Here is a 115,021-nt window from a genome sequence, read left to right on the forward strand (position 1 = left end):
TACGAGAACATCGCCTCGCCCGCCGCGACCGGCCCCAGGAACTTCTTCTTCAGCTCCCGCGACCCCGCCAGCAGCACCGGCACCGTCCCCAGCTTGTTCACCGCCGGGATCAGCGACGACGACCCGCACGCCCGCGCGACCTCCTCGATCACGATCACCGTCGCCAACGCGTCCGCACCCGCACCACCGAACTCCTCCGGCACATGCACCGCGTGCAGATCATTGGCGACCAGCGCCTCCAGCGCCTCCCGCGGGAACCGCGACTCCTCGTCCACCTCCGCCGCGAACGGAGCGATCTTCGCATCGGCCAGCTCGCGCACCGTGCTGCGCAGCAGCTCGTGCTCCTCCGACGGAGCGTACGTGGGAAAATCAGGGTTCATGCCGCCGATGTTACCGGCAAGTACACTTCGCCCGCCCGTGCAGTGACCGACCGCACCCGGGGAAGGGTCCGTAAGGTCCGCAGCAGTCCCGAGAGGAGCCCGCATTGGCCCACCGGCTGACCGTCATCGGAACCGGTTACCTCGGCACCACGCACGCCGCCTGCATGGCCGACCTGGGCTTCGAGGTGCTCGGGCTGGACGCCGACGCGGAGAAGATCGCGCGGCTGTCGGCCGGCGACCTGCCGTTCTACGAGCCCGGTCTCGAACCCGTCCTGCGGCGGAACCTGGCGAACCGCCGCCTCCGCTTCACCACGTCCTTCCAGGAGCTCGCCGACTTCGGTGACGTCCACTTCCTCTGCGTCGGCACCCCGCAGAAGGCCGACGCGTACGCCGCCGACCTCGCCTTCATGGACGCCGCCGTCGCGGCGCTCGCGCCGCTGCTGCGCCGCCCGTGCCTCGTCGTCGGGAAGTCCACCGTGCCGGTCGGCACCGCCGAACGCCTCGCCGGCGTCCTCGCCGGGCTCGCGCCCGTCGGCGGCGACGCCGTCCTCGCCTGGAACCCCGAGTTCCTGCGGGAGGGCTTCGCCGTCCGGGACACCCTGCACCCGGACCGGATCGTCGCCGGGCTGCCCGCCGAGCAGGGCGCCGCCGAGCACGCCGAGAAGGTGCTGCGCGAGGTCTACGCGGCGGCGCTCGCCGACGGCACCCCGTTCGTCACCGCCGACCTGCGCACCGCCGAGCTCGTCAAGACGGCGGCGAACGCGTTCCTCGCCACCAAGATCTCCTTCATCAACGCGATGGCCGAGGTGTGCGAGGCGGCCGGCGCCGACGTCACCCGGCTCGCCGAGGCGCTCGCCCACGACGACCGCATCGGCGGCCGGTTCCTCGGGCCCGGCCTCGGGTTCGGCGGGGGCTGCCTCCCCAAGGACATCCGCGCCTTCATGGCCCGCGCCGACGAGCTGGGCGCGTCGCGCGCGCTCACGTTCCTGCGCGAGGTCGACGAGATCAACGTGCGGCGCCGCGTCCGGACGGTCGACGTCGCGCGGGCCGCCCTCGGCGGCTCGTTCGCCGGGCGCGCCGTCGCCGTGCTCGGCGCCGCGTTCAAGCCCGACTCCGACGACGTCCGCGACTCCCCCGCCCTGGACGTCGCCGCGTCGATCCAGGCGCAGGGCGGCACGGTCACCGTCTTCGACCCGAAGGCCATGGCGAACGCCCGCCGGGTGCAGCCGTCCCTCGGCTTCGCCGCCTCGGCCGCCGACGCGGCCGCGGCCGGCGCCCGCGCCCTGTTGCTCACCGAGTGGCGCGAGTTCCGCGCGCTGGCGCCGTCCGACCTGGCGCCCGTCGTCGCCGGGCGGGTCGTCCTCGACGCCCGCAACGTGCTCGACGCGGACGCCTGGCGCGCCGCGGGCTGGACGTACCTGGCGCTGGGCCGCCCCTGACGGCGCCGCTCGCGGCGGCGCGCGGTCGCCCGGTCGCGGAACGTGCCCGGATCGCGCGTGACGAAGGACACTGTCCGATCGGTCAGACTCTGACCGATCGGACAGTTATCGTTGTCCCATGACCCGTCCGTCCAGCGGCCTGCACGACCGGATCCTCGCCTCGGCGCTGCATTTGTTCGTCGAACGCGGGTACCGGGGAACCTCGCTGCAGGACATCGCGACCGGCGTCGGATGCTCCAAGGCGTCGCTGCTGTACCACTTCAGCAACAAGGAGGCGATCCTCACCGAGCTGATGGTCCCCGTCATGCGGGAGGCCGAGCGACTCGACGCCCGCCTGGACGGCCTGGACGGCGCGGACGCCGCCGTGGCCGCGGTCACCGAGTTCGCCGAGCTCGCCATCCGGTACCGGCGCGAGGTCAAGCTGCTGTTCGACAACCTCGCCGAGGCCACCATGCTCGACACCGGCCCCCCGAAGCTCGAAGGGTTCGGGGAACGGCTGGTGGACGCGTTCGCGGGCGGCTCGCTCGCGTTCGAGGACCAGGTGGCGGCGCGGATGGCGCTCGGCGGCATGTTCCTGACCACCGCGGATCTGTCCCTGGACGACGAAGCCCTGCGGGACGCGCTGGTCGCCGCGGCCCTGCGCACGCTCGGACGCACCCCCGACTGACCCCGACCGACCCCCCGGCCGGCGCCGTCCGGCCGGCCGACCTCGACCGAACCCCCACCGGCGAGACGCCGCACCCGCGGCGGTTTCGTGCTGCCCTCCTCTCCGACTGAAAGGTCTGTTCCCTCATGGCGACCTTGCTCTACCGGCTTGGCCGCTGGTGCTTCGGGCGCCGCGGCACGGTCGTGGCGATATGGCTCATCCTGCTGGGCGTGATGGGCGGAGCCGCGGCCGCGTTCATGGGTCCGACCACCGACGAGTTCCGCATGCCGGGCACCGAGTCCCAGCAGGCGATGGACTCCCTGCAGAAGGACTTCCCGCAGGCGGCGGGCGCGTCCGGCACGATCGCCATCGCCGCGCCCGAAGGCGCGAAGCTCAACCCCGGCGAGGTCGCGCCCGTCGTCCGGGAGGCGGCCGCCGTGCCCGGCGTCGTCGCCGCCCTCGACCCGTTCCAGAGCGGCTCGGTGTCGCCCGACGGCCGGTACGCGCTCGTCCAGGTCCAGTTCGAGGAGGAGGCGCAGAAGCTCACCGACGCGCAGCGCGAGGCGTACTCCGAGATCGGCCGGGACATCGACGGGCTGGAGGTCGCGGCGGGCGGCGAGCCCGCCGTCGCGGTGCCCGCGATGGGCAGCGCCGAGATCATCGGCGTGATCGTCGCCGCGGTGGTGCTGCTGGTCACCTTCGGCTCCCTGGTGGCCGCCGGGATGACGCTCGTCAACGCCCTGATCGGGGTCGGCGTCGGGATGGCCGGGCTGTACGCGCTGACCGGCGCCGTCGAACTCAGCTCCACCACGCCCGTCCTGGCGCTGATGCTGGGACTCGCCGTCGGCATCGACTACTCGCTGTTCATCACGTCCCGCTACCGGCAGAACCTCCTCGACGGGCTGGAGGCCCGGGAGGCCGCCGGGCGCGCGATCGGCACGGCCGGGTCGGCGGTGGTGTTCGCCGGCGTCACCGTGGTGATCGCGCTGGCCGGGCTGTCGGTCGTCGGCATCCCGTTCCTCGCCGCGATGGGCCTCGCCGCCGCCGCGACCGTCGCCGTCGCCGTCCTGGTCGCGCTCACGCTGCTGCCCGCCGTCCTGGCGTTCGCCGGGCCCCGGGTGCTGCCGCGCGGACGGCGCGACGGCGCGCCCGCGCCGAAGAAGCGGGAGAACTTCGGCTACCGGTGGGGCCGCGGCGTGCTGAAGCTGCGCGTGCCCGTGCTGCTCGTCGGGATCCTCGGGCTGGGCGCGCTCGCGCTGCCCGTCACCGACATGCGGCTCGCGCTGCCGGACGCGGGCACCGCGGCGGAGGACTCGTCGCAGCGGCAGGCGTACGACCTGATCAGCGAGGGCTTCGGCCCCGGCTTCAACGGGCGCCTCATGACGGTCGTGTCCGGCGAGACCCCCGCGGCCACGCAGGCCGCCGCGCAGCAGACCGCGCAGACCATCGGCGGCATGGACGGCGTCGCCGCGGTGGCGCCCCCGCAGCTCAACGAGGCGGGGACGACCGCGCTGGTCGCCGTCGTCCCGGAGAGCGGGCCCACCGACGCCGCGACCGAGGACCTCGTCCACGACATCCGCGACCGGGTCGACGCCGTCGCGGGCGCCGACGTCGCGCTGACCGGCATGACGGCGATGGGGATCGACGTCTCCGAGAAGCTGGCCGAGGCCCTGCCGGTCTACCTGATCCTGGTGGTGGGCCTCTCGGTGCTGCTGCTGATGGTCGTGTTCCGGTCGCTGCTCGTCCCGCTGAAGGCGGCGCTGGGCTTCCTGCTGACGGTCGCCGCGACGTTCGGCATCACCACGGCCGTGTTCCAGCAGGGCCACCTGGCCGGGCTCGTCGGCGTCGACACTCCGGGGCCGCTGATCAGCTTCCTGCCGATCATCCTCGTCGGCATCCTGTTCGGCCTCGCGATGGACTACGAGGTGTTCCTGGTGTCGAAGATGCGGGAGGACTACGTCCACGGCGACACGCCCCGGCAGGCCACCGTCAACGGGCTCGGGCAGAACGCGCGGGTCGTCACCGCCGCGGCGATCATCATGATCGCGGTGTTCGGCGGGTTCGTCCTCGCGCACGACCCGATCATCAAGTCGATCGGGTTCGCGCTCGCCGTCGGCGTCTTCATCGACGCGTTCGTCGTGCGGATGACGCTCGTCCCGGCGGCCATGTCGCTGCTCGGCCGCGGCGCCTGGTGGCTGCCGCGCTGGCTCGACCGGGCCGTGCCGAACCTGGACATCGAGGGCGAGAAGCTCCGCGGCGAGCTCGCGGCGCCCGAGCCGGAACCCGCGTACAGCACCCGCTGACGCACGTTGGCGGAAATAACGTTCGCGGAAAGAAACCGCCAAGGGCGGGAGGGTCCGGTGACCTTCCCGCCCCTGTGGCAATGATCACCCCCGCGGGGGAACCCGACCGGGCGTCTCGTCGTTGGAGTCGGTGAGTCATATGTACGAACATCACATCGCTGAGCGGGCCGGCCGCTGTTGACCGCACTGCTGTCGCTGGTCCTCGGGATCCTGGTGATCCTGCTGATCACCGCCCTCACCGGATACTTCGTCGCGCAGGAATTCGCCTTCATGGCGGTCGACCGGTCCCGGCTCCAGGCCCGCGCGGGCTCCGGAGACGGCGCCGCGGGCCGCGCCCTCGCCGTCACCCGCCGCACCTCGTTCATGCTGTCGGGCGCCCAGCTGGGCATCACCGTCACCGGGCTGCTCGTCGGCTACGTCGCCGAACCGCTGGTCGGCGAGGCCCTCGGCGACCTCCTCGGCGGCGCCGGGGTCTCCACGGCCGCGGGCGTCGCCGCGGGGACCGTCCTGGCGCTCCTCCTGTCCACCGTCGTGCAGATGGTGTTCGGGGAGCTGTTCCCGAAGAACCTCGCCATCGCCCGGCCCGAGCCCGTCGCCCGGTGGCTGTCCCGGTCGACCCTCGTCTACCTCAAGGTCTTCGGGTGGCTCATCCGGGTGTTCGACGCGTCGTCGAACCTGCTGCTGAAGGCACTGCGCATCGAACCCGTCCACGACGTGGAGCACTCCGCCACCGAGCGGGACCTCGCGCACATCGTGGCCGACTCGCGGCGCAGCGGCGACCTCCCGCCCGACCTGTCGATGCTGCTCGACCGGATCCTCGACTTCCCCCGCCGGGACGTCGAGCACGCCATGATCCCCCGCGCGCACGTCGACACCGTCGACGACACCGCGACGATCGGCGAGGTCCGCACCGCGATGAGCACCGGCCACTCCCGCTACCCCGTGCTGGACGCCGAGGAGCGCGTGGTCGGCGTCGCGCACCTCGACGACGTCCTGGCCGCCGCCGGACGCGCCACCGACCCGGTGTCGACGATCATGCGGCCGGCCACGGTCGTCCCGACCCTCATGGCGCTGCCCACCGCCCTCGACCACCTCGCCGGGAACCGCGCCGAACTCGCCTGCGTCATCGACGAGTTCGGCGGCTTCGACGGCATCCTCACCCTCGAGGACCTCGCCGAGGAACTCGTCGGCGAGATCACCGACGAGCACGACACCGCCGACGACGAACCCGCGATCGTGCGGGACGGCGACGCCTGGATCATCCCCGGCGGCGTCCACATCGACGAGGTCGAGCGCGCCATCGACCACCGGCTGCCCGAGGGCGGCTACGAGACCCTCGCCGGGCTCGTCATCGCCGCCCACGGCGCCCTCCCGGACCCCGGCGCCCAACTCGACGTCGAGCTGCCCGCCGACCCCGCGGACCTCGCCTACGACGAGGAGCCGCCGGCCCGGTTCGTCCACGTGGAGGTCCTCGACGTCGACAACCGCGTGCCGTCGTCCGTCCGGCTGACGATCACGGCCGCGGCCGCGGCGGAGGAGGACCGATGAGCGACCCGTGGGCGGTCCTCGCCGCCACCGTCGCGATCATCGCGCTCAGCGCGTTCTTCGTCGCCGTGGAGTTCGCGCTCATCGCCGCGAAGCGGCACCGGCTGGAGGACGCCGCCCCGACGAGCCGCTCCGCGCGGGCCGCGCTGCGCAGCTCGTCCGAGCTGACGGTCCTGCTCGCGGGCGCCCAGCTCGGCATCACGGTCTGCACCCTGGCGCTCGGCGCGATCACCAAGCCCGCCGTGCACCACTGGCTCACGCCCGTGTTCACCTCGTGGAGCGCCCCGCTGTGGCTCGCGGACGCCGCCGGGTTCGTCCTCGCGCTGGTCATCGTGACGTTCCTGCACCTGGTCGTCGGGGAGATGGCGCCGAAGTCGTGGGCGATCGCGCATCCGGAGCGGTCGGCGACCCTCCTCGCGATCCCGATGCGCGGCTTCATGTGGCTGACCCGCCCGCTGCTGCGCGCCCTGAACGAGTCCGCGAACCGGTGCCTGCGCAAGGTCGGGGTGCAGGCCGCCGACCAGGTCGAGTCCGGCCAGGACCCGGACGCCCTGCGCCACCTCGTCGAGCACTCCGCGAACGTCGGCGCCCTCGACGCCCGCTACTCGGTCCAGCTCTCCGACGCCCTCGACCTGCGCAACCTCGAGATCGGCGACCTGGTCCGGCGGGACGCCCCGCTCACCGCGGTCGCGCCGGACGCGACCGTCGCCGACGTGCAGGACGCCGGGCGCGCGTCCGGCCACCTGCGGATCCTGGTCCCCGGCCCGGCCTGGTCGGTGGTCCACGTCCGCGACACCCTGACCTCGCCCGACACCGCCCCGGCGGCGCCGCTGACCCGCCCCGCCTACCAGGTGGAGGCCGGCACGCCCGTCTACACGGTGCTCACCCGGATGCGCGAGACCGGCAACCAGCTCGCGCTCGTCACCGAGCAGGGCTCGGTCGTCGGCGTCGTCACCATCACCGACATCCTCCGCCGCCTCTTCCACCGCACCGCCGAGGCCCGGCCGGGGCCGGGCTGACCGGCCCCCCGGCCGGGGGCCGGCCGGGGGGCGGCACCGGGGGCCGTCAGGGTTTGCGGGCGACGCCGCAGAAGGCGTCCACCTGCGGGGGCGTGCCGAAGGCGTCCGATTCGGGACGCCACCGCGACACCGACACCACGCCCGGTTCGACGAGGTCGAGGCCGTCGAAGAAGCGGGCGATCCGGTCGGGCGTGCGCAGCTCGTAGTCGTAGCCCGACTCGTCCCGGACGCGTTCGGCCTCGGCCGCCGCGTCCGGGCGGACGGTCTTGGTGCCGTCCTCGAGGACGAGGTGGCTGCCGGGGGCGAGGGCGTCGAGGAGGGTCCGCAGGATCGCCCGCGCCTCCCCGTCGTCCGGGACCGTGCCGAGGACGCCGAGCAGCATCAGCCCGACGGGGCGGTCGAAGTCCAGCGTCTCGGCGGCGGCGCGCAGGACGCCCTCGGGGTCGCGGGCGTCGGCGTCGATGTAGGCGCACGCGCCCTCGGGGGTGCTCGTCAGCAGCGCGCGGGCGTGCGTGAGGACGAGCGGGTCGTTGTCGACGTACACGATGCGGGAGTCGGGCGCGACGCGCTGCGCGACCTCGTGGGTGTTGTCGTGGGTCGGCAGGCCGGTGCCGATGTCGAGGAACTGGCGGACGCCCGCCTCCTCGGCCAGGTACCGGACGGCCCGGCCGAGGAACGCGCGGGCGTGCCGGGGCACCTCGTCGAACCCCGGGTAGGCCCGCAGGATCTCCTCGGCGAACGCGCGGTCGACGGGATAGTTGTCCTTGCCTCCGACGAAGTAGTTCCAGACCCGGGCCTGGTGCGCCGCGCTCGTGTCGATCGCGGGCGGAGCCGGCGGCTCCTCCATGGGCTGCTCCCCTGGACGAAGATCATCAATGGCGCCCATTGTGCCCGTCCCGCCGCCCCGCTGATCGGGATTCGGCCGGACGCGGCCGGACCGGGACGGGCGCGGCGGGCAGCAGGGCCGCGCCGAGCAGCGCGGCGGTCACCGGGATCAGGTCCTTGGCGGCCGCGGCGACCACGATGGCGGCCACCGCGAGCACGGGACTCCACCACGGCACGCCCCGGACGGACGCGAGCACGGCGAGCTGCGCGACCAGACCGACGAAGAACAACTGCGGCACGACGGTGTACACGAGCGGTTCCACGCCGGGGGTCTCGGAGACCTGCCGGAAGTGCGTCTCCATCTCCGGGCGGCTCGTGGAAGCGAACCCGACGGCGATGTCGACGGCGAACTGGACCGCGAGGGCCGCCGCGCCCGCCAGCGCGAGCACGGCGGGGACCAAGGCGAGGACGGGACGGCCGGCGGCGCGGCGCCGCAGGCCGAGGACGACCGGGACGAAGCAGGCGAGGCCCGCGAGGAACGCGACGTGGCCGAGGGTCCACGCGGCGCCGGGACCGTAGCGGTCGTCCAGCCCGTCGTAGAGGCGGATCACTCCGTAGGCCAGCATGAGCGCCGGGCCGAGCAGAAGGGTCTTCATGCCGGACGAGCCTGCCGCCCGGCGGCCCGGAGCGGATCGCCGCCCGGAGCGAACCCGGGCCTCGCCGGTGCGGGCGAGGACGGCGGCCGGAGATCCCTCTCACCGGCGAGGTGCCGGGGCGGGCGCGCGGGATAGCTTGAGCGTCATGTCCGTTCTGGCCCGGCCCCTCCGGGCGTTCCGGAGACCGCCGGACCTCGCGGTCGACGCGGCCCTCGCCCTCGCGGTGCTGCTGGCGCAGCTCGCGCCGTTCACGACGATGCACGGCCCGTGGTCCGCCGCGCTCTACGCGCCCGTCCTCGGGTCGTCGCTGCCGCTGCTGCTCCGGCGCCGCCTCCCCGTCACCGCCATGGTCGCCGTGCTGGTGTCCGTCCCGCTGTACGACCTGGTCGGCGGCGGGCCGAGCCAGCCGATCTGGTACGGCTGGCTCGTCGCGGTGTACACGGTCGCCGACCGGTCGCCGCACCGCGACCGGCTGCTCGCGCTCGCGGTCACGGCGGCGAGCACGCTGCTCGTCGTGCGTCCCGGGTCGGTGGACACCGCGGTGCGGGGCGCGGCGATCTGGCTCGCCGCGTACGCGCTGGGGCGGGCGGCGGCGCTGCGCCGGCAGCGCGCCGCCGACCTGGAGGAGCGGGCGGTGCGGCTGGAGCGGGAGCGCCGGCTGGAGGCGGAGCGGGCGGCGGAGCGGGAGCGGACGCGGATCGCGCGGGACATGCACGACGTGCTCGCCCACGCCGTCAGCCTGATGGTGGTGCAGGCCGAGTCGGGGCCGCTGGTCGTGCGGTCGGACCCGGACCGGGCCGAGGCCGCGTTCGACGCGATCGCGGCGTCCGGGCGGGACGCGATGGGGCAGCTCCGCCGGATGCTGGGCCTGCTGAAGGACGACGACGGCCCCCGGGACGCGCAGCCGAGCCTGGCGCGGCTTCCCGAACTGGCGGGACGCGTCCGCGAGACCGGCCTGCCGGTCTCGCTCAGCGTCGACGGCGTCCCCCTCCCGGAGCCCCCGTCGGCCCCGGCGCCCGCCGGTGCGGCCGCCCGGCTCGCGACGCTGCGGCCCGACGTCGACGCGGCCGCGTACCGGATCGTCCAGGAGGCGCTGACGAACGCGGTGAAGCACGCCGGGGCCGACCGCGTGGACGTCGCGCTGGCCTGGGAGGGCGACGTCCTGCGGGTCACCGTCACCGACGACGGGCGGGGCCCCGGGCGGGCGGGCGGCGGGGGCCGCGGGCTGGTCGGCGTCCGCGAGCGGGCCGCGGCGTGCGGCGGGGACGCCTCGTTCGGCCCGGCGCCGGGCGGCCGCGGCGCCCGCGTCGAGGCGCGGCTGCCGGCGGGGGCGGACACGTGACGATCGCCGTGGTGGTCGCGGACGACCAGGAGCTGGTGCGCAGCGGGTTCGCGCTCATCCTCGACACGCAGCCCGACATCGCGGTCGTCGCCGAGGCGGCCGACGGCCGCGCCGCGGTCGAGGCCGTCCGCGCGCACCGTCCGGACGTCGCGCTGCTCGACATCCGCATGCCCGGGACGGACGGCATCGAGGCGGCCCGCGAGATCTGCGCGCACACCGCCACCCGGGCGCTGATGCTGACCACGTTCGACCAGGACGACTACGTCTACGACGCCCTGCGGGCCGGGGCGAGCGGGTTCCTGCTGAAGGACGTCCGCCGGGACGACCTCGTGCACGCCGTGCGGGTGGTCGCGGCCGGGGAGGCGCTGCTCGCGCCGACCGTGACCCGCCGGCTGATCGGGGACGTGCTGAGCGGGCGTCCCGCCGTCCGGGACGCGCCCGCGCTGGGCGCGCTCACCGACCGGGAGCGGCAGACGCTCACGCTCGTCGGGCGCGGCCTGTCGAACGCCGAGATCGCGGCGGAACTGGTCGTCAGCGAGCACACGGTGAAGACCCACGTGAGCAACGTGCTGGCGAAGCTCGGCGCGCGCGACCGCGTGCAGGCGGTGATCGCGGCCTACGAGTCGGGCCTGATCCGCCCGGGCGGCTGAAGGCGCCCTAGACTCCGCCCATGAGCGAGTTGATCACCCAGCCGGCGCGGTTCGCGGTCGAGACGATCTTCCCGCTGCTCGGCACCGTCACCACCGCCGACGCGGTGATCGCCGCGCTCGGCTGACCGGAACGAGCGTCCGGCGTCCGGCGTCCGGCGGGAACGATCGACGCGGGCCGGGTGTTGTGCCCGGTATGGATGCTTCCTTCGCGGACCCGGACGTGATCACCCGGCTGCTGGCCGAGTCCCGCACCTGGGCGTTCGTCGGGCTGAACGACCGTCCGGAACGGGTGGTGCACCAGCAGGCGGGCCTGCTGCAGGCGCGCGGCAAGCGGATCTTCCCGGTGCACCCGTCGCGCGCGGAGGTGCTCGGCGAGCCCGGGTACGCGGCGCTGGCCGACCTGCCCGAGAAGGTCGACGTCGTCGGCGTCTACCGGCGCTCGGAGTACGCGGGCGCGGTGATCGACCAGGCCGTCGCGGCGGGCGCCGGCGCCGTGTGGCTGCCGCTGGGCGTCGTCGACGAGGACGCCGGCCGCCGCGCGCTCGACGCCGGACTCGACGTCGTCATGGACCGCTGCCCCGCCATCGAGTGGAGCAAGCGCCACTGACGGGCCGGCGGCGGCGCGGCGGGCGCCGGGCGGCGGTCAGAGGGATTCGCGGAGGCGTTTGCCCTTGGCCTTGGCCTGCCCGTAGAGGTCCTGCTGGAAGACCTTCATCTTCGCCCGCAGGTCCTCGTCGGCGGCGGCCAGCATGCGGACGGCCAGCAGGCCCGCGTTGCGGGCGGCGCCGACCGCCACCGTCGCGACCGGGACCCCCGCGGGCATCTGCACGATCGACAGCAGCGAGTCCATCCCGTCGAGGTGCTTCAGCGGGACGGGCACGCCGATGACCGGCAGCGGCGTCACCGACGCCAGCATGCCCGGCAGGTGCGCCGCGCCGCCCGCGCCCGCGATGATCACCTGGAGGCCGCGGTCGGCGGCCTCCTCGCCGTAGGCGATCATGTCGTGCGGCATGCGGTGCGCGGAGACCACGTCGGCCTCGAACGGTACGCCGAACTCGTCGAGGGCCTCCCCGGCCGCCCGCATGACGGGCCAGTCGGAGTCGCTGCCCATGACGACGCCCACGCGCGGGCTCATGCGTTCTCCTCGTTCTCGGGCTTCATCGCCGGACCCCAGCGGAGGTAGTCGGCGGCGTGGCGGGCGCGCTCGCGGACCTCCGCGAGATCGTCGCCGAGCGCGGTGACGTGCCCGATCTTGCGGCCGGGCCGCACGTCCTTGCCGTAGAAGTGGACCTTGACGGCCGGGTCGTGCGCCATCACGTGGATGTAGCGGGAGTAGACGTCCGGGTCGTCGCCGCCGAGGACGTTCGCCATGACGGTGACGGGCGCGGTGGGCGCGGTGGAGCCGAGGGGCAGGTCCAGGACGGCGCGCAGGTGCTGCTCGAACTGGGACGTGCGCGAACCCTCGATCGTCCAGTGGCCGGAGTTGTGCGGGCGCATGGCCAGCTCGTTGACGACCGGTCCGGCCGCGGTCTCGAACAGCTCGACGGCGAGCAGCCCGACGACGCCGAGGGCGTCCGCGATGCCGAGGGCGAGGTTCTGCGCCTCGACGGCGGCGTCGTCGGACAGGCCCGGCGCCGGCGCGATGACCTCGGTGCAGATGCCGTTCTCCTGGACGGTCTCGACGATCGGGTACGCGGCGCCCTGCCCGTAGGGGGAGCGCGCGACGAGCGCGGCGAGTTCGCGGCGGAACGCGACGTGCTCCTCGACCATGAGGTCGAGGCCCTGCCCGAGCAGGTCGGCCACCAGCGCCGCGGCGGCGTCGCCGAGGGCGTCCAGGACCCACACGCCCTTGCCGTCGTACCCGCCCCGGACGGCCTTGAGCACCACGGGGAGCCCGTGGTCGCGGGCGAACGCCTCCAGCGCGGGGACCGCGCCGTCGGCGGGCAGGGGGGCGTACGCAGGGCACGGGGCGCCGAGCGCGCTCAGCCGCTCCCGCATGACGAGCTTGTCCTGGGCGTGGGCGAGGGCCGCGGAGCCGGGGCGGCAGGGCGTGCCGGACGCCTCCAGGTCGCGGATGTGGTCGCCGGGGACGTGCTCGTGGTCGAAGGTGACCACGTCGCAGCCCTCGGCGAACGCCCGCAGGTCGGCGAGGGCGCGGTCGTCGCCCACCCGGACGTCCGCGACGGCCTGCGCCGCGGAGTCGTCCGGCGCGCCGGCGAGGACGCGCAGCGGGACGCCCAGGGCGATCGCGGCCTGCTGCGTCATCCGGGCGAGCTGACCGCCGCCGGCCATGCCGACGACGGGGGTAGAAAGGGTCACGTCGAAAGGTTATCGGCCGTGCGCCGTGAACAAACCACGTGTACTGTGCGTCGGATTCGGTGTGGGCTCCCTAGGGCGCGGGCAGGGAACCTCCGGAACAACGTGAAACGTTCATGTTCAGGCGTCTCCGGCACCGCGTGCGTCTATCCTCGTTGTGCTCCCGCATCGGCCGCCCGTCGCGGCGCCGCAGCCGAGGTCCGGAAGGACGGTTCCCCTACGTGAGCCTGGTGGCCAGTCTTCAGCGAAAGTTCGAGCACCTGGTGCGCGAACTCGCCAAGTTCGGCAGCGTGGGCGCGATCGCGTTCGTCATCACGATGATCGTCAGCAACGTGCTGCACGCCGGGCTCGACGTGGGGCCGATGACGTCGTTCCTGGTCGCCACGGTGGTGGCCACGACGTTCTCCTACCTGGCGAACCGGTACTGGACGTTCCGGCACCGCGACCGCAGCGGGGTCGGCCGCGAGTACGTGCTCTTCTTCGCGCTGAACGGCGTCGGCCTCGTGATCACCCAGCTGTTCATCGGGTTCACGATCTACGTGCTGCGGCTGGAGGGGCCGATCCCCTACAACACGGCGATGATCGTCGGGACGGGCGCGGCGACGCTGTTCCGGTTCTGGGCGTACAAGAAGTGGGTGTTCCTGCCGGCGGGCGCCCCGCCGGTCGACCCGGCGTCCGGGCTGCCGGAGCCGGTGGACGGCGACACGGCGGGCGACGCGGCGGGCGACACGGCGGGGGCGCACCGCGCGGACGCCCGGCCCGCGCCGCGGCTCGGCCACCCCCTCGATTCCCCCGCCCAGGACTACGTCGCGCGCTGACCGCGCGCCCTCCCCGCCCGGTTCGCACCGACGGGCCCGCCCGTCCTCAGGCGGGTCCGATGACGACGCGTTCCGCGGCCAGCCGGGCCTGGGCGGTCTGCCGGAGGAACACCCCGAACACGGCGGGACGGGCCTGGATCAGCTCCAGCCGTCCGCCGTCCACGACCGCGAGGGAGCGGGCCAGGTAGAGGCCGAGGCCGGTGCCGCGGCCGCCGCTGACGCTCCGCTCGAAGATCCGCGGTTCGAGGTCGGGCGGGATGCCCTCGCCCTCGTCGCCGACCTCGACCACGACCGAACTGCCGCCCGGCTTGGTGTGGATCGTCACGGTTCCGGCGCCGTGCATGAGCGAGTTGTCCAGGAGGGTCGCGACGATCTGGGAGAGGCCCTCGGGGTTGGTCATGCCGACGAGGCCCTGCTCGCCGATGATGCGGACGTCCCGTCCGGCGCGGCGGAAGATCGGCCGCCACTCCTCCACCTGCTGGGCGATGATGTCGTCGATGGGGGCGGGGACGGCGCCGCCGGTGCGGTCGTGGCGGGCGCGGGCGAGGAGCTGCTCGACGACGGCGACGAGGCGCTCGGTCTGCGCGACGGCCGCCGCGCCCTCCTCGCGGACGACGTCCGGGTAGTCGGCCGCCTCGATCATCTCGTCGAGCCGCATGGACAGGGCGGTGAGCGGGGTGCGCAGCTGGTGGCTGGCGTCCGCGGCGAACTCCCGGCTGGAGGCGAGCAGGTCGGCGATGCGGACGGCGCTGCGGTCGAGGACCTCGGCGACCCGGTCGACCTCGGGGATGCCGTAGCGGCGGCGCCGCGGGCGGGCGTTGCCGGTGCCGAGCCGGTCGGCGGTCTCGGCGAGGTCGATGAGCGGGAGGGTGAGCTTGCGGGCCTGCACCATGGCGAGGCCGACGGTGACGGCGACGCCCAGCAGGGCGAGGCTGCCGATCAGCAGGAGGAGGCGCAGCTCGGCGTCCCGCACCTGCGACGCGGGCCGGGACACCCGGACGCGCACGCCCCCGGCGGACGTGGCCGCGGTCAGCGCCCGCCCGGCGCCCGGATCGGGCCCGGCGGCGACCGTGCGGCCGTCCGGCAGGGTGATGAAGATGTGTCGGCCGGGATACTCCCGGGCGATCACCGCGCCGTACAGCGGCCGTCCGGTCTGGAGGCTGTAGCCGACGCCGCCGAGGATGGTGGACGCCTCGCGCTCCAGCGACCTCCGGGCCTCCTCGTGGACGAGCTTGTGGGCGGCGTAGGCGAGGGGGACGCCGAGCAGCAGGATCGCGACCACCGCCACCGCGAGCGTCGACAGCAGGAGTCGGCGCCTCATCAGGGCTCCTTAGGGGTGATGCCACGGCCGCACCGGGCTCCCCGGCCTCTCGGGGAGGCCCGGGGAAGGGTCGCGCGACCGTGGCGGCCGGTGCTAGTCGCCGCGTTCGAACCGGAAGCCGACGCCCCGCACCGTGGTGATGTAGCGGGGACTGCCGGCGTCGTCGCCGAGCTTGCGGCGCAGCCAGGAAATGTGCATGTCGAGGGTCTTCGTGGAACCCCACCAGTTGGTGTCCCACACCTCGCGCATGATCTGTTCGCGGGTCACGACCTTGCCGGCGTCCCTGACCAGGACGCGCAGCAGGTCGAACTCCTTGGTGGTCAGCTGGAGCTCCTGTTCGCCCATCCAGGCCCGGCGCGACTCGGCGTCGATCCGGACCCCCTGGACGATCGGGGTCTCGGTGCTGCCCCGGCGCAGCAGGGCCCGCACCCGGGCGAGCAGTTCGGCGAGCCGGAACGGCTTGGTGACGTAGTCGTCGGCGCCCGCGTCCAGCCCGACGACGGTGTCGACCTCGTCGGCCCGGGCGGTCAGGATCAGTATCGGGACGCCGTGCCCCTCGGCACGCACCCTGCGGGCCACCTCAAGGCCGTCGAGCTCCGGCAGGCCGAGATCGAGCACGATGAGGTCCACGCCGCCCCCGAGGGCCCGCTCCAGCGCCTGCGGTCCGTCCGGGCTGACTTCGACGGTGTACCCCTCGCGACGCAGCGCGCGGGCGAGAGGCTCGGAGATGGACGTGTCGTCCTCGGCGAGCAGTACTGAGGTCATGAACCGATCGTATGACCAATCTTGAACGTTTCTCGGCCGCCGCCGCGCTCTTGACCTGCGGTTTGCCACTCATAGTAGAACCGCGAACACACATCTTTGCCAGTGATCGGGCGATTCCTGGCATGTCACCCGGGGACCGGCGCTTCGAGGACCGCGACGGCGGCCGCCGGAAGCACCAGCGAGCGGATTCCGGAATCGCCGATGGAGTCCGTTTCGAGTTTCACGTCCGGTTCCGAGGCGAGGACGAGGCGGGACGCGGCGGTCGCGATCTCCGCGGAACGGTCGGCGAGGTTCGCGACGACGCGGATCCGGCCGCGCCGGATGGCGACGACGCGTTCCGAGCCGCTTTCCCGGACGTCGACGTCCGTCCGGGTGAGGCGCGGGTCGTTGAGGTCGGGTTCCGAACGGCGGAGCGCGATCAGCGCCCGGTACCAGTCGAGCAGGTCGCGGTGGGGCGGTCCGGCGGCCTCCGCCCAGTCGAGCACCGACCGGCGGAACGTCTCCGGATCCTGCGGGTCGGGGATGTCGCCCGCCCAGCCGTGCCGGGCGAACTCCCGCCGGCGGCCCTCGCTCACCGCCCGTCCGAGATCCGGGTCGACGTGGTCGGTGAAATAGCACCACGGGGTGGACGCGCCCCATTCCTCGCCCATGAACAGCATCGGCGTGAACGGCGACAGGAGGAGGAGCGCGGCCCCCACCTTCTGCATGGGCACGGACAGCGTCGCGCTTATGCGGTCCCCGGACGCGCGATTGCCCACCTGGTCGTGGTTCTGCAGGAAACCCAGAAAACGGTGCGCGGGCGTTGTGCGGACGTCGACGGAACGACCGTGGCGACGCCCCCTGTAGGCCGACATCGTGCCGTCGTGGAAAAACACCCGTGTCAGGGTTTTCTGCAGTACCTCCAATGACCCGAAGTCGCAGTAGTAACCCTGGCGCTCACCGGTCAGGGCCGCGTGCAAAGCGTGGTGGAAATCGTCGCTCCACTGCGCGTCGAGCCCATATCCCCCCGCGTCTCTGGACGTCACCAGGCGCGGATCGTTCAGGTCGGATTCGGCTATCAGGAACAGATTCCGCCCCAGGTGCGCGGACAGGCCCGCCACCGCCTCCGCGAGCTCCTCCAGGATGTGAACGGCGCGCAGGTCGGCGATGGCGTGGACGGCGTCGAGCCGGAGCCCGTCCAGGTGGTGGTCGCGCAGCCACATCAGCGCGTTCTCGACGACGAACGCGCGGACTTCGTCCGACCCCGCCTGGTCGAAGTTCACCGCGTCGCCCCAGGGCGTCATGTGGGCGCCGGTGAAGTACGGGCCGTAGGAGGCGAGGCGGTTCCCGTCCGGGCCCAGATGGTTGTAGACGACGTCCAGGACGACCGCGAGCCCCCGGGCATGGGCGGCGTCCACGAACCGCTTGAGGCCGTCCGGACCGCCGTAGGGCTCGTGCGGGGCCCACAGGTGGACACCGTCGTACCCCCACCCGTGGTGACCGGGGAACGACGCGACGGGCAGCAGCTCTACTGCGTCGATCCCCAGCGACACGAGATGGTCCAAGCGTTCTATGGCCGCGTCGAAGGTTCCTTCCGGGGTGAACGTCCCGACGTGCAGCTCGTACAGGACGCTCCCTGGCAACGGGCGCCCGCGCCACCCGGCGTCCGTCCAGGCGAAGCGGCCGTCGTCGTAGACGCGGCTCGGGCCGTGCACGCCGTTCGGCTGCCACCGGGAGCGCGGGTCCGGCAGGACCTCCGTCTCCTCCGCCGGATCGTCGCTCCCGTCGAGGACGAACCCGTAGTCGGTCCCGTGGGACGCGCCGGGCACGTCCGTCCCCCACCAGCCGGGACGGCCCGGCAGGGGCGCCAGCGGATGCCGGACGAGGTCGGGCGCCGTGCCGCACGCGACGTCCACGCGGCGGGCGTCCGGCGCCCACACCTCGAACCGGGTCAACGCGAGATCTCCCTCGGGACGAGCAGCGCCACCGGGAGCTGCGCGAACACCTCGGCGGCGGGCAGGTCGGGCCCCCAGTGGTACGCGCCCGTCAGGACGTCGTGCCAGCCCTGCCGGCCCGCGCCGACCGTCGTCGAGCCCCAGCCGCCGCGCCGCTCCAGGCCGACCGGCAGCCGGGTGGCGAGCGCGAGCGCGTCGCCGCGCGCGAACCCGACGACGTGGTCGGCGGCGGGCCCCCGGGCGGGCAGCGGCTCGTACCCGGCCGCGGGCCCGAACCAGTCGGGCCGGGACCGGCGCAGCCGCAGCGTCCGCATGGTGACCAGCAGCTTCTCGTCGTCGACGTCCTTCGGGGCGCGGCCGGTGTCGAGGCGGTGCAGCCGCTCGCGGCGCAGCCCGTAGTCGACCGGGCGCCGGTTGTCGGGGTCGACGAGCCCGAGCGCGGTCATCTCGCAGCCCTGGTAGACGTCGGGGACGCCCGGCATGGCGAGCTGCACGAGCTTCTGCCCGAGTGAGTTGACGCGCGCGTACGGGTGGAGGCGGGAGACGAACGCGGTGACGTCCGTGATCAGGTCGGGGTCGGCCAGGACGCGGCGGGCGTGCTCGCGGACGGCGTCCTCGTACCCGGTGTCCGGGTCGAGCCAGGACGTCCGCGTCTTGGCCTCGCGCATCGCCTTGGTGAGGAACTCCGTGAGGCGGCCGGCCTCCAGCGGCCACGCGCCGACGAGCGTCTGCCACAGCAGGTACTCCAGGTCGGGCTCCAGCGGGGAGCGGTCGCCGCCCCACCAGTCCCGCCAGCGGTGCACGGCCTCGGCCCACGCGTCCGGAAGCTCCGACAGGACGTACAGCCAGGCCCGGACGTCCTCCTGCCGCTTGGTGTCGTGCGTGGAGAGCGTCGTCAGGGTCCGGGGCCAGTCGCGGGCGAGGCGGACGCAGTGCGTGTGGAAGTCCGCCGGCTCGACCGAGAACCGGCCCGGGTCGCCGCCCACCTCGTTCAGGGCGGCCATGCGGTTCCACCGGTAGAACGCGGTGTCCTCCACGCCTTTGGCCGCGAGCGGCGCCGTCGTCTGCTGGAACCGGATGATGAACTCGGGGTCCGTTTTCTCGCCCCGCCCCAAGGCGAGGTCCACGATCGTGTCCAGGTCGCCGTGCAGGTCCTCAGACAGCCGTGTGCGCGCGCGCCTGGCGGCCTCTTCCAGGACCTCGACGGCCTGGGGCTGGGCGTCCTCCCCGGGGACGACGTACGCGCGGTACACCGGCATCGCGACGAGCAGTTCGACCAGCGCGCGCCGCAGCCCGGGGCGGTCGCCCGCGACGCGGTGCAGGACGCGCGCGAGCCGGTCGACCTCGGGGCGCAGCCCGTGCTCGGCCGCGTACCGGCGGGACTCCCGCTCGGCCTCCGCGAAGTCCGCCGGGCCGCCGGTCAGGGACGTGTACAGGTCGGTGAGCGGCTTCTCGCCGTCCGGGTCGACGAACAGGCCGCCGATCACCGGCAGCGAGTCGTACCCGGTCGTCCCCGCGCACGGCCAGTCGGACGGCAGCCGCTCCGCGCCCTCGGTGATCTTCTCGACGACGAGCCACGCGTCCGGCACCCGGGCGGCGACGCGGCGCAGGTAGCCGCGCGGGTCGGCGAGGCCGTCCGGATGGTCCACGCGCAGGCCGTCCACGAGGCCCTGGTCGGCGAGGTCGAACGGGAGGGCGTGGGTGGTGTCGAACACCTCCCGGTCCTCCTGGCGGAGGCCGATGAGCCCGGAGATGTCGAAGAACCGGCGGTAGTTGGGCTCGCCGTCCCCGGGCAGGACGAGCCGTCCGCCGCCCGCGTCCCAGTCCACGTCGAACCAGCGGGCGAAGGGGGACGACCGGCCGTCGGCCAGGACGGCGGCCAGCGGGGCGTTCAGGTCGGGCGGGTCGGGGATCGCCATGTGGTTCGGGACGATGTCGACCAGCAGGCGCAGCCCGTGCGCGCGGAACCGGGTCGCCATCGCGCCGAACGCCTCGGCGCCGCCCAGTTCGTCGGCGAGCCGCGCGTGGTCGACGACGTCGTAGCCGTGCGCGGAACCGGGCGCCGCCTTCAGAACCGGCGACAGGTAGACGTGGGACACGCCGAGCGCGGCCAGGTAGGGCGCGAGCGCGGCGGCCTCGGCGAAGCCGAAGTGCTCCTCGGGCGTCCCGCGGAGCTGGATGCGGTAGGTGCCGGACGGGGGTGCGGCGGGACCGTCCGCCGGGATCTCCTCAGCCATGTCGTCCTCGGTGGGGTCGGGGGCGTGGTCGGGCGGGGAAGGCTGGTGGGGCGGGGGTCCCGCCGCGCCGGGCCCGGGCGCGGACGGGCCCGGCGCGGAGGGGTCGGGCGCGGAGGAACCGGGCGCGGACGGGTCGGGCGGGCCCGGCGGGTCAGGCACGGCGGAGCACCTGGATGGATCGCGCGGCGACCGGGACGGTCTCGCGGGCCTTCACGACCGGCGACTCCTCCTCCGCGAGCAGGGGGTCGGCGGTGTCCAGCACCTTGATCCACATCTGCCCGTAGGGGGCGGGCGGGAGGACGAACGGCAGGTCGCCGTCGTGCGCGTTGACCAGCAGCATGAACGAGTCGTCGCGGATCCGCCGGCCGCGCCGGTCGGGCTCGCCGATGGCGTCGCCGTTGAGGAACACGTTGAGCGACTTGTTGAACCCGGCCCGCCAGTCGCGGTCGGTCATCTCCTCGCCGCTCGGGCGGAACCACACCAGGTCGGGCAGGTTCTCCGGCTTCGCGCGGGCGCCGCGGGCCTTCCGCTTGCGCTGGTCGCCGCGGAAGAACCGGCGGCGCCGGAACACCGGGTGCCGGGTGCGCAGCTTGGACAGGCGCCGAACGAAGTCGAGCATCGGCCCGCGCTCGTCGAAGCCGTGGAGGTCGGCGGGGTCGGTTGGTCGGGGCGAGCACGTGTCGTCGCGGAGGCCGGTCCAGTCGATCCAGGAGAGTTCGGAGTCCTGGCAGTAGGCGTTGTTGTTGCCCTTCTGCGTGCGGCCCAGCTCGTCGCCGTGCGACAGCATCGGCACGCCCTGCGACAGGAAGAGCGTCGTGAGGAAGTTGCGCTTCTGCCGTTCGCGCAGGGCGATGACGTCGAGGTCGTCCGTCGGGCCCTCGACGCCGCAGTTCCACGACCGGTCGTCGTCCGTCCCGTCCCGGTTCGACTCGCCGTTCGCCTCGTTGTGCTTGTGGTCGTAGGAGACGAGGTCGTGCAGCGTGAACCCGTCGTGGCAGGTGATGAAGTTGATCGACGCGATCGGGCGGCGGCCGTCGTCGGCGTAGAGGTCGGACGACCCGGTCAGGCGGGACGCGAAGTCGGGCATCGTGCCCGGACGCCCGCGCCAGAAGTCGCGCATGGTGTCGCGGTACTGCCCGTTCCACTCCGTCCACAGCGGCGGGAAGTTCCCCACCTGGTAACCGCCCTCGCCCACGTCCCAGGGTTCGGCGATCAGCTTCACCTGGGAGACGACCGGGTCCTGCTGGACGAGGTCGAAGAACGCCGACAGCCGGTCGACGGCGTGCAGCTCGCGGGCGAGGGTGGCGGCGAGGTCGAACCGGAAGCCGTCCACGTGCATCTCGGTCACCCAGTACCGCAGCGAGTCCATGATGAGCTGCAGGACGTGCGGGCTGTGCATCAGCAGGCTGTTGCCGGTGCCCGTCGTGTCCATGTAGTAGCGCCGGTCGTCCTCGGCGAGCCGGTAGTACGAGGCGTTGTCGAGACCGCGGAACGACAGCGTCGGGCCGAGGTGGTTGCCCTCCGCCGTGTGGTTGTAGACGACGTCGAGAATCACCTCCATCCCCGCCTCGTGCAGCGCCTTCACCATCGACTTGAACTCCAGCACCTGCTCGCCCCGGTGCCCGGACGACGAGTACTCGTTGTGCGGCGCGAAGAACCCGATCGTGTTGTAGCCCCAGTAGTTGCGCAGCCCCCGCCGCGTCAGCGCGTCGTCGTGGACGAACTGGTGCACCGGCATCAGCTCGACCGCCGTCACCCCGAGCGACTTCAGATGGTCGACGACCACCGGGTGGGCGAGGCCCGCGTACGTCCCGCGCAGGTCCTTCGGCACTTCCGGGTGGCGGGCGGTCAGCCCCTTGACGTGCGCCTCGTAGATCACCGTCTCGTGGTAGGGGATGCGCGGCGGCCGGTCGTCGCCCCAGTCGAAGTACGGGCTGACGACCACCGACCGCATCGTGTGCCGCGCCGAGTCGGCGTCGTTGCGCGAGCACGGGTCGCCGAACCGGTAGCCGAAGCACGACTCGTCCCAGTCGACCTCGCCCTCGACGGCCTGCGCGTACGGGTCCAGCAGCAGCTTCGCCGGGTTGCAGCGCAGGCCGCGGCGCGGGTCGTACGGGCCGTGCACCCGGTACCCGTAGCGGCGCCCCGGCATGACGCCGGGCAGGTAGGCGTGCCAGACGAACGCGTCGGCCTCCTCGAGGACGACCCGGGTCTCCTCGCCGTCCGCGGCGGGGCCGTCGAACAGGCACAGCTCGACCCGCTCGGCGGCCTCGGAGTAGACGGCGAAGTTCGTCCCGGCGCCGTCGAACCTGGCGCCGAGCGGATACGCCTCGCCCGGCCACACCTGTGCCATGTCCCGCCCTCCCGTCGGTGCGCTGGAAGCCCTTCCCTGTGAGGGCTGGATCACACCGATCGGGAGTCCTCTGGTCAGAACGGACATCCGTGGGCTACCTTAGGGGAGCCTTACCTTATTGAGGACTCCCTAAGAGCCCAGGTCAGGCCCGGAACGAGAAGTCGGACGGAAGGCCCGAACCGGATGTACGTCTGCATCTGCAACGCCGTCACCGAGGACGACGTGCACGGCTGCATGGCGAACGGTGCGTGCGCCACCGTCAAGGACGTCAAGGCCGCCTGCGGCATGAAGCCCGGCTGCGGCTCCTGCACCCGGCGGATCTCCGCGCTGGTCAGCGAGTACCGCACCGCGAGCGAGCTGGCGGACGCCCTCACCGGCGGGCCGCTCCCGCTGGCCGCCGTCCCCGAGCCCGCGCCCCCGCCGCCCGGCACCGTGGCGCCCGTCACGGCGAAGCCGGGCCCCGGAGCCCCCGAGACGTTCGTCGCCGACCCGCTCGCCGAGCGGCCGGCGGTGTCCGAACCCGTGATGTCCGACCAGGTCGAAAGGGGGACCGCACCGCCCACGGCGGCCTGAGCCTTCCCTAACCGAACAGCGGCGAGCGCCCATCCCGGAATTCCCGGATCAGGCGCCCACGAACCGTGCGAAACGGACACGCACCCCGCCCGGTGCTGTCACGCGCCGCTCGGCCATGTAAGTATGGCCATATGGAAGGCGACAAGGACATCATCAATCTCCTCAACGAGCAGCTCACCGCGGAGCTCACCGCGATCAACCAGTACTTCCTGCACTCGAAGATGCAGGAGAACTGGGGCTTCACCCGGATCGCCAAGCACACCCGCGACGAGTCCATCGACGAGATGCGGCACGCGGAGCACCTCACGAACCGCATCCTGTTCCTCGAGGGCCTCCCGAACTACCAGAAGCTCGGCACGCTGCGCATCGGGCAGACCGTCATCGAGCAGCTCAAGGCCGACCTGGAGATCGAGAAGGAGGCCGTCGCCCGGCTGGTCCCCGGCATCGAGCTGATGCGCTCGCGCGGCGACATCACCTCCGCGCGGCTCTTCGAGCACATCCTCGAGGACGAGGAGCAGCACATCGACTACCTGGAGACCGAGCTGAGCCTCGTCGACGCCCTCGGCGAGCAGAACTACCTGCAGCGGCTCACCGGCTCCCCCGGCGAGAACGGGCCCGACTCCGTCTGACCGGACGGGCGGCCGGGCGGACGGGCCGACCGGACGGGTGCGGCGAGATGCCGCGGGTCAGGTGCGGCCCGCGGCGGTGTCCGGGGGCCTGGGAGCGCGCCGCAGCACGTACGGCTGGATGATCCCCAGGCCCTGGACCGGGCGCCGCACGATCCGGGTCACCTCGTAGGCCGGGTCCTTCTCCAGGGCCGCGGCCAGCTCGGCGTCGATCACCACCGACCCGGGCCGGGCCAGCGACGTGAGCCGCGCCGCCAGGTTCACCGTGGTGCCGAAGACGTCCCCCATCAGCGGCAGCACGGGCCCGTGCGCCACGCCGACCCGGACGTCCGGCACCTCGGTCTCGTCCTGGATCGCCGCCGCGACCGTCAGCGCGATCTCCGCGCCGACCCGCGGCGACTCCGCACTGAACAGCACCTCGTCGCCGAGCGTCTTGACCACCCGGCCGCCGCACGCCGCGATGATGTCCGACGTCGACTCCTCGAACCACTCCACGACCCGCGCCAGCTCGATCTCGTTCAGCTCCCGGCTGACCTGCGTGAACGACACCATGTCCGCGAACCCGACGGTGGTCATGGGCCGTCCGGCGGAGTCGCCGTTCTCGCGGGTGGCGGCCGCCGCGAGCGCGCGCGTCCCGGCCGAGGCGAGCTGCCGCCGCCACGCGTGCAGGACGAGCGGCTCGAACTCCCCGATGTGCGACTCGGCGATCCCCACGATCGCGTTCAGCGCCTCGGCCGACGGCGTCTCGTTCGGGTCCTCGCTGATCATGCTGCGCAGCAGGCTGACCTGCCATTCGGCGAGGCGCGTCATCGTCTGCCCGAACGCCCGGACGAGCCGGATCACGCCCTCCTCGTCCAGGACGCCGTCCTCCACCAGCCGCCGCATCCGGCACAGCGCGTCGACGTCGCCCTCGGTGTAGGCGACGGCGTCGTCGGGCATCGTCGGGTAGCCGAAGGCCCGCCAGATCCGGCCGGAGAACTCCCGGGACACCCCCGACAGGCGGACGGCGTCCACGCGCGTGTAGCGCAGCTCGCCGCCGAGGAGGAGCTGCTCGATCTCCTTCGGATCCGGCAATCCGGGTGCCATCCTCCGCCCCTCAGTGCACCGGCGCGGTGGGCTCCGCCGGCGGCGTCGTGGTCCGGTACCAGGACATATCGTGGCAGATCGCCGGGCGTTTCACCCGTCCGTCCCCCGGACGTGCACCACATCACCCGCACTGACCGCCCGATCGCCGGACGGCCCGGACACCACCAGCCGGCCCGACTCGTCCACGTCCCGGGCGGTGCCCGTCAACCGCTCGTCCGCCGGCAGCTCGACCCGCACCGCCCGCCCGAGGGTCGCGCAGAGCTCCTTGTAGGCGGGGCGGAGGCCGCTGCGCTCCGGATCGCCGTCCAGCGCCGTCCACTCCCGGTACCAGGTGCCGAACTCCCGCAGGATCGCGCGCAGCAGCGGCGCCCGGTCGCTCAGCGGCGCCCCCTCGATCGCCAGCGACGTCGCCGTCGGCACCGGGAGCTCCTCCGCCCGCAGCCCGACGTTCAGCCCGACGCCGACGACGAGGCCGCCCTCGACCTTCTCCGCGAGGATCCCGGCCAGCTTCCGCTCCCCCACCAGCAGGTCGTTCGGCCACTTCAACCGGACGTCGACCGCGGCGTCCCCGGACTCGGCGTCCCGCGAGAACGCCGTCATCCGGCGGACGGCCGTCGCCACCGCGACGCCCGTCAGCAGCGGCAGCCACCCGAGCCGCGCCACCGGCACCCCGGGGCGCACCAGCACCGAGAACATCAGCCCCGACCGCGGCGGCGCCCGCCACGGCCGGCCCAGCCGCCCCCGCCCCGCCGTCTGCAGCTCGGTCACCAGCACGGTGCCCTCCGGCGCGCCCTCCCGGGCCAGCGCCGCCAGGTCCGCGTTCGTCGACCCGGTCTCCTGCACCACCCGGACCTCGCGCCACAGCCCGTCCGGGCGGACGAGCGCGCGGTGCAGCGCCGCCTCGTGCAGCGGCGGCCGGTCCAGGTCCCCGTACGGTGAGTCGCTCACGTACCCATCCAACATCACCGGCCCCACCGCCGCCGTCTAGGGTGCGGGCATGGACGGAGTGACCCTGGTGCGGGACCACGAGCACGTCGCCGAGATCGTGCTCGACAGACCGGAAGCCCTCAACGCCCTCTCCACCGCGATGGCCCGCCGGCTCGCCGCCGTGTGCGCCGAGGTGGCCGCCGACGCGTCCGTGCGCGCGGTCGTCGTCGCCGCCGCGGGCGAGAAGGCGTTCTGCGTGGGCGCGGACCTCAAGGAGCGCAACTCCATGACCGACGCGGAGATCCTGGCGCAGCGCCCGGTCTTCCGCGCCGCGTTCGGCGGCGTCCTCGGCCTTCCGCAGCCGGTCGTCGCCGCCGTGCACGGCTACGCGCTCGGCGGCGGCTGCGAGATCGCGCTGTCCGCCGACCTGATCGTCGCGGACGAGTCCGCCGTGTTCGGCCTGCCCGAGGTCGGCGTCGGCCTCATCCCGGCGGGCGGCGGCACCCAGCTCGCGCTGCGCCGCCTCGGCCCCGGCAAGGCCGCCGACCTCGTCCTCACCGGCCGCCGCCTCGGGGTCGAGGAGGCCCTGGAGTTCGGCATCGCCGACCGCAAGGTCCCCGCGGGCTCCGCCCGCGAGGAGGCCCGCGCCCTCGCCGCCGTCATCGCGGGCAACTCCCCCGTCGCGGTCCGCGCCGCCAAGCGCGCCCTCCGCCAGGGCGGCGGCGTCCCCCTCGAGGCCGGCCTCGACATCGAGGAGAACGCCTGGCGCACCGCGGTCCTGTCCCCGGACCGCGCCGAGGGCATCGCCGCCTTCAACGAGAAGCGCAAGCCCGTCTGGCCCGGTTAGAGCACGGCGACCAGGACGGCGGCGGACAGGTAGAACGCGGTCATCAGGTAGCCCAGGGCCATGCCCCACAGGGCGACCGTGCGGGCGTCGACCATGTCGATGGTCACCTCGCCCGCGCGCCAGCGGCGGCGGGCGAGGTGGCCGCAGACGACCGCGGGGACGCCGAAGGGGAACAGGCAGACGGCCGCCACGGCCAGGGCCGGCGAACGGCCCTGCGCGGCGGCCGCGCCGGGGGGCGCCGCCGCGGCGTGCGCCGCGCGGCCGATGGCGTCCTTCGACACTTCGGCCGTGTAGTGCGGCGGCGGCTGGGGGTGGCCCGGGGGGTTCGAGGGGTGTCCTGTCACGGACCGAAGTATGGCGTGCCGCGCGGCGGGGCGGCGCCCGTCCGCCGCGCGGCGCCGGGGCGTCAGCCGGTGTTCTGCAGCCCGGCGGCGACGCCGTTGACGGACAGGAGCAGCAGTTCCTCCAGGTGGGCGCGCTCGGCCTCGTCGGCGACGCCCGCGCGGAGGGCCTTGAGGGCGCGGAGCTGGAGGTGCGAGAGCGCGTCCACGTAGGGGTTGCGCAGCTCGACGGCGCGGGACAGGACGCGGCGGTTCTCCAGCAGGCGCTCGTGGCCGGTGACGGCGAGGACGAGCGAGCGCGTGCGGTCGTACTCGGCGAGGACGGTCTCGGACAGTTCGGGCCGCCCGCCGAGGGCCAGGTAGCGCTCGGCGATCGCGCGGTCGGACTTGGCGAGGCTCATCTCGGCGTTGTCGAGGAGGGTGTTGAACAGCGGCCACGCCTCGTACGCCTCGCGGAGCGCGGTGAGGTCGCGGCCGTCGTCGGACACGGCGGCGAGGCCGCTGCCGATGCCGTACCAGCCGGGGAGGTTGACGCGGGTCTGCGTCCACGCGAACACCCAGGGGATGGCGCGCAGGTCCTCCAGGCCGCGGGCGGCCTTGCGGCGGGCGGGGCGGGAGCCGATCCGCAGCTCGGAGATCTCCTCCAGGGGGCTGACGCGCGCGAACCAGGCCGCGAAGCCGTCCGTCTCGATGAGGGAGCGGAACGCGGTCTGGGCGGCGGCGCCGATGCGGTCGGCGAGCGGGCGGTACCGGTCGGCGGCCTCGCGGGCGCGGTCCTGGACGGCGTCGGTGGACGCCAGCAGGACGGCGCTCGTCACCTGCTCGACGTGCCGCTTGGCGATCTCGGGGTGGCCGTACCGGGCGAAGATCACCTCGCCCTGCTCGGTGACCTTGAACCGGCCGCCGACGGAGCCGGGCGCCTGGGCGAGGATCGCGCGGTTGGCGGGGCCGCCGCCGCGGCCGAGGGAGCCGCCGCGGCCGTGGAACAGGGTCAGCGCGACGCCGTGCTTCGACGCCCACGCGGTGAGCGCCTCCTGCGCGTCGTACAGGCGGAGGGTGGCGCTGGCCGGGCCGAGCTGCTTCGCCGAGTCGGAGTAGCCGAGCATGACCTCCAGCCGGCGGCCGGTGTCGTCGAGGCGGCGCCGGACGGCCGGGATGCCGAGCATGCCGTCGACGGTCTCGGGCGCGCGGTCGAGGTCCTCGCCGGTCTCGAACAGCGGGACGACGTCCAGGACGGGCGCCTGCTCGCCGAGGGACGCGGCCAGTTCGTGCACGTTCGCGATGTCGTCGGCGGAGCGGGTGAACGACACGACGTAGCGGTGGCAGGCGCGGACGCCGAACCGCTGCTGGATCCACGCGACGACGCGGAGGGTCTCGAGGATCTCCTCGGTCATCGCCGAGCGCTCGCCGCCGGCGCGGATCTCCGCGAGGGCCTGCTCGTGCAGCTCGGAGTGCTGCCGGATCTCCAGCTCGGCGAGGTGGAAGCCGAACGTCTCGACCTGCCAGACGAGCTGCTGGACGCGGCCGTACGCCTGCCGCTTCGCGCCCGCGGCGGCGAGGGACTCCTGCACGGTGCGGAGGTCGGCGAGCAGGTCGTCGGGGGACGCGTAGGCGAGGTCGGCGTCGCGGTCGCGGGTCGCGGCGATGCGGGCCGCGACGTAGAGCAGGAACTGCCGGTGCGGTTCGCCGGGCGAGCGCTTGGCCATCCGGCGGCTGCGGGACGGCTGCGCGGTGCGGGCGGCGGCGAGGGCGTTGCGCAGCGCCGCCGAGGGCGGCGTGGTGCTCTCGTGCACGGTCAGCTCGCGGCCGATGCGGGCGCACGTCGCCTCCAGGGCGGACAGGACGTGCTCCGCCTGGATCATGACCGCGTCGCGGGTGACCTGCGCGGTGACGTAGGGGTTGCCGTCGCGGTCGCCGCCGATCCAGCTCCCGAAGCGCAGGTAGGGGCGCGCCGCCGGGGGCCGGGTGCCGGTGTCCGCGCCGGCGAGGGCGCGGTCGAGGGCCCGGTACACGTGCGGGACGACCCGGAAGATCGTCTCGTCGAACGCGGCCATCGCGGTGCGGACCTCGTCGAGCGGGTCCATCTGGGTGCCGCGGCGCAGCGCGGTCCGCCACAGGACGTCGATCTCCTCGCGGAGCGTCCGCTCGGTCTCGGCGCGCTCGCCGGCGCCGGGGCCGGCGTTCAGCCGGGCGAGCAGGTCGCTGATCCGCTGGATGGACGTGACGACGGCGCGGCGCCGGGCCTCGGTGGGGTGCGCGGTGAACACCGGCCGGAACTCCAGGCCGTCGACCAGCCCGGCGAGGAACTCGGCGTCGCCGATCTCGGCGACGGCCGCGGCGACCGACCCGGGGGCGGTGTCGCCGGTGTCGCGCTCGCGCAGCGTGCGGATGCGGTGGTGCTCCTCCGCGAGGTTCGTCAGGTGGAAGTACACGGTGAAGGCGCGGGCGACCTCCTCGGCGCGCTCCAGCGACCAGCCGTCGACGATCGCGGCGACCTCGTCGCCGGGCAGCTCGCCGCGGCGCGCGGCGATCACCGCGTGCCGGAGCCGCTCGACGTCGTCCAGCAGTGCCCGCCCGCCGTACTCGACGAGCCCGTCGCCGAGCATGCCGCCCAGCAGCCGGACGTCGTTGCGCAGCGGTTCGGGCATGTCCTGCCGGAGGATCTCACGCGTGTTCGTAGCCACGTTCCCCAACCCTAACGAGGCGGCGCCGGGGTGCGTTCATCCCGGTCACCGGGCCCCGCCCGCATCGCGATCATCAGCGTCCGGTTACGCTGGCCCGCATGGCGACGCAAGCCCCTGAACCCGCTCTGGACTACGACATCCACACGACGGCGGGCAAGATCGCGGACCTGGAACGGCGCCGGTACGAGGCGGTCCACGCTGGATCGGCGCGTGCCGTGGAGAAGCAGCACGCGAAGGGCAAGATGACCGCCCGCGAGCGGATCGACGCGCTGCTCGACCCGGGCTCCTTCGTGGAGTTCGACGAGATGGCGCGGCACCGCTCCACCAACTTCGGGATGGAGAAGAACCGCCCGTACGGGGACGGCGTCGTCACCGGCCACGGGACGGTCGACGGGCGCCCGGTCGCGGTGTTCAGCCAGGACTTCACGGTGTCCGGCGGTTCGCTCGGCGAGGTGTTCGGCGAGAAGATCTGCAAGGTCATGGACCACGCGGTCAAGACCGGCTGCCCGGTGATCGGCATCAACGACTCCGGCGGCGCGCGGATCCAGGAGGGCGTCGTCGCGCTCGGCCTGTACGCCGAGATCTTCAAGCGGAACGTGCACGCGTCCGGCGTGGTCCCGCAGATCTCGCTGGTGATGGGGCCGTGCGCGGGCGGCGCGGTGTACTCCCCCGCGATCACCGACTTCATCGTCATGGTGGACCAGACGTCCCACATGTTCATCACCGGGCCGGACGTCATCAAGACGGTCACCGGCGAAGAGGTGACGATGGAGGAGCTGGGCGGCGCGACGTCGCACAACTCCAAGTCGGGCGTGGCCCACTACCGGGGCTCCGACGAGGACGACGCCATCGAGTACGTCAAGGCGCTGCTGTCGTACCTGCCGTCCAACAACCTGTCGGACGCTCCCGCGTTCGACGTGCCGGTGGACGTCGAGGAGACGGTCGACGAGCTGGACACGATCGTCCCGGACTCGCCGAACCAGCCGTACGACATGCGCACCGTCATCGAGCACGTCGTGGACGACGGCGAGTTCCTCGAGGTGCAGGAGCTGTTCGCGCCGAACATCATCGTCGGCTTCGGCCGCGTCGAGGGCCACTCGGTCGGCGTGGTCGCGAACCAGCCGATGCAGTTCGCGGGGACGCTCGACATCGACGCGTCCGAGAAGGCCGCCCGGTTCGTCCGGACGTGCGACGCGTTCAACGTCCCGGTGCTCACGTTCGTGGACGTCCCGGGGTTCCTGCCCGGCACCGACCAGGAGTTCGGCGGGATCATCCGGCGCGGCGCGAAGCTGCTGTACGCGTACGCGGAGGCGACCGTCCCGCTCGTCACGGTCATCACCCGGAAGGCGTACGGCGGCGCGTACGACGTCATGGGCTCCAAGCACCTCGGCGCCGACATCAACCTCGCGTGGCCGACCGCGCAGATCGCGGTGATGGGCGCGCAGGGCGCCGTCAACATCCTGTACCGCAAGGAGCTGGCCGCGGCCGACGACCCGGACGCGCGCCGCGCCGAGCTGATCACCGAGTACGAGGACACGCTCGCCAACCCCTACATCGCGGCGGAGCGCGGCTACGTCGACAACGTGATCAAGCCGTCCGAGACGCGCGGGCAGGTCGTCCGGGCGCTGCGGGCGCTGCGGGAGAAGCGCAAGACGCTGCCGCCGAAGAAGCACGGGAACATCCCGCTGTGACCGGGCGGACCGGACGGACGGGACGCGCCGGACGGACGGGCCGGACGGCGGGACGCCGTGCGCGACACGCCCGGCGCGACACCGCCGCCCGATTTTCGGCCCGGCCGGAAGCGGGGCGTGCGGCATGACCGGACCGAGCAGGCGGGTGCGGGGGCGCGAGCACGGCCCCCGCCGGGGGTACGGGAGGCCGTGTCCCCATAAGGAGGACGCGTGACCGCTGAACCGAAACCGTTCCTTCAGGTCGTGCGCGGCGACCCGACGCCCGAGGAGGTCGCCGCGCTCGTCGCCGTGCTGACCGCGCGGGCGGCGGCCGCCGCGGCGGCCCGCGACGGCCGCGGCCCCGCCCGCCCGTCCCGCTGGGCCGACCGGTCCCGGCTGGTGCGCGGCACCGCCGGCACGGCCGTCCCGCCGCGCGGCCCGGGCTCCTGGCGGGCCAGCGGGCTGCCGCGCTGACGAGGGCCCCGGCCGGCCCCCGGCCTGGCCCGACCGGCCGGTCGGCGGCGACACACCCGCCGACCGGCCGAAACGACATGTAACCGTGGTTCGCGCCCAGTGCGGCCCTCCACACGAATAAGGTGGAAGGCCATGGCCACCTCGGAGTTCGTCCCACAGCCCGCGCGCTACGCCATCTTCGTCGACGCGGGGTACCTCTTCGCGGCCTCCGGGGCCCTGCTGCTCGGCTGCGGTTCCCGGCGCGAGTACCGGGTCGCCGCCGAGAAGCTGATCAAGGCGCTGACCAGCCATGCCGACGACCAGTTGCTCGGCGAGCTGCTGCGCGTGTACTGGTTCGACGCGGCGCCGAAGAAGCAGCCGACCGTCGACCAGCGGGTCATCGCGAACCTGCCGCTGGTGAAGCTGCGGCTCGGCAACCTGAACGCGCAGGGCCAGCAGAAGGGCGTGGACGCGCAGCTCCGCGCCGACCTGGAGGCCCTCGCCCGGCACCGCGCGATCACCGACGCGGTGCTGCTGGCCGGCGACGAGGACATGCTGCCCGCCGTCGAGGCCGCCCAGCGGTACGGCGTCCGCGTGCACCTGTGGGGCGTGGAGCCGACGCACGGCTCCAACCAGGCCGAGTGGCTCGTCTGGGAGTCCGACACGGTCGAGGTGCTGCCCGCCGACTTCCTGCGCCCGTACTTCACGAAGGCGAAGGTCCTGCCGGTGCCCGCGCCAGGCACGGCCGCCGCGGTCCGCGAGGCCGCCGAGCGCCGCACCAGCCCCGTCCCGTCCCCGTCCCAGGTGTTCGCCGGACGGCCCCCGGCGGTGAAGCCCGCGGCCGCCGTCCGGGCGGGCGCCGTCCCGGTGCCCGCGGGGAACGCGACGCCCGCGACCGTCGCGGCGGCGATGAACTCGACCTCCGGGACGCAGTCGGACGGCCGGCTCGGCCCGGAACGCGACCACATGCTCGAGATCGGCGAGCACGTCGCCCAGAAGTGGATCTTCGAGCGGGGCCGGGACAACATCCGCGACCTCCTTCCCGGCCCGATCCTGCCGCCGGTCATCGACAAGGAGCTGCTGATCGAGGCCGAGAAGGAGCTCGGCGGCTCCCTGCGCCCCTACCAGGAGGCCCGCACCTGGCTGCGGGACGGCTTCTGGGAGCGCGTGTACCGCGAGTTCGGCATCGGGATCGGCAAGTCCGACTAAGCCGTCCCGTCCCGCCGTACACGTTTCGCGGTTGCGCGGACACGGCGCGTCGCCGCCCGGTAACGTCCCCGCCGGGGGTGAGGGGCCATGCTTCGACGGCGACGCCGCGGCGCCCGCACCGCGCCGCCGCCGGCGGGCGCGGTCGCGGTGACCGCCGCCCTCGCCGCCGCCTGCCAGGCGCCCGTCCCGTTCCACCGCCCCGGCGAGGGCCGTCCGGACGCGCCGGTCGTGGGCCTCGGCGGCGCCGCCCCGTACGTCGAGCTCCGCACGCCCCGCCCGGCCCGGGACGCGGCGCCGGCCGCCGCGCCCGCCGGCGGCCGGGTGTACGCCGCCACCGGCGCCGGCATGCTCGCGCCCGCCGCCCGGGACCTGCCCCGCCGGGTGTACGTCGCCGCGGGCCCGGCCCTCGACGTCGTCGACCCGCTCCGGCTCCGCGTCGTCGACCGGTTCCCGACGGGCGGCGCCGCGCGCGTCGTCCCGTCCTGGGACATGCGCCGCCTGTGGGCCGCCGACACCCGGCGGGGCGCGCTCGTCCCGGTCGGCCCCGCCGGGCGGGGGCGCCCGGTGCCGGTGCCCGACCCCGCGGGCCTGTACTTCACCCCGGACGGCGAACGGGCGCTCGTCCTGTCCCGGCGGCCCCGCCGGGTGGGGATCCGCGACCCCCGCACGATGGCGCCGCGCGCCGCGATCCCGCTGCCGTGCGCCGCCCGGTACGCCGACTTCGCGCCGGACGGCCGGCTCGTCGCGTCCTGCACCGCCGCGGGCGCCCTCGTCGCCGTGGACGTCGCGGGGCGCCGCGTCGCCCGGACGCTGCGGCTGCCCGCGGGCGCCCGCCCCGGCGACGTCCGGCTCTCCCCGGACGGGCGCGCGTTCTACGTCGCGGACGCCGCGCGGGGCGGCGTGTGGCTGGTGGACGCGCAGGCGTTCGCCGCCGCGGGCTTCCTGCGCACCTCGCCGGGCGCCGCGGGGCTGGCCGTCGGCCGCGACGCCCGCCGCCTGTTCGTCGCGGGCCGCGGCGTCCTCGCCGCGGTCGACTTCCGGTCCCGCCGGGTCGCCGCCCGCTGGCCGCTGCCGGGCCGCGCCGCCCCGGCCGTCGGCGGGGTGTCGTCCGACGGCTCCGCGCTGTGGCTCGCCGCGCCGTCCGGCGTCGTGTACGCGGTGTCGACCGCGACGGGCCGCGTCCTGCACCGCATCCGGGTGGGCGGCCGCCCGACGTCCCTGGTCGTCCACCCGCAGCCGGGCCGGTACTCGCTCGGCGGCACCGGCCTGTACCGCTGACCGACCCGCCGGGCGGGCGGGCCGGCGGGCGGGGTCAGCGGGCGGGGGCGCGGGTCCATTCGGGGACGAGTTCCTCGATCAGCGCCTCCGTCTCGGGCTGCAGCCGGTCGAACAGCGGGTCGCGGCCGAGGCGGGTGCGGAGCTCGTCGACGGCGATGCGGACCTGCGTGTGGTCGCCCATGGCGTGCGTGGCGCGCAGGAGGTCGCGCCAGAGGCCCTCGTCCTCGGGGGCGAGGCGGAGGCCGGCCCGCGCGGCGCCGACGGCGCCGCGGGCGTCGCCCTCGTCGAGGCGCAGGACGACCAGGCGGTGCGCGACGTCGATGATGCGGGCGGCGGCCTCGTACTCCAGGTCGTGCCCGGCGAGCCACGAGTACCGGCCGCGGGGGCGGTCGGCGAGCAGCGGCCCGCGCACGAGGTCGAGCGCGTACGACATGTAGGCGGCCTCGGACGCGGGCTCGGCGGCGGAGCGCCACACCAGCCAGCGGAACACGGCGAGGTCGACGCGGACCTCGGAGCCGAGCCGGATCCGGCCGCGCTCGTCGTAGTACAGGTTCGGGCGGCCGCGGGCGTCCCGGCCGAGCCAGTCGGAGACGCGGGCGACGCAGGCGTCGCGGACGCCCGCGCTGACGCCGCGCGGCCAGATCGCCCCCGCGAGGACGGTCGGGTGGACCCCGTTCGGGTGCGCGGCGAGGTAGATCAGCAGCTCGGTGCACAGCTCGCGGCGGCTCTCGTCCATCGGGCCGGGCGCGACGACCTCGATGGGCCCGAGGATCCGGATGTCGACGGACGACTCGCGCACCTCGGGCGGCTCGCCGGTGTCGGGCAGCGGGACGGACTCGGCGGCGCCTGCCGCCCGGAACAGCTCGAACACGCCGCGGTACTGGTCGTCGGTGACGAGCTGGGCGTCGACGTCGAAGCCGAGGACGCCCGCGTGCAGGCGCTCCGCCTCGTCGAGGTCCCACGTCCAGGTGGCGCCCTGGACGTCGCCGGGGACGATGTACCCGGCGGCCATCCGGGTGCCGGTGCGGGCGAGCGCGACGAGGCGGGCGGCGTCCTCGGGCGCCGGCCGGTCGGCCATGATCAGGTAGTGCGGCATCCACGCCTCGCCGAACACGCCGCGGCAGCGGCCGGTGAGCACCGAGTCGACGCCGGACGCGGCGAGCGCCTGCCGCACCTCCTCGGCCCGTCCCTCCAGTTCGGGGAGCGCGTCGGACAGGTGCGGGACGGCCCGGACCCGGTCGGGCGCGATCTCGGTGAGGCCCTCGCCGAGTTCGTTGTCGAACCCGACGAGGGTGATCCGCATGTGGTCGGACCAGCGGTTGGTGGCGAGTTCGAGGGCGAGCGCGGCGAGCGCCGCGCGGCGCACCGGTTCCGGGCCGCGCAGCGCGATGAGCCCGTGCGCGGCCTCCAGGTCGACGAGGATCCGGCCGTTGGCGTTGGTGCCGATGGAGACCAGGCCCGGGTAGGGGGCGAGGACGTCGGCGAGGTCGGACGCCTCGAGGCCGGGCATCGCGTCGGCGCGCAGCCGCCACACCTGGCCGTCGTCGTACGCTTCCCAGGGGGTGGGCGGGTTGCGGTCGGCGGGCGCGATCCACAGGTCGAGGCCGCCGCGGCCGAGGTGCACCCCGAAGACGGTCGGCATGGCCCGGCCGCCCGCCGCCATCGACTTGGACATGTGCCGCAGGCCGAGGTCGAGGAGCCGGGCGCCGTCGTCGTCGGCGCCGAACCGCAGCGCCCGTTCCGCCTCGGCGGCCCGCCCCCGCGGCCGGACGATCATGTGGCCGAACGCGCGGTGCCACATCTGCGCGCGGCGGCGGCGGCCGAGCGCGGTGAGCACCCCGGCGGCGAGCAGCGACGCGACGGCGAGGCCCTGCGGCCATTCGAGGTCGAAGGTGATGCCGAGGTCGAGCGACGGACCGTCCCGGCCGGCGTCGTCGGCGGCGTCCCGCGGGCCGGGGACGGGCGCGCCGCCGCCGTCGGCGCCGCCCGTCATCTCGCCGGCCGGGGGGACGGACGCGGGCGGGTCCTCGGCGGGGCGCGGCGCCGCCTCCCCGGGCGCCGGGGTCGCGGGCGCGTCGGGCGCCGGCGTCGCGGGCGCGGACGCCTCCGGGGCGGACGCCTCCGGCGCGGGCGCGTCGGGCGCGGGCGCCGCCGGGGCGGGGTCGGGCCGCGGCTCCGGCTTCGGCTCGTCCGGGACCGCGTGCCCGTACCGGTAGTACTCGGCGAGGTCCTCGGCCGGGACGACCTGGGCGCCCTTCGCGTCCGCGGGCATCTCCAGGACCCACCCGGGGCGGATGAGGCTCGCGATCGTCAGGCGCGTCCCGTCGGGCTGGACGTGCCCCTTGTTCAGCTCGTAGATCTCCTTGTACCGGCGGCCCTCCCCCAGGCACTTCTCGGCGATCTCCCAGAGGCTCTCGTGGTGGCGGCCCTCCGGCGGCTGCACCCGGTAGATCTTCGTCGTCTCGGCCTTGCGCAGGGGTTCCGCCGCGAGCGCCGCGCCGCCGGTGTCGGGGGACGTCGCCGCGACGGGGCGTAGGTCCGCCGGGTCCGGCGCCCGGTGGAACTCCTGGGACTGCGCCTGGGCGGGCGGCCCCTGCGTGAGCCCGCCGCCGGAGAACGCGGGGACGATCGCGGTCGCCGTGGTGAACAGCAGCAGCGCGGTGACGACGAGCCGGTGCACGAGCGACTGCGCGCCGCCCGCGAGCGGCACCCGGGCGGGGACGCCGACGCCGCGGACGCCCGCGTACACCTCGACGACCACGCAGACGGCGAGCTGCAGCCACGCGAGCCAGACGAGCGCGACGAGGATCGTGATCAGGGAGCCGGGGCCGACGCGCCGGGTGAGGTCGTCGAGCGTCGGGAGCTCCGCCGGGAGCGGCGACCCGAACAGGGTGAGCAGCGCGAGCGGCACGCCGGCGAGCAGCGCCGCCAGCGCGATCAGCGCGCCGATCCCGGCGAGGACGTCGCCCGCGCTCCTGTGCCCCCGCACCCGCCTGTGCCCGTGCCGCGTCACCATGGCGCTCTCCGGTCCCTGAACGTCCTCGACATCGTAAATCGGCGCCCCATAGGTCGTCTCTCTCCGCGGGGGGACGACCCCCCGCACCCCCCGGCCAGTGCCGCCGCATGGCGCCGCATGACGCCGCTCCGCAGGCTCCGCCCCGTCATGCGGCGGCCCCCGTGACGGGGCGGGCCGTGGCGTCCGAGGTCATCGTGAACGCGCCGAAGCCCGGGAAGATCGCGAGGAACTGCGGCTCGACGGTGATCCGCACGGTGACGGTCACCTCCTGCGTGGACGCCGCGCAGTCGGCGCCCGCCACCTCGTCCCCGTACGCGGTGAGGAGCTCGCAGGCGGCGGCGCGGGCGCGGCCGGGGTCGACGACGGGTTCGCCGGTCGCGCGCAGCGCGGCGAGGTCGATCTCGTTCGCGCCCGCGCGGGCGGCCTGCTCGGCCATGTCCGCGGCGCGCTGCCGCGCGTGGATGGCGAGGCCGCCGTCCACGAGGAGGCCCGCGAGGAGGAAGACGACGGGGGTGAACAGGACGACGTACAGCGAGACGGTCCCCCGATCGCGGGACGCCCCGCCGGATCGGGGGGCGGCGTGCCGGAGGGCGGCGCCGCGGCGGCCGAAGGTCGTCACAGGCCGTCGCCTCCGCCCCGGTAGGTGTAGGTGTCGACGGGCGCGACGGCGCGGCCGACGAGGCGCTTGGTCCCGGGGAGCCCGATGAACGCGAGGTCGCCGAGGTCGACGTCGCACGCGATCTCGACGACGACGCGGCCGCCGGGGCCCCAGCCGGACACGTCCGTCCGGACGCTCGGGCCGCCCGCGCACCAGGACGTGCCGCGCAGTCCGGCGGCGGCGGTGTCGGCGGCGAACGCGCGGGCGGACGCCGCGCTGCGCGCGATGGACGCGGCGCGCGCGGCGTCGCGGGCGGCGCCGTCCATCTGGCTCTGCGCGTCGACGAGCCGCCCGGCGCCCGCGAGGACCAGCAGGAACGCGACGAAGAGGGGCGTGACCAGGACCATCTCCAGCGACATCGACCCCCGGTCGGCGCGGCGGAAGCGCGGCCTCACGGGGCGCCCCCCGCGCAGGAGGTGCCCGCGCCGATGTCCGGCCGGAAGCACTCGATCGGCCCCTGCGACCGCTGCGACACGGAGAACGTCATGAACGGGATGACCGCCACCGCCTCGCCGCGCACCTCGACCCAGCGCTCGTCGTTCGCCTCGCCCGCCGTGACCGACAGCCCGCCGAGCAGGTTCGGGCCGACCTCGCGCACGTCGCGCTCCGCCCGCGCCACCGCGGCGCCCTGCCAGCCGCCGCCGGGCGGCGCCGTCCGGGCGACGCGCGCGCCGGACTGCGCCGCGGCGAGCGCGACGTGCCGCGCGTGGAACACCATCGCGAACTGCACGACGGTGAGCAGGACGAGGATGAGCACCGGGGTGAGCAGCGCGAGCTCCATCGACGACGCCCCGGAGTCGTTCGCCCCGAGGCGCCGGACGAACCGCCGCACCGCGGTCAGCCCGTGTTGATGCTGTTGGCCTTGTCCTGGACCTTCTGCATGATGATCCCGCCGATCGCGATCGCGATGGCGGCGAGGATCGCGGTGATGATCGCCCACTCGATCGCGGACGCGCCGCGGCTGCGCTCGTCCTCGTCGCGCAGCCGGGCGAGCCGGTCGTCGAGCAGGGCGCGCAGGTAGGCGACGGACGGGTCGTTCAACGGGTTCGGCGGCCTCATCGCTGCACCTCCAGGGGGGCGGATGTCGGGGTTCGGTTCACGGTTCCGGGTCGAGACGTTCGGTTCATGCGCTCAGCACCCGCATCAGCGCCGGGTACGCGAGGAAGACGAGGAAGCCCGCGCACAGGAAGAGCTGCGCGACGAGCATCGACTGGGAGCGCTCGCCGGCCTTGCCCTCCAGTTCCGACAGCTCCCGGCTGCGCATGGACGCGGCGCGGGCGGCGAGCGACTTGCGGATCTGGGCGCCGTCGTCGGCGACGAGCGCGAGCGCCCCGGCGAGGTCGCGCAGTTCCGCGACGTCCAGCTCCTCGCCGAGGCCGCCGAGGGCCTGCCAGGGGGTGCGCCCGGTGATGCGGGCGTTGCCGAGGGCATCGCGGATGCGGTGCATCCCCCAGCCCTCGCCGACGTTCGCGGCGCTGACGAGCGCCTCGGGGACGCCGCGCCCGCCCGCCAGGTTCATCGCGACGAGGTCGAGGAACGCGCCGACGACGTGCCGGAAGTCCTGGCGGCGGGCCTGCGCCTCCTGCTTGAGCTGGAGGTCGGGGAAGAAGAAGAACAGCAGCGCGAACAGCCCGCAGATCCACACCGGGATCTGCACGGACGTGCCGAGCCCGAGCAGCGCGAAGTAGGCGACGACCAGCGGGACGAACAGCAGCGCGGCGGCGGGCAGCAGGAACTTCGTCGCGAGGAACGCCTCCAGCGACCGCTCGGTGATCGCCAGGTCGGCGCGGACGGAGCGCAGCCGCCAGCCGCGCGCCTCGCAGAACCGGGCGAGTTCGCCGCCGAGCCGGGCGCGCAGCCCGCCGACCCGTTCGAGGGTCGGGGAGATCCGGCCGGGCGGCGGCGCGTCGAGGTCGCGGCGGCGCGCGGCGTCCAGCGCGGCCATCCGCGCGGCGAGGCCGGGCCGCGCCGGGAACAGCGCCCGGACCAGCAGGTACAGGCCGGCGCCGACGGCGGCGCCCGCGGCGAGTGCGGCGGTCACGGGCCCCCGCCTCCCCCGGCGTCCATCGCGTGCCGCCCCCGCAGCGGCTCCGTCTGCCAGCCCGCGACCGTGCTCGGGACCTCCCCCGGGACGCCCGGGCGGGGCGCGTTGCGGGGCTCGCTGAGGAACCGCGCGGGCAGCTCGTACTTCGACAGCCGCCGCAGCCACACGAACGCCGCCGCGTACAGGGCGACGACCAGGCACAGGACGAGCTGGCCGAGGAGGTCGTCGTACGGTTCGACGTACGAGCGGTTGAACACGGCGAGGCCGATCGCGGTCCCGACGGAGACGCCGACGACGATGCGGACGGACCGCCGGGTGGAGCGGCGGTCGGCCTCGACGCGGCGCCGCATGTCGAGTTCGGCGCGGGCGGACGTCGCGAGCGCGCCGAGCATGTCGCGCAGCCCGGGCCCGCGCAGCTTCGCGTTCAGGATCAGCGCGGCGATCACCAGGTCGGCGGACGGGTCGTCGAGGTCGTCGGCGAAGCGGCGCAGCGCCTCCGGCATCGGGACGCGGGTGTGCAGCCGGTCGACCAGTTCCCGCAGCGGCCGCTGCAGGACGGGCGCGGCGGCGCGCTGCGACGCGGGGATCGCCTGCTCCAGCCCGACGGCGCCCGCGATCGTGTCGCGCAGCGACTCGGTCCACCCGGCGAGCGCCTCCAGCCGCGCCATGCCGCGCCGCTCCTCGGCGGCCCCGCCGACCAGGCCGTCCCAGCCGAGGACGAGCAGGCCCGCCCCGACGGCGGCGATCGGCCAGCGGGTGACGACCAGCACGCCCGTCCCGGCGAGGACGGCGAGCGCGGTGCGGGTGGTGAGGGTGCGGGCGAGGTCGGCGCGGCGGCGGCCCTTCGCGGGGCGGGGCCGGGCGGGCAGGCCGCGCAGCGCGACGCCCAGCAGCAGGACCCCGCCGCCGGTCAGCGCCCCGGCGAGGACGGCGAGCAGCACGTCCGGCGCGACCATCAGCGACCGCCCCCGCACGCGGCCGGGCGGGCGCTCACCACGCACCCCCGGACGGGTCGTAGCCGTACCGGGCCAGCTCGTCGGCGCACGTGATCGGCGCGGCGGGCACCGCGTGCCCGTCCGGTCCGGGGGCGAACACCTCCGAGGACAGCACCCGGCCGTCCACGCCGGTCACCTCGCGGACGCTGGACACGAACCGGCGCAGCCGCCCGCCGTGCGCGTAGTCGTTGCGCTTCTCGATGAACACCACGAAGTCGATGGCGCCCGCGATGAGCATGTGCGTCGCCTCGACCGGGAGCCGCTCCTCCGACTGGATCGCGTACGTCGCGATGCGGTTGAACACCTCGACGGACGAGTTCGCGTGGATCGTCGACAGCGACCCGTCGTTGCCCTGCGTCATCGCGTTCAGCATCGTGACGATCTCGTCGCCGAGCACCTCGCCGACGATCACCCGGGACGGGTTCATCCGCAGCGACCGGCGCACCAGCTCGGCCATCGAGATCGCGCCCTGCCCCTCGGAGTTCGGGAGCCGCTGCTCGAACGCGACGCAGTTGGGGTGCAGCTCCGGGAAGGCGTCGAGCCCGAGTTCGAGGGCCCGTTCGACGGTGATGAGGCGTTCGTGCGCCGGGATCTCGTTGGCGACGGCCCGCAGCAGCGTCGTCTTCCCCGCGTTCGTCGCCCCGGCGATCATGATGTTCTTGCGGGCGAGCACCGCCGCGCGGAAGAACAGCCCGAGCTCCCGGCTGAACGTGCCGTTGCCCACCAGGTCGGCGAGGAAGACCTTGCCGAGCCGCGCGCGCCGGATCGACAGCGCGGGCCGCACCGTGACGTCCATGACCGCCGACAGCCGCGACCCGTCCGGGAGGCGCAGGTCGAGCTGCGGGTTCGCGGTGTCGAACGGGCGGGACGACAGGCCGCTGTAGGCCGCGAGGATCTGGATCAGCTCGACCAGTTCCTCGTCGCTCTCCGCGACGGGCTCGGCCATCGCCTCGCGGCCGTCCGCGTACCCGACGAACACCCGGTCGCAGCCGTTGATGTCGATGTTCTCGATCTCCGGGTCCTCCAGCAGCGGCTGGAGCCGGCCGACGCCGAACAGCGCCGCGTGGACGCCCGCCGCGAGGGCCTCCTCCTCGTCGGCGTTCGGCGGGCGGCGGCCCGAGGTGATCTCGCCGCGCGCGAACTCCTCGAGGACCTGGCCGATCAGCGCCCGCGCGAACTGCCGCTCGTCCTCGCCGGACATGGGGGCGAGGCCGTGCGCGGCGTCGAGGCGGCGCTGCTGGGCCAGCCGGTCGCCGACCTCCTGCCGGAGCCGCTTGACGAGCCCGTGGTCCATCAGCGCCTCCCCTCGGTGCCGGCGTCGGCGGCGGGGACGTGCTCGGCGGGCCGCGGCGGCGGGGCCTGCGCGGCGATCGGCCCGGGCCGCGCGGCGTCGCGGCGCGGCGCGGCGGCGACCCGGCCGGCGAGTTCGCCCGCGACCTCCCGCGCCGACCGGATCAGCAGCGAGCGGTCCAGCCGCCCGCCCCAGCGGCCGGCGAGCAGGTCGGCGCCCTTGGGGTCGAGCGCGAGCCCGCCGAGGACGGTGACGGGCTGCGCGGGCGGGCCCGGTTCGCCGGGCGCGGCGTCGCCCGTCCGGTCCCGGCTGCGCGCCGCCCCGGCGATGATGCGGTCGACCTCGGCGACGGACCCGCGGAAGTCGCGGGGGTCGGCGAGCACGAGCACCCCGATCGGCGGGCCGCCGCGCAGCTCGCCGCTCAGCGCGGTCACGCGCTCGCGCAGGTGCGCGACCTGCTCGAGGGTCGCGCGGGTGAGCAGCACGACGAGGTCGGCCTCGCGGAGCAGGTCGGTCAGCGGGGAGCCGGCGCCGAGCCGCCCGCAGTCGACGATGACGTCCACGGGGTCGAGCCCGGCGAACGCCCGCCCGAGCGGCCCCCACAGCCACGTCATGCCCTGCGCCTGCTCGGCGCTGGTGATCCCGACGAGGACGTCGAGGCCGCCGACGAGCCGCTGGCAGTGCTCGGCGATCTGGTCGGGGCGCAGCCCGCGCCGGGCCGTCGCGGCGAGGCTGAGCAGCCCGCGTGACGGGTTGAGGATGCCGCCGTTCCCGGCCTCCTCGGCGGCGGGCAGCCGGTACACGAGGTCGCCGCCCGCCTGGTCGCACTCGGCGACCAGCACCGGGCGCGGCCACACGGCGCCGAGCGCGACGGCGGCCGTGGTGACGCCGGGCGCCCCCTTGTCGGCGGCGAGCGCGATGACGGCCACGATCAGTTCCCGCCCGTGCCGGTGCCGGGCGCGCCGGGCGTCCCCGCGCCGCCGGACGGCTGCCCGCCCTGCGTCGGCGCGCCCTGCGACGGGGCGGTGCCCTGTGTCGGCGCGCCCTGGCCGGGCCCGCCGCGCGCGGGCGCGCCGCCGCGCGTCCCGTCCGCGGGCGGCGGCGACGCGCCGCCGGACCCGGCCTCGGTCCCGGGCGGGATCAGCGCGATCGCGACGGCCCCGGCGGACGCGGCGCCCGCGACGTCCGCGGCCTCCCCCGGCGGGACGGCGACGTCCACGGTCGTCATGCCGGAGCCGAGCCGCTCGCCCGCGACGGTGCTCCCGCCGCCCTGGCCGACGCCGACCACGATCGCGTCCGCGGCCAGGACGGTGCCCGGCCGGGGGCCGCCGCCCTCCTCGCCGCCGACCGCGTACACGGTGACGTGCTTGCCCTCCACGACGCCGCCCACCGGGACCTGCCCCGGTTTGAGCGCGAGCCCGACGACGAGGCGTCCGGACGCGGCGTCGTTCGTCGGGCTGATCATCGCGTTGGTGAGCAGCGTGCCCTCCACCAGCGGGACGGTCGCGTAGTGCTTCGTCACCGCCGCCGCCTCGGACCAGCTCAGGTACTCGATGCCGGTGTCGCCGATCGGCACCTCCCGCAGCGCGCCCGGCGGGATCCGCTGCCCGGCCGCGACGGGCTGCGCGATCTGGATCGCGGACACGCGGTCGCCGCTGGCCGTCACGAGGTAGGCGCTGGCGAGCGCGCCGCCGAGGATCAGCAGCACCGCGAGTGCGGCGAGGGCGGGCTTGCGCTCCCGCGGCGGCGTGGGGAGCCGCTGCCCGCCGGAGGCGCCGAGCCCGGAGCGGCCGAGTCCGGGCGCCCCTGCGGTAGCGGCGCCGGACGGGCCTCCGGCGGCGGTCGACTGGTTGGCCTTCATGGCGCTGCCCACGCGCTCCTTCCCGCCCCGCCGCGGTCCCGCCTCACGGGTCCGCGCGCACCATCGAGCGATCCATGCTCGCGGGGGCGGCGTCGCCGCGTCAATGGATTCGGTGAGGCCGAGCCTGCAAAACCGGGGACGGAACGCGATGACCTGGGATTTCTCCGACCACTTCCGTACTTACCGGCAGTCACATAAGTCGCCAGATTCCCACGGGCGGCCCGCCGGGACCGTGGACGGGCCACCGGAAGCGCCGCGCGGACGGGCCCACCCGCCCCCGTCCGCCCACTTTTCCGGCGCCCATAGCGGGCGTAACGGCACTGGATTGGCTTTGCGGTGGAAAGTGGCGGTGACGGTGCCATAACCACGTGGTGAACAGCGGGCCCGAGCGTGAATCGTGCGACCGCCGCGAAAAAGGCGTTCCCTTTCCTTGCAGCATGCACCGGATGGACCACGGGACGGCGCCCCGGCCTCGCCGCCGTCGTGGTCAGCGCCGCCCTGTCGGCCCCGGCCGTCAGGGCGCCGCGAGGCCGACGAGGCGGCCGAGGAGCGCCATCGAGTGGTCGAAGTAGGCGGCGCCGTCCATGATCGTGTTGTTGAAGGTGCCGAACAGCTCGAAGCTCACGGTGCCGAACAGGCCCGACCACGCGGTCACGGCCCGCGCCGCGACGTCGTCCGGGACGTCCAGGCGCACGCCCTCGCGGATCCGCCCCATGTCGCCGGCGAGGGCGGCGGGCGCGGGCGGGCAGGGGCCGAGCGGTTCGAGGGCGCCCGCCGCGTGCGCCTCGGTGACGATCCGGGCGTACACGCGCGTGTCGCGGAGGGCCGCCGCGACGGTGTCCTGCGGCGCCCGGTAGCCGGGGACGGGCGACCCGTACAGCAGCGCGAACTCGTGCGGGTGCGCGAGCGCCCACGCGCGGACGGCCCGGCACACGGCGAGCCACCGCTCCCCGAACGCGTCCGGCCGCGCGCCGCGCACGGCGTCGTCGGCCCGCTCGACGGCCGCGCCGAGCGCGTCGTACCCGTCGATGATCAGGGCCGTCAGCAGGTCGTCCCGGCTGGGGAAGTACCGGTAGATCGCCGATGACGCCATCCCCATCTCCCGGGCGACCGCGCGCAGCGACAGCCCCGCCGCCCCGTCCGTCGCGAGCTGCTTCTTCGCGATACCGGTGATCTCCGCGATCAGCTCCGCGCGCACCCGTTCCCGTGCCGTCCGTCCAGCGCTCATGCCGCGAGGTTAGCAGAGCGCCGCAACGAAACGAGAGCACTGCTCTTGACGAACGGCGCACTCGTCAGAGAGCATTGCTCTCGGAGCGGAGCGCTGATCCGAAAACGGGTCGGGTGCTCCGCAGCCGGAACCAACAGCACCGTTCGTGAAGGAGCAGGACCGTGGGCAAGCACGTGATCGCCGGGGCAGGGCAGGTCGGGACGAAGCTGGCCGAGCGGCTGGTGGAGCGCGGGCACGACGTGACCGTCGTGACCCGGTCGGGGTCGGGCCCCGAGGGGGTCGAGCGGATCGCCGCGGACGTCGCGGACCGGGAGCGGCTCGCGGCGGCCGCCAAGGGCGCCGACACGATCTACAACTGCGTGAACCCGCCCTACCACCGGTGGGCGCAGGCGTGGCCGCCGATGGCGGCGTCGTTCCTCGGCGCGGCCGAGGACACCGGGGCCGGGCTGGTCACCCTCGGCTGCCTGTACGGGTACGGGCCGGTGGACGGCCCCATGACCGAGGACGCGCCGCTCGCGGCGACCGGGACGAAGGGCCGGATGCGGGCGCGGATGTGGGAGGACATGCGGGCCGCCCACGAGGCCGGGCGGGTACGGGTCACCGAACTGCGCGCGTCCGACTACTACGGGCCCGGGAGCACCGACCAGGCGCACCTGGGCGAGGTGCGGTTCGTGAAGCCGCTGCTCGCCGGCAAGCGGGTGATGTTCATCGGCGACCCGTCCCTCCCGCACGCCTGGACGTACCTGCCGGACGTCGCCGAGGCGCTCGCCGTCGCGGGGACGGACGAGCGGGTCTGGGGTCGCCCGTGGCACGTCCCGACCGGCCCGGCGGTGTCGGCGCGCGCGGTCGCCGAGCGGCTGTGCGAGACCGCGGGGGCGCCGCGGCCGCGGGTGCACGAGACCCCGCGGGCGGCGCTCGCCGCGCTCGGGGTGGTCGACCCGATGATGCGCGAGCTGCGCGAGATGCGGTACCAGTTCGAGAAGCCGTACATCCTGGACTCGTCCGACTTCCAGCGCACTTTCGGCATGGCGCCGACGCCGCTGGACGCGGCGCTGCGGGAGATCATTGCGGCGCGGTGAGTTCCGGTGCGCCGAATCGGCCGCCGGGAATGCCCGAAAACCATGTCGCACGCTGCGGATACGTGTCGTCCGGCCCAGCCGGGAAGGGCTCGTTAATTAAGCTGTCCCGGACGGCGGCGCCGAACCGGAAACGGCGCACGATGGAGGGGCTTCGATGCGGATCTCGTTCACGGCGCTGACCGGCGGCGGGCCACGGGACGTCGTGGTGAACGTCGACGCGGAGGCCACCGTGGACGGGGTGGCCCGGTCGCTCGCGGCGGCACTGGAAGGGCGCGCGCAGGAGGCGTCGGTGACGGTGCCGACCCCGCGGTTCTCCAAGGACGCGCTGCAGCGCAGCGGCGGCACCGCGCCCCCGGCGGAGCGGCGCGCCCTGTGGATGGACGGGCGGATGCTCGACCCGCAGGCCCGCGCGGTGAAGGAGCTGCGGGACGGCGCGGTGGTCGCGGTCGAGCGGGACGGCGCGGCCGCGACCGTCCTCGCGGAGCCGTCCGGGCTGGTCGAGGTGCGCGTCGTGGGCGGGCCGGCGGCCGGGCGGGTGCACCGGCTCGGGCTGGGCGCGAGCGTCCTCGGGTCCGGCGACGACGTGGACGTCCGGCTGGACGACCCCGCGGTGCGGCCGACGGCGCTGCGGGTGACGGTCGCGCCGGACGGCGTGCGGGTGGCGCCGTCCGCGCCCGGCGCGGAGCTCGACGGGGCGCCGCTGGAGAGCCCGGCGGCCTGGCCGGCGGGCGGGATGCTGTCGGTCGGGGCGAGCGTGCTGACGCTGGCGCCGGGCGCGGCCCCCGACACGCACCTGGAGCCGCTGCCCGAGGGCGGCATGGCGTTCAACCGGCCGCCCCGGCTGGCCCCGGCGCGGCGCGACCGGCGGCTGGAGGTGCCGCGGCGGCCGGAGCGCAACCCGCGGGAGCGGCTGCGGCTGGTCGGCGCGCTGCTGTTCTCGGCGTTCGGGCTGGTCATGGCCTTCGCGCTCCGCCAGTGGTGGTGGGCGCTGTTCGCGCTGGCGTGGCCGCTGATGACGGTCGGCGAGTGGGTCGGCGACCGGCTGCACGGCCGCAAGTCGTACAAGAAGGCCCTCCGGGAGTACAACGACAAGGCGGGACGCTTCGACGGCGAGCTGGACCGGCTGCGCCGCGAGGACGAGGACGAGCGCCGCGCCCTGCACCCGGACCCCGCCGAGGTGCTGCTCACCGCGACCGGCCCCCGGCGGCGGCTGTGGGAGCGCCGCCGCGACGACCCGGACGCCCTGCACCTGCGGGTGGGCCTCGCCGACCTGCCCGCGCGCGTCGACCTGGTCGACGGCGGGGCGGGCGAGGGCGCGCCGGTGCCGGCGCCGGTGGCGCGGCAGGTGCCGGTGGCGCTGCCGCTGGCGGACGTCGGCGTGCTGGGCCTCACCGGGCCGCGCCCGGCGTCGCGGGCGCTGGCCCGCTGGCTGGTCGGGCAGGCCGCGGCGCTGCACAGCCCGCGCGACCTGGCGATCGTCGTGCTGTCGGCCGAGCCCGACGCGGCCGACGAGTGGAACTGGGTGCGCTGGCTGCCGCACTGCGCGCCGCGCGAGGACGAGGACTGCACGGCCCTCGTCGGCACCGACCAGTCGTCCATCGCGCACCGCATCACCGAACTGGCCATGCGCGTGACCGAGCGGCGGCGCGCGTCCCAGGCCGAGTCCCAGTTCCTGGGCGGGCAGGCCAAGCCCGCGGACGCGGTTCCGTACAACATCCTGATCGTCCTGGACGGGGCGCGCGCGCTGAGGCGCGTCCCGGGCATGCCCATGCTGCTGTCGAGGGGCGCCGAGTACGGGCTCTACGCGATCTGCATCGACGACGAGGAGCGGCTGCTGCCCGAAGAATGCAGCGCCGTCGCGTCCTGGGACCCGCAGTACCCGGCCGTCGTCCACCTCCAGGGGCAGGACCTCGACGCCGTGGGCCCGGTGCTCGCCGACCAGGTCTCCCCCGCCTGGACGGACCGGGTGGCGCGCGCGCTCGCGCCCGTCCGGGACGTGTCCAGGGAGGACGCCGACGAGTCCCTCCCCGCGAACGTGCGGCTGCTCGACCTGCTCGCCATGCCCGACCCCACCGCCGAGGCCGTCCTGCAGTCGTGGACGCGGACCGGCGGCCGGACGACCCGCGTCCCGATCGGCGTCGGCTCCGGCGGCGCCCGGGCGGGACGGGCGGGCCGCGAGCCGTACGAGATCGACCTGCGCACGGACGGCCCGCACGGGCTCATCGCCGGGACGACCGGCGCCGGGAAGTCCGAGCTGCTGCAGACGCTCATCGCGTCCCTCGCGGTCGCGAACCGGCCGGACGAGATGACGTTCGTGCTGATCGACTACAAGGGCGGCTCGGCGTTCGCCGAGTGCGCGAAGCTGCCGCACACCGTCGGGATGGTCACCGACCTGGACGGGCACGCGACGGAACGCGCGCTGGAGTCGCTCGCGGCCGAGCTGCGGCGCCGCGAGGTGCTGCTCCTGGAGTCCGGGGCCAAGGACATCGACGACTACATCGGCGGCCGCACCCCCGCGTCGGCGCCGATGCCCCGCCTCGTCCTGGTGATCGACGAGTTCGCCGCGATGGTCGAGGAGCTGCCCGAGTTCGTCGCCGGGCTCGTCGACATCGGCCGCCGGGGCCGCTCCCTCGGCGTCCACCTGATCCTCGCGACGCAGCGGCCCGCCGGGGTCGTCACCGCGGACATGCGGGCCAACACGAACCTGCGGATCGCGCTGCGGGTGACCGGCGCCGACGACTCCACCGACGTGCTCGACTCCGCCGACGCCGTGCAGATCCCGAAGTCGCTGCCGGGCCGCTGCTACGTCCGGTCGGGCATGTCGGCGCCGCACGCCGTGCAGTCGGCCCGGATCGGCGGGCGCCGGCCGGGCACGGCCGCGCGCCGCACGACCGTCCTGCCGCTCCCCTGGCAGGGCCTCGGGCACCCGCCGCCCGCGCCGCGCGACGCCGCCGACGACGCGGCCGCCGTCACCGACCTGGCCGTCCTCGTGCAGGCCGTGGACGAGGCCGCGCGGCGCGCCGGGATCGCGCGGCAGCCGTCGCCGTGGCTGAACCCGCTGCCCGAGCGGGTCCGGCTGACGCCGCGGACGGCGGCGGGCGGGTCCGTCGTGGACGTCCCGCCGATCGCGTTCGGCATCACCGACCTGCCCGCCGTCCAGTCGCGGGAGGAGCTGGCGCTCGACCTGGCGGCCGGCGGCCACCTGTACCTGGCGGGGTCGGCCCAGTCGGGGCGCTCGACGGCGCTCCGCACGATCGCCGGGTCCCTCGCGGGGGCGTGCTCCCCGTTCGACGCGCACCTGTACGCGATCGACTGCGGCGCGAACGCCCTCCTGCCGCTGGTGGCGCTGCCGCACTGCGGCGCCGTCGTCACCCGCGACCAGCTCGACCGCTGCGAGCGGCTGATCACCGCGCTGGCGGCGGAGGTCGCGCGGCGGCAGCAGCTGTTCGCGGAGGCCGGGTTCGCGTCGCTGCCCGAGCAGCGCGCCGCCGTCGCCGCCACCGACCGGCTGCCGTGGATGGTGCTGCTCCTGGACCGCTGGGAGGGGTTCCTCGGCGCGTTCGAGCACTACGACTACGGCCGGCTCGTCGACCAGGTCCTGCGGCTGCTGCGGGAGGGCGCCGCGGTCGGCCTGCGGGCCGTGTTCACCGGCGACCGCTCCGGCCTGTCGGGGCAGGTCTCCACCGTGTTCGACCGGCGGCTGATCCTGCGGATGGCCGACCCGAACGACTACGGCTACGCGGGCCTGCAGGACCGGCACGTCCCGGCCGCGATGCCGCCGGGCCGCGCCCTGGAGGCGGCCGCGCCGGGCGCCCCGCCGCGCGAGTCGCAGATCGGGCTGCTCGGCGACGACCCGGCCGGGACGGCGCAGGTCGCGGCCCTCCAGGAGATCGCGCGCGGCTGCGTCGCCCGGTACGGGCGGCCGCCGCGCCGCCGCGGCCCGCTGCACGTGGACGAGCTGCCGGTGCGGGTCACCTACCGGGAGGCGATGGCGCTGGACGGCGAGTTCCTCGCGCCGTCGGCGCTGTGGGCGCTCGTCGGGGTCGGCGGCGACACCCTCGCGCCCGTCGGGATCGACCTGCTGAACGAGGGCCCCGGGTTCGCGGTCGCCGGGCCGCCGCGCTCGGGGCGCTCGACGACGCTCCGCACGATCGTCCACTCGCTGCTGGACCCGGCGGTCGGCGGCGGGCTGGTGCCGGTGGTACTGGTGACGCCGCGCCGGTCGCCGCTGCGGCTGCTGTCGGGGCGCCCCGGCGTGCTCGGCGTCCTCGCGTCCGACGCGGACGCGGGCGATCTCGAGGCGGCGATCGGCGACGAGCACCGGTACGTCGTGGTCGTGGACGACGCCGAGCTGCTGGACGAGACGGACCTCGACGACGCGCTGTGCGACGTCCTGCGGACGGCGCGGGACGGCGAGCACGCGGTCGTCATCGGCGGGACGACCACCGACCTGGGGCGCGGCTACCGGGGGTTCCTCGCGGACGCGCGGCGGTCGCGCTCGGGCGTCCTGCTGTCGATCGAGTCGCCGGACGACGGCGACCTGTTCGGGCTGCGGCTGCCGCGCAACGCGCCGCTCGCGGGTCCGAGCGGGCGCGGGCTGTTCGTCGCCACGGGCACGGCCACGCAGATCCAGGTGGCGCTGCCGCCGCCGGTGACGGGCGACTGACCCCCCGGGCCGGGGGCCGGAAAAGGAGCGGGCCCCGGCCTCGGGGGGATGGGCCGGGACCCGCGGCTCGGGGGCGAGGCGTCAGCGCGTGGCGGCCTCGATGTTCTGCTGGGAGCGCTTGATGTCCTGGCTGCCCTGCTCCAGGGCGATGGCCATCTTGTCGAAGGCGGTCTTCGCCTCGGCCCACGCCGCGCGGAACCGGTCGGCGCCCGGCCCCCACCAGACGGCGCTGGAGCTCACCGTGCGGCCGTTGAGGTCTCTGATCAGGGCGTCGAGGTTCCGGCCGTGCTTGGCGAAGATCCGGGACAGTTCCTCCAGCTCGCCGATGTTGGCGCCGCGCTTGTCACCGCTCATCACTGTGGCCTTTCGTCAAGAATGGCGCCAGCCTACGCCGGGAGGATCAGCGGAATCCAGTGCCGGGCGGCCGAACTGATGGAGATAGCCGGACATTTCCGCCCCGCTGCGCTGACCGGATGTGGACGGTAACATGACGGCGCGCACGCCATCGGAGCGCGCCGGGAGCAGCGCTCCGCACGCTTGTGACCCGGTCAATTACTCTGCGTCAGAAAACATTCAGAGTCCGGACGCCCCGCGCTTTCCGGGCATTCACCCGGCCGCGCGGACCGGGTCGTTCACGGGCCGGGCGTCCGGGTCGAGGACCCGCTCGCCGACCAGCGTGAGCCGCCCGTCGATGTCCTTGAACTCGAACCGGCGCCGCACGTCCTGCCGCACCCTGCCGGTGTCGTACCGGACGACCGTGTGCTCGACCGCCTCGAGCGCCACCACGTCCCCCTCGCGGACCGCGCTGGCCTCGTCCAGCGTCGTCCGCGCGGCGGTGTAGGCGGGCCCGCCCTCGACCGGCGCCCGGTTGCGGTTCTCCAGTTCCTGGACGGCCTCCGCCTGCACGCGCGCGACCCGCGGCGAGATGCGGACGCCGAGGATCTCCTCGGGGAGCCGGGTGCGGTCGCGGTCCCGCGTCTGCACGAGGGCCTGCGAGCGGTGCTGGAGCAGCGTGCCCGCGACCGCGGCGAGCTGCTCGGTCGTCTCGCCGTCCACCCGGGGGGCGCCGCGGCGCATCGCGGACGAGGGCGCGGCCAGGCAGGCGACCGCGACGGCGACCGCCAGGAAGACCCGCAGCCACAGGCGCACCATGCCTCCTCCTCCCACTGATCATTGGCGAAGATACACGCCGTCCCGGAAGCCCGTCCGGGCCCGCGCGGAACCGGACGAATCCCTTGCGGCACCGGGGCTCCCGCGGCCCCCGCAGCCCCGCCCCGGAGGGTGGAATGAAAACCGTTGCCACCGTGTTGACGGGGGCATGAAGCAGCACATCCACCCGGAGTACCGCCCCGTCGTCTTCCGCGACCGCGCCGCCGGCCGCGCCTTCCTGACCCGGTCCACGGCCGCCGCCGGCCGGACCGTCGAGTGGGAGGACGGCCGCACCTACCCGGTGGTGGACGTGGACGTCTCGTTGGCGAGCCACCCGTTCTACACCGGACAGGGGCGCGTTCTCGACACGACCGGAGCGGTCGAGAAGTTCACCCGCCGCTACGGCGGCCGGTGACACGCGCACCGAGACACACACACTGAGACACACACCTGAACACACACACGCGCTGAGACACGCGCGCTGAGATATGCGCCACTTGTGCGCCGCTCCGGCCGGACGGCGCGGGCGGGGCCGCGGACCATGCGCCCCGCCGGTCCCGCGCGCCGCGCCGTCCGGCCGTCCGCGGGCCCGCATCCGCCCGGGTGCGGGCCCTCCGCGCGTCCGGCGGTCCCGCTGGCCGGGACACGCGAAAACCCCCTCAACCCCCGTGAACACGGCGGTCGGCCCCCTATAAGGAGGGGCTTACGAAAACCTCAAACGGCGATTATCTAGACTGCGCGGTGCGAGGTTGAGGGAGGAGACCCACGTGCGCAAGGTCCTGATCGCCAACCGCGGCGAGATCGCGGTCCGCATTGCCCGTGCTTGTAGCGACGCAGGGTTGGCCAGTGTCGCCGTGTACGCCGAGCCGGACCTGGACGCGCTGCACGTGCGGGTCGCGGACGAGGCGTACGCGCTCGGCGGCTCGACGGCGGCCGAGAGCTATCTGGACATCGAGAAGCTGCTGAAGATCGCGGCGGAGGCCGGCGCGGACGCCGTCCACCCCGGCTACGGCTTCCTGGCGGAGAACGCGGACTTCGCGTCCGCCGTGCGGAACGCCGGGCTGACCTGGATCGGGCCGCCGCCCGCCGCGATCACCGCGCTGGGCGACAAGGTGCAGGCGCGGCACATCGCGCAGAAGGTCGGCGCTCCCCTGGTCGCGGGCACCACCGACCCGGTGTCGGGCGCCGACGAGGTCGTCGCGTTCGCGGAGGAGCACGGGCTGCCGATCGCCATCAAGGCGGCGTACGGCGGCGGCGGGCGCGGGCTCAAGGTGGCCCGGACGCTCGAGGAGGTCCCGGAGCTGTACGAGTCGGCCGTCCGGGAGGCCGTCGGCGCGTTCGGCCGCGGCGAGTGCTTCGTCGAGCGGTACCTGGACAAGCCGCGGCACGTCGAGACGCAGTGCCTGGCCGACGAGCACGGCAACGTGGTCGTCGTGTCCACCCGCGACTGCTCGCTCCAGCGCCGCCACCAGAAGCTCGTCGAGGAGGCCCCGGCGCCGTTCCTGTCGGAGGAGCAGCTCGAACTGCTGTACACCTCCTCGAAGGCCATCCTGAAGGAGGCCGGGTACGTCGGCGCGGGCACCTGCGAGTTCCTCGTCGGCCAGGACGGGACGATCTCGTTCCTCGAGGTCAACACGCGGCTCCAGGTCGAGCACCCGGTGACCGAGGAGGTCGCGGGCGTCGACCTGGTCCGGGAGATGTTCCGCATCGCCGACGGCGAGGAGCTCGGCTACGGCGACCCGGAGCTGCGCGGCCACTCGATCGAGTTCCGGCTGAACGCCGAGGACGCCGGGCGCGGCTTCCTGCCCGCCGTCGGCACCCTGACCGCGTTCGACCCGCCGACCGGGCCGGGCGTCCGGCTCGACTCCGGGTACGTGTCCGGGCAGACGGTACCGCAGGCGTTCGACTCGCTGATCGCGAAGCTGATCGTCACCGGCGCGTCCCGCCGCCAGGCCGTGGAGCGCGCGCGCCGCGCCCTCGCCGAGTTCACGATCGACGGCATGCCGACCGTCCTGCCGTTCCACCAGGCGGTGCTGGACGACCCCGCGTTCGTCCCCGCGGACGACGCCGAGCCGTTCGCCGTCCACACCCGGTGGATCGAGACGGAGTTCGACAACACGATCCCGCCGTTCGACGCGGTCCCGGCCGACGCGGAGGCCGCGGGCGAGCGGGAGCGGGTCACGGTCGAGGTCGGCGGCAAGCGCGTCGAGGTCGTCCTGCCGGCGGGCCTCGGCGCGTCGGCCGCCGGCGGCGCCGCGGCCGGGCAGGCGCCCGCCAAGCGCCGCGCGGGCAAGAAGGGCGCGGCCGCGCAGGCGTCCGGCGACTCGCTGGTCAGCCCGATGCAGGGCACGATCGTGAAGATCGTCGCCGCGGACGGCGCGGCCGTCGAGGCGGGCGACACGGTCGTGGTGCTCGAGGCGATGAAGATGGAGCAGCCGCTCACCGCGCACAAAGCCGGGACGATCACGGGCCTGTCGGCCGAGGTCGGCCAGACGGTCACGGCGGGCGCGTCCATCTGCGACATCAAGGACTGACGTCCGGCGCCGCTCGGCGATACGCGATCCGGGTGCCGTTCCCCGCGGGGGCGGCACCCGGTCGCGCTTCCGGCCCGGGAACCGGCACCGGCCGTCGCGGTGGGTAGCGGGCCGCCTCCGCACCGGTCCGGGATTTTCCGAAAAGGACCATGACGAGCTGATTGTCTGGCTCTTTGACGAGGCAGACTAGAGACATGAGCTCCGACAACCGGACCGCCCGGACGGCTCGCCGCGCCGCGCTCCCCGTGCTCGTGGCGGGCGTCGTCGTGGCCGGCCTCGCCGCCCCCGCGGCCGCTTCGACCCCCGACACCGCGCGTCCCGCCGCGTCCGTGCAGCACGTCGCCGCCGCCGCGACCGTCCGGCACGCCGCGCCGCAGGCCCCGCAGGCCGCGCCCGCGCGGGCGGCCGACACCGTCGGGCAGATCGCCAACGGGCTGGTCGACTCGCGGCTGTACGTCACGAGCAACGCCGGGAACGCGCTGAGCGCGGCGGACCGGCAGCAGGTCGAGTCCGCGCTGAACGGGCTCGGCGACGCCGACGTCCGCGCGGTCGTGGTCGACGACGGCATCACCCAGCAGCAGATGGGGCAGATGCTCGTGTCCGTCGCGAACCGCGTCGGCGAGGGCGAGACCTACGTCGGCGTCACCGCGAACGGGCGGCTGATGGCGGGGATCTCGAAGAACCTCGACGAGGGCGAGATCAACCAGATCATCACCCGCACCAACGGCCAGCCGCTCAAGGACCGCATCATCGACTTCGGCGAGCGCGCCGAGCAGCGGGTCGACGAGAACTCCGCGTCGGCGGCGACCGTCGGGTACGTGATGCTGGGCCTGGTCATCGCGCTGGTCGCGGCGGCGATGTCGGTGTTCCTCGTGTCGCGCAGGCGGCGGCAGGAGCGGCAGGCCCGCGAGATGGCGGAGCTCAAGGAAGGCGTGCAGGAGGACGTCACGCTCCTCGGCGAGGACATCGCCCGGCTCGACCTCGACGTCATGGACAAGAAGCTCGACCCGGCGATCCGCGCCGACTACGAGCGCGCGATGAACTCCTACGACGAGGCCAAGCGGGCGACGGACCGCGCCGCGCGCCCCGAGGAGATGCAGGACGTCACGCGGGCGCTGGAGGACGGCCGGTTCTTCATGCTCGCGACCCGGGCCCGGCTCGCGGGCGACGAGGTGCCGGAGCGGCGCGCCCCGTGCTTCTTCAACCCGAACCACGGCCCGTCCGTCCAGGACGTCGTGTGGGCGCCGCCGGGCGGCACGGCCCGGTCCGTCCCGGCGTGCGGGGCGGACGCCCACGCGGTGCTGCACGGCGCCGAACCGGACGTCCGGATGGTCCCGTACCACGGCGGGCGGCGGCCCTATTACAACGCGGGCCCGGCGTACGCGCCGTACGCGGGCGGGTACTACTACGGCTACGGCGGGTTCGACCTGCTCGGCGGCCTGATGGTCGGCACCATGCTCGGCTCGATGATGTCCGGCGGGTTCGGCGGCTACGGCGGCGACATGTCCGGCGGGTTCGGCGGCGAGGGCGGCGACGTCGGCGGCGGCTGGGACTTCGGCAGCGGCGACTTCGGCGGCGGCGGCGGATTCGGCGACTTCGGGGGCTTCTGAGGGGCCGCGATGGCGCGCATCCCAGGCGACCCCGGGCCGTGGGGCCAGGTGCGGTACACGCTGGGGCTGCGGCTGCCGCCCGGCAACCGCGACTGGGTCCGGCACGAGCTCACCGACGCCGGGTGGCGCGGCCGCCTGCTGTGGCGGCACGTGTGCCTGATGATCCCGGTGTGCGCGGTGCTGGCGGCGCTGCCCGGCCCCTGGTGGGTGCACGTGTCGGTGCCGCTGATGGCGCTGGCGGCGAGCCTGCTCGCCGTGGCGGTCACCGCGGACGAGCTGCGCCGGTCCCGGCTGCGGCGGCACGGCATCGCCGAACCGCCCCGCCCGCGGTGACGCGCGGCGCCCGGCGGCGGCCGCCGGGCGGCCGTCCTCCCGCGGCGGGGAGCGATGCGGCGAAGGCCCGCATACGGTGAGAGCATGAGCACGGCACCCGTCCCGGCACTGTACTGGCGCATCCTCGGCATCAACGGGCTGATCTTCGCGCTCGGCACCGCGACCCTCGCGCTGGCGCCCGTCACCATCTCCTCGATGGTGCTGCTGCGGGAACTGCCCGTCCTGCTCGTCGGGCTCTCCGTGATGATGCTGGCGAACGCGCTGCTGCTGCGCGCCAGCCTCGCGCCGCTGGGCCGGCTCACCACGCTGATGGCGCGGATGGACTCGCTGAGCTCCGGCGACCGCCTCGCGACCAAGGAGAGCGGCGACCTGCTCCACCTCGTCGACGAGTTCAACTCCATGCTCGACCGCCTGGAGGTCGACCGCAGCACCGGGACGGCGATGGTGCTGGACGCCCAGGAGGCCGAGCGGCGCCGCATCGCCCAGGAGCTCCACGACGAGATCGGCCAGACGCTCACCGTCGCGCTGCTGGAGCTGAAGTCGGTGGCCGACCGGGCGCCCGGCGAGGTCGCGGAGGAGCTGCGCGGCGTCCTGGAGGTCGTCCGGTCGAGCCTGGACGAGGTCCGGCACGTCGCCCGGCGGCTGCGTCCGGGCGTCCTGGACGACCTGGGCCTGACCAGCGCGCTCATCGCCCTCCCCGCGGACTTCTCCGGCGGGCCGCACGTCACCCGCGACGTGCAGACCGGGCTGACCGGGGTCGGCGCGGACGTCGAGCTCGTCGTCTACCGGATCGCGCAGGAGAGCCTGACGAACGTGTGGCGGCACGCCGGCGCGGAGCACGCCGAGCTGTGCCTGCGGCAGGAGGCGGACGGCACCCTCGTGCTGCGCGTCGCGGACGACGGCTGCGGCCCGCCCGAACGGGCCGGGGCGGGCATCCGCGGGATGCGGGAGCGCGCGATGCTCGTCGGCGCGCAGCTGTCGATCGGCCCGGCGGCCGGGGGCCGCGGCACCGAGGTGCGGCTGGTCGTCCCGCCGAAAGGCACGCGCCGCAGGCAGGACCCGGTGCGGGACTGACGTGGCGACCGGTGCTCCCGCCCCGCACGGCCGCCCCGGCCGCCCCGGCCGCCCCGGGCCGCGCCGGGACCGGGGGTCAGGGCTCGACGAGCCCGACGCGGATGGCGTACTTGGTCAGCTCGACGCGGTCGCGCATGCCGAGCTTGCCGAGCACGTTCGCGCGGTGCCGGTCGACGGTCTTCACGCTTATCGTGAGGATCTCGGCGATCTCCTTGGACGAGTGCCCCTCGGCTATCAGCTTGGTGATCTCCTCCTCGCGGGGGGTGAGCAGCTCCTCCCCGTCCCGCGCCCGGTTCAGGTACTCGCGGACGAGCAGCGTGACGGCCCCCGGGTACAGGAACGACTCCCCGTGCGTCGCCGAGCGGATCGCGTTCAGCAGGTCGCGGTCGGCCACCGACTTCAGCACGTACCCGGACGCGCCGGCCTTCAGCGCCTCGAACAGGTACTGCTCGTTGTCGTACATCGACAGCATGAGCATCTTGACGCCCGGAAAGCGGGCAGCGATCTCCCGTGCGGCCTGCAGGCCCGTCATGCGGGGCATCGCGATGTCCAGGATCGCCAGATCCACCTCGGTGGCGGCGATCGCGTTGATCGCCTCCGCCCCGTCGCCGGCCTCGGCGACGACGGTCATGTCGGGTTCGGCGTCCAGGATCACCCGCAGCCCGCGGCGGATCAGCGCGTGGTCGTCGGCCAGCAGGATGCGGGTGGCGGACTCCCGAGCGTGCAACCGATCACCTCCGGTATCCGCCTCCATCCTAGGCGCGCACCCCCCCGAACCGCCCCCGTTCGGCCTGGAGATACATGCTCCAACCAGGCAGATGTGGGTGTTACTCCCGATAACGATGAGATCCACCGCCGAGAAAACTGGGCAGTGTACGCAGAAAGGGGCGGACATATGGCACAGCGACTCGGCGGCGGGCACCGCCCTCCGCTCAAGGCTCCCAAGAGGCCATCGTCCTGCGACGGGACCGTCCCCGGCGTGAGGAGGAGGGACCTATCAGCCCGAAGAACCAGGCTCTCCGGGAGCCGAAAGGACGTCATGCTAGCGCGGGACATCGCCATCCAGGTGCCGACCGTGACGATGAACGACTCGATCGCGCACGCGATACAGGTCATGGCGCTCGGCCGGCTGCCCGGTCTGATCGTGCTGGACGAACGGCAGCGCCCCCGGGTCGTCCTGCCCGGGACGCAGGTCCTGCGGCTGGCGGTGCCGGTCGCCTACCAGGAGGACACGGCGCTGACCCGCACCGTGGACGAGGCGCACGCGGACGTGTTCTGGCACGAGATCCAGGACATGACGGTGAGCGAGTGCATAGGAACGCACACTCCCCGCCCGGTCATGGTGAAGAAGTCGGCGACTCTGCTGGAGATCGCCACCCTCATGGCGCGGCAGCGCAGCCCGCTGGTCGCGGTGGTGGACGACGCGGGCCTGCTGGCCGGCGCGGTCACGCTCGACCGGCTCATGTCCGCCATCGCGCTCGCGCGGCCGGACGACTAGACGGGGTCCTCGGCGCAACGTCGGCCGGCCCCTGCACGGGGCCGGCCGACGTCTGCCGTCGGGCGGCGTCCGGCACGGGGACCGCCGCGGGCCCCGTGCGGCCGCACGGGGCCCGCACGTCGCGTGAGGCGCGTCCGGTGGGCGCGCGGGCCGGACGGGACGGTGCGCGGTGACCGCTTACCTGGCGCTCGCCGTCTTCATCATCGCGTTCTTCTTCATCGCGACGGAGAAGGTCGACAAAGTCAAAGTCGTCCTGATCGCGGCCGGAGTGATGACGGTGCTCGGGCTGACGCCCGGCGCGGACGTCTTCTTCTCCGAGCACGACGGGATCGACTGGAACGTCATCTTCCTGCTGCTCGGCATGATGGTCATCGTCGGGATCATCAAGAACACCGGCGTGTTCGACTTCCTGGCGATCTGGGCGGCGAAACGGTCGAAGGGCAAGCCGTACCGGCTCATGGTGCTGCTGATGCTCATCACGGCCGTCGCCTCGCCGTTCCTGGACAACGTGACCACGATCATGCTGGTGGCGCCGGTGACGGTGGTCGTCTGCAACCGGTTGCGGATCTCCCCGATCCCGTACCTCATCGCCGAGGTGCTGGCGTCGAACATCGGCGGGGCCGCCACCCTCATCGGCGACCCCCCGAACATCATCATCGGCAGCCGGGCGGGGCTGACGTTCAACGACTTCCTCGTGCACATGACGCCGATCGTGGTGTTCATCTTCGTCGCGTTCGTCCTGCTGTGCCGGGTGCTGTTCCGCAAGGACTTCACGTACAACCCGGAGTACGCGGCCGAGGTGATGTCGCTGGACGAGCGGAAGGCGATCACCGACACCGGGCTGCTGATCCGGTGCCTGGTCGTCCTCGGCGGCGTGATCGTCGCGTTCGGCCTGCACTCGGTCCTGCACGTGGAGCCGTCGATCGTCGCGCTCATCGGCGCGGGCGTGATGCTGCTGGTCTCCAAAGCGGACGTCTCGGAGGTCATGCGCGAGGTCGAGTGGCCCGTGCTGGTCTTCTTCACGGGACTGTTCGTCATGGTCGCCGGCCTCGGGCACACCGGCGTGATCGAGAACATCGGGACCTGGGCGGCGGACACGGTCGGCGACAACTACTTCGTCGCGGCGACCGGCCTGCTGTTCGGCTCGGCCGTCTTCGGCGCGTTCTTCGACAACATCCCCTACACGGCGACGATGGCGCCGATCGTGGAGGGCATGGTGGCGGGCGCCGACCCGGCGACCGGCGAGGCGCTGTGGTGGGCGTTCGCGCTCGGCGCCGACTTCGGCGGCAACGGGACGGCCATCGCGGCGAGCGCCAACGTGGTCGCGATCGGGATCGCCGCCAAGAGCGGCCACCCGATCAGCTTCTGGCAGTTCACCAAGTACGGCATCATCGTCACCCTGCTGAGCACGCTGATGGCCTGGGTCTACGTGGCCCTGCGCTACTTCACGTAGCGCCACCGCTTCCGCCGATCGGGCGCGCCCTCGCGGCGTGCCCGATCGGCGCACGCGCGGTCAGTACGCGTGCTCGGTCATCAGGCGGCGGCCCGCCTCGGTGATGCTGCCCGACAGCGACGGGTACACCGCGAACGTGTGCGCCACCTGGTCGACGGTCAGGTGCTGCTGCACCGCGACCGACACGCCGAGGATCAGTTCGCTCGCGCGGGGCGCGACGATGACGCCGCCGAGGACGATGCCCGTGGACGGGCGGCAGAACAGCTTCACGAAGCCGTCCTCGAACCCCTGCATCTTGGCGCGGGCGTTCGTGAACAGGGGCAGCATGACCGTCCGGGCGTTGACCTCCCCCGAGTCGACCATGTGCTGCGTGACGCCCACCGACGCGACCTCGGGGTCGGTGAAGATGTTCGACGCGACCCACCCGAGCTTCAGCGGCTGGACGGCCTCGCCGAGCGCGTGCCACATCGCGATCCGGCCCTGCATCCCCGCGACCGACGCGAGCATCAGGATCCCGGTGCAGTCCCCCGACGCGTAGATGTGCGGGACGGACGTCCGCGACACCTTGTCGACCTTGACGAACCCGCGGTCGTCGCACTCGACGCCGACGTCCTCCAGCCCGATCCCCGTCGTGTTCGGGATCATCCCGACGGTCATCAGGCAGTGCGAGCCCTCGACCTTGGTGCCGTCCTCCAGCGTGACGATCACGCCGTCCCCGGACCGCTCCACGCTCGCCGCGCGCGACCGCGACATGACGTTCATGCCGCGCCGCAGGAAGACCTCCTGCAGGACGGACGCGGCGTCGGCGTCCTCGGTCGGCAGGATGCGGTCCCGCGACGACACCAGCGTGACCTTCGAGCCCAGCGACAGGTACGCCCCGGCCAGCTCCGCGCCGGTCACACCGGAGCCGACGACGATCAGCTCGGACGGCAGTTCCGGCAGGTCGTAGAGCTGCCGCCAGTTCAGGATGCGCTCGCCGTCGGGCTCGGCGCCGGGCAGCACGCGCGGCGTGGCGCCGGTCGCGATCAGCACGATGTCGGCCCGGATGCGGCGGTCGCCGACCGCGACGACGTGCGGCTCCACGAGCCGCGCCTCCCCGCGGACGATCTTCACCTCCTCGTACGCGAGCCGTTCGGCGACGTCGAACGACTGCGCCCGCGCGAGGTCCTTCACGCGCTTGTTCACGGTGGCCATGTCGGCCTCGAGGCCGCCGACGATCCCGTCCGGGCCGCCGCTGAAGCGCAGCCCGAGGGCCTCCGACTCCGACATGACCGCCATCCGGGTCGAGGTGGCGATGAGCGTCTTCGAGGGGACGCAGTCGGTCAGCACGCACGCCCCGCCGGGACCGTCGCGCTCCACGACGGTCACATCGGCGCCGAGCTGCGCCGCGACGAGAGCGGCCTCGTAACCGCCCGGTCCCCCTCCGATGATGACGATGCGGGTCATACTTCCGATTCTTTCCTACTCAACGCAGTGACAAGTCCAACCGCTTCCATCGGCGCCGCCAAGGCGACCTGCGGCGTCGCGTGGCGTACCTTGGGCGGCGTGGCACTGTACGCGGCGTACGCCTCCAACATGGACCCCGACCAGATGGCGCTCCGGGCCCCGCACTCGCCGATGCGCGGCACCGGGTGGCTCGCCGGCTGGCGGCTGACCTTCGGCGGGCAGGACAAGGGCTGGGAGGGGGCCCTCGCGACCGTCGTCGAGGACTCCGCCGAGCAGGTCTTCGTCGTGATCTACGACGTGCCGCGCTGGGACGAGAAGGAGCTGGACGGCTGGGAGGGCGCGGCCCTCGGCGTCTACCGGAAGACCCGCGTCCGGGTGCAGACCCTCGACGGCGACGCGCTCTGCTGGATGTACGTCCTCGACGACTACGAGGGCGGCCTGCCGTCGGCGCGCTACCTGGGCATCCTCGCGGACGCCGCCGAGGCCGCGGGCGCCCCGGACGACTACGTCAAGGAGCTGCGGAACCGCCCGTGCGCGTCGATCGGCGATGACCCGATCGGTGGTTAAGCGCCGCGCGGACTCCCCGGTAGTGTCGGCTTTGTGAGCAACGACGCTTTTACCTTGGCGCGGTCCGCGGCGGACGAGCTGCGGGCGCGCACGTCCATCGACGCGTTCGACGTGGCCCTCGTGATGGGCTCCGGCTGGGTCCCGGCCGCCGACGCGCTCGGTGACCCGATCGCCGAGATCCCCGTCACGGACCTGCCGGGGTTCCCGCCGCCGGCCGTCGAGGGGCACGCGGGCCGCATCCGGGTCGTGGACGTCGCCGGGCGCCGCGCCCTGGTGTTCCTCGGCCGCACCCACCTGTACGAGGGGCGCGGCGTGGACCCGGTCGTGCACGGCGTCCGGACGGCCCTCGCCGCGGGCGCGGGGACGATCGTCCTCACGAACGCGGCGGGCGGGCTGCGGCCGGAGACCCAGCACGTCGGCCAGCCGGTGCTGATCTCCGACCACCTGAACCTGACGGGCGCGAACCCGCTGGCCGGCGCGGACTTCCTCGACCTGACCGAGGCGTACTCGGGGCGGCTGCGGGCCCTCGCCCGCGAGGTCGACCCGACGCTCGCGGAGGGCGTGTACGCGGCGTTCCGCGGCCCGACCTACGAGACGCCCGCCGAGATCCGGATGCTGCGCACGCTGGGCGCCGACATGATCGGCATGTCGACGGTGCTGGAGACGATCGCGGCCCGCCGGGGCGGCGCGGACGTCCTCGGCATCTCGCTGGTCACGAACATCGCGGCGGGCCTGTCGGACGAGCCCCTCGACCACGAGGAGGTCCTGGCCGCCGGCCGCGCCGCCGCGGGCCGCATGGGCTCCCTCCTCGCGACCGTCCTGTCGAAGCTGTGAGCGGCTTCCGCGCGGCGGCCGAGGAGTGGCTGGCGCAGGATCCCGATCCGGACACGCGCGCCGAGCTGCGGGCCGTCCTGGACGCCGGGGACGAGCGGGCGCTCGCCGACCGGTTCGGGGCCCGGCTGGAGTTCGGGACGGCGGGGCTGCGGGGCGAGCTGGGCGCGGGGCCGAACCGGATGAACCGGGTCACGGTGCTGCGGGCCGCCGCCGGGCTCGCCGCGACGCTCCCCGCGGGCTCCCACGTCGTCGTCGGGTTCGACGCCCGGCACAAGTCGGACCGGTTCGCGGGCGACACCGCCGCCGTCCTCACCGGTGCGGGCCACACCGTCGAGGTGTTCGCCGAACCGGTGCCGACGCCGGTCCTCGCGCACGCCGTCCGGACGTCCCGGGCGGCGGCGGGCGTCATGGTGACGGCGAGCCACAACCCGCCCCGCGACAACGGCTACAAGGTGTACTGGGGCGACGGCGCGCAGATCGTGCCGCCGCGGGACGCGGAGATCTCCGCCGCGATCGACGCCGTGGGCCGCGTCGACGAGCTGCCGCTCGGCTCGCACTGGGACGTCCGGCACGACCCGGCCCCCTACCTCGACGCGGTGTCCGGGCTCCGCCTCGGCGACGCCGGCGACGTCTCGATCGTCTACACGCCGATGCACGGCGTCGGGTACGACGTGCTGCACGCGGCGTTCGTCCGCGCGGGCTTCCCCGCGCCCGCCGTCGTCCCCGAGCAGGCGGAACCGGACCCCGACTTCCCGACCGTCGCGTTCCCGAACCCGGAGGAGCCGGGCGCGCTCGACCTCGCGCTCGCCCTCGCCGCCGAGCGGGACGCGGACCTCGTGATCGCGAACGATCCGGACGCCGACCGGTGCGCGGTCGCGGTGCCGGGGCCGTCCGGGTGGCGGGTCCTCACCGGCGACGAGCTCGGCGGGCTCCTCGCCGAGCACGTCCTGCGGCACACCTCGGGGGACGACCGGCTCGTCGTGACCACGATCGTGTCGTCGTCGCTGCTCGGGGCGATCGCCCGCGCGCACGGCGTCCGGTTCGCCGAGTCGCTCACCGGCTTCAAGTGGATCATGAAGGCGGGGACGCGCGCCGACCGGCTCGTGTTCGGCTACGAGGAGGCGCTCGGCTACAGCGTCGGCGACGACCGGGGCGTCCCGGTCAACGACAAGGACGGCATCGGCGCGGCGCTCGCGGTCGCGGCGCTCGCCGCCGAGGCGGCCCGCGCCGGCCGCACCCTGCTCGACCTGCTCGACGACCAGGCCCGCCGGTACGGGGTGCACGCCACCGCGCAGGTGTCGGTCCGCGTGGACGACCTGTCGGAGATCGCGGCGACGATGGCCCGCCTGCGCGCCGCCCCGCCCACCCGCCTCGGCCGGCGCGCCGTCGAGGCGTTGGACGACCTGGCCCGCCCCGCGGACGGCCTGCCGCCGACCGACGGGCTCAGGTTCCGGCTGGAGGGCGGCGCGCGCGTGGTGATCCGGCCGTCCGGGACCGAACCGAAGCTCAAGTGCTACCTGGAGGTCGTGGAGCCCGTCTCGGACGGCACCGCGGAGGCCCGCAGGCGCGCCGAGACCGCGCTCGAAGTCCTGCGCCGGGGGGTCGCCGAGCTGGTCAGCTGACGAGCGCCAGGACGCAGCACACCAGCACGGCGACGCCCGGGACGGCCAGCGCCGCGACCGCCGGGACCGACCAGGACACCGAGCCCCGCACGTCCCCGGCGTCCCGTGCGGCCGCCGCGGCCTTGTCGGGCGCGCCCGACCGGGTCTTCGGCCGCTGCCGGTCCCGCATCTCGTTGAGCCGCTGCGCCGCGTACCCCGCCGGGGTGCGGCCCTTGACCTGCGCGCCCAGCTTCGCGTCCTGCTTCCGCGCGCGGGCCTCCGCCTTGGCCTGCGCGCGCGGCGACGTCTGGTGCACCCACGCGCGGGACTGCAGCTGGTCGCCGTCCGGTCCGGTGAACCGCACGACGATCGCCTCCTTGCCCTCGATCGACCGCACGGCGCCCCACGGCGCCCGCGCGTCCCGCAGCGGGTTCCGGACGGTCACCGCCTCGTCGTCGCCGATGATCGCCGGCCGCAGCCCGACCGTGTAGGCGATCCCGCAGCCGAGCAGCAGGAGGGCGGCGATCGTGAACGTCATCAGCGAGTACTCGGGGTCACCGGTGAAGCCGAAGACGAGGTCCGCGATGTTGAGCGCGGCGAACGCCAGCCACGCGAACGCGGCGACGCGCCCGCCGGTGGAACGAATCGTCATGACCGCATCATGCCAGGGGCCGCGTCCCGCTCCACTTCCGCTGCGCGAACCCCGGCTTGATCACCCCGTTGATGAGCTCCAGCCGGTCGGTGAACGGCGCGAACGCCGACTTCATCGCGTTCACGGTGAACCACTGCAGGTCGTCCCAGCCGTACCCGAACGCGTCGACCAGCTTCGCGAACTCCTCCGACAGCGTCGTCCCGCTCATCAGCCGGTTGTCGGTGTTGACGGTCACCCGGAAGTGCAGCCTCCGCAGCAGCCCGATCGGGTGCTCCTCGATCGACTTCGCCGCGCCCGTCTGGATGTTCGACGTCGGGCACATCTCCAGCGGGATCCGCTTGTCGCGCACGTAGTTCGCGAGCCGCCCCAGCCGCGGCTCGGACTCCGCGGCCTCGATGTCGTCGATGATCCGCACGCCGTGGCCCAGCCGGTCGGCGCCGCACCACTGGATCGCCTGCCAGATCGACGGCAGCCCGAACCCCTCGCCCGCGTGGATCGTGAAGTGCGCGTTCTCCCGCTGCAGGTACTCGAACGCGTCCAGGTGCCGGGTCGGCGGGTACCCCGCCTCCGCCCCCGCGATGTCGAACCCCACCACGCCCGCGTCCCGGTACCGGACCGCCAGCTCCGCGATCTCCTTCGACCGCGCCTGGTGCCGCATCGCCGTCAGCAGCGCCCCGACCCGGATCCCGCGGTCCCGGCCGCCCCGCGCGAAGCCGTCCAGCACCGCCTCGACGACCTGCTCCAGCGGCATGCCCGTCCGGGTGTGCAGCTCGGGCGCGTACCGCACCTCCGCGTACACGATCCCGTCGTCCGCGAGGTCCTCCGCGCACTCGTACGCGACCCGCGCCAGCGCGTCCGCCGACTGCATCACCCCGACGGTGTGCGAGAACGTCTCGAGGTACCGTTCCAGCGACCCCGAGTCGGACGCCGCCTCGAACCACGCCCGCAGCTTCGCCGCGTCCGTCTCCGGCAGGCCGGTGTACCCGCTCGCCTCCGCCAGCTCCACGACCGTCCCCGGCCGGACCCCGCCGTCCAGATGGTCGTGCAGCAGCACCTTCGGCGCGCGCCGGATGTCCTCGAGAGTAGGCCGCTCGTCCATCTCAAGAATCTACCCGGGAAACCCGTCGCCGTCCCCCGCATCCGCCGGGGCGTCCGCCCGACCGGGGGGTTTGCGGGCGAGGAGGAAGGCTTGGGGGTGCTTCTCCGGGTACGGGCCGTCCTCGTCGGGTTCGCGGACGAGGCGGGCGCGGACGTCCAGGCCGGTGCGGGCGAGCAGGGCGGCGACGTCGGCGGGGCGGCGGTAGTGGAAGTCGAGCGCGATGGCGTGGTCGCCCGCGCGGGTCCGGCGGGCCGTGCCGTCCCCGGCCTGGAAGGCGAGCAGCAGGTGGCCGCCCGGGGCCAGGACGCGGTGGAACTCGGCGAACGCGTCCGGGAGGCGCTCCGGCGGGACGTGGACGACCGAGTACCAGGCGAGGAGCCCGGCGAGGGAGCCGTCCGGCAGGGCGAGGTCGAGCAGGGAGCCGACCTCGAAGCGCAGGTCCGGGTGCGCCGCGCGGGCGGCCTCGATCATCCGCGGCGACAGGTCGACGCCGGACGTCCGGACGCCGCGGGCGTGCAGGTACGCGGTGATCCGGCCCGGGCCGCAGCCGACGTCGGCGACCGGGCCGGGACGGACGAGGTCGGCGAAGCCGTCGAGCATCGCCCGGTCGAGGGGTTTGGCGGCCAGCTCGTCCCGGATCCAGGCGGCGTAGTCGGCGGCCATCGCGTCGTAGGACGCGCGCGTGTCCGCCAGGAATCCCGCTTCGCCCGGTACCGGACGTTCCGCTTCGCTCGGTACCGGACGTTCCGCTTCGCTCGGTGCCATCCGCCCACGATCCCACGCTCCCCGAGGGGACTTACCGTGTACGGGTAGAGTGCGCCGGGAGGAAGGATCGATGACTCCACGGACCGACGCCGACGAGCTGACCGAGCGGCCGCGCGTGCCGCTGAGCCGGCGGCGGGTGCTGCGCGCCGCCGTGGAGCTCGCCGACCGCGACGGCATCGACGCGCTGACCATGCGCCGGCTCGCGCAGGAGGTCGGGGCCGAGGCGATGTCGCTGTACCACCACGTCGCGAACAAGGAGGCCGTCCTCGACGGCGTCGTCGAGGTGGTGCTCGGGGAGGTCGCGGCGGCGGTCGAGGGCGTCGCGGCGCCGGCTCCGGCGGACGACTGGCGGGGCGCGCTGCGCGCGCGGATCCTCGCCGCCCGGGAGGTCTTCCTCCGCCACCGCTGGGCCCCGGCGGTCCTGGAGAGCCGCACCACCACGAGCCCGGACGTCATCGCCTTCTACGACGGCGTCGTCGGGATCCTGCGGGCGGGCGGGTTCTCGTTCGACCTGGCGCACCGCGCGCTGCACGTGCTGGGCAGCCGCGCGCTCGGGTTCGCGCAGGAGCTGTTCCGGCCGGACGGCGCCGAAGCCCCGGACGAGGAGGCGACGGCTCTGATGGCGGAGCGGTTCCCGAACATCGCGGGGATGCTGGCGGACGCCGTCCACGACGATCCGGGCACCACGCTGGGCTTCTGCGACGACCAGTTCGAGTTCGAGTTCGCGCTCGACCTGATCCTCGACGGGCTGGAGCGCCGCCGCACCGCCGGCGCCTGACCCTTTCCGCGCATTTCCCTCTCTTGACCGCCTTACGGCGTACGACTACCTTACGACGTACGACAGCCTTACGTCGTACGACGGTGGCCCGACGGGGGCCGCCCGGACGGAAGGAAAGGCGCCGTGCAGGCATGGAGCTGGGACCGCTACGGCCCCCCGGACGTGCTGGCCCTCAAGGACGTCGACGTGCCGGGCCTCGCCCCGGACGAGGTGCTCGTGCGCGTGCGGGCGGCCTCCGTGAACCCCTACGACTGGCGCCACCTGCGGGCGCACCCCCACCTGGTCCGGCTCGGCACCGGCCTGCGGCGGCCGAAGCCGGGCCTCGTCCTCGGCGCCGACCTCGCCGGCGTCGTCGAGCGGACGGGCGACGCCGTGACCGACCTGGCGCCCGGCGACGAGGTCTTCGGCGAGGTCCGGATGGGCGCGTTCGCCGAGGCCGCCGCCGTCCCGCGCGACCGGCTCGCCGTCAAGCCCGCCCGCCTCTCCTTCGCGCAGGCGGCGGCGGTGTCGATGGCCGCGCACACCGCGCTGCAGGGGCTGCGGGACGTCGGCGGGATCGCCGCCGGGCAGCGCGTCCTGGTCAACGGGGCGTCCGGCGGGGTCGGCACGTTCGCCGTCCAGCTCGCCCGGACGTTCGGCGCCGAGGTCACCGGCGTGTGCAGCACCCGCAACGTCGAACTGGTGCGCTCCCTGGGCGCGGACGACGTCATCGACTACACCCGGGCCGACTTCACCGAACGGGCGGGCCGCTACGACCTGCTGATGGACATCGTGGGCGACCGGTCGACGCGGCGGTTGCGGCGCGCCCTCACGGGCCGGGGCACCCTCGTGATCGTCGGCGGCATCGCGTCCCCGCGCCGCGGCCTGCTCGGGCCCGCCGGGCAGATGGTCCGGGGGGTCGCGGTCGCCCCGTTCGTCCGGCAGCGCATCGCCCACGTGGGCTGGAAGCCGAACGCCGCGGACCTGGGCTTCCTCGCCGGCCTCATGGAGAAGGGGGAGGTCACGCCCGTCATCGACCGGACCTACCCGTTCGCCGACCTGCCCGAGGCGGTGCGCTACGTCGAGGGCGGCCACGCCCGGGGCAAGGTCGCCGTCGCCTTCTGAGCCCCGCCCCGGGCGGCCGGGCGTCAGCGGCGCCGCAGCGACGCGTCGAGCAGCGCGGGCGGGGTGTCGAACTTCTCGTGCGGGGCGAGGTCGACGCCGGGGGCGACGATCTCGTCGATCGCGTCCAGCACGTCGGCGGGCAGGACGGTGTCGGCGGCGGCGACCTGGGAGTGCAGGTGCTCCAGGGTGCGGGGGCCGATGATCGCGCTGGTCACCGCCGGGTGCGCGGTGACGAAGCCGAGCGCGAGCTGCACCATCGTCAGGCCCGCCTCGTCGGCGACCCCGGCGAGGCGCTCGACGGCGTCGAGCCGGGCCCGGTTGTGCGGCAGCGACAGGTCGAAGCGCTCCGGCAGGGACGTCGCGCGGCTGGTGGTGATCTCCCGGCCCTTCCGGACCGCGCCGGACAGCCAGCCGGACGCCAGCGGGCTCCACGCCAGCACGCCGAGCCCGTACTCCGCGGTGACGGGCAGCACGTGGGCCTCGATGCCGCGCTGCAGGATCGAGTAGGCGGGCTGCTCGGCGGTGTAGCGGCTCAGGCGGTGCTCGCGGGCCGCCCACTGCGCCTGGACGATCCGGTACGCGGGGAACGTCGAGGAGCCGAAGTAGCGGATCTTCCCGGCCCGCTGGAGGTCGGTCAGCGCCGCGAGCGTCTCCTCGTCGCTCGTCCTCGGGTCCCACCGGTGGATCTGGTAGAGGTCGACGTGGTCGACGCCGATGCGGCGCAGGCTGTCGTCCAGCGCGGTGACGAGCCAGCGCCGCGAGCTGCCCTGCCGGTTGCGGTCGTCGCCCATCGGCATGTTCGCCTTCGTGGCGAGCACGATGTCGTCGCGGCGTCCCGAGATGGCCTTGCCGACCATCTCCTCCGACTCGCCCCGCCCGTACATGTCGGCGGTGTCGATGAGGTTGATGCCGCTCTCGAGTGCGGCGTCGACGATGGCGGTGGCCTCGTCCTGGGTGGTGCGTCCGATCGCGCCGAAGTTCATCGCGCCGAGCGCGAGGGCGCTGACCTGCACGCCCGTCCGGCCCAGAGTGCGGTACTGCATGGCGTGGTCCTCCAAGTGCGGGCAAGGGTCGACGGCCGGTTCCCGCTCTGCCATCATGGAGAAAGCGGAACCGTGTCCCGTTTGACGATACGGAACACTGTCCCGCTTAGCAAGCCCGGCATCGAGGAGTGGAGGCACGGTGAAGGACGACCGGGGCGCCCGGCCCAAGCGCGCGGACGCCCGGCGCAACGAGAGAACGCTGCTCGACGCGGCCGCCGCGGCGTTCGTCGCGTCCGGCGTCGACGCGCCGGTGCGCGACATCGCGGCCCGCGCGGGGGTCGGGACGGCCACGATCTACCGCCACTTCCCCACCCGCGCCGACCTGATCATCGCCGTCTACCGGCACCAGGTGGAGGCGTGCGCCGAGGCGGGCCCCGCGCTGCTGGAGAGCTCCGCGTCCCCGCACGCCGCGCTGGGGCGCTGGATCGACCAGTTCGTCGACTTCCTGGTCACCAAGCACGGGCTCGCCGCCGCCCTGCGCTCCGACCAGGCCGGCTTCGAGGCGCTGCACACCTACTTCCTCGACCGCCTCGTCCCCGTGTGCGCGCGGCTGCTCGACGCCGCGGCCGCCGCCGGTGAGATCCGCTCCGACCTTGACGCCTACCAGCTGATGCGCGGCGTCGGGAACCTGTCCATCGGCGCCGACACCGACCCCCGCTACGACGCGCGCCGCCTGGTCGGGCTCCTCGTCGCGGGCCTCCGCCGCCCCGACTGACCGGCGAGCCGACGACGGGCCGCGGCGCCCGCGGCCCGTCCCGTACCGGTCGGATCAGCCTTCCGCGGCCTTCGCGTACGTGTCCATGCCCCCGGCGAAGTCGAACACCACGCACGGTTCGTCGCCGACGACCCAGGCGTCGTGCCCGGGCTCCGCCACGAACACGTCGCCGGGCCCGGCCTCCTCCTCGGTGCCGTCCCGCATGACCACGTGGATCCTGCCCTTGACGACGTAGCCGTTGTGGTGGACCTCGCACAGGTCGGTGCCCGCGATGTCCTTCACCGACTCCGTCCAGCGCCACCCGGGCTCGAAGGTCGCCTTGCCGAAGACGAGCCCCGGCAGTTCGACGATGTCCAGGTGCCCCTTGGGGAAGTCGCGGCGCTCGTCCGGCTTCTCGATGCTCTTGCTCTCGATCATGATGGTCCCCCTTATCCATCACCGCCTCCCACGTTTCTCCTGTCCCGGAGCGCACGCAAGAAAGCGCGAGTAGATCCCTAGCCGACCGGGAACCGCACCCCCTCGGCGCCCTCGGCGGCCCGCAGGTCGCCGTCCATTGCGGGCGCGCCGAACGGCGCCTCCGCCGGACGGTCGAGGTGGCGGAGGAGCGCGCGGAGCAGCCAGTCCGCGGCCGCACGCCGGTAGCTCGTCAGCACCAGCAGGGCGACGGCCGCGGCCAGGAACTGCACCCCGGCGATGGCGCCGAACGCCTGCAGCACGCGGCGGACGGGACCGATCGGCCGCGGGGCCGCGGCCGATCGCTCACCGAAGGGCGGGCCGCCCGTCCCGGGGAAGTCCGGCCGCGTGGTCTGGGGATCCGACACCCGCCGCAGCGTACGGTCCGGCACCGACGAAGATCGACTTCAGGACGGGTTCCGGACGGCGCATTCCGCGGAAAGGGTCAGATCGTTTCGGCGCCCGACCGGGCGGTGATCTCGGCGACCCGGTTGTACTGGTCGAACTCGAGCCCGATCGTGAAGTCCGCACCGGTGATCGTCAGCTTGGCGTGGTCGGGCGTGAACGCCGCGCCGAGCCCCCGCAGCCGCGCGTAGCTGTGCACCGCCCGGCGGTGGTCGCGCAGCCCCAGTTCCGCGACCGACTGCTGGAGGACGCGCATGACGCGCGGGAACTCGGGCGGCGGGAGCCGGAACTCCGGGTGCTCGATCAGGAACGCGGCGCGGGTCCCCCCGCCGACGTCGGCGTGGTAGTGCGTCCAGCAACCGGAGACGACCTTCGCGGCGTCCAGCAGCGCCCCGGCGACCCGCGCCGGCTCGAACCGCGGCTCGGCGGGCCCGCCGGGCAGCGCGTCGAACGGGACCTCCGCGGCGGCGAACTGCTCGATGCCGTGCTGCCGGCCGAACTCGCGCACCCGGGCCGAGTGGGCGACCAGCGGCTCGGCGTACCCGGACGGGTTCGCCCAGGCCCACAGCCACGACCCCGGCCCGGGCGCGGCGCTGCCGAGCAGGTGCACGCGGCTGCAGACCAGGTCGCGGCTCCCGCGGAACTCGAACCGCTGGTCGTTCAGGTCGACGTTCCAGCTGTGCTCCCCGACGACCTCCTCCAGGCGCAACTGGTGTTCGAGGGAGAAGATCGCCGCATCGTCGAGGACATTGGCGAGTGTGATCACTTCGGGCATGCGGGCAGGCTAGTGGCACGAACGGACCTGACGTGGACGAATACGCCTCAAGACCGTCGAGGCGGGGCGAGCAGGGCACCGACCGTGGTCTCCCCGCCCCACCCCGGCAGGACGCGCGTCGCCGGGGGCAGCCGGGCGAGCAGCGCCCCCTGCTCGTACCGGTGCCGCGGATCGGGCGTCTGGAGCGTGAAGCCCGTGAACAGGACGTTCAGCTCCTCGCCGTAGAGCCAGACGCTCCCCCGGTACGGGCTCGGCACGTCGATCGCCGTGAGCCGGACGTCGCCGATCTCGAACTCCTCCTCGCGCTTGAACAGCGTGTCGGGCCGGTGCTTGCGCAGCTCCTTCCGCCGCCCCGGCTCCATCACCTGCGTCGACAGCCGCTCGTAGTGGGCGCGCCAGCCCGCGAGGGCGGCCCGCGGCAGCGCGACGTAGGCGCCGGCGGACACGTTCCGGGCGTTCTGGACGTGCACGGGCTCGCCGTCGGTGAGGATGACCGCGACGATGTCCCGCCGCCCGACGACCCGGTGGACGCCGTCCAGCCGGTGCGCGGGATCGATCACGAACACCTCGTCGTCGTCCCCCACCACGTAGGTGTTCGCCGCGGCGCCGTTCTCGACGCCGGCCACCGTCTCCACACGGGTCCCGCCCGGCACCGGCGGCGGGAACACCGCCGGGGCCGACGCGGGCGGCGGCGGGGACGCGAGGGCCGTGCGGATCAGCTCCGCCGCCGTGCGGGCGTCCGCGGGGCGGTCGGCCGGGTTCTTGGCGAGCATCGCGTCGACGAGCCGGTCGAGGGAGTCGGGCAGCTCCGGGCGCAGCGACCGCAGCCGCGGCGCCGGTTCGAGGACGATGCTACGGATCAGCACCGGGAGCGTGTCGGCCGTGAACGGCGTCCGTCCGGTGAGCAGCGCGAACAGCAGCGCGCCCAGCGCGTACACGTCGGCGGCGGCGCCCACGTCGCCGCGCTCGAACTGCTCGGGCGCCATGTAGGCGGGGGTGCCGATCACCGCGCTGCCGGTCAGCTCGGTGACCTGGTCGGCGTGCCGCGCGATGCCGAAGTCCATCACGGTCACGCGGTCGCCCGGCAGCAGCATGACGTTGGCGGGCTTCACGTCGCGGTGGACGACGCCCCGCCCGTGCGCCGCGCCCAGCGCGTCCGCGACCTGCGCCGCGATCGGCAGCGCCCGCTCGACCGGCAGGCCGTCCGGGTGCCGCCGGATGACCGCGGCCAGGTCGTCGCCGTCCAGCAGCTCCATGACCAGGAAGAGCAGCCCCTCCTCCTCGCCGCCGTCGTGGACGACGACGATGTTCGGGTGCCGGAGCCCCGCGCTGATCTCGACCTCGCGCCGGAACCGGTGGACCAGCCGCCCGTCCGTACCCTCCGGCATGGCGAGCAGCTTCACCGCCACCGGCCGTCCCAGCCGGCCGTCGACGCCGCGCCACACCTCGCCCATGCCGCCGCGCCCCAGCAGCGCCTCCAGCCGGTACCGCCCGGCCAGCTCCAGCCCGCTCCGCACAACGCCCTCCCGCCCTCGCCCCACGTCCCGGCGCCCGCCCCATCGGCGCCGGGCCGCACCCCGGCGGAACGAACTTACCGACACTCCCGGCACGAGGGCGGCGGGGACGAGTTTTCGGTCTCGCCATCGCCCCGGAACCGGCGATCGTCGGAGCCGATGCCCGGGGGCCGTCCGGGACGTCCGCACGGCTTATTGAGGGTTTCGAGCGCTGTTAAGGAGGCTTTAGGGCTGGGGTCGTTAGCGTCCCGACGGCAATCGCGGCCCGCCGTCCGGCGGGCCTAGGACGACACGTTGGGAAGGTCTCCATGCGCAGATTCGTCGCGTACCCCTCGCCGGACTGGCGGCCGTCGGGTCGACGCTGTTCGTCGCGAGTCCGGCGTCGGCCCACGGCTACGTGTCCTCGCCGCCGAGCCGGCAGGCGCTGTGCGCGACCGGGACGGTGTCCGGCTGCGGGCCGATCCAGTACGAGCCGCAGAGCGTCGAGGGGCCGAAGGGGCTGCGGAGCTGCGATGGTGGAAACCAGCAGTTCGCGGTGCTCTCGGACGAGAGCCGCGACTGGCCCGCGACGTCCGTCGGGTCGACCGTCACGTTCAGCTGGGTCGTCACCGCGCGGCACCGCACGGCCGACTGGCGGTACTTCGTGGGCGGCGAGCAGGTGGCGTCGTTCGCCGGGAACAACGAGCAGCCGGGCTCGGTCGTCGACCACGAGGTCGACCTGAGCGGCTTCTCCGGACGGCAGACCGTGCTCGCCGTGTGGAACATCGGCGACACCGCGAACGCGTTCTACAGCTGCGTCGACGTGAACATCGGCGGCGGCTCCGGGACGACCCCGCCCACCACCGACCCGGAGCCCGAGCCCGAGCCGGAGCCGACGGACGAGCCCACGACCGGGCCCACGACCGGGCCGTCCGCCGAGCCGTCGGCGGAGCCGTCCGACGGCGGGGACGCCTGGAAGGTCGGGCAGGCGTACAGGGCGGGCGACGTCGTCACGTACGAGGGCGGGAAGTACCGGTGCCGGCAGGCGCACCGGTCCATCCGGAGCTGGGAGCCGTCGCAGTACACCCTGGCCCTCTGGCTGCCGCTGTGAACGGGCGGCGCCGGGCGCTGATCGCGGCCGCCGCTCTGGCGCCGCTGCTGCTGGCGGGGTGCGGCGGCGGCGAGGCGGACGGCAGGCCGGTGAGCGCCGCGACCCCGGCGGCGGAGCACAACGACGGGGACGTGATGTTCCTGCAGATGATGATCGCGCACCACCGGCAGGGGCTCGAGATGGCGGGGCTTGCGGCCGAGCGGGCACCGAGCGAGGACGTGCGCGTCCTCGCGGGGGCCGTGAAGGCGACGCAGACCGAGGAGGCCGAGCGGATGATCGCCTGGCTGCGGGCGTGGTCCGAGCCGCTGGAGGCGGGGCACGGCGGCGGGCACCACGCGGCGCACGGCGCGCTGCCCGCCACCGGCGCCCAGGAGATCGGGGCGCTGAAGAAGGCGAAGGGCGCGGCGTTCGAGCGGGCGTTCCTCAACCTGTTCATCGCCCACCAGCACAACGCCGTCGAGATGGCGCGGACGGAGCTGGCGGAGGGCGCGAGCCCGGACGCGAAGGCGTTCGCGCAGCGGGTCCGGGACTCCCGCACCGACCAGATCCAGCAGATGCTCGGGCTGCTGAACGCCTAGCACGGTGGTCCCCCGCGTCCGGTGGACGCGGGGGACCACCGTCGGTGGGACGGGCGGTCGACGCGCTGGACTGCGGAGGACGGTTCCGGGGGCGGCCGCCGTGAACGCGCACCATTTCCGGCACCGGAGGGAAAGGCCCGTTAGCGTGACCGTTCGGTTCGTTCCGCGGGTTCGGTGCGGAGCCACATCTGGATGCGGGCGCCGCCGAGCTGCGGGGAGCGGTCGACGCGGAGGCTTCCGCCGGTGGCGGCGGCGAGGCGGCGGGCGATGTCGAGGCCGAGGCCGGTGGAACCGGCGCCGGACGTCCCGCGGCGCAGCGCGGCGCCCTCGTCGGCGATGCCCGGACCGGCGTCCGCGAACAGCAGGCCCGCCGAGTGCCGTCCGCGGTGCACGGTGACGGTGAACCCGGCGCCGCGCGGGGTGTGCCGGAATATGTTGCCCATCAGCGCGTCGATCGCCGCGACGAGCTCGGCGCGCGCGACCGGCACCGGCACCGGGCCGTCCGGCGCGATGAGCTGGTGCGGGCGGTCCTGGTCCTCGGCGAGCGCCGACCAGAACTCCAGGCGTTCCCGGACGACGTCGGCGGCGTCGCATCCGGCGGCCTGCGGGCGGGGCCGCCGGGCGGCGGCGATGAGCCCGTCGACCTCGCCCTCCAGCCGGGCGAGCGCCTCCCGGCCGCGCTGGAGGCGGCGGGGGTCGCCGGGGTTGGCGACGAGGCCGTCGACGCTGAGCCGGAGGGCGGTCAGCGGGGTGCGCAGCCGGTGCGACAGGTCCGCCGCGGTCTCCCGCTCGGCGGCCAGCAGGCCCGCGACCTGCTCGGCCATCGTGTTGAAGGCGGTCGCGGCGGCCTGCAGCTCGCGGGGGCCGTCGGGGACGACCCGCACGTCCAGGTCGCCGGCGCCGACCCGTCCGGCGGCGTCGGCGAGGCGGCGGGACGAGCGGACGACGCGGGTCGCGAGCCGGTCCCCCATCGCGACGGCGACCGCGCCGAGCGCGACCGCCACCCCGGCGAGCGTCGCCCACGCCTCGGTCACGCCCCGGGACAGCTCCGCGGCCGGCACGAACACCTCGACGACCGCGGCGGGCGCGCCGTCCCGCACCACCGGCCGCAGCAGCACCTGCCCGCCGCGCAGCCCGGCGGCGAACGCCCGGCCGCCGTCGCGGGCCGCGGCGACGTCGGCGGGCGCGGCGCGCGGCGTCCCGACGGTGGCGGACGGCAGGTGCACCGCGAGCCGCCCGTCCGCGCCGGCCTCGGTGGACGCGACGGCGTCGGCGAGGACGTCCGGGTCGGCGGTGATCGCGAGCACTGGGACGAGCGACGCGGCCTGCCGTTCGGCGCCCGTGAGCGCGCGGTCGCGGGCGATCTGCTTCACCACGAGGCCGAGTGGTAGCAGGAACGACACTGCGACCATGGCGGTCACGGCGAACGCGACGAGGGCGAGGGTGCCGCGCATGCCGCCCGGACGCCGGTCCCTCACCGCGGCCGCCCGGACATAATGGCCGCCATGCGGATACGGTTCGCGACCGCGTGGTGCACGGCGACGCTGGCCGGCCTCGCGGTGAGCTGGTGGGGCGTGCAGCACGCCGTCGGCGGCACGGCGCTCGGCGACGCGCCGGTGGCGGCGGTGCCGGTCCGCACCGGGCGGCCGCCCGCGCCGCCGGACGCGCCCGCGTCGGCGCCCGCGACGCGGGAGACGCTGTCGCCGGCGCCGAGCCGGACCGCGGCGAGCCGGTCAGCCACGGCGGCCGCCGGACGGTCCGCGGCGCCGTCCGGCGGACGGACGCGCACCTTCGCGCTGAAGTCGGGACGGGTGGTGCTGGAGGTGCGCGAGCACGGCGCGCGGCTCGTGTCCGCGTCCCCCGAGCAGGGTTTCGAGGTGCGCGAGTGGCGGCAGGTGGAGTGGCTGCGGGTCGACCTGACGGACGGCGAGCACGGCTCGGCGGTGTTCGCGACGTGGAACGGCCACCCGACCCTCGTGCAGGTCTATGAGTATTGAAGAGTGCACGGGTACTGAGGTGTGCACGGGTGCCGGCCGCATCACGGGGCCGTGAGCATGACGCCGACGCCGCGGACGGTGTGCAGGTAGCGGGGGCGCGCGGCGGTCTCCCCCAGCTTGCGGCGCAGCCACGACATGTGGACGTCGAGGGTCTGGTCGTCGCCGTTCGCCTGCCGCCACACCTCGGCGAGGACCTCCCGGCGGCGCACCACCCGGCCCGAGCGGGCGGCGAGGAACGCGAGGAGGTCGAACTCCAGGCGGGTGAGCCGCAGCGGCGTCCCGTCCAGGGCGGCGCGGCGCGCGTCCCGGTCGATGCGCAGGCCGCCCACCTCCAGGACGTCCGGCGGCGCGTTCGTCCGGACGCGGCGCAGCACCGCCTGGATGCGCGCGTCGAGCTGGTCGCCGGAGAACGGCTTGACCACGTAGTCGTCGGCGCCGGTCCGCAGCAGCCGGACGATCTCGCGCTCGTCGTCCCGCGCGGTCGCGATGATCACGGGGGTGTCGGTGACGGCGCGCAGCATCTTCAGCGCCTCGGCGCCGTCGAGGTCGGGCAGTCCGAGGTCGAGCACGATCATGTCGTAGCCGGGGCCGTCGGTCGCTTCGCGGAGCGCGTCCAGGGCGCGCACGACGCTGTGCACGGCGTGCCCGAGGTCGGTCAGCTCGTGGATCAGCGCCTGCCGGACGATCTCGTCGTCCTCGACCAACAGAACCGTCGCCATGCCCGCCAAAATAGAACAACCTTCGTGTTCACGGCGTCGGAACGGCCGGGCCGGCGCGAGGGTCAGCGCGGGGCGTAGCCCTCGGCGACGAGCCGTCGGCGAACCGGGCGTAGGCGGACGGGACGGACGGGACGGACGGGACGGCCGTCGCGAGCCCGTCGGGCCCTATCCGTTCGCCGGCTTCCTCAAGACGACGGTACGAACGCCCCCCCGAACGGGTCAGCGGAGGTCGAGGTCCCGGCGGCGGAAGCCGGCGAAGCCGGCCGCGACGAGCGCCGCGGCGACCAGCGTGAGGCCCGCCAGGGGCGTCCAGGTCAGGTCCGCGCCCGGCAACTGCGGGACGTGCCCGAACGGGGACAGGTCGGTCATCCACCCCGGCAGTCGCAGCAGCCCGCCGAACGTGGTGACGAAGACGCCGTACACGACGACCGCCCACGCCGCGGGCATCGCGCGCGGCGCCAGCCCGAACAGCGCGACCGCCGCGCCGCCCGCGACCCACACCGCCGGGGCGTGGGCGAGCGCCGCGCCGACCGTCCCGGGCAGCAGCCCGGCGTCGCCGACCGACAGCGCCGCGGCGGCCCCCGCGCCCAGCCCGGTGAGCAGCAGCACCAGGACGCCGCCCGCGAGCGCGACCGCGACGTGGCCCGCGAGCCACCGGGTCCGCGACACCGCCGCCGCGAGGACCGGTTCGGCCCGTCCGGTGGTCTCCTCGGTCCGCGGCCGCTGCATCGCCGAAACCACCTGGACGCCGCAGACCGCCGCGAGCATCGACGTGATCACGCTGACGAACCGGTCGGCCGGCGACGAGCCGGGCAGGGAGCCCACCCACTCCTGGAGCGTCGCGTTCCCGGCGATGGCGTCGCGCACGTCGCCCGCGAACGCCCCGTACACGGCGCCGAGCGCGGCCATCGACACGGCCCACCACAGCAGGCCGGTGCGCTGCAGCCGCAGCGCCAGCCCGAGCGGGGTGCCGAGGGACGCCGCCGCGGTGCGCGGCCCGGGACGCGGCGGCAGCAGGCCCGCGCCGACGTCGCGCCGCGCCGCCAGCGCGAACGCCGCGGCGAGCAGGCCGCCCGCCGCGAGCAGGCACAGCCCGAGCGGCCACCACCGGCCGTCCACGTACGCCCGCGCGGCCTGCGCCCACCCGATCGGCGACAGCCACGACAGGGCGCCGCCGCCCATGTCGCCGACCGCCCGCAGCGTGTACGCGGCCGCGAGGAACGCGCCGGCGAGGCCGCCGGCGGCGCGGCCGTACTCGGTGAGCTGCGCGGTGACGGCCGCGGCGCCGGTGAAGACCAGCCCCGCGGCGGTCAGCGCGGCACCGAACAGCAGGGAGCCCGGCCAGGTCAGGGACTCGATCCCGGAGCCGCCGAGGACGACCGCGGTGAGCGCGCCCAGCGCGACGTTCGCGCCGCCCACCACGAGCACCGCGGCGGCGAGCGGCGCGTGCCGTCCGACCACCCCGGCGCGGACCAGCTCGGCCCGCCCGGCCTCCTCCTCGGCCCGCGTGTGCCGGACGAGCAGCAGGACGCTCATCAGCCCCGCGAAGACCGCGACGAAGCCGAGCATCTCGTTCGCGAGCATCGCGCCGTAGGTGTAGTCGCCGAGGCCGTGCCCGGGGCCGCTGAAGGCGGCGCCCGCCGGGCCGTCCACCAGCTCGGCGCGGGACCGCCGGTCCGCCGCCGTCGGGTAGGTGGCGGCGAGGTTCGACGCGGTCACCGCCGTGCCGAGCGCCAGGGCGAGCAGCCACACCGGGATCCGGACCCGGTCGCGGCGCAGCATGAACCGCGCGAGCGTCCCGGTGCCGGTGAGCGGGCCGCCGGCCGCCGCGGCCCCGGCGGTCGCGGCGCCGGCCGCCGCGGCCGTCACGACGCGTCCCCGTCGCGCGCGGTGCGCCCGTCCGCGGCGCCCTCGACGGGCACCCCGTTCTCCGCGAGCTCGTCGCCGTAGTGCCGCAGGAACAGCTGCTCCAGGGTGGGCGGCCTGCTGATCAGGGTGCGCGGGACGAACTCGCTCAGCCGGCGCACGACCGGGCCGAGCTGCTCGGCGTCGACGTCGAACCGCACCCGGTCGTCCTCGGCGGTGAACCCGTGGACGCCGGGCAGCCCGTCCAGTCCGGTGACGCGGCGCTCGGTCTCGGCCTCGATGGTGGTGCGGGTGAGGTGCCGCAGCTCGCGGAGCGCGCCGCTCTCGACGATCCGGCCGAGCCGGATGATGCTCACCCGGTCGCACAGCTTCTCGACCTGGGCGAGGATGTGGCTGGACAGCAGGACCGTGCGGCCCTCCGCGGCCGCCTCGGCGATGCACTCCTGGAACACCGCCTCCATCAGCGGGTCCAGCCCGGCGGTCGGCTCGTCCAGGATGAGCAGTTCGGCCCGCGAGGCCAGGGCCGCGACGAGCGCCACCTTCTGCCGGTTGCCCTTGGAGTAGGTGCGTCCCTTCTTGGCGGTGTCCAGGTCGAAGCGGTCGCACAGCTCGTCGCGGCGGGCCCGGTCGAGCCCGCCGCGCAGCCGGGCCAGCAGGTCGACGGCCTGCCCGCCGGTGAGGTTGGGCCACAGGTCGACGTCGCCGGGCACGTAGGCGATGCGGCGGTGCAGCCGTACCGCGTCGCGCCAGGGGTCGCCGCCGAGCAGCCGGGCCCGGCCCGCGTCGGCGCGCAGCAGGCCCAGCAGGACGCGGATGGTGGTGGACTTGCCCGCGCCGTTGGGGCCGAGGAAGCCGTGCACCTCGCCGGTGCGGACGGTCAGGTCGAGGCCGTCCAGGGCGCGGGTCCGGCCGAACGACTTGACCAGGCCGGACACTTCGATGGGGAGCGTGGAACGTGCGGTCATGGCGACACCTCGGAACGGGTGCGAGAGATGGGGGTCCACGCGGTGCGCGCCGTGCCGGGCACGGGCGCCCCGTGGCGGCGGGCGGCGGCGGGGCCGTCCCGCCCGTGCGGCCGTCGGCCGCGTGCGCGCACTATGAACCGTCCGGCCGGGCCGCGGGCGGACGGAGGTGCGGGGGCGCGGGTCAGGCGGGCGGGTCGGAGTCGGCCTTGCGGGCGGCCGCGTCCGACGTGGGGATGCGCGGCCCGGCCGATTCGGCGAGCATCCGGTCCAGACTCGCGCGCATCTGCACGACGACGTCCGGGGCGAGGATGTCGTCGGTGATGATGTCGAGCATCGCGCGCGCCATGCGCGCGTACCCTTCGGCGCCGAGCATGTCGGTGCCGAGGGCCCGCGACATGTGCTCGTGGATCACGGTGAGGCCGAAGGTGATGCCGGTCATGACGACCGCGTAGGCGTGCGGGTCGGCGGTCTTCGGCGGGGCCAGGCCCGGGACGTCGCCGTCGAGCATCTCCTTGCTCACCGCGACCGCGTCGTCGAACAGCTCGGCCGCCCCCGGCGAGCCGTCCACCAGCGCGCGGGCGAGGTAGCGCTGGAGCGGCAGTACCTCGTCCAGCGCCGCCGCGGTGAAGTCCGGGCTGCCGATCCCGCCCCGCAGCCCCTCCAGCTTCGTGCGCCGGAGGGTCTCGACGGCGTGCTCGTCGCAGGCCCGGCGCAGCGCCTCCTTGGAGCCGAAGTGGTGCTGCACCAGCCCCGGCGACACCCCGGCCGCCCGCGCGATCCCGCGGATCGTCGCGCCGTTCACGCCGTGCTCGGCGAACTCGCGCAGCGCCGCGTCGCGGATGCGCGCGCGGGCCGTCAGGTCCTCGGCGTCCCGCTCGCGCAGCTCGGTCACGCCCCGATTCTCCGATACAAGCGTTCAATGCACAATACGCGTGTATCGCACGTTGGGTAACGCCCTGGTGACATCACCCTTACCCGGGGCGGCGGGTCAGGACGAGGCCGCGGCGACCAGGCGCACGACGTCGTCGTACGTCGGGACGTCCGCGGGGGGCGCCGCGCCCGCGACGCCGAGCGCGCTGGACACGGCCGCGTGCAGCGCCGCGCGGAACGGCAGCGACCCGCAGCTCACCCGGCCCACGCCCAGCTCCGCCAGCCGCGCGTAGTCGGTGCGGCCCGGCAGGTGCAGGACGTTCAGCGGGACGCCCGCCGCCGCGACCACGGCGGCGATGTCGGCGTCGTCCGCGATGCCGGGGACGAACACGCCGTCGGCCCCCGCCTCCGCGTAGGCCCGCACGCGCCGGAGCGTCTCGCCGAGCGACGGACGGTCGCCGCCGAGCCAGTACGTGTCCGTGCGGGCGTTCACGAACACGCCGGGCGCCGCGCGCTTCACCGCCGCAACGACCGCCGCCAGGTCCCGCACCGGGGCGAGGCCGCCGGGGCGCCCGTCCTCGATGTTCACCCCGGCCACCCCGAACGAGCCCAGTTCGGCCACCAGCGCGGCGACCTCGTCCGGACGGTCCGAGAAGCCGCCCTCGACGTCGACGGTCACCGGCACCGGCAGCCGCGCCAGCCGCCGCGCGAGCGCGACCGTCTCGGCCCGGGTGCCGCCGGTCGCGTCGGCCTTCCCGGCCGCCGCCGCGACACCGAGGCTGGTGGTGCCGACCGCGGCGAACCCGGCCGCCGCCAGCGCCGCGCCGGACGCGACGTCCCACGCGTTCGGCAGCAGCAGCGGACGCTCCCCGCGGTGCAGATCGTGGAAGTTCACGCCCCGACCGTACGCCCGGATCGTTTCGGCGCCGATCGAACCGTCGCGTCCCGCAACCGGACCCGCGAGCCCGGTGTTCCCCGAGGGTCACCTGCGAGAGGAGCGGACGATGGACGCTTGGGACGTCATGCGGAACATCTACGCGGCCGAGGCCGCCTACGTGGCCGCGGGCGGTTACGGGAAGGCCGACTACGGCGCGGTCGCGGCCTGGCTGGACCCCGAGGTGGTGCTGCACCAGGCACCCGGCCTGCCGTTCACCGGCACGGGGACCTGGCGCGGCCACGACGGCATGGAACGGTTCTTCGCGCGGTTCAGCGAGGTCTGGGAGGCGATGGAGTTCCTGGAGCAGGAGCACCAGGGCGGCCGGGACACCGTGGTGGTGCGCAGCCGGGTCCGGTTCCGCGCGCGGGCGACCGGGCGGGAGGTCGAGACGGAGATCCTGCAGTGGATCGCCGTCCGGGACGGCCGCATGCTCGAATGCCGCCCCTTCTACTGGGACCCGGCCGCCATCGCCGCGGCCTGCGGACAGCCGACCACCGCGTAGCGGGCACCTGCGCCGCCGACGTATCTTCTGGAAGGTCCAGAAGAAGATCGTTTCGCCGTCACCGGGGGACCGCCGTGCTGTATCTCGTCCTCGCCTGCGACGTGCTCTTCTGGGCCTTCCTCGTCGGCGGCCTCGCGGCCCGCTACGCGGCCGGGCGGCGCACGCTCGGCGGCGTCCTGCTGCTGTGCGTCCCGCTGATCGACGTCGTGCTGCTCGCGGCGACCGTCCTCAGCATCCGCGACGGCGCCGAACCGACCGTCTGGCACGGGCTGTCGGCGGCCTACCTCGGCATCACCATCGTGTACGGGCACCGCACGGTCCGGTGGGCCGACGCGCGGTTCGCCCGCCGCTTCGGCGAGGATCCGCCGCCGCCCCCGCCGAAGCTCCACGGGCGCGCCGCCGTCGTGGACGCCTGGACGTCCTGGCTCCGGTTCCTGCTCGCCTACGCGCTGAGCGCCGCCCTGATGTTCGGGCTCGTCGTGCTCGTCGGCGGCCTCGGCACGGGGGCGCCGCTGCTCGTCTGGCTCAACCCGCTCACGAAGGTGCTCGTCTACAGCCTGATCTGGCCCGTCCTGACCACCGTCTGGCCGGGGAAGGCGCCGGAGGCGGACGAACCGGACTGACGGCTCCCCGGCGTCACGCGTCCCCGGCCGGGGCGGGCGTGCCGGGACCGTTCGGATACGGGGCGATCTCGCGCTCCCAGTCGCCCGCGGCCTCCTCGATCCGCCGGGGCGCCAGCCGGCACCGGACGACGTACGGGTCGCCCGCGCGGTGCCGGTGGTCCCACGGCGGGGAGAACTCGAGGTCGAGGCCGACGTCCAGCGTCACCAGGCCGGACGAGCGACCGGCGACGGCGAGCGTGAGGTTGGGCTCGGTGAAGCGGAGGCCGGCGGGCGGCCCGGCGTCCGCGGGCGCGTCCGCCGAGCGGGCGGCGCGGCGCAGCCAGACCGCGACGTGGGGCGAGTCGTCGCACGTCAGCGCGGGGTAGCGGAACGTCCACGCCCCCTCCGGGCAGGTCGCTGACCCCTCCACCATGTGCCAGCTGTACCGCCGGGCGGGGTCGTCGGGGAACTGGTAGCCGGTGACGCGCAACTCCACGCCGTGGCCGGAAGCGTCGATCAGCCGCATCGGCCGAGTGTGCCAGAGCCGCCGTCCGTCCGGCGCGGAACGGCCCGGCGGCGGCCGCTGGACGGAGGCGTGCGCGTCCTCGGCCAGCGGCCCGCACCACTCGTCCGGCAGGGGTCAGAACCAGCCGAAGAGCGCGCCCAGGAAGTCGAAGCCGTGGTGCCCCTTGTCCTTGCCGTGGTGCTTCTTACCGTGGTGGCCCTTGTCGTGCCCCTTGCCATGCCCCTTGTCGTGCCCATGCCCCTTGTCGTGCTTCCAGGGCTTGCCGTGCCCCTTGCCGTGGCCCCAGTTCTTTCCCTGGCCCTTGTCGTCGCAGGGCCCGCTGCGGTGATGGCTGCAGACGTGCGCGTGCTGGTGGCTCACGGGCACGGGGGCGGCGGACGCCGTGGCGGCGAGGCCCACGAGCGCGGCGAGCGTCGCCCCGGTGGCGAGCACCAGGGCCGCGAAGATCCTGCGCATGATCGAGTCCTTTCGTCGGGTTTGCTTCGTGCGCCCCGAGACTTCCCCGACCTTCACGCTATGTAACTAAATAAATACTTTCCGCATCACCAAACGCAGGCGCCCGCCGCCGGCCGGAGGTCTTGGGCGCCATTGTTTGCATTTGTCGGGGATTGTCGCTTTCCGGTGGCGGTGACATCCCTCCCGGAGGAGGTGGTGAGCATGGCCAGGCATCGCGTGCACCGGCCCAGCTGGCCGCTGCTGGTGGGGCTGCTCGGGGTCGCGTTCCTCGTCTACGTGTGGGTGTGGGCGTCGACGCAGGGCGGCCCGCCGTTCTTGGGCTGAGTCAGCTCTTCCGGGCGAGGATCGCGGCCAGGTCGAACGGGCGCTCCTCGGGCGTGGAACGGCGCGACGCGCGCGCCGTCTCCGCGAAACCGGCGTCGCGCAGCAGCGCGGCCAGGTGGTCGGCGGGCCACCGGTAGGCCCGCGCGACCTTGTGGTCGAACGGGACCGGGGTGTCGGCGCCCGCGAAGAAGCCGAGCAGGACGTGGCCGCCGGGGGCGAGGACCCGGTGGAACTCCGCGAGGATCGCCGGGACGTCGTCCGGGTCCGCGTGGATGGTCGAGTACCAGGCCAGGACGCCGCCGACCGACGCGGACGGGACGTCCAGGGCGGTCATCGTGCCCTCCTCGAAGCGGATGCCGGGGTGGGCGGCGCGGGCGTGGGCGACCATCGCGGGCGACAGGTCGATGCCGAAGGCGTCCGCGCCGAGGGAGCGCAGGTGCGCCGTGTAGTGGCCGGGGCCGCACCCGACGTCGGCCACCGGGCCCTCGACGGTCTCGGCGAACGCGGCGACGAACGCCCGGTCGACGGGATGGTGCCGCCGGACGTCGCTGAAGAGTTCGGCGTACAGGGGGGCGACTGCGTCGTAGGCGCTGCGGGTCTCGTCGATCACGGGCGTCGACCTTACGCCACGGCGCGGGCGGACGCATGGCGCCGCAGGTGGCGCAGGTGTGCGAGCGGACGGGCGGGGTAGCGGCGATGCGTGGTGTACGTGCTCGCTCTCGGGGCGGCCGCGCTGTTCGGGCTGGGGTCGGCCGTCCAGCAGCGGGCGGCGTCCCGCGCGCCCGAGGGCATGGTGCTGCACTGGCGGCTGCTGTGGTACCTGGTGCGGCAGCGGCTGTGGCTGGTGGGGGTCGGGACGGCCGTGGTCGGCAACGTCCTGAGCGCGCTGGCGCTCGGCAAGGGCGGGGTGGCGCTGGTGCAGCCGCTGCTGGTGACGCGGCTGCTGTTCGCGCTGCCGATCGCCGCGACGTGGGAGCGGCGGCGGCTGACCGGACGGGAGTGGGGCGGCGCGATCGCGATCTCCGGCGGGCTCGGGGCGTTCCTGGTGGCGGGCCGTCCGGAGGAAGGCGAGTCGACCGACGCGCCGATCTGGATCTGGCTGCTGATCGTCGGGCTGGTCGGGCTGATCACGGGCGGGCTGGTGAAGCTGGCGCGGCACCTGGCGCCGGAGAAGGAGGCGCCGGTGCTCGGTGTCGGCGCGGGGATGCTGTTCGGGCTCCAGTCGGCGCTGACGGACACGGCGATGGGGCGGCTGTTCGACCACGGGCCGGTCGCCATGCTGCTGCACTGGTCGCCGTACGCGGTGGCGGCGGTGGCGATCACGGGGACGCTGCTGCTGCAGAGCGCGTTCAAGCTGGAGCCGCTGGAGGCGTCGTACCCGCCGCTGGCGGCGGTGGAGCCGCTGGCGGGGCTCGCGATCGGGCTGGGCGTGCTGGGCGGCACGGTCCGGGTGGCGCCGCAGTGGCTGGGGATCGAGGCGGCGGGGCTGCTGGTCATGACGGTCGGGGTGTGGGTGCTGGCGAAGGCCGCGGTGGCGTACGAGCGGACGCTGGAGCGCGGAGCATGAGGACGTCCGTCGCGGTCCTGGTGGAGTTGCGGCGCGACGCCGGGGCGGGCGGCCACGTGAAGTGCTGGGAGCGGTTCGCGGAGGCGGCGGCGCGGGACGATCCGGGCGTCGACCTCACGCTGTACGTGCTGGGCGCGCGGGACGGGGTCGAGCCGCTGTCGGACACCGTCCGGTTCGTCACGCTGCGTCCCATGCTGGGCGACGGGCCGCTGGCGCGGCTGCTGGGCGGGGTCGACGCGACGGACCTGGCGCCCTACCACCCGGGGCTGGCGGTGCGGCTGCGCAAGCACGACGTCTGGCATCTGACGCACGCGTTCGCGTTCGCGGGCACGGCCGTCCGGCTGGCGGGGCGGCTGCCCGAACGGCCGGGGATGGTGTGCTCGCTCCACACCGACGTGCCGGTGCTGACGGCCGCGTACCTGCGGCAGCTGCGGGCGCCGGAGGCGGTCGCGGGGGCGGCCGCGGCGCTGGCCCGGCGGCGCCGGGACCGGCTGCTGCGGGCGTGCGACCGGGTGCTCGTCGCGACGGCGCCGGAGCGCGGCGAGGTCGAGGCGGTGGTGGGGCCGGGCCGGGTGTCGCTGCTCGGCCGGGGCGTCGACCTCGGACGGTTCCGGCCCGATCCGGCGGCGCGGGCGCGGCTCGCCGCGCGGCACGGGTTCGGCGCCGCGGAGACGCTCGTCCTGTTCGCCGGGCGGGTCGACGCGTCCAAGCGGGTGATGGTGGCGGGCGAGGCGGTGCGGCGGCTGCGCGCGGACGGGCGGGACGCGCGGCTCGTCGTCGCCGGGTCCGGCGCGGCCGCCGGGCCGCTGGCGGCGCTGCTCGGCGACGGCGTCACGCTGCTCGGCAGGCTCGGGCAGGACGACCTCGCGGAGGTGTACGCGGGCTGCGACGTCCTCGCGTTCCCGTCCCGCAGCGAGACGATCGGCAACGTGGTGGCGGAGGCGATGGCGTGCGGGCTGCCGGTGGTGCTGCCCGAGGTGGCGCTGACGACGACGTGGCTGGCGGCGCCCGGACGGGACGGCGTCGTGGTGCGGCGGGACGACCCGGCGGGCTGGGCCCGCGAGCTCGCGGCGCTGGCCGGCGACCCGGCCCGCCGGGCGGCGCTGGGCCGCGCGGCGCTCGCGACGTCGCGGCGGCGGCACCGGTCGTGGAGCCGGGTGCTCGCCGAGGACCTGCTGCCGGTGTGGCAGGAGACGGCGGGACGTCAGGAGGGGCGGCGCGCGATCTCCTGACGGTGCAGCGCGTGCAGCAGCGGGGACGTGTCGAGCGCGGCGATGCCGGTGAACAGGATCGCGATCCCGAGGACGGTCACGCCGGACGGCAGCAGCCCGAGGCGGATCCGCTCGTCGAACAGCAGGATGCCGAGGGTGACGGCGACGGCCGGCTCGGTCGAGTCGATCACCGGCATGGTGGCGGCGAGCGGCCCGGCCTGGAACGCGCTCTGGATCAGGACCAGCCCGCCGATGCTGGCGATCACCAGCACGTACGTCTGCCAGGACGCGAACAGCGCCACGACCCCCTTCTCGATCTTGCCGACGGTCGCGGCGAGCAGCACCGACTGGGTGCCCATGACGAGGCCCGCGGCGAGCGCGATGAGCGACGCGCGGGGCAGCTCGCCCGCGTACCGGGCGGCGGTGAGGGCGACGGCGGTCGCGGCGAGGACCGCGGCGAGCGTCAGCAGCCACTCCCCCAGCGGGACGGGATGCTCGCCGCCGCGCGGGTCGGCGGCGACGAGCGCGAGCGCGAGGCCCCCGGCGACGGCGAGCGCGCCGTACCATTCGCGGGCGCCCATCCGCAGGTGGTAGAGCCACACCGACAGCGGGATCGCGAAGACCAGCTCGGTGACGATCAGCGGCTGGACGAGGGCCAGCGGGCCGAACGCCAGCGCGAGCATCTGGAACCCGTACGCGGCGACGGCGAACGCGATGCCGAACAGCCACGTCCGGTCCCGGGCGAGGCGGCCGAGGAGCCGCACCGACATGGCCTCCCGGGACGGGCGGGCGCTGGCGGCGCGCTGCTGCAGCACGCCGGCGAGGGCGAAGCAGGCGCCGGCCAGGACGGCGGCGAGGATCGCGACGGGCACGGGGGGACGGTTCCCGCCGCGCCCGTTCCCAATCCGTCAGCCGATCTTGCCGAGGACGAGCGGGTGCAGGTCGGGCGTGCCGCCGGGCACGATCTCGCAGGCGCCGTCGAGCGCCTCCAGGGCGCGCGCGACGCGCGCCTCGTCGTCGGTGTGCAGGGTGAGGAGCGGCCGCCCCTCGGTCACCGTGTCCCCCGGCTTGGCGTGGCAGGTGATCCCGGCGCCGAACGACACCGGGTCCTCCTTGCGGGCCCGTCCGGCGCCGAGCCGCCAGGCCGCGACGCCCACGCCGTAGGCGTCCAGGCGGGTCAGGACGCCCGACGCGGGCGCGGTCACCGTGTGCGTGACGGCCGCCGCGGGCAGCGGCGCGTCGGGGTCGCCGCCCTGCGCGGCGATCATCCGGCGCCACACGTCCATCGCGGAGCCGTCGCGGAGGGCGTCGGCCGGGTCGGGGCCGGCGATCCCGGCGGCGTCGAGCATCTCCCGGGCGAGCGCCACGGTCAGCTCGACGACGTCGGACGGCCCGCCGCCCGCGAGCACCTCGACCGACTCGGCGACCTCCAGGGCGTTGCCGACCGCGTTGCCGAGCGGACGGTCCATCGCGGTGAGCAGCGCGACCGTGCGGACGCCGTGGTCGGCGCCGATCGCGACCATCGTCTCGGCGAGCTCGCGCGCCGACTCCGGCGTCTTCATGAACGCGCCCGAACCGACCTTGACGTCCAGGACCAGCGCGCCCGTCCCCTCGGCGATCTTCTTCGACATGATCGACGACGCGATCAGCGGGATCGACTCGACGGTGCCGGTGACGTCCCGCAGCGCGTACAGCTTCCGGTCGGCGGGCGCCAGGCCCGTCCCGGCCGCGCAGATCACGGCGCCCGACGCGCGCAGGACGTCCAGCATCTCGGCGTTCGTGAGGGACGCCCGCCAGCCGGGGATCGACTCCAGCTTGTCCAGCGTCCCGCCGGTGTGCCCGAGCCCGCGCCCGGACAGCTGCGGGACGGCCGCGCCGCACGCCGCGACCAGCGGTGCCAGCGGCAGCGTGATCTTGTCGCCGACGCCGCCGGTGGAGTGCTTGTCGGTGGTGGGCCGGTCCAGCGCCGACCAGTCCATCCGCTCCCCGGAGGCGATCATCGCCTCCGTCCAGCGGGCCACCTCCGCCCGCGTCATGCCGTTGAGCAGGACCGCCATCGCGAGGGCCGACATCTGCTCCTCGGCGATGGCGCCGCGGGTGTAGGCGTCGACCGCCCAGTCGATCTGGTCCGGGGCGAGCTCGCCGCCGTCCCGCTTGACGCGGATGACATCGATGGCGTCCACGTGGTCCTCTCTGTTCGAACGGTCAGCGGGTGGCGAGGTCGTCGGGGCCGAACGCGTCGGGCAGGACGTCCGACATGGGCAGGACGCCCCGGACCGTCTCCAGCAGCAGCCCCGGGCCGCCGTGCTCCCACAGCAGCTGGCGGCAGCGCCCGCACGGCATCAGCGGGTCGCCGCTCCGGTCGACGACGGCGACCGCGACCAGCCGCGGCGCCGCCGACTTCCCCGGCCCGTGCAGGGCCGAGACGAGCGAGCACTCCGCGCACAGCCCGACCCCGTACGACGCGTTCTCCACGTTGCAGCCGGTGATCACGCGTCCGTCGTCCACCAGCGCGGCCGCGCCCACGGGGAACCCCGAGTACGGGCAGTAGGCGCGCTCCATCGCCTCCCGCGCGGCACCGCGCAGGACGGGCCAGTCGATCTCCATGGGGCGCATTTTCGCAGAGGGTTCCTCCCCGCGGCGGGCGCCGGCCGGCGCCCTCCGCTCCGCTCCGGTCACCGGTCAGCGCGCCTCGCCCTTGCGGAACCTGAGCCCGTTGGCCGCCGGCATCCGCAGCCGCTGGCTGAACAGCGCCAGCACCAGCAGCGTGATCAGGTGCGGGGTGAACGACACCAGCTCGCCCGGGACGGTGTCGCTCAGGAGGAACCACGCGAGCAGCGCCAGCGCCGACACGAGCGCCGCACCGGACGCGACGTACGCGCGGCGCACGGCGCGGCGCGCCGCGTCCGTCGCGGCGTCCGGGCGCAGCCGCCCGGCCCGCACCGCCTGCCAGACCGCGGCGCCGATCAGCAGGATCGCCGTGAACAGCAGCAGCGCGTGCACCGAGCTGCCGCCGCCGCGCACGTTCATCGCGTCGGTGTAGCCGAACAGCAGCGACCCCGCGGTGAGCCCGCCCGGCCGCCAGTTCCCGAAGATCATCGCGGCGAGGCCGATGAAGCCGCGCCCGTTCGTCTGGCCGTCCTGGTAGGAGTTCGCCGCGACCGTGACGAGGAACGCCCCCGCCATCCCGGACAGCCCGCCCGAGATGATCACGGCCGCGTACTTCATCCGGTACACCGACACGCCGAGCGACTCCGCCGCGTACGGGTCCTCGCCGCAGGACCGGACGCGCAGGCCGAACGACGTCCGCCACAGCACGAAGAACGACAGCGGGATCAGCAGCAGCGCGACCGCCGTCAGCGCCGACACGTCGCTCGTCACGCCGCGCAGGATGCCCGCGAGGTCGGACACGAAGAACCAATGGTGCTTCTCGATGGAGCCGAGGACGTCCGGGCTCTTCCACCCGAACACCTCGCCGCCGGACAGTATCGGCACCGTCAGCGTCGAGATCGAGTCGATCGGCGGGGACTGCCGCTCGCCGCCGCCGAGCGCCTTCGCCTCCTCCGTCGCGAACAGCATGCCCGCGAGGAACTGCGTGAGGCCGAGCCCCAGGATGTTGATCGCGACACCGGACACGATGTGGTCCACGCCGAACGTCACGGTCGCGATGGCGTGCAGCAGCCCGCCGAGGGCGCCGCCGAGGATGCCGACCGCGACGCCGACCCACGGGCCCCACTGGTACCCGGCCCAGGCGCCCGCCCACGTCCCGAGGATCATCATGCCCTCGAGCCCGATGTTGATCACACCGGAGCGCTCCGCCCACAGGCCGCCGAGCCCGGCGAGGAAGATCGGCACGGCGAGCCGCAGCGCGGCCCCGACCGTCCCGCTGGACGTCAGGTCGTTCGCGCCGTCCAGGGTCCGGACGAGCGACAGCAGCACCAGCAGCCCGGCGGCGATCAGCAGGTAGTGCGGCCAGCGGAGGCGGCGGCCGCCGCTCTTCGCGGCGGCGGCGCGGTCGGCCTGCGTGACGGTCACTTCGCGCTCCCCGAGGTCTCGGCCGCGAGGTCGTGGCCCGTGGCCAGCTCGACGGCCACGGCCCGCTGCTGCAGCCGGATCTCCCAGCGCCGCATCAGCTCGTACACGATCACGACGGTCAGGACGACGACGCCCTGCATCACCCCGACGATCTCCTTCGGCACGTCCACCGCCTGCAGCACGTCCGAGCTCTGGTCGAGGAACGCGAACAGCAGCGCCGCGAGCGCGATGCCGAACGGGTGGTTGCGGCCGAGCAGCGCGACCGTGATGCCGGTGAAGCCGAGCCCCGCCGGGAAGTTCAGCGAGTACTCGTAGGAGGCGCCGAGCAGCTCCGGCATCCCGATCAGGCCCGCGATCGCCCCCGACATGACCATCGTGATGACGATCATGCGGCGGGCGCTGACGCCGCTGGCCTGCGCCGCCGACGGCGACAGGCCCGACACCTTCAGGTCGAACCCGAACCGCGTGAAGTTGATGACGATCCAGAACACGACGCCGATGACGACCGCGAGCGGCAGCAGCCCGTACACCTGGCCGGGCAGGTCGATGCCGATCGACGCGAGAAACCCGTTCAGCGGGCCGACCCGCCCGTCCTCGGGGATCTGCGGCGTCGCGATGTTGTTGCTGCCGGGGCTCACCTCGGCGAGCCGGTCCTTGTGCAGCAGGTACGCGATCAGGCCGGTCGCGATCGCGTTCAGCATGATCGTCGACAGCACCTCGCTGACGCCGCGCGTCACCTTGAGGACGCCCGCGATCGCGGCCCACACCCCGCCGACGACCATCGCCGCGACGATCACCAAGAACTGGCCGAGGGGCGCGGGCAGGGTGAGCGCCCCGCCCAGCGCCGCCGCGAGGAACGCGGCGAGCCGGTACTGGCCGTCCACGCCGATGTTCAGCAGGCCCATCCGGAACCCGATCGCGACCGCCACCGCCGACAGGTAGTAGCGCGTCGCCCGGTTCAGGATGTCGACGATCGAGTTGTCGGTCGTCCCGTACTCGACCATGCTCTGCACGGCCGAGAACGGGTCGGCGCCGGTGACCCGCAGCAGGATCATCGTGATGACGAGCGAGATCAGCAGCGCCACGAGCGGCGCGCCGAACTTGAGCGCGAGCCCGCGCGGCCCCTTGCCCTGGAGGATCGCCTTCCAGGCGGGCACGTCCTCCGGCCCCTCGGGCGCCGACGACTCACCGCGCTCGGCCTCGGCCGCGTCCGGCTCCTCGGCCGCCTCCGGCTTCTGGGGGGCGGGCCGGTCCGGGGTGTCGGCCGGGGGGGCCGGGTGTTCCGGGTCCTTCTCGTCGCTCATGCGGAGGCTCCGGCGCCGGTCATGGCGGAGCCGAGGTCCTCGGGGGTGACGGTGCGCGGGTCGACCTCCGCGACCAGCCGCCCCCGCAGGATCACGTGCAGGGTGTCGGACATTCCGATGAGTTCCTCTAGATCGGCGCTGATCAGCAGGACGGCGAGGCCCGCGGCGCGGGCGCGCCGCAGGTGGTCCCAGATGGCGGCCTGGGCGCCCACGTCGATGCCGCGGGTGGGGTGGGCGGCGATCAGCAGGCGGGGGTCGCCGGACATCTCCCGGCCGACGATGAGCTTCTGCTGGTTGCCGCCGGACAGCGCGGCGGCGGGGACGTCGATGCCCGGGGTCCGCACGTCGTAGTCGCGGACGATGCGGGTGGTGTCGCGGCGCGCGCCGCGCCGGTCGATCCACGGGCCGCGGACGTTCGGGGGGCGCGTCTGGTGGCCGAGGACGCGGTTCTCCCACAGGGCGCCCTCGAGGATCAGCCCGTGCCGGTGCCGGTCCTCGGGGATGTAGGCGATGCCGGCCTCGCGGCGGCGGCGCGTCGGCCAGTGCGTGATGTCGTCGTCGCCGAAGCGGATCGTGCCGGCGTCCACGGTGCGGATGCCCATGACCGCCTCGATCAGCTCGGACTGCCCGTTGCCCTCGACCCCGGCGAGACCGACGATCTCGCCGCGGCGGATCCGCAGCGAGACGCCGTCCACCAGCGGGCGCCCCTCGGGGGTGAGCACGGTCAGCCCGCCGACGTCGAGCTGGACCCGATCGGTCGCGGTGGAGTCGCGGAGCTCCGGGGTGGGCAGCTCCGAGCCCACCATCAGCTCGGCCAGCCGGCGGGACGTGACCTCCCGCGGGTCGAGGCGGGTGGCGACCGTGGTGCCGCGCCGGATCACCGAGATCGTGTCGGCGACCGACAGGACCTCGTCCAGCTTGTGCGAGATGAACAGCACGGTCAGGCCCTCGGCCCGCAGCTCCCGCAGGTTGCCGAACAGCTCGTCGACCTCCTGCGGGACGAGCACGGCGGTCGGCTCGTCCAGGATCAGCACGCGCGCGCCCCGGTACAGCACCTTGAGGATCTCGACGCGCTGCCGCTCGCCGACGCCGAGCTTCTCGACCAGCGCGTCGGGGTCGACGCGCAGGCCGTACGTCTTCGACATCTCGGTGATCTTCGCGCGGGCGGCGGCGAAGTCGATCCGGCCGAACCGCTTCGGTTCGGCGCCGAGGATGACGTTCTCCAGCACGGTGAGGTTGTCGGCCAGCTTGAAGTGCTGGTGCACCATGCCGATGCCGCGGGCGATCGCGTCGCCCGGGCCGCGCAGCGACACCGCCTCGCCGTCGATCTCGATGGTGCCCTCGTCCGGCCGCTGCATGCCGTAGAGGATCTTCATGAGGGTCGACTTGCCGGCGCCGTTCTCGCCGCACAGCGCGTGCACCTCGCCGCGCTCGATCGTGAGGTCGACGTCGCGGTTGGCCACCACGCCGGGGAACCGCTTGGTGATCGACGCCAGCCGCACGGCCGGCACCTGGTCGGGCACGGGCGCTTCTCCTGCCTCGAACGTGCTCGGTGAAAGACGACCCTGGGTCAGGGCGGTAGGGGGGCACCGGACGCCGCCGCGCGGGCGGCGCCCGGTGCCGGGGGCGCGTCAGGCGCCGGCCGGGACCTTGATCTCGCCGGCGATGATGCCCTTCTTCAGCTCCTCGAGCTTCGCCTTGATCTCGTCGACGTGGCCGCCGGAGGTGGCGTAGCCGACGCCGTCGTTGGCGAGGTTGTACTCCTTCGGGCCCGCCTTGAAGGTCTCGTCCGAGACGCTCTTGACGAAGTCGTACACCGCGAGGTCGACCTTCTTCACCATGGAGGTGAGGATCTGGTCCTTGACCCCGGCCAGCGCGGGCTGGTTGTACTGGTCGGCGTCCACGCCGACGGCCCACTTCTTGGCGCCGCCGACGGTCTTGATGACGCCGATGCCGGCGCCGCCCGCGGCGTGGTAGATGACGTCGGCGTCGTCGTCGAGCATGCCCTTGGCGGCCTCGTTGCCGAGGCTGACGTCCTTGAAGCCGTTGAAGTTCGGCGGCTGGGTCAGGTACTTCGCCAGCACCTCGGTGTCGGGCTTCACTTCCTTCGCCCCGGCCTCGTACCCGGCCTCGAAGCGCTGGATGAGCGGGACGTTCACGCCGCCGATGAAGCCGATCTTGCCGGTCTCGGAGGTGAGCGCGGCGGCGGCGCCGACGAGGAACGAGCCCTCCTCCTCGGCGAAGCAGGCCGCGCCGACGTTGTCGCCCTCGACCTTGCAGCCGTCGGCGTCCACGACGAGGAACTTGGTCTCGGGGAACTCCTTCGCGACCTTGTTCACCGACGCGGTGTAGGCGAACCCGACGCCGATGATCGGGTTGTAGCCCTGGTTCGCGAGCAGCCGCAGGCGGGACTCCTTGTCGGAGTCCGGCTCGTCCGGCTTGGCCGAGATCTCCTCGGTCTCGATCTTGAGTTCCTTGGCGGCCCGGTCGAGGCCCGCGGCGGCCGAGTCGTTGAACGACTGGTCCCCGCGACCGCCGATGTCGAAGGCCAGCCCGACCTTGAGGGCGTTGTCGCCGCCCTCGCCGCCGCCGTCCTCCGCCGTCTTGCCGCCGCACGCGGACGCGCTGAGCATCAGCGCCGCGCTGGTCACGGCGACGAGCGTCCTTCTGAATCCACGGCGCAAGGTAGCGCTCCTTCCGATCCCCACCACGGTGGCGACCGGACCGGCCGCCGAAAACGATGGGACGCTACCTCGGAAATCGTGCAAAACCGCCAGAGTGCGCGGTTTCGCAACAGCTCCGTTACCAACGCGTAGACAAGTCGCCACAGGTCATCGACGGCGCGGCGGCCGGCGGGCGAGGACGGGCGAGGACGGTCAGGTGAGGGCGGCGCCCTCGATCGGCTCGCCGTCGCCGGGCCGCCCGCCCTCCCACAGCGCGGTCAGCGCGGTGGCGCTCAGCACCCGGACGCCGACGGCGACGCAGCGCTCGTCCACGTCGAAGTCGCCGCGGTGCAGGTCGTACTCGACGGGCGAGCCGGGGGCGCGGACGCCGAGCCGGGCGAGCGCGCCGGGCACCGCCTCCAGGTACCAGCCGAAGTCCTCGCCGCCGAGGCTCTGCGGGGTGGGCACGACGCCCTCCTCGTCCATCACCTGCGCGGCGGCGTCCCGGAACATCTGGACGCTCGTCGCCTCGTTCACCGTCGGGGGGACGCCCCGGACGTACTCCAGCGACGCCTCGACGTCGTAGGCGGACGCGACCGACCGCAGCAGCGCCTTCATCATGTCGGGCGCCGCGTGCCACGCCTGGTCGTCGAGGCAGCGGACGGTCCCCTCGGCGACGCCGTCGTCGGGGATCGCGTTCGCGACCGACCCGGCCGACACCCGGCCCCACACCAGCGACAGGCTGGAGCGCGGGTCGACGCGGCGGGACAGCGCCGACGGCAGCTCGGTGACGATCTTGGCGAGGGCGTACACGAGGTCGGCGGTCAGGTGCGGGCGCGCGGTGTGCCCGCCGGGCCCGGTGACCTTCACGTACACCTTGTCGCAGGCCGCGGTGATCGGCCCGGTGCGCAGCCCGAGCTGGCCGACCTCGATGCGCGGGTCGCAGTGCAGCGCGAACGCGCGGTCGACGCCGACGAGGCCGCCCGCCGCCATCACGTCCAGCGCGCCGCCCGGGACCTCCTCCGCGGGCTGGAACAGCAGCCGGACGCGGCCCGGCAGCAGGCCCGCCTCGGCCTGCTGCGCGAGGAACAGCCCGGCGCCGAGCAGCATCGTCGTGTGGACGTCGTGGCCGCAGGCGTGCGCGACGCCCGGGACCGTCGAGCGGTACGGGGCGTCCTCCTTCTCGTCCTGCAGCGGCAGCGCGTCGATGTCGGCGCGCAGCGCGACCGTGCCGCCGTCGGCGGGGCCGATGTCGCAGAACAGGCCGGTGCCGCGCGGGAGGACCTGCGGCTTCAGCCCGGCCGCGCGCAGCCGGTCGACGATCTTGCGGGTGGTGCGGTGCTCGCTGTAGCCCAGCTCCGGGTGCATGTGCAGGTCGCGGCGGAACGAGACGAGCTCGCCCTCGTGCCGGTCGAGGAACCCGTCGAGCTGCGGCTGGAGGGCGGCGCCGCCGAGCACGACCGGGGCGCCCGCGCCGGCGGCGCCCGACGGGACGGGGCCGGCGGCGGAGGGCGCGGCGGCGGGCGCCGCGGGGTCGCCGGCGGTGCCGGGCGCGGCGTCGCGGGCCGCGTCGCGGCCGGCGCCGGGTGCGCGGCCGGTCCCGGACGGGCGGTCGCGGCCCTCCGGGCCGGCGGTCGGTGGTTCGAGGCCGGGCATCACCCCGGGTCCCGGGTGGGTCATCTGCGCCCCCTGCGCGACGGCGGAGCCGAAGGGCCTCCGCCGGGTGGTCTCGATGTCGTCTGGACGGTTCTCTCGGTCCGCGCGGTCCGCGCGGCCCTTCCCGTGCTTCCGCGTACCGTCCCGGTCCTTACCTGAGTGTTCGCCGATCCCCGCCGTCCCGTTCAGCCCGCCTCCGGCGGGAGGGCCGTCCGGTGCGCCGCCCGGTCCGCTCCCCCGGCCGTCCCCGGGGCCGGGGTCGGCGGGGCCGGGCGGCCGGTCAGGCCCCACGGGAGACCTCCCCGAGCGTGACGAACCGGTCCTCGGCGAGTTCGGTGATCGCGACGTCCACGACGTCCTCCAGCGAGCCGCCGTCGGCGCGGACGGCCCGCTGGCGCTCGTACGGGGCGCCGTGGTCGAGCACCTCGCCGGCCACCTTCAGCTCCTCCGCGCAGCCGAGCCGGTCGGCGACCGGCTCCAGCTCGCGGATCAGCTCGTACAGGTCGTCGCGCAGCGGGACGGTGTGCCCGCGGTCGTCGGTGATCACGATGGCGTCGAGCCCGTACCGGGTGGCGCGCCACTTGTTGTCGCGCACCACCCACGCGGCCGGCCGCGGCAGCGTGTAACCGCGGTCGAGCTGCTGCTCGAAGAGCGTGACCAGGCTCTGGCACAGGGCCGCGGCCATGCCGACCTCGCGCAGGGTGGGGATGCCGTCGAACATCCGGATCTCGACGGTGCCGAAGTCCGGGTGCGGGCGGACGTCCCACCAGACCTCCTTGATGCTCCGGATGGTTCCGGAACGCAGCAGGGTGTCCATGTAATCCTCGAAGGCCGCCCAGTCGTCCAGCAAGTGGGGAGGACCGGCCGTCGGCAGCTGACCGAAGACGACGGCGCGGCACGAGGCCAGGCCGGTGTCCCCGCCGCTCCAGAACGGGCTGGACGCGGTCAGCGCGAGGAAGTGCGGAAGGTAGGCGGACAGCGCGTTGACGATGGGGATCGCCTTGTCGACGTCGGAGATGCCGACGTGAACGTGCACGCCGAACGTCTGGATGCGGCGGGCGAGCCACTGCATCTCCTCGACGAGGTCGGCGTAGCGCTGCATCGGGGCCATGACCGCGTCGCGCCAGTCGCTGATGGGGTGGGTGCCGGTGCAGGCCAGCGCCAGACCGCGGTCGGCGGCCGCGGACCGCAGCGCGGCGAGGGTGCCGGCCAGGTCGGCTTTGGCCTCGCCCACGGTGTGGCAGATATCGGTCACGACCTCGACCGTGGACTCCATCAGCTCGTGCCGGAGCCGGGGGTTGTCGCCGCCCTCGCTCAGCGCGGGCAGTGCGGCGAGCACACCGCGGGCGTCCTGCCGCAGGTGCCTCGTCTCCGCATCGACGAGCTGCAGCTCCCACTCGATACCGAGCGTAGCCCCGTTCGATGCGTTGAAGTCAATGGCCACGGCCAACCTCCGTCCACAATCGTTGCAGGTCGTTGCGTGGCACGTGGCGCAATTCAGCCAGCGGGTCCTTAAGCCTGGACAAACGCCGGTCCAGGTCACGTGTTCTCACCATGATGGCGCCCGTGTCCGTCGCCTCGCCGGTCTCCATGCCCTTTGCCTGTCAATTGACTCTTCCGGGCGGCCGTCGCACGGGCCGGAGCCATCCCTTTCGGTCATCTTTCCCGCCCGCGAAACCCCACGATCGGACTAGTCAGGCCGTCCCAAATTCAGGTTCGTGACGGCCTGTAACCGATTCTCGTCGCCGTTGCCGCACCAAGAATCACCCTTCGTCCCTTCAGTCCCAAGTGTTGCAGGCTTGCCGGTTTCCGGCACGGGTACCCCTTCGCCGGATAAGGTCGCCTAGTCTGCGGGGGAGTCATGGGGGTTGGGGGCGATCGCGCTCCTGCGGAAGCGAGGAGCGTCGCGAACGTGCACTCAGGACGATCGGACCGACAGGACGGCGGCGCGGACGAGGCGCCGCGCCCGGGACAGCCCGCGCGTCCCACCCGGCCCCCGACGCCGGAGCGTCCGCCGCGGCCGGAGAGCCCGCCGAGGCCCGAGCGCCCGCCGCGCCCGGACCGCGCCCGGCTCGGCCGGCCGTCCCGCAAGGGCGGGCTGCGGCGGGCCGCGACGGCCGTCGCGGTGCCCGTCGCCGTGGCGGCCCTCGTCGCCCCGCCCGTCCCGGCGCGGGCCGAGCCCGGACGTCCGGCGGCGCTGCGCACGGCCCCGCCGGGGGACCCGGTCGGGGGGCAGCGGCTCACCAGCCGCGGGATCGTGGTCGACGAGACGCCCGGAGTGCCGGAGCTCCCGAAGATCGAGGCGCAGTCCTACCTGGTCGCCGACGGCGCCACCGGGAACGTGCTGGCCGCCAAGGACGCCCATGGGCACCACCTGCCGGCGAGCACGATGAAGGTGCTGACCGCCGCGGCGCTCATCCCGCGCCTGGACGCCGACCGGCTCGTCCGCCCGTCCCAGGCGGCGTGCAACGTCGAGGGGACCAAGGTCGGCCTGACCCCCAAGATGAAGTACAAGGTCTCCGACCTCTTCTACTCGCTGCTGATGATGTCGGCGAACGACTCGGCCGTCGCGCTGGCCGAGGCCAACGGCGGGGTGGAGAAGACCCTCGCCGACATGAACGCCTACGCGCGGAAGCTCAACGCGCTCGACACGGTGGCCGGGTCCACGAACGGGCTCGACAAGGACCTCGGCCTGGACGTCCGGACGCAGCACACCTCGGCGTACGACCTGGTGCTGATCCTGCGGGAGGGCATGAAGAACGCCGACTTCCGCGAGTACATCTCCCAGATCGACCACGACTTCCCGGCGCCGCCCACGAAGAAGGAGCGCAAGCAGGGCAAGAAGGGCGGCTACCCGATCCACACGCACAACCGGCTGCTGCCGGGCGAGCGGCACGAGTACGCGGGGATGCTCGGCGGCAAGAACGGCTACACGATCGCCGCCAAGCAGACGTATGTCGCGGCCGCGCAACGGAACGGTCACACCATCTACATCGCGCTGATGGGCGCCGAGGTGCAGCCGTCCGAACTGGCCGCGCAACTGCTCGACTGGGGCTTCGCGGCGAACGGCAAGGCGCAGCCGGTCGGGAAGCTGGCCCAGCCCGTCGGGGCCGAGAAGAAGGCCGATCAGTCCGACAACCTCCTGCCGGACGCGCCCCTGGCCTCGGACGACTCGTCGCGGACCTGGGTCGTGGTCGCGGGCGGCGCGGCGGGCGCCGTGCTCGCCGTCGGGACGCTCGTGCTGGTGCTGCGCCGCCGCAGGCGCGACGACCCGTTCCCGTAGGCCGCGCCGCCGGGGCGTCCGCCGTCCGGCCCGGGCCCGGCCCCGCCGGACGGCCCGCCCTCACCCGGCCGCTCCCCCGGCTCGTCCTGTCCGGCTTCCTCGATCTCGTCGTACGCCTCCGCTTCGGCCTCGGCGGTGAGGACGACGCGCCGGGTGGCTGTCCAGCCCGCCACGAACAGGACGAACCGGGACGCGACGTTCATCCACACCATCAGCCCGGCGAGGACGGCGAACGACGCGTAGACCGGGTTCTCGGTGGTGCGGCTGATCAGCAGGCTCGCGACCTGCTTGAGCACCTCGAACCCGACCGCGCCGAACACCGCCCCGCTCGCGATGCTCCGCCACGGGGCGCGGGCGCCGGTCAGCCGGGTGAACAGCACCAGGAAGATCACGGCGTTGAACGACGTCGCGATCCCCAGCGACAGCAGCCGCAGGGCGGTGCCGGCGCCGGGGACGTCCTGGAGGCCGAACCAGCCGAGGACCGTCCCGGTCGCGGCGGTCGTCACGGTCGAGGTCGCGATGCCGCAGATCAGGACGAGGCCGAGCAGCGCGAGCACGGCGACGTCCCACAGCCGCAGCAGGACGGGGTTGCCGCCGCCGGCGGGCTCGTTGCCCCACATGTCGCGCAGGGACTCGCGGAGCGTCTGGATCCAGCCGAGCCCGGTGACGAGCAGGCCCGCGAGGCCGATCACGCCCACGGCCGTCTTGGACTGGGCGATCTGCCGCACCTGGAGGTCCTCGGACAGGCCGGGCAGCAGCGAGTCGATCGCCTCGACGAAGTAGCCGCGCACCTCGTCGCTGACGCCGACCAGGTAGCCGAGCAGCGCGTACGCGAGCGCGAGCAGCGGGAAGAACGACAGGAACCCGTAGCAGGTGAGGGCGGCGGCCAGGCGGTTGCCGCGCCGCTCCTGGTACCGCCCGAACGCCCGGAACTGGTGGTCGAGCCACGGCCGGCGCGCGCGCTGGCGGCGCAACAGGTCTTTACCGTCGTTGAGGAGGGCCTCGCCGCGCCTTTGCGCCCCGTTGATCACCTGCCGCATATGCGCAACGTACCCGGCCGTGCACACCCGAAAGCGGTGCGGCGACCTCCGCTTCCCGAACGTTACGTCGCGCCGTCCGCCAGGTGTCGTGGGACGTGCGCCGGACGTGCGCCGGACGGCCCGCCGGGCGTCCGGGCGGAGGTCAGGGGGTGTCGGGGCCCTCGCGGCCGATCGCCGCGTCGCCGAACAGGTAGTCGCGCTGCGGGCGCCACACGCCGTCGCGCCCGTGCTCGTAGAGGGCGAAGCCCCAGACGTCGAAGTCGGCGCGGAAGTCGGCGAGGTCTTTGAACGCGCGGTCCATGACGTCGTCGGGCAGGTGGTGCGCGATCGTCACGTGCGGGTGGTAAGGGAACGCGAGCGGACGTTCGAGGGGACCCGACGAAACCCGCGCCTGCAGGCGCTCGCAGCCGCTGATCCCCTCAGCGACGGCCACGAACACCACCGGGGAGACGGGGCGGAACGTTCCGCTGCCGCGCAGCCGGATGACGAACGGGCGCTCGTCGCGGGCGACCGCGCGCAGGTGGCGGTCGATCACGCCGAGCGCGGCCGCGTCCACCTCCGTCGGCGGCAGCAGGGTGATGTGGGTGGGGATGGCGCCGGCGAGCGGGTCGCCGTAGGACGCGCGGCGCGCCTGCAGCCAGGACCCGACCGGCTCCGGGATGGGGACGGCGACGCCGATGGTGCGGGCGTCGGGGTGGGGCGGGACCGCCGCCATGCCGCCCACGAAGGTGTCGGCGATCGGCCGGTCCGCGACCGGCCGCTCGGTGGCGCGTCCCCCGGAGCCGGCGTCGCCGGCGCCGGGCGGCCGGGGCCGGTCAGCGGCCACGTCCCACGAATCCCACGCGTTCGCGCACGGTGTCCATCGTCCGTGCGGCGACCTTCCCGGCGCGGTCGGCGCCGAGCGCGAGGAGCCGGTCGAGCTCGGCCTCGTCGGCCAGCAGCTCCCGCGTGCGCTCCCGGATGGGGGTGAAGGTGTCGAGGACGACCTGCGCGAGGTCCTTCTTGAACTGGCCGTACCCGGAGTCGGCGTACCGCTTCTCGAGGTCGGGGATGGGCGTGCCGTCGAGCGCGGAGAAGATCCGCAGCAGGTTCGTGACGCCCGCCTTGTTCTCCTCGTCGTAGACCACCTCGGTGCCGGTGTCGGTGACCGCGCGCATGATCTTCTTGCGCATCGGGCCGGACTCCTCGAGCACGTCGATGATCCCCTGCGGGGACGACGCCGACTTGCTCATCTTGGCGGTCGGCTCCTGCAGGTCGGTGATCTTCGCGGCGCCCTCGGGGATGAACGCCTCCGGCGGGACGAACGTGTCGCCGAACCGGTGGTTGAAGCGGTTCGCGAGGGTGCGGGTCAGCTCCAGGTGCTGCCGCTGGTCCTCGCCGACGGGCACCCGCAGGACGCGCTCGCCGTCCCCGGGCTCCGGCGAGTACAGCAGGATGTCGGCGGCCTGGAGGATCGGGTACGTGAAAAGGCCCACGGTCGTGTTCGACTGGCCCTGCTTGGCGGACTTGTCCTTGAACTGGGTCATCCGCCCGGCCTCGCCGAACCCGGTGAGGCAGCCCAGCACCCACGCCAGCTCGGCGTGCTCGGGCACCTGGCTCTGCACGAAGACGGTGGCGCGCTCCGGATCGACGCCCATCGCGAGGAGCTGCGCGGCGGCGACCTTGCTGCGGCGGCGCAGGACGTCCGGGTCGTGCTCGACGGTGATCGCGTGGAGGTCGACGACGCAGTAGAACGCCTCGTGCGTGTCCTGCAGCGAGACCCACTGCCGCAGCGCGCCCAGGTAGTTGCCGAGGTGGAACGAGTCGGCGGTGGGCTGGATCCCCGACAGGACGCGCGGCGCCGCGGCGGGGGCGGTGGTGGGGTCGAACGCTTCGGGCATGTGCACGGACCGATTCTCTCAGGTGTCTGCGGAGGCGCCGCGTCCGGCGGCGCCGCTGACCGCCCGCGGGACGTCGCCCCGCGCGTCCCGCCCATCATATTCGGCGTTCCCGGGAGCGGACGGTGGCCGCTTCGGGTTGCGGATAGCCTGGACCGCACCCCCGCAGCGTCGCCCCCACCGTCACCTCGAGGAGGCCGTTTCGTGAAGCTGCTCGTCACCGGAGGCGCCGGCTACATCGGCAGCGTCGTCTCCGCCCTGCTGCTGGAGGCGCAGCACGAGGTCGTCGTGCTCGACGACCTGTCCACCGGGCACGAGGACGCCGTCCCGGCGGGCGCCCGGCTGGTGCGCGGCACCCTGCGGGACACGGCCGCCGACGTGCTCGGCGGCGCCGGGTTCGACGCCGTGCTGCACTTCGCGGCGAAGTCGCTGGTCGGCGAGTCGGTGCAGAACCCCGGCCTGTACTGGGACAAGAACCTCGGCGAGTCCCTGGCCCTGCTGGACGCGATGCGCGTCGCGGGCGTCCCGCGGATCGTGTTCTCGTCGACGGCCGCGACCTACGGGGAGCCCGAGTCCACGCCGATCCTGGAGACCGACCCGACCCGTCCGACGAACCCGTACGGGGCGTCCAAGCTCGCGATCGACACGGCGCTCGCCGAGTACGCGCGGCTGCACGGGCTGGGGGGCGTGTCCCTGCGGTACTTCAACGTCGCCGGGGCCTACGGGACGCTCGGGGAGCGGCACACCGTCGAGACCCACCTGATCCCGAACGTGCTGAAGGCCGCGGGCGAGGACGGCGCGCCGGTGAAGCTGTTCGGCGACGACTACCCGACGCCCGACGGCACCTGCATCCGCGACTACATCCACGTCGAGGACCTCGGACGGGCGCACCTGCTGGCCCTCGACGCCTGCGAGCCCGGCGCCCACAAGATCTACAACCTGGGCAGCGGCACGGGCTACTCGGTGAAGGAGGTCGTGGACGTCTGCCGCGAGGTGACCGGCCGCGACATCCCCGCCGAGGTCGCGCCGCGCCGCGCGGGCGACCCGGCCGTGCTCGTCGCGTCGTCCGACCGGATCCGGGGCGAGCTGGGCTGGAAGCCGGAGCACGACCTGCGCGCCATGGTCGGCGACGCCTGGACCTTCATCCGGTCCCGGTGACCGCCGCCCCGGCGGCCGCCCCGCTCGCGGCCGCGTTCGAGAACGCGTACGGGCGGGCGCCGGACGGCGTCTGGCGGGCGCCCGGCCGGGTCAACCTGATCGGAGAGCACACCGACTACAACGACGGCCTCGTGCTGCCGTTCGCCCTCGCGCAGGGCGTCGCGGTCGCGGCGGCGCGGCGCGACGACGGGATCGTCGAGGCCCGCTCCCTGCGGGCGTCCGCCGAGCCGGCGGCCGCGCCCGTGGCGGGCGGGCCCGTCGCGGCCGAGGGCTGGCCGCCGGAGCGGGCGTGGGCGGCGTACCCGGTCGGTGTCGCGCGGGTGCTGCACGGCGCCCTCGGGACGGGCGGCGCGTCGCTGCTGGTCGACGCCGACCTGCCGGCGGGCGCCGGGCTGTCGTCGTCCGCCGCGCTGGAGTGCGCGACCGCCCTCGCCCTGTGCGGCCTGCACGGCGCCGACCCGGACCGGCGCGCGCTGGCGGAGCTGTGCCGGCGGGCCGAGAACGAGCAGGTCGGCGCGCCCTGCGGGATCATGGACCAGGCGGCGTCGCTGCTGTGCACGCCCGGGAACGCGCTGCTGCTGGACTGCCGCAGCGGCCTGTCCGGGCCGGTGCCGTTCGCGCCGGGCGACGCGGGCCTCACGCTGCTGGTCGTCGACACCCGCGCGAGCCACGCGATCGGCGGCGGCGACTACGGGCGGCGGCGCGCCGAGTGCGAGGAGGCCGCGGCGCTGCTCGGCGTCCCCGCGCTCCGCGACGTCAAGGACCTCGCGGGCGCGCTCCGGTCGCTGCCCGACCCGGTGCTGCGCCGCCGCGTCCAGCACGTCGTCACCGAGAACCACCGGGTGGAGGCCGCCGCCGGGCTGCTGCGCGCCGGGGCCGTCGCCGAGCTGGGCTCGATGCTGAACGCGTCGCACCTGTCCCTGCGGGACCAGTTCGAGGTGTCGTGGCCGCAGGCGGACGCCGCCGTGGACGCGGCGCTGCGCGCGGGCGCCCGCGGCGGCCGGATGATCGGCGGCGGCTTCGGCGGCTCGGTGATCGTCCTCACCGCGGCCGACCGCGCCGACCGCGTCCGCGACGCGATCACCGCCGCCTACGCCGCCCGCGGCTGGACGGCCCCCGCCTTCCTCGACGCCGTCCCCTCGCACGGCGCCCACCGCACCGCCTGACCCGCCGACCGGAGCGGAGCCCCGGCCCCGCGCCCCGGGGTCCGGACGGACGCCCGGGGCGCGGGGCGGGTGCGGTCAGGCGCCGGTGGAGCCGTCGTCGGGGTGCTCGCCCAGCGCGGATCCGATCTGCGCGAGGAGGCCCTCGGCGTTGCGCACCGCGTCCTCCTCGCCCAGGGAGCGGAACCCGTCCACCGCGGCGGACGCCCGCTCCGCGGCGGCCGGGAGCCGCCCGGTCTGCGCGAGCACGCGCGCCTCGTCGAACGCGATCAGCGCCGTGTGCCAGATCCGCGCCGGCCCGTCCTCCGCGGGCAGGTCGGCGAGCGCCGCGCGGGCGTCCTCCATTCCGGCGTCCGCCGCGTCGGCGTCGCCGCTCCACAGCCGGCACATCGCGGCGCGGCGCAGCGCGTTCACCCGGCCGTAGGGGTTGCCCGCCCGGCCGTACGCCTCGGCGGCCTCCGCGAACCGCTCCGCGGCGAGCGCGTCCCGGTCCAGGTTCGTGAGCACCTCGGCGGACTCGTCGAGGAAGTGGCCCCGCGCCTCCTCGTTCCCGTCCTGCGCGGCGAGCCCCGCCATCGCGACGAACGCGTCCGCCGCGCCCGGCTCCCCGAGCTCCTTCTGCGCGTGCGCGATGATCAGCCGGCAGCGCCGCTCGGCGATCGGGTCGCCGTCCTCCCCCGCCACCCCGGGCAGGGCCTCCTCCGCGACCTCCGCCGCCTCCAGGTGCCGGCCCGCGCCCATGTACGCGGCGGCGAGGTCGACCCGCAGGTGGACGGCCGCCTCGTGCGCGCCCCCGGCGGTCCACGCCGCGACGCCCTCCACCAGGTCGGCGACCGCGTCGGCGGGCCGGTCGGCGGACAGCAGCGCCCGGCCCCGCTCCCCGTGCGCCGCCGCCCGCATCGGCCCCTGCACGGTCGGCACCGCGAGGACCTCGTCGAGCAGCGCCACGATCTCCTCCGGCGGGACCGCGTCCCGGTCCTCGGCGATCCGCCCCAGGATCTGCGCCAGCATCAGCGCCGCCGCCGCGGCCTTCTGCGGCTCGTCCTGCGCGCGGGCCGCGTCCAGGCTGCGCCGCAGCACCGCCGTGCCCTCCGCGACCTCGCCGGTCAGCACCAGCGCGCGGGCCCGCACGAAGTCGGCGTCCGGGGCGCGGAACGGGTCGTCCTCGGGGACGATCCGGTCGAGCACGGCGAGCGCGTCCGCGGGCCGGTCCAGTTCGAGGTGGCCGCCCGCGAGCCGCAGCAGCGCCGACACCAGGTACCCGTCCTCGGCCGGGTGCGCGGTGAAGTGGTCGACGGCGGCCGTCAGGTCCGCCATGCCGTCCGGGTCGCCGCTGTCGACGCGCATCTCCCCCAGCCGGCTCAGCGTCCGGTGCCGCCGGTCCTCCTCGCCCAGCTCCGCGAACCGGCGGGCCGCCTCCTCCCAGGCCGCGATCGCGCCCGGCGCATCCTCCTCGACCGCCAGCTCCACGCCGCGCCCGTCCAGCCTCCGGGCCGCCTGCAGCGGCGTCGGCTCGATCTTCTCCGCCACGGTGTCGAACCGCCGCCACGCCGCGAACGTCCGCTCCAGGTCGCGGCCGCTGCGGCGGCGGTCGGTGATGTCGAGCAGCTCGTCGAGATCGTCGATCGCCGCGACGTCCGCGGCGTCGTCGGCCGGCCCGGCCGGAGCCGGGTCGGGCGCGGCGGCCGGACGGCGGTGGTGCGCGGCCAGCGGGACGTACTCCGCGACCGGCTCCGCCTCGATGATCGCCCGCACCCGCTCACCCTGCCGGGGCGTGCCGTTGCGCGCGTCGAACCGGGCCGCCAGCCCCGTCGCGGACTCCGCCAGCTCCGCCCGCAGCGCCTCCACCGGGACGTCCGCCGCCGGGCGCTCGCCCGCCGCGGGCCGCCGCAGCGTCGCCGCCCCGTGCCCCGCCGCCGCCGCACGCCCCAGCACCAGCGCGCCCGCCGCCGCGAACCGCATCGCCGCGTACGGGTGCGGCGCCCGGTCCAGCCACCCCAGGTGCCGCTCCAGGATCTCCAGCCCGCGCGCCCCGTTCCCGGTCAGCCCGCAGAACTCCAGATGCTCCGCGATGTCCGCCAGATCCGCGAGCTGCGTCCGGTTCACCCGGTACGCGCGGCGGTGCATGTCCGCCGCCTCCGCGTACCGCCCCGTCCGCAGGTACACCTGCATGAGCGCCGTCTGGACGCCCTGCGGCTGCTCCGAGCACGTCAGCTCCGCGCCCAGCACCGGCGCCGCGACCTCCAGCGCCTCCTCGTACCGGCCCGCGTCGATCAGCTGGTACATCATCCCGGTCGGGTCGCAGCCCGCGCAGTCCGACAGCTCGTCGCGCTCCGCCGCCCGCCACTTCGCGAACCAGTCCGGCGCCGCCGCGTCCCCGACGTGCCGCGCCACCGCGCACCGGTAGTGGTACACCGCCTGCAGGCTGTGCCCGCCCGCGCGGTACCGGCGCTCCATGTCGTCCAGCACCGCGTACGTCCGGTCCAAGGGGATCTCGGGGAACTTCGTCAGCGCGTTCACCACCGCCTTCATCTGCCACAGCAGCGAATGCGTCTCCCCGAACCGCCCCGGATCGCGGTCGTGGTCGGCGAGGGTCCGGCTGAACGTCGCGAACGCCTTCATCGGCTCCGCGCCGTAGTGGTACGCGTTCGTCAGCGCGATCCGCACCCGGAACGCCAGCTCCTCGTCGCCCGCGGCGTCCGCGCGGCGCAGCGCGTCCTCCACCAGGACGGTCTTCGCCTCCCCGTAGGGCAGCTCGTCCGCCCGCCGCATCAGCTCGTAGACGTCCTCAACGCTCACTGGTCCCCCTCCGGGGTGTGGACGGCCCACTCCAGCAGGCCGATGAACGAACGGTTCAGCGCGGCCGTGTCGATCGGCCGCAGCGGATGGTGCCCGAGCAGCAGCGCCTGCCCGTACAGCGCCTGGACGGCGACGTCGACCGGGCCGCCGTCACCGAGCGCCGTGATGCGCCGGGTCAGCGGGTTCCGGTGGTTCAGCACGAGCTGCGGCCGGTCGATCCCCGCCGACGCGCCCACCGCGCCGAGGACGTCCGCCCACAGCTCCCCCGCCTCCTCCTGCGCCCGCGCCAGCTCCTCCCGGAACCGCGCGTCGCGGGACGACAGGAACAGCGCGGGCAGCGACGCCGGATCGAAGTCGCGGACCACCACCTCGCAGCCCAGCTTCTCCACCGCCCGCTGCGCCGCCGCCAGGAACGGCCGCAGCGCCAGCTCCGCCGCCGGATCCAGCACCCCGAACGTCGTCGCCAGCTCCGCCGCGTCCAGCCGCGCCGGCGCGATGTCCGGATCGATCGCCGGGAGCCGCTCGATGATCTCCGCGTCGTGCACGTAGCCCGCGTTCACGAGCCCCACGCCCTGCGCGCCCGCGACCGCCGACAGCCGCCGGAACTCGTCCACGCTCGTCGTGAACCGGCCGTCCGGATGCCGCCGCCGGAACTCCGCCAGCGTCATCGGCCCCGCCGACGTCTCGTACTCCAGCCACCGGTCGACGATCCGCAGCATGTCGTCGTCGTGCAGCGCCATCGCCTTCACACCGAGGTGGTGCAGCCGCAGGAAGCCCCGCAGCCGCGGCGGGTCCGTCTCCGACAGCGTCACCAGCCACTGCCGCAGCGACTCCCCCAGCGCGTGCCGCGTCGCGTCGAGCAGCTCGTCCTCGTACAGCGCCTCGCGGCTCGCCGTCGGCCGCAGCTCCCCCGCGTCCACCACGCAGCGCGCGAAGAACGCCCACTCCGGCAGCAGCCCCTCCACGCCCTCCGCCAGCAGCATCCGCTTCAGGTAGACGCGGTGCGCCGACCGCGCCGTCGGCGCCACCGGCTGCGGCAGCACGAACGCCACCCCCGTCAGGCCCGCCTCCGCCGCGCTCAGGTCCACCACGTCGAACGGCGTGAACCCGTACAGCTCCTCGCAGTACCCCTCCAGCGCCCGGCGCCGCGCCGCCGGATCCGGGTGCGCCGCCCGCCACGGCGGCTCCCCCGTCACCGCGACGCCGTCCACCGTCAGCTCCACCGGCAGCAGCGACCCGTACGTCCGCGCCAGCTCCGCCACCACCGGCGGGCTCAGCAGCTCCGCCGACCCCGGACGCGCCCGCAACGTCACGGTCGTGCCCGGCTCGTCCCGCTCGCCCGGCTCCACCCGGTAGCTGCCCTCCGACCGGCCCGTCCACCGGACCGCCCCGCCGCCGCGCGCCGACCGCGTCACCACCTCGATCTCGTCCGCGACGAGGAACGCCGACAGCAGCCCGATCCCGAACTGCCCCAGGAAGTCGTGCCGCGCGAACCCCAGCTCGTCCCGCTTCGACGACCGTCCGATGGTGGCCAGCAGCGTGTGCACCTCGTCCGCCGTCAGCCCGACGCCGTCGTCGTGCACCCGCAGCGCCCCGCCGCCCGTCTCCACCCGCACCCGGCCGCCGCCGTCGCCGCGCGCCGTGATCGCGTCCACCGCGTTCTGCAGCAGCTCCCGCAGATACACCCGCGGACTCGCGTACAGATGGCGGCTCAGCAGATCCACCACGCCGCGCAGATCCACCTGGAACGCCTGATCCGCCACCCGGAACCTCCCCGATCTCCCCTGACGAGCGGAGGACACCATAGCGAGGCTTTGCGACGTTTCGTGATCGTTTAAGACGCGAACGGGCCCCGGACCGTCCGGCCGGTCCGGGGCCCGCCCCACGCGTGCTACGAGATCAGATCAGGCCCAGCTTGCGGACCGCGTCCCGCTCCTCCGCCAGCTCGTTCACCGACGCGTCGATCTTCCCGCGCGAGAACTCGTCGATCTCCAGCCCCTGGACGATCTCCCACTTCCCGTCCTTCGCGGTGACCGGGAACGACGAGATCAGCCCCTCGGGCACCCCGTACGAGCCGTCCGACACCACGGCCATCGACGTCCAGTCGCCCTCGGCCGTCCCGTTCACCCACGTGTGCACGTGGTCGATCGCCGCCGACGCCGCCGACGCCGCCGAGGACGCCCCCCGCGCCTCGATGATCGCCGCACCGCGCTTGGCGACCGTCGGGATGAAGTCGTCCTCCAGCCACTTCTGGTCGTCCACCACCGCGGCGGCGCTCTTCCCGCCGATCTCCGCGCGGAACAGGTCCGGGTACTGGGTCGCCGAGTGGTTGCCCCAGATCGTCATCTTCTTGATGTCGGCGACGGACACGCCCGCCTTCTTCGACAGCTGCGCCAGCGCCCGGTTGTGGTCCAGGCGGGTCATCGCCGTGAACCGCTCGGCCGGGACGTCCGGGGCGTGCTGCTGCGCGATCAGCGCGTTCGTGTTCGCCGGGTTGCCGACCACCAGCACCTTCACGTCGTCCGCCGCGCCGGCGTTGATCGCCTCGCCCTGCGGCTTGAAGATCCCGCCGTTGGCCTCCAGCAGGTCACCGCGCTCCATGCCCTTCGTGCGCGGCCGCGCGCCCACCAGCAGCGCCACGTTCGTCCCCTGGAACGCCTGCGCGGCGTCGTCGAAGATGTCGATGCCCTGCAGCAGCGGGAAGGCGCAGTCGTCCAGTTCCATCGCGGTGCCCTCGGCGGCCTTCACCGCCTGCGGGATCTCCAGCAGCCGCAGCTTGACGGGTACGTCCGCACCCAGCAGGTGCCCGGACGCGATACGGAACAGCAGCGCGTAACCGATCTGGCCCGCGGCGCCGGTGACGGTGACGGTGACTGGGGTGCGAGTCATTGCCTCTTCTCTCCTGCTGTGACCTGACGGGGCTGCTGCGACCTAGAAGACTCAGGCGGCCCATCCGTGCGAACCCGACCGCCCAAGAGGCGCGCCGCCGCGCGGAATCTCTCGCCGTCGAGATAGTTCACCAGCAGGCTATACCGCGCGCCCGGACGGACGGCGGGCAGGTGCGCCCCCCGGCACCGCTCGTCCCGCCCGGAAAGCGGAAGGCCGCCCCGGGATCCCCGGGACGGCCCACAGCGGACGGCCGGATCAGCCGTTGATCTTCTTCTGCAGGTTGGTGTCGAGAGCCTCGAGGAACTCCTGCGTCGTCAGGTAGGGGGTGTCGGCCCCGACGAGCAGAGCGAGGTCCTTGGTCATCTGGCCGCCCTCGACGGTCTCGATGCAGACTTCCTCGACCTTGCGCGCGAAGTCGGAAACCTCGGGCTGGTTGTCGAGCTTGCCGCGGTGCTCGAGGCCGCGGGTCCAGGCGAAGATGGACGCGATCGGGTTGGTGGAGGTCGCCTTGCCCTGCTGGTGCTGGCGGTAGTGGCGGGTCACCGTGCCGTGCGCGGCCTCGGCCTCGACGGTCTTGCCGTCGGGGGTCATGAGGACCGAGGTCATGAGGCCGAGGGAGCCGAAGCCCTGCGCGAGGGTGTCGGACTGGACGTCGCCGTCGTAGTTCTTGGCGGCCCAGACGAAGCCGCCGTCCCACTTCAGCGCCGCCGCGACCATGTCGTCGATGAGCCGGTGCTCGTAGGTGAGCTTCTTGGCCTCGAACTCGCTCTTGAACTCGGCCTCGTAGATCTCCTGGAAGATGTCCTTGAAGCGGCCGTCGTACGCCTTCAGGATCGTGTTCTTCGTGGACATGTACAGCGGCATGTTGCGCTCGAGCGCGTACCGCATCGTCGCGCGCGCGAAGTCGCGGATCGACGCGTCGAAGTTGTACATGCCCATCGCGACGCCGCCGCCGCTGAAGTCCGCGATCTCCATCTCGATGGGCTCGCCGTCGTCCTGCGGCGTGTAGGTGATCGTCACCTTGCCCGGGCCCGGGACGACGAAGTCCGACGCCTTGTACTGGTCGCCGTGGGCGTGCCGGCCGATGATGATCGGCTTGGTCCAGCCGGGGACGAGCCGGGGGATGTTCGAGCAGATGATGGGCTCGCGGAAGACGACGCCGCCGAGGATGTTGCGGATCGTCCCGTTCGGGGACCGCCACATCTTCTTCAGGCCGAACTCCTCGACGCGGGCCTCGTCGGGGGTGATGGTGGCGCACTTGACGCCGACGCCGTGCTCCTGGATGGCGCGGGCGGCGTCGACGGTGACCTGGTCATCGGTCGCGTCCCGATGCTCCATCCCCAGGTCGTAGTACTTCAGGTCCACGTCGAGGTACGGCAGGATCAGCTGGTCCTTGATGAATTTCCAGATGATCCGCGTCATTTCGTCGCCGTCGAGTTCGACGACCGGGCCCGCTACTTTGATCTTGGGCATGCTGTTGCTGTCCCTTTCCTACACCTGGCCAGCAGTCCTTGTAAGGCTCAACTGGCAAGGCTATCCGAGCGGGTTCGGAGGTCTAGACCTCGCCCCCGGCGCGGACCCGCAGGGCAGGGGCTATCCGGGCGACCGGGCGCGGCGCCGGTTCAGCAGGAGCAGGAGGCCGCGGCCGGCCATGGCGAGCGCGATCAGGACGCCGAAGGCGCCGGCGAGGACGAGGCCGGTCTTGTGCATCGGCGGGACGCTGAGGGAGACGAACGCGACCGTCTCGCCGAGCAGGACGAGCGTCCAGCAGTCGACGGCGCGGCTGCGGACGGCGAGCATGCCGAGCTGCGACTCGGGCAGCAGGAGGCGGGCGAGGGCGCCGAGGAGCAGGGCGCCGGCGATGACGCCCGAGCCCTTGCGGAAGTAGTCGAAGGACGCCAGCGTCAGGCCGGCGGCGACGCCGAGGAGCACCATCAGGTAGGGCAGTCGGCCGAGCCAGTGCGGTGCGGCGGACCTCCCGCGCGGCGCCTTCCGCCTGCGCCGGTGCACCTGAGTGGTCATGTCCACACCGTAGTCCCATTCCGGTCACGGGGGCGCCGAAGTGGCCCGAAACCCCTGCGGCATCGACCCTACTCGCCAGTAGGAGGGTGTGACGGCAGGGCGCCCGGGTAACCCGGACGACAGGGGTCGCTAACTAGCTGGGAGGACTGCCGTGGAGGGGCCGTTCATGCGGATCGAGGACAGCGGTGTGGTCATGCCGCTGCGCCCCGACGTCACGACGGTCGGGCGAGGGCGCGGAGTCGACGTCCGCCTCGACGACCCGAGTGTGTCCCGTTTGCACGCAGAGATCGTTCGGCGCGGCCCGTACGTCTACGTGGTCGACATGGGCCTGTCCCGCAACGGGACGCGGGTCAACGGCCGGCCGATCGCACGCCGCGTCCTGGAGGACGGCGACGTCGTCACCTTCGGCACCGCGCGGTGCCGGATGGGGGGCATCCCC

The 115,021-nt window shown here is 74.4% G+C and carries 105 protein-coding genes and 1 pseudogene (1 of these 106 cut by a window edge); 43 read left to right on the plus strand and 63 right to left on the minus strand.

The annotated features are described in order from the left end of the window. A partial coding sequence (locus H505_RS41765) for an acyl-CoA dehydrogenase family protein (protein ID WP_169528825.1) occupies positions 1-380 on the minus strand: 380 nt, incomplete at its 3' end. Positions 381-484: 104 nt separating this feature from the next. Between H505_RS41765 and H505_RS0114200 the strand changes: the two genes are divergently transcribed. The 5 genes from H505_RS0114200 (at position 485) to H505_RS0114220 (ending at position 7,332) form a co-directional block, all read left to right on the plus strand. Further along, positions 485-1,819 carry a UDP-glucose dehydrogenase family protein gene (locus H505_RS0114200; protein WP_026402537.1) on the plus strand — a complete coding sequence of 445 codons (1,335 nt, stop codon included), beginning with the start codon at positions 485-487 and terminating at the stop codon, positions 1,817-1,819. A gap of 118 nt (positions 1,820-1,937) precedes the next feature. Next, entirely contained in the window at positions 1,938-2,486 is a 549-nt protein-coding gene (locus H505_RS0114205) for a TetR/AcrR family transcriptional regulator (protein WP_026402538.1), read from the plus strand. 125 nt (positions 2,487-2,611) lie between these two features. Next, the gene (locus tag H505_RS0114210) at positions 2,612-4,768 is read left to right on the plus strand and encodes an MMPL family transporter (protein WP_026402539.1); all 2,157 of its coding nucleotides are present in this window, start codon (positions 2,612-2,614) and stop codon (positions 4,766-4,768) included. Positions 4,769-4,945: 177 nt separating this feature from the next. Further along, positions 4,946-6,316 (plus strand): hemolysin family protein, encoded by a 1,371-nt coding sequence (locus H505_RS0114215; protein WP_026402540.1) that lies wholly within the window; start codon positions 4,946-4,948, stop codon positions 6,314-6,316. Then, on the plus strand, positions 6,313-7,332 hold the full coding sequence (locus tag H505_RS0114220) for a hemolysin family protein (protein ID WP_026402541.1): 1,020 nt from the start codon (positions 6,313-6,315) through the stop codon (positions 7,330-7,332). Before H505_RS0114215 ends, H505_RS0114220 begins: the two co-directional genes overlap by 4 nt. Positions 7,333-7,378: 46 nt before the next feature. Here H505_RS0114220 and H505_RS0114225 read toward each other — a convergent pair whose 3' ends face one another. Both H505_RS0114225 and H505_RS41770 read right to left on the minus strand, forming a co-directional pair. Further along, positions 7,379-8,179 (minus strand): SAM-dependent methyltransferase, encoded by an 801-nt coding sequence (locus tag H505_RS0114225; protein WP_026402542.1) that lies wholly within the window; start codon positions 8,177-8,179, stop codon positions 7,379-7,381. Between the two features lie 25 nt (positions 8,180-8,204). After that, positions 8,205-8,813, minus strand: coding sequence for a hypothetical protein (locus tag H505_RS41770; protein WP_051300661.1), 609 nt, complete (start codon positions 8,811-8,813; stop codon positions 8,205-8,207). Between the two features lie 145 nt (positions 8,814-8,958). Here H505_RS41770 and H505_RS0114235 point away from each other — a divergent pair, with 145 nt between their 5' ends. The 3 genes from H505_RS0114235 to H505_RS0114250 all read left to right on the plus strand — a co-directional run bounded on the left by H505_RS0114235 (position 8,959) and on the right by H505_RS0114250 (position 11,412). Beyond that, positions 8,959-10,155 carry a sensor histidine kinase gene (locus tag H505_RS0114235; protein WP_064743629.1) on the plus strand — a complete coding sequence of 399 codons (1,197 nt, stop codon included), beginning with the start codon at positions 8,959-8,961 and terminating at the stop codon, positions 10,153-10,155. Beyond that, a complete protein-coding gene (locus tag H505_RS0114240) occupies positions 10,152-10,805 on the plus strand; it encodes a response regulator (protein ID WP_026402544.1) in 654 nt (217 codons plus the stop codon). Before H505_RS0114235 ends, H505_RS0114240 begins: the two co-directional genes overlap by 4 nt. 193 nt (positions 10,806-10,998) lie before the next feature. Further along, a complete protein-coding gene (locus H505_RS0114250) occupies positions 10,999-11,412 on the plus strand; it encodes a CoA-binding protein (protein WP_026402545.1) in 414 nt (137 codons plus the stop codon). 36 nt (positions 11,413-11,448) lie between these two features. Here the strand turns inward: H505_RS0114250 and purE are convergent, their stop codons facing one another. Further along, the gene (gene purE / locus H505_RS0114255) at positions 11,449-11,940 is read right to left on the minus strand and encodes a 5-(carboxyamino)imidazole ribonucleotide mutase (RefSeq protein ID WP_026402546.1); all 492 of its coding nucleotides are present in this window, start codon (positions 11,938-11,940) and stop codon (positions 11,449-11,451) included. Beyond that, a complete protein-coding gene (locus tag H505_RS0114260; RefSeq protein WP_281173439.1) occupies positions 11,937-13,124 on the minus strand; it encodes a 5-(carboxyamino)imidazole ribonucleotide synthase in 1,188 nt (395 codons plus the stop codon). The genes purE and H505_RS0114260 overlap by 4 nt, the downstream gene beginning before the upstream one ends. Before the next feature lie 227 nt (positions 13,125-13,351). Here H505_RS0114260 and H505_RS41775 point away from each other — a divergent pair, with 227 nt between their 5' ends. Beyond that, positions 13,352-13,939: a GtrA family protein gene (locus tag H505_RS41775; protein WP_245592511.1), complete on the plus strand. Its 588-nt coding sequence runs from the start codon at positions 13,352-13,354 to the stop codon at positions 13,937-13,939. A gap of 46 nt (positions 13,940-13,985) precedes the next feature. Here the strand turns inward: H505_RS41775 and H505_RS0114270 are convergent, their stop codons facing one another. The 5 genes from H505_RS0114270 to glgX form a co-directional block, all read right to left on the minus strand. Next, positions 13,986-15,260: an ATP-binding protein gene (locus H505_RS0114270; RefSeq protein ID WP_026402548.1), complete on the minus strand. Its 1,275-nt coding sequence runs from the start codon at positions 15,258-15,260 to the stop codon at positions 13,986-13,988. Between the two features lie 93 nt (positions 15,261-15,353). Next, a complete protein-coding gene (locus H505_RS0114275) occupies positions 15,354-16,025 on the minus strand; it encodes a response regulator transcription factor (RefSeq protein WP_026402549.1) in 672 nt (223 codons plus the stop codon). A 125-nt stretch (positions 16,026-16,150) separates the two neighbouring features. Beyond that, positions 16,151-17,959, minus strand: a complete 1,809-nt coding sequence (gene treZ, locus H505_RS0114280; protein WP_026402550.1) for a malto-oligosyltrehalose trehalohydrolase — start codon at positions 17,957-17,959, stop codon at positions 16,151-16,153. Further along, positions 17,956-20,355, minus strand: coding sequence for a malto-oligosyltrehalose synthase (gene treY / locus H505_RS0114285; RefSeq protein WP_245592512.1), 2,400 nt, complete (start codon positions 20,353-20,355; stop codon positions 17,956-17,958). Before treY ends, treZ begins: the two co-directional genes overlap by 4 nt. Then, positions 20,348-22,549: a glycogen debranching protein GlgX gene (gene glgX, locus H505_RS0114290; protein WP_026402552.1), complete on the minus strand. Its 2,202-nt coding sequence runs from the start codon at positions 22,547-22,549 to the stop codon at positions 20,348-20,350. The genes treY and glgX overlap by 8 nt, the downstream gene beginning before the upstream one ends. A 183-nt stretch (positions 22,550-22,732) precedes the next feature. On the opposite strand from glgX, the gene H505_RS48525 reads away from it, so the two are divergent. Both H505_RS48525 and bfr read left to right on the plus strand, forming a co-directional pair. Next, positions 22,733-23,122 (plus strand): (2Fe-2S)-binding protein, encoded by a 390-nt coding sequence (locus H505_RS48525; protein ID WP_064743631.1) that lies wholly within the window; start codon positions 22,733-22,735, stop codon positions 23,120-23,122. Positions 23,123-23,253: 131 nt separating this feature from the next. After that, the gene (gene bfr, locus H505_RS0114300) at positions 23,254-23,751 is read left to right on the plus strand and encodes a bacterioferritin (RefSeq protein WP_026402553.1); all 498 of its coding nucleotides are present in this window, start codon (positions 23,254-23,256) and stop codon (positions 23,749-23,751) included. Between the two features lie 57 nt (positions 23,752-23,808). Here bfr and H505_RS0114305 read toward each other — a convergent pair whose 3' ends face one another. Beyond that, on the minus strand, positions 23,809-24,834 hold the full coding sequence (locus tag H505_RS0114305) for an adenylate/guanylate cyclase domain-containing protein (RefSeq protein ID WP_026402554.1): 1,026 nt from the start codon (positions 24,832-24,834) through the stop codon (positions 23,809-23,811). Between the two features lie 90 nt (positions 24,835-24,924). Continuing rightward, positions 24,925-25,782 (minus strand): biotin--[acetyl-CoA-carboxylase] ligase, encoded by an 858-nt coding sequence (locus H505_RS0114310; protein ID WP_026402555.1) that lies wholly within the window; start codon positions 25,780-25,782, stop codon positions 24,925-24,927. Positions 25,783-25,831: 49 nt separating this feature from the next. On the opposite strand from H505_RS0114310, the gene H505_RS0114315 reads away from it, so the two are divergent. Next, positions 25,832-26,608, plus strand: a complete 777-nt coding sequence (locus tag H505_RS0114315; RefSeq protein WP_026402556.1) for an enoyl-CoA hydratase/isomerase family protein — start codon at positions 25,832-25,834, stop codon at positions 26,606-26,608. Here H505_RS0114315 and H505_RS0114320 read toward each other — a convergent pair. Then, positions 26,605-26,952 carry a hypothetical protein gene (locus H505_RS0114320; RefSeq protein WP_157432994.1) on the minus strand — a complete coding sequence of 116 codons (348 nt, stop codon included), beginning with the start codon at positions 26,950-26,952 and terminating at the stop codon, positions 26,605-26,607. The genes H505_RS0114315 and H505_RS0114320 overlap by 4 nt on opposite strands. Positions 26,953-27,014: 62 nt before the next feature. After that, entirely contained in the window at positions 27,015-29,597 is a 2,583-nt protein-coding gene (locus H505_RS0114325; RefSeq protein WP_051300663.1) for a phosphoenolpyruvate carboxylase, read from the minus strand. 134 nt (positions 29,598-29,731) lie between these two features. On the opposite strand from H505_RS0114325, the gene H505_RS0114330 reads away from it, so the two are divergent. The 4 genes from H505_RS0114330 to H505_RS41785 all read left to right on the plus strand — a co-directional run bounded on the left by H505_RS0114330 (position 29,732) and on the right by H505_RS41785 (position 34,243). Next, positions 29,732-31,324 (plus strand): acyl-CoA carboxylase subunit beta, encoded by a 1,593-nt coding sequence (locus tag H505_RS0114330; protein ID WP_051300664.1) that lies wholly within the window; start codon positions 29,732-29,734, stop codon positions 31,322-31,324. A 210-nt stretch (positions 31,325-31,534) separates the two neighbouring features. After that, on the plus strand, positions 31,535-31,777 hold the full coding sequence (locus H505_RS0114335; RefSeq protein WP_026402560.1) for an acyl-CoA carboxylase subunit epsilon: 243 nt from the start codon (positions 31,535-31,537) through the stop codon (positions 31,775-31,777). Positions 31,778-31,909: 132 nt separating this feature from the next. Further along, positions 31,910-32,965, plus strand: coding sequence for an NYN domain-containing protein (locus H505_RS0114340; RefSeq protein ID WP_026402561.1), 1,056 nt, complete (start codon positions 31,910-31,912; stop codon positions 32,963-32,965). Between the two features lie 87 nt (positions 32,966-33,052). Beyond that, positions 33,053-34,243, plus strand: coding sequence for a YncE family protein (locus tag H505_RS41785; protein WP_051300665.1), 1,191 nt, complete (start codon positions 33,053-33,055; stop codon positions 34,241-34,243). Positions 34,244-34,277: 34 nt separating this feature from the next. Here the strand turns inward: H505_RS41785 and H505_RS0114350 are convergent, their stop codons facing one another. The 11 genes from H505_RS0114350 to H505_RS0114400 all read right to left on the minus strand — a co-directional run bounded on the left by H505_RS0114350 (position 34,278) and on the right by H505_RS0114400 (position 45,336). Next, positions 34,278-37,259: an AfsR/SARP family transcriptional regulator gene (locus H505_RS0114350; RefSeq protein ID WP_051300666.1), complete on the minus strand. Its 2,982-nt coding sequence runs from the start codon at positions 37,257-37,259 to the stop codon at positions 34,278-34,280. Positions 37,260-37,404: 145 nt separating this feature from the next. Next, positions 37,405-37,878 (minus strand): TadE/TadG family type IV pilus assembly protein, encoded by a 474-nt coding sequence (locus H505_RS52365; protein ID WP_281173440.1) that lies wholly within the window; start codon positions 37,876-37,878, stop codon positions 37,405-37,407. Further along, on the minus strand, positions 37,875-38,312 hold the full coding sequence (locus tag H505_RS0114360; protein ID WP_034517975.1) for a TadE family protein: 438 nt from the start codon (positions 38,310-38,312) through the stop codon (positions 37,875-37,877). The genes H505_RS52365 and H505_RS0114360 overlap by 4 nt, the downstream gene beginning before the upstream one ends. Continuing rightward, positions 38,309-38,749, minus strand: a complete 441-nt coding sequence (locus H505_RS0114365) for a TadE/TadG family type IV pilus assembly protein (RefSeq protein ID WP_026402564.1) — start codon at positions 38,747-38,749, stop codon at positions 38,309-38,311. The genes H505_RS0114360 and H505_RS0114365 overlap by 4 nt, the downstream gene beginning before the upstream one ends. A gap of 5 nt (positions 38,750-38,754) precedes the next feature. Further along, positions 38,755-38,976, minus strand: a complete 222-nt coding sequence (locus tag H505_RS0114370) for a hypothetical protein (protein ID WP_034517940.1) — start codon at positions 38,974-38,976, stop codon at positions 38,755-38,757. 64 nt (positions 38,977-39,040) lie between these two features. Continuing rightward, positions 39,041-39,958 carry a type II secretion system F family protein gene (locus H505_RS0114375; RefSeq protein ID WP_026402566.1) on the minus strand — a complete coding sequence of 306 codons (918 nt, stop codon included), beginning with the start codon at positions 39,956-39,958 and terminating at the stop codon, positions 39,041-39,043. Continuing rightward, on the minus strand, positions 39,955-40,962 hold the full coding sequence (locus H505_RS0114380; protein ID WP_245592513.1) for a type II secretion system F family protein: 1,008 nt from the start codon (positions 40,960-40,962) through the stop codon (positions 39,955-39,957). Before H505_RS0114380 ends, H505_RS0114375 begins: the two co-directional genes overlap by 4 nt. Beyond that, positions 40,952-42,250 carry a TadA family conjugal transfer-associated ATPase gene (locus H505_RS0114385; RefSeq protein WP_026402568.1) on the minus strand — a complete coding sequence of 433 codons (1,299 nt, stop codon included), beginning with the start codon at positions 42,248-42,250 and terminating at the stop codon, positions 40,952-40,954. Before H505_RS0114385 ends, H505_RS0114380 begins: the two co-directional genes overlap by 11 nt. Next, positions 42,250-43,176: a hypothetical protein gene (locus H505_RS41795; RefSeq protein ID WP_064743633.1), complete on the minus strand. Its 927-nt coding sequence runs from the start codon at positions 43,174-43,176 to the stop codon at positions 42,250-42,252. Before H505_RS41795 ends, H505_RS0114385 begins: the two co-directional genes overlap by 1 nt. Positions 43,177-43,178: 2 nt before the next feature. Next, positions 43,179-44,120: a hypothetical protein gene (locus H505_RS41800; protein ID WP_245592514.1), complete on the minus strand. Its 942-nt coding sequence runs from the start codon at positions 44,118-44,120 to the stop codon at positions 43,179-43,181. A 502-nt stretch (positions 44,121-44,622) separates the two neighbouring features. Beyond that, positions 44,623-45,336, minus strand: a complete 714-nt coding sequence (locus H505_RS0114400) for a TetR/AcrR family transcriptional regulator (RefSeq protein WP_026402569.1) — start codon at positions 45,334-45,336, stop codon at positions 44,623-44,625. 161 nt (positions 45,337-45,497) lie between these two features. Between H505_RS0114400 and H505_RS0114405 the strand changes: the two genes are divergently transcribed. After that, positions 45,498-46,415 (plus strand): NAD-dependent epimerase/dehydratase family protein, encoded by a 918-nt coding sequence (locus tag H505_RS0114405; protein ID WP_026402570.1) that lies wholly within the window; start codon positions 45,498-45,500, stop codon positions 46,413-46,415. Between the two features lie 154 nt (positions 46,416-46,569). Next, positions 46,570-51,081, plus strand: a complete 4,512-nt coding sequence (locus H505_RS0114410) for an FtsK/SpoIIIE domain-containing protein (protein ID WP_026402571.1) — start codon at positions 46,570-46,572, stop codon at positions 51,079-51,081. Positions 51,082-51,162: 81 nt separating this feature from the next. On the opposite strand, the gene H505_RS0114415 is transcribed toward H505_RS0114410, so the two are convergent. Both H505_RS0114415 and H505_RS0114420 read right to left on the minus strand, forming a co-directional pair. Continuing rightward, complete coding sequence (locus H505_RS0114415; protein ID WP_026402572.1) at positions 51,163-51,435, minus strand: WXG100 family type VII secretion target; 273 nt, start codon at positions 51,433-51,435, stop codon at positions 51,163-51,165. A gap of 252 nt (positions 51,436-51,687) precedes the next feature. Then, positions 51,688-52,233 carry a hypothetical protein gene (locus H505_RS0114420; protein ID WP_026402573.1) on the minus strand — a complete coding sequence of 182 codons (546 nt, stop codon included), beginning with the start codon at positions 52,231-52,233 and terminating at the stop codon, positions 51,688-51,690. A gap of 166 nt (positions 52,234-52,399) precedes the next feature. Between H505_RS0114420 and H505_RS0114425 the strand changes: the two genes are divergently transcribed. From H505_RS0114425 to H505_RS0114445, 5 genes are all read left to right on the plus strand, one after another. After that, a complete protein-coding gene (locus tag H505_RS0114425; protein ID WP_026402574.1) occupies positions 52,400-52,645 on the plus strand; it encodes a type B 50S ribosomal protein L31 in 246 nt (81 codons plus the stop codon). Between the two features lie 352 nt (positions 52,646-52,997). Next, positions 52,998-54,764 carry an acetyl/propionyl/methylcrotonyl-CoA carboxylase subunit alpha gene (locus H505_RS0114430; RefSeq protein ID WP_026402575.1) on the plus strand — a complete coding sequence of 589 codons (1,767 nt, stop codon included), beginning with the start codon at positions 52,998-53,000 and terminating at the stop codon, positions 54,762-54,764. Between the two features lie 194 nt (positions 54,765-54,958). After that, positions 54,959-56,374 carry a hypothetical protein gene (locus H505_RS0114435; protein WP_026402576.1) on the plus strand — a complete coding sequence of 472 codons (1,416 nt, stop codon included), beginning with the start codon at positions 54,959-54,961 and terminating at the stop codon, positions 56,372-56,374. A gap of 9 nt (positions 56,375-56,383) precedes the next feature. Further along, positions 56,384-56,707, plus strand: a complete 324-nt coding sequence (locus H505_RS41805) for a DUF5313 family protein (RefSeq protein ID WP_051300668.1) — start codon at positions 56,384-56,386, stop codon at positions 56,705-56,707. An 84-nt stretch (positions 56,708-56,791) separates the two neighbouring features. Continuing rightward, positions 56,792-57,781, plus strand: coding sequence for a sensor histidine kinase (locus tag H505_RS0114445; protein WP_026402577.1), 990 nt, complete (start codon positions 56,792-56,794; stop codon positions 57,779-57,781). A gap of 76 nt (positions 57,782-57,857) precedes the next feature. Here H505_RS0114445 and H505_RS0114450 read toward each other — a convergent pair whose 3' ends face one another. Next, positions 57,858-58,508 (minus strand): response regulator, encoded by a 651-nt coding sequence (locus H505_RS0114450; protein ID WP_026402578.1) that lies wholly within the window; start codon positions 58,506-58,508, stop codon positions 57,858-57,860. A 312-nt stretch (positions 58,509-58,820) separates the two neighbouring features. Between H505_RS0114450 and H505_RS0114455 the strand changes: the two genes are divergently transcribed. Beyond that, entirely contained in the window at positions 58,821-59,279 is a 459-nt protein-coding gene (locus H505_RS0114455; RefSeq protein WP_026402579.1) for a CBS domain-containing protein, read from the plus strand. Positions 59,280-59,448: 169 nt separating this feature from the next. Beyond that, positions 59,449-60,732 (plus strand): ArsB/NhaD family transporter, encoded by a 1,284-nt coding sequence (locus tag H505_RS0114460; protein WP_026402580.1) that lies wholly within the window; start codon positions 59,449-59,451, stop codon positions 60,730-60,732. A 60-nt stretch (positions 60,733-60,792) separates the two neighbouring features. On the opposite strand, the gene H505_RS0114465 is transcribed toward H505_RS0114460, so the two are convergent. Then, on the minus strand, positions 60,793-62,178 hold the full coding sequence (locus tag H505_RS0114465) for an NAD(P)H-quinone dehydrogenase (RefSeq protein WP_026402581.1): 1,386 nt from the start codon (positions 62,176-62,178) through the stop codon (positions 60,793-60,795). Between the two features lie 99 nt (positions 62,179-62,277). On the opposite strand from H505_RS0114465, the gene H505_RS0114470 reads away from it, so the two are divergent. From H505_RS0114470 to H505_RS0114480, 3 genes are read left to right on the plus strand one after another with little or no spacing between them, the layout of a single operon-like run. Beyond that, on the plus strand, positions 62,278-62,745 hold the full coding sequence (locus H505_RS0114470; RefSeq protein ID WP_026402582.1) for a gamma-glutamylcyclotransferase: 468 nt from the start codon (positions 62,278-62,280) through the stop codon (positions 62,743-62,745). A gap of 33 nt (positions 62,746-62,778) precedes the next feature. Then, a complete protein-coding gene (locus H505_RS0114475) occupies positions 62,779-63,579 on the plus strand; it encodes a purine-nucleoside phosphorylase (RefSeq protein WP_026402583.1) in 801 nt (266 codons plus the stop codon). Continuing rightward, entirely contained in the window at positions 63,576-65,201 is a 1,626-nt protein-coding gene (locus H505_RS0114480) for a phospho-sugar mutase (RefSeq protein WP_026402584.1), read from the plus strand. The genes H505_RS0114475 and H505_RS0114480 overlap by 4 nt, the downstream gene beginning before the upstream one ends. Here H505_RS0114480 and H505_RS0114485 read toward each other — a convergent pair. From H505_RS0114485 to H505_RS41810, 3 genes are read right to left on the minus strand one after another with little or no spacing between them, the layout of a single operon-like run. Next, complete coding sequence (locus tag H505_RS0114485; RefSeq protein ID WP_026402585.1) at positions 65,194-65,832, minus strand: PH domain-containing protein; 639 nt, start codon at positions 65,830-65,832, stop codon at positions 65,194-65,196. The genes H505_RS0114480 and H505_RS0114485 overlap by 8 nt on opposite strands. A 7-nt stretch (positions 65,833-65,839) precedes the next feature. Beyond that, positions 65,840-66,931: an adenosine deaminase gene (locus H505_RS0114490; RefSeq protein ID WP_026402586.1), complete on the minus strand. Its 1,092-nt coding sequence runs from the start codon at positions 66,929-66,931 to the stop codon at positions 65,840-65,842. A gap of 9 nt (positions 66,932-66,940) precedes the next feature. After that, a complete protein-coding gene (locus H505_RS41810) occupies positions 66,941-67,696 on the minus strand; it encodes a class I SAM-dependent DNA methyltransferase (RefSeq protein ID WP_084550247.1) in 756 nt (251 codons plus the stop codon). A 70-nt stretch (positions 67,697-67,766) separates the two neighbouring features. On the opposite strand from H505_RS41810, the gene H505_RS0114500 reads away from it, so the two are divergent. Together H505_RS0114500 and H505_RS0114505 are read left to right on the plus strand one after the other, a co-directional pair. Then, positions 67,767-68,474 (plus strand): TetR/AcrR family transcriptional regulator, encoded by a 708-nt coding sequence (locus H505_RS0114500; RefSeq protein WP_157432995.1) that lies wholly within the window; start codon positions 67,767-67,769, stop codon positions 68,472-68,474. A gap of 123 nt (positions 68,475-68,597) precedes the next feature. Next, positions 68,598-69,578, plus strand: a complete 981-nt coding sequence (locus H505_RS0114505) for an NAD(P)-dependent alcohol dehydrogenase (RefSeq protein WP_026402588.1) — start codon at positions 68,598-68,600, stop codon at positions 69,576-69,578. A gap of 23 nt (positions 69,579-69,601) precedes the next feature. Here the strand turns inward: H505_RS0114505 and H505_RS0114510 are convergent, their stop codons facing one another. Continuing rightward, positions 69,602-70,621 (minus strand): aldo/keto reductase, encoded by a 1,020-nt coding sequence (locus H505_RS0114510; RefSeq protein WP_026402589.1) that lies wholly within the window; start codon positions 70,619-70,621, stop codon positions 69,602-69,604. A gap of 139 nt (positions 70,622-70,760) precedes the next feature. On the opposite strand from H505_RS0114510, the gene H505_RS0114515 reads away from it, so the two are divergent. Further along, complete coding sequence (locus H505_RS0114515) at positions 70,761-71,336, plus strand: TetR/AcrR family transcriptional regulator (RefSeq protein ID WP_026402590.1); 576 nt, start codon at positions 70,761-70,763, stop codon at positions 71,334-71,336. Positions 71,337-71,390: 54 nt separating this feature from the next. Here the strand turns inward: H505_RS0114515 and H505_RS0114520 are convergent, their stop codons facing one another. The 4 genes from H505_RS0114520 to H505_RS47650 all read right to left on the minus strand — a co-directional run bounded on the left by H505_RS0114520 (position 71,391) and on the right by H505_RS47650 (position 74,486). Next, the gene (locus tag H505_RS0114520; protein WP_026402591.1) at positions 71,391-71,753 is read right to left on the minus strand and encodes a cupin domain-containing protein; all 363 of its coding nucleotides are present in this window, start codon (positions 71,751-71,753) and stop codon (positions 71,391-71,393) included. A 77-nt stretch (positions 71,754-71,830) separates the two neighbouring features. Continuing rightward, positions 71,831-72,157: a hypothetical protein gene (locus tag H505_RS0114525; RefSeq protein ID WP_157432996.1), complete on the minus strand. Its 327-nt coding sequence runs from the start codon at positions 72,155-72,157 to the stop codon at positions 71,831-71,833. 77 nt (positions 72,158-72,234) lie between these two features. Continuing rightward, positions 72,235-72,969: a DUF6882 domain-containing protein gene (locus H505_RS0114530; protein ID WP_026402593.1), complete on the minus strand. Its 735-nt coding sequence runs from the start codon at positions 72,967-72,969 to the stop codon at positions 72,235-72,237. Between the two features lie 47 nt (positions 72,970-73,016). Beyond that, a complete protein-coding gene (locus H505_RS47650) occupies positions 73,017-74,486 on the minus strand; it encodes a protein kinase domain-containing protein (protein ID WP_051300671.1) in 1,470 nt (489 codons plus the stop codon). A 394-nt stretch (positions 74,487-74,880) separates the two neighbouring features. On the opposite strand from H505_RS47650, the gene H505_RS41820 reads away from it, so the two are divergent. Together H505_RS41820 and H505_RS0114545 are read left to right on the plus strand one after the other, a co-directional pair. Then, positions 74,881-75,573 (plus strand): lytic polysaccharide monooxygenase, encoded by a 693-nt coding sequence (locus H505_RS41820; RefSeq protein ID WP_245592515.1) that lies wholly within the window; start codon positions 74,881-74,883, stop codon positions 75,571-75,573. Continuing rightward, complete coding sequence (locus H505_RS0114545; protein WP_199747645.1) at positions 75,570-76,151, plus strand: DUF305 domain-containing protein; 582 nt, start codon at positions 75,570-75,572, stop codon at positions 76,149-76,151. The genes H505_RS41820 and H505_RS0114545 overlap by 4 nt, the downstream gene beginning before the upstream one ends. A 140-nt stretch (positions 76,152-76,291) precedes the next feature. Here H505_RS0114545 and H505_RS41825 read toward each other — a convergent pair whose 3' ends face one another. After that, positions 76,292-77,629: a HAMP domain-containing sensor histidine kinase gene (locus H505_RS41825; protein WP_245592516.1), complete on the minus strand. Its 1,338-nt coding sequence runs from the start codon at positions 77,627-77,629 to the stop codon at positions 76,292-76,294. A gap of 27 nt (positions 77,630-77,656) precedes the next feature. Here H505_RS41825 and H505_RS0114555 point away from each other — a divergent pair, with 27 nt between their 5' ends. After that, positions 77,657-78,148 carry a hypothetical protein gene (locus H505_RS0114555; protein ID WP_026402595.1) on the plus strand — a complete coding sequence of 164 codons (492 nt, stop codon included), beginning with the start codon at positions 77,657-77,659 and terminating at the stop codon, positions 78,146-78,148. A gap of 41 nt (positions 78,149-78,189) precedes the next feature. On the opposite strand, the gene H505_RS0114560 is transcribed toward H505_RS0114555, so the two are convergent. The 5 genes from H505_RS0114560 to H505_RS41835 form a co-directional block, all read right to left on the minus strand. Beyond that, positions 78,190-78,867 (minus strand): response regulator transcription factor, encoded by a 678-nt coding sequence (locus H505_RS0114560; RefSeq protein ID WP_026402596.1) that lies wholly within the window; start codon positions 78,865-78,867, stop codon positions 78,190-78,192. A gap of 219 nt (positions 78,868-79,086) precedes the next feature. Beyond that, complete coding sequence (locus H505_RS0114565) at positions 79,087-80,736, minus strand: ABC transporter permease (RefSeq protein WP_026402597.1); 1,650 nt, start codon at positions 80,734-80,736, stop codon at positions 79,087-79,089. Beyond that, complete coding sequence (locus H505_RS0114570) at positions 80,733-81,698, minus strand: ABC transporter ATP-binding protein (protein WP_034517945.1); 966 nt, start codon at positions 81,696-81,698, stop codon at positions 80,733-80,735. Before H505_RS0114570 ends, H505_RS0114565 begins: the two co-directional genes overlap by 4 nt. Before the next feature lie 181 nt (positions 81,699-81,879). Continuing rightward, a complete protein-coding gene (locus tag H505_RS41830) occupies positions 81,880-82,590 on the minus strand; it encodes a TetR/AcrR family transcriptional regulator (RefSeq protein ID WP_245592517.1) in 711 nt (236 codons plus the stop codon). 96 nt (positions 82,591-82,686) lie between these two features. After that, positions 82,687-83,463: an isocitrate lyase/PEP mutase family protein gene (locus H505_RS41835; RefSeq protein WP_034517947.1), complete on the minus strand. Its 777-nt coding sequence runs from the start codon at positions 83,461-83,463 to the stop codon at positions 82,687-82,689. A 109-nt stretch (positions 83,464-83,572) separates the two neighbouring features. Between H505_RS41835 and H505_RS0114585 the strand changes: the two genes are divergently transcribed. Together H505_RS0114585 and H505_RS0114590 are read left to right on the plus strand one after the other, a co-directional pair. After that, the gene (locus H505_RS0114585; protein ID WP_026402599.1) at positions 83,573-84,007 is read left to right on the plus strand and encodes a nuclear transport factor 2 family protein; all 435 of its coding nucleotides are present in this window, start codon (positions 83,573-83,575) and stop codon (positions 84,005-84,007) included. Positions 84,008-84,081: 74 nt separating this feature from the next. Beyond that, positions 84,082-84,630 (plus strand): hypothetical protein, encoded by a 549-nt coding sequence (locus H505_RS0114590; RefSeq protein ID WP_026402600.1) that lies wholly within the window; start codon positions 84,082-84,084, stop codon positions 84,628-84,630. A gap of 13 nt (positions 84,631-84,643) precedes the next feature. On the opposite strand, the gene H505_RS0114595 is transcribed toward H505_RS0114590, so the two are convergent. Further along, positions 84,644-85,135 (minus strand): WapI family immunity protein, encoded by a 492-nt coding sequence (locus H505_RS0114595; RefSeq protein WP_026402601.1) that lies wholly within the window; start codon positions 85,133-85,135, stop codon positions 84,644-84,646. A gap of 114 nt (positions 85,136-85,249) precedes the next feature. After that, a complete protein-coding gene (locus H505_RS0114600; RefSeq protein WP_026402602.1) occupies positions 85,250-85,591 on the minus strand; it encodes a hypothetical protein in 342 nt (113 codons plus the stop codon). Between the two features lie 201 nt (positions 85,592-85,792). Between H505_RS0114600 and H505_RS52370 the strand changes: the two genes are divergently transcribed. Continuing rightward, the gene (locus H505_RS52370) at positions 85,793-85,915 is read left to right on the plus strand and encodes a hypothetical protein (RefSeq protein ID WP_281173442.1); all 123 of its coding nucleotides are present in this window, start codon (positions 85,793-85,795) and stop codon (positions 85,913-85,915) included. A gap of 1 nt (position 85,916) precedes the next feature. Here H505_RS52370 and H505_RS0114610 read toward each other — a convergent pair whose 3' ends face one another. Further along, positions 85,917-86,525, minus strand: a complete 609-nt coding sequence (locus H505_RS0114610; protein ID WP_026402603.1) for a class I SAM-dependent methyltransferase — start codon at positions 86,523-86,525, stop codon at positions 85,917-85,919. Between the two features lie 90 nt (positions 86,526-86,615). On the opposite strand from H505_RS0114610, the gene H505_RS0114615 reads away from it, so the two are divergent. Continuing rightward, positions 86,616-87,482, plus strand: coding sequence for a DMT family transporter (locus H505_RS0114615; RefSeq protein ID WP_026402604.1), 867 nt, complete (start codon positions 86,616-86,618; stop codon positions 87,480-87,482). Continuing rightward, a complete protein-coding gene (locus tag H505_RS41840) occupies positions 87,479-88,714 on the plus strand; it encodes a glycosyltransferase (RefSeq protein WP_051300676.1) in 1,236 nt (411 codons plus the stop codon). Before H505_RS0114615 ends, H505_RS41840 begins: the two co-directional genes overlap by 4 nt. Here H505_RS41840 and H505_RS41845 read toward each other — a convergent pair. The 9 genes from H505_RS41845 to H505_RS0114665 all read right to left on the minus strand — a co-directional run bounded on the left by H505_RS41845 (position 88,687) and on the right by H505_RS0114665 (position 99,795). Next, a complete protein-coding gene (locus H505_RS41845; protein WP_051300678.1) occupies positions 88,687-89,565 on the minus strand; it encodes a DMT family transporter in 879 nt (292 codons plus the stop codon). The two genes, H505_RS41840 and H505_RS41845, sit on opposite strands and share 28 nt — an antisense overlap. Positions 89,566-89,601: 36 nt before the next feature. Continuing rightward, positions 89,602-90,876 (minus strand): thymidine phosphorylase, encoded by a 1,275-nt coding sequence (locus H505_RS0114630; RefSeq protein WP_026402605.1) that lies wholly within the window; start codon positions 90,874-90,876, stop codon positions 89,602-89,604. Positions 90,877-90,898: 22 nt separating this feature from the next. Further along, positions 90,899-91,300, minus strand: a complete 402-nt coding sequence (locus tag H505_RS0114635; RefSeq protein ID WP_026402606.1) for a cytidine deaminase — start codon at positions 91,298-91,300, stop codon at positions 90,899-90,901. Between the two features lie 75 nt (positions 91,301-91,375). Then, entirely contained in the window at positions 91,376-92,728 is a 1,353-nt protein-coding gene (locus tag H505_RS0114640; RefSeq protein WP_026402607.1) for an ABC transporter permease, read from the minus strand. After that, complete coding sequence (locus H505_RS41850; RefSeq protein WP_211238470.1) at positions 92,725-94,032, minus strand: ABC transporter permease; 1,308 nt, start codon at positions 94,030-94,032, stop codon at positions 92,725-92,727. Before H505_RS41850 ends, H505_RS0114640 begins: the two co-directional genes overlap by 4 nt. Further along, positions 94,029-95,555: an ABC transporter ATP-binding protein gene (locus H505_RS0114650; RefSeq protein WP_026402608.1), complete on the minus strand. Its 1,527-nt coding sequence runs from the start codon at positions 95,553-95,555 to the stop codon at positions 94,029-94,031. Before H505_RS0114650 ends, H505_RS41850 begins: the two co-directional genes overlap by 4 nt. A gap of 108 nt (positions 95,556-95,663) precedes the next feature. After that, positions 95,664-96,716: a BMP family lipoprotein gene (locus H505_RS0114655; protein ID WP_026402609.1), complete on the minus strand. Its 1,053-nt coding sequence runs from the start codon at positions 96,714-96,716 to the stop codon at positions 95,664-95,666. 192 nt (positions 96,717-96,908) lie between these two features. Continuing rightward, entirely contained in the window at positions 96,909-98,375 is a 1,467-nt protein-coding gene (locus H505_RS0114660; RefSeq protein WP_245592518.1) for an amidohydrolase, read from the minus strand. 256 nt (positions 98,376-98,631) lie between these two features. Further along, positions 98,632-99,795: a glutamate--cysteine ligase gene (locus H505_RS0114665; RefSeq protein WP_026402611.1), complete on the minus strand. Its 1,164-nt coding sequence runs from the start codon at positions 99,793-99,795 to the stop codon at positions 98,632-98,634. 468 nt (positions 99,796-100,263) lie between these two features. Between H505_RS0114665 and H505_RS0114670 the strand changes: the two genes are divergently transcribed. Then, complete coding sequence (locus H505_RS0114670) at positions 100,264-101,634, plus strand: D-alanyl-D-alanine carboxypeptidase family protein (protein ID WP_245592519.1); 1,371 nt, start codon at positions 100,264-100,266, stop codon at positions 101,632-101,634. Positions 101,635-101,798: 164 nt separating this feature from the next. Here the strand turns inward: H505_RS0114670 and H505_RS48945 are convergent. The 3 genes and pseudogenes from H505_RS48945 to trpS all read right to left on the minus strand — a co-directional run. Further along, positions 101,799-102,674, minus strand: a pseudogene (locus H505_RS48945) (YihY/virulence factor BrkB family protein); the annotation flags it as partial. Positions 102,675-102,816: 142 nt separating this feature from the next. Further along, complete coding sequence (locus H505_RS0114680) at positions 102,817-103,500, minus strand: 2'-5' RNA ligase family protein (RefSeq protein WP_245592520.1); 684 nt, start codon at positions 103,498-103,500, stop codon at positions 102,817-102,819. Then, positions 103,490-104,554 (minus strand): tryptophan--tRNA ligase, encoded by a 1,065-nt coding sequence (trpS, locus tag H505_RS0114685; protein WP_026402614.1) that lies wholly within the window; start codon positions 104,552-104,554, stop codon positions 103,490-103,492. Before trpS ends, H505_RS0114680 begins: the two co-directional genes overlap by 11 nt. 201 nt (positions 104,555-104,755) lie before the next feature. On the opposite strand from trpS, the gene galE reads away from it, so the two are divergent. Beyond that, positions 104,756-105,709 (plus strand): UDP-glucose 4-epimerase GalE, encoded by a 954-nt coding sequence (gene galE, locus H505_RS0114690; protein WP_026402615.1) that lies wholly within the window; start codon positions 104,756-104,758, stop codon positions 105,707-105,709. After that, positions 105,706-106,875 (plus strand): galactokinase, encoded by a 1,170-nt coding sequence (gene galK, locus H505_RS0114695; protein WP_026402616.1) that lies wholly within the window; start codon positions 105,706-105,708, stop codon positions 106,873-106,875. The genes galE and galK overlap by 4 nt, the downstream gene beginning before the upstream one ends. A 75-nt stretch (positions 106,876-106,950) precedes the next feature. Here galK and H505_RS51030 read toward each other — a convergent pair whose 3' ends face one another. The 5 genes from H505_RS51030 to H505_RS41865 all read right to left on the minus strand — a co-directional run bounded on the left by H505_RS51030 (position 106,951) and on the right by H505_RS41865 (position 114,582). Next, entirely contained in the window at positions 106,951-109,671 is a 2,721-nt protein-coding gene (locus H505_RS51030; protein WP_051300682.1) for a tetratricopeptide repeat protein, read from the minus strand. Beyond that, complete coding sequence (locus H505_RS0114705; protein WP_026402617.1) at positions 109,668-111,434, minus strand: HSP90 family protein; 1,767 nt, start codon at positions 111,432-111,434, stop codon at positions 109,668-109,670. The genes H505_RS51030 and H505_RS0114705 overlap by 4 nt, the downstream gene beginning before the upstream one ends. 136 nt (positions 111,435-111,570) lie before the next feature. Next, positions 111,571-112,560, minus strand: coding sequence for a malate dehydrogenase (locus H505_RS0114710; protein WP_026402618.1), 990 nt, complete (start codon positions 112,558-112,560; stop codon positions 111,571-111,573). A gap of 255 nt (positions 112,561-112,815) precedes the next feature. Next, positions 112,816-114,033 carry an NADP-dependent isocitrate dehydrogenase gene (locus H505_RS0114715; RefSeq protein ID WP_026402619.1) on the minus strand — a complete coding sequence of 406 codons (1,218 nt, stop codon included), beginning with the start codon at positions 114,031-114,033 and terminating at the stop codon, positions 112,816-112,818. 120 nt (positions 114,034-114,153) lie between these two features. After that, positions 114,154-114,582: a DUF3017 domain-containing protein gene (locus H505_RS41865; RefSeq protein ID WP_084550270.1), complete on the minus strand. Its 429-nt coding sequence runs from the start codon at positions 114,580-114,582 to the stop codon at positions 114,154-114,156. A gap of 166 nt (positions 114,583-114,748) precedes the next feature. On the opposite strand from H505_RS41865, the gene H505_RS0114725 reads away from it, so the two are divergent. Further along, positions 114,749-115,021, plus strand: partial view of an FHA domain-containing protein gene (locus tag H505_RS0114725; RefSeq protein ID WP_245592521.1) — the start only. 429 nt of this gene lie beyond the right edge of the window; 273 of the gene's 702 nt are visible here — the first part of the coding sequence; it begins with the start codon at positions 114,749-114,751; the stop codon falls past the right edge of the window.

The organism is Actinomadura rifamycini DSM 43936, from assembly GCF_000425065.1.
GTDB lineage: Bacteria > Actinomycetota > Actinomycetes > Streptosporangiales > Streptosporangiaceae > Spirillospora > Spirillospora rifamycini.

Excerpts from the sequence above, each read along its gene's own strand:
- H505_RS0114485 (WP_026402585.1), bottom strand. The coding sequence starts at position 65,832 with ATGACGATTCGTTCCACCGGCGGGCGCGTCGCCGCGTTCGCGTGGCTG.
- H505_RS0114385 (WP_026402568.1), bottom strand. The coding sequence starts at position 42,250 with ATGGACCACGGGCTCGTCAAGCGGCTCCGGCAGGAGGTCGGCGACCGG.
- H505_RS0114465 (WP_026402581.1), bottom strand. The coding sequence starts at position 62,178 with ATGACCCGCATCGTCATCATCGGAGGGGGACCGGGCGGTTACGAGGCC.
- H505_RS0114205 (WP_026402538.1), top strand. The coding sequence starts at position 1,938 with ATGACCCGTCCGTCCAGCGGCCTGCACGACCGGATCCTCGCCTCGGCG.
- H505_RS0114490 (WP_026402586.1), bottom strand. The coding sequence starts at position 66,931 with ATGGACGAGCGGCCTACTCTCGAGGACATCCGGCGCGCGCCGAAGGTG.
- H505_RS0114350 (WP_051300666.1), bottom strand. The coding sequence starts at position 37,259 with ATGGTGACGCGGCACGGGCACAGGCGGGTGCGGGGGCACAGGAGCGCG.
- H505_RS0114530 (WP_026402593.1), bottom strand. The coding sequence starts at position 72,969 with ATGCCCGAAGTGATCACACTCGCCAATGTCCTCGACGATGCGGCGATC.
- H505_RS0114570 (WP_034517945.1), bottom strand. The coding sequence starts at position 81,698 with ATGACCGCACGTTCCACGCTCCCCATCGAAGTGTCCGGCCTGGTCAAG.
- H505_RS0114235 (WP_064743629.1), top strand. The coding sequence starts at position 8,959 with ATGTCCGTTCTGGCCCGGCCCCTCCGGGCGTTCCGGAGACCGCCGGAC.
- H505_RS0114435 (WP_026402576.1), top strand. The coding sequence starts at position 54,959 with ATGAGCTCCGACAACCGGACCGCCCGGACGGCTCGCCGCGCCGCGCTC.
- H505_RS0114595 (WP_026402601.1), bottom strand. The coding sequence starts at position 85,135 with ATGCGGCTGATCGACGCTTCCGGCCACGGCGTGGAGTTGCGCGTCACC.
- bfr (WP_026402553.1), top strand. The coding sequence starts at position 23,254 with ATGGAAGGCGACAAGGACATCATCAATCTCCTCAACGAGCAGCTCACC.
- H505_RS0114410 (WP_026402571.1), top strand. The coding sequence starts at position 46,570 with ATGCGGATCTCGTTCACGGCGCTGACCGGCGGCGGGCCACGGGACGTC.
- H505_RS41865 (WP_084550270.1), bottom strand. The coding sequence starts at position 114,582 with ATGACCACTCAGGTGCACCGGCGCAGGCGGAAGGCGCCGCGCGGGAGG.
- H505_RS41805 (WP_051300668.1), top strand. The coding sequence starts at position 56,384 with ATGGCGCGCATCCCAGGCGACCCCGGGCCGTGGGGCCAGGTGCGGTAC.
- H505_RS41850 (WP_211238470.1), bottom strand. The coding sequence starts at position 94,032 with ATGAGCGACGAGAAGGACCCGGAACACCCGGCCCCCCCGGCCGACACC.
- H505_RS41810 (WP_084550247.1), bottom strand. The coding sequence starts at position 67,696 with ATGGCACCGAGCGAAGCGGAACGTCCGGTACCGAGCGAAGCGGAACGT.
- H505_RS0114520 (WP_026402591.1), bottom strand. The coding sequence starts at position 71,753 with ATGATCGAGAGCAAGAGCATCGAGAAGCCGGACGAGCGCCGCGACTTC.
- H505_RS0114445 (WP_026402577.1), top strand. The coding sequence starts at position 56,792 with ATGAGCACGGCACCCGTCCCGGCACTGTACTGGCGCATCCTCGGCATC.
- glgX (WP_026402552.1), bottom strand. The coding sequence starts at position 22,549 with ATGGCACAGGTGTGGCCGGGCGAGGCGTATCCGCTCGGCGCCAGGTTC.
- H505_RS48525 (WP_064743631.1), top strand. The coding sequence starts at position 22,733 with ATGTACGTCTGCATCTGCAACGCCGTCACCGAGGACGACGTGCACGGC.
- H505_RS0114510 (WP_026402589.1), bottom strand. The coding sequence starts at position 70,621 with ATGCAGTACCGCACTCTGGGCCGGACGGGCGTGCAGGTCAGCGCCCTC.
- H505_RS0114555 (WP_026402595.1), top strand. The coding sequence starts at position 77,657 with ATGCGGATACGGTTCGCGACCGCGTGGTGCACGGCGACGCTGGCCGGC.
- H505_RS0114270 (WP_026402548.1), bottom strand. The coding sequence starts at position 15,260 with ATGAGGCGCCGACTCCTGCTGTCGACGCTCGCGGTGGCGGTGGTCGCG.
- H505_RS0114225 (WP_026402542.1), bottom strand. The coding sequence starts at position 8,179 with ATGGAGGAGCCGCCGGCTCCGCCCGCGATCGACACGAGCGCGGCGCAC.
- H505_RS0114425 (WP_026402574.1), top strand. The coding sequence starts at position 52,400 with ATGAAGCAGCACATCCACCCGGAGTACCGCCCCGTCGTCTTCCGCGAC.
- H505_RS0114635 (WP_026402606.1), bottom strand. The coding sequence starts at position 91,300 with ATGGAGATCGACTGGCCCGTCCTGCGCGGTGCCGCGCGGGAGGCGATG.
- H505_RS0114660 (WP_245592518.1), bottom strand. The coding sequence starts at position 98,375 with ATGACCCACCCGGGACCCGGGGTGATGCCCGGCCTCGAACCACCGACC.
- H505_RS0114600 (WP_026402602.1), bottom strand. The coding sequence starts at position 85,591 with ATGCGCAGGATCTTCGCGGCCCTGGTGCTCGCCACCGGGGCGACGCTC.
- H505_RS52370 (WP_281173442.1), top strand. The coding sequence starts at position 85,793 with ATGGCCAGGCATCGCGTGCACCGGCCCAGCTGGCCGCTGCTGGTGGGG.
- H505_RS0114560 (WP_026402596.1), bottom strand. The coding sequence starts at position 78,867 with ATGGCGACGGTTCTGTTGGTCGAGGACGACGAGATCGTCCGGCAGGCG.
- H505_RS0114305 (WP_026402554.1), bottom strand. The coding sequence starts at position 24,834 with ATGGCACCCGGATTGCCGGATCCGAAGGAGATCGAGCAGCTCCTCCTC.
- H505_RS0114210 (WP_026402539.1), top strand. The coding sequence starts at position 2,612 with ATGGCGACCTTGCTCTACCGGCTTGGCCGCTGGTGCTTCGGGCGCCGC.
- H505_RS0114710 (WP_026402618.1), bottom strand. The coding sequence starts at position 112,560 with ATGACTCGCACCCCAGTCACCGTCACCGTCACCGGCGCCGCGGGCCAG.
- H505_RS0114455 (WP_026402579.1), top strand. The coding sequence starts at position 58,821 with ATGCTAGCGCGGGACATCGCCATCCAGGTGCCGACCGTGACGATGAAC.
- H505_RS41785 (WP_051300665.1), top strand. The coding sequence starts at position 33,053 with ATGCTTCGACGGCGACGCCGCGGCGCCCGCACCGCGCCGCCGCCGGCG.
- H505_RS0114500 (WP_157432995.1), top strand. The coding sequence starts at position 67,767 with ATGACTCCACGGACCGACGCCGACGAGCTGACCGAGCGGCCGCGCGTG.
- H505_RS41770 (WP_051300661.1), bottom strand. The coding sequence starts at position 8,813 with ATGAAGACCCTTCTGCTCGGCCCGGCGCTCATGCTGGCCTACGGAGTG.
- H505_RS0114330 (WP_051300664.1), top strand. The coding sequence starts at position 29,732 with ATGGCGACGCAAGCCCCTGAACCCGCTCTGGACTACGACATCCACACG.
- H505_RS0114340 (WP_026402561.1), top strand. The coding sequence starts at position 31,910 with ATGGCCACCTCGGAGTTCGTCCCACAGCCCGCGCGCTACGCCATCTTC.
- H505_RS0114325 (WP_051300663.1), bottom strand. The coding sequence starts at position 29,597 with ATGCCCGAACCGCTGCGCAACGACGTCCGGCTGCTGGGCGGCATGCTC.
- H505_RS0114370 (WP_034517940.1), bottom strand. The coding sequence starts at position 38,976 with ATGAGGCCGCCGAACCCGTTGAACGACCCGTCCGTCGCCTACCTGCGC.
- H505_RS0114715 (WP_026402619.1), bottom strand. The coding sequence starts at position 114,033 with ATGCCCAAGATCAAAGTAGCGGGCCCGGTCGTCGAACTCGACGGCGAC.
- H505_RS41840 (WP_051300676.1), top strand. The coding sequence starts at position 87,479 with ATGAGGACGTCCGTCGCGGTCCTGGTGGAGTTGCGGCGCGACGCCGGG.
- trpS (WP_026402614.1), bottom strand. The coding sequence starts at position 104,554 with ATGCCCGAAGCGTTCGACCCCACCACCGCCCCCGCCGCGGCGCCGCGC.
- purE (WP_026402546.1), bottom strand. The coding sequence starts at position 11,940 with ATGAGCCCGCGCGTGGGCGTCGTCATGGGCAGCGACTCCGACTGGCCC.
- H505_RS0114400 (WP_026402569.1), bottom strand. The coding sequence starts at position 45,336 with ATGAGCGCTGGACGGACGGCACGGGAACGGGTGCGCGCGGAGCTGATC.
- H505_RS0114250 (WP_026402545.1), top strand. The coding sequence starts at position 10,999 with ATGGATGCTTCCTTCGCGGACCCGGACGTGATCACCCGGCTGCTGGCC.
- H505_RS0114585 (WP_026402599.1), top strand. The coding sequence starts at position 83,573 with ATGGACGCTTGGGACGTCATGCGGAACATCTACGCGGCCGAGGCCGCC.
- H505_RS0114415 (WP_026402572.1), bottom strand. The coding sequence starts at position 51,435 with ATGAGCGGTGACAAGCGCGGCGCCAACATCGGCGAGCTGGAGGAACTG.
- H505_RS0114420 (WP_026402573.1), bottom strand. The coding sequence starts at position 52,233 with ATGGTGCGCCTGTGGCTGCGGGTCTTCCTGGCGGTCGCCGTCGCGGTC.
- H505_RS0114275 (WP_026402549.1), bottom strand. The coding sequence starts at position 16,025 with ATGACCTCAGTACTGCTCGCCGAGGACGACACGTCCATCTCCGAGCCT.
- H505_RS0114220 (WP_026402541.1), top strand. The coding sequence starts at position 6,313 with ATGAGCGACCCGTGGGCGGTCCTCGCCGCCACCGTCGCGATCATCGCG.
- H505_RS0114315 (WP_026402556.1), top strand. The coding sequence starts at position 25,832 with ATGGACGGAGTGACCCTGGTGCGGGACCACGAGCACGTCGCCGAGATC.